This is a genomic window from Agrobacterium sp. NPDC058088, assembly GCF_042885035.1.
Classification (GTDB): Bacteria; Pseudomonadota; Alphaproteobacteria; order Rhizobiales; family Rhizobiaceae; genus Agrobacterium.
Genome location: NZ_JBHVSU010000002.1, coordinates 1 through 112,414, shown reverse-complemented (window position 1 = coordinate 112,414; position 112,414 = coordinate 1). Strand labels below are relative to the sequence as shown.

Here is a 112,414-nt window from a genome sequence, read left to right as displayed (position 1 = left end):
GCTGGCATAAGGCGAATGCAGGAATCGTCGGGCATAACGCTGGGCATAATTGACGCCACGCGCTGCATCGCCGTCCTCCACCGCAATGGCGAGTGATCGGCGCAATGCCGCTTCTTCAACGATCGTGCCCGGCGCTTCCAGCCGGGCGATGTCATAAAAGCCGAGTGCCGCCAGCGGGTCGCGCGGGATTGTCACATTGCCGCCGATCAGGGCGAGATACGCACCAATCCGCTTGCCGCGATATTCCGGCACCATGGCAGCGATGCCCTGCGCCACCAGCGTTCCCTTGCCCGACAAGTATTTGCGCAGGATATCGGCAACTCGGCTGTCGAAATTGCCGTCGACATCGCGTGCCACCAGCAATTCCAGCGTGGCCGGGTTGCCGCCGCTCATCGCATAGATCAACGCCGCATCGACATTGCGCGGGTCCTTGAAGATCGCCGAAGGCGCGCTCCTCAGCCGTTCATCGATGGTCTGAAGCAGGAACCGCTGCATTTCGGATGCCGAATGGTCGCCCATGGCGACCGAATCCTGCACGAATTGCAGGGAGCGCAGCATGGCATAGGGCATCAGATTGTCCTGCGACTGGGAAAACGCCTCGCTCGGCTCGGAACCGAGACCGCAAAGCGTCGCCGCAAGAAGAAGCCAGCGTTTCGAGGTTTTCGCCACACTCACCCCCGATCAGCCTCAAGCAGAATTTCGATGCGGCGGTTTGCGTCCGCCAGCGGGTCTGCCGGCACCTGCAATCGGCGGTCCGCGAAACCCGATACCTGCTTTACCCGCTCCTCTGAAAGCCCACCGCGCACCAGCATGTAATAGGCGCTGTGCGCGCGATCCATCGAAAGGCGCCAGTTGTCGTTGGCCTCGCCCTTGAACTGCCGGCCGTCGGTATGGCCGCGGATCACCACGCTGCCACCACGCTCCTGAAGCAGCTTGCCGATCTTTTCCATGGCCAAAACCATTTCGCGTCGCGGGACGGCCGAGCCAATATTGAACATCGGTGTTTCCGTCTGGTCGGAAATGGTCAGCAGCAGTCCGCCCTCGGCCGGCGTCACCACCAGTCCCTCGGAAAGCTTGCCGGTGATGCCGGCAATCTGCTTTTCGATTTCTTCACGCAGCGTATCGGCCTTTTCCCATTCGGCATCACTGGCTTTGCTTGCCTGATCCGGGTTGGGGCCTGGCTGGTCCGGTTTGGGCCTGGTGAGCGCGGCCTGCTCGGCGGCATCCGGGCGCTGCTGTGGCACCACTGCCGCGATTTCCGTCGGCTTGCCGTCTTCCGCCTTGTCGGAGGGCGTGCCGGCCTGCACAAGGGTAACCGCCTCGGTGCTCTTGTCCGCCTCCTTGGCTGCCACATCCTGCTGTTTGCTATTGGCAGGCTGCGCGGTTTCCACTGGAACCTGCTTCTGGTCGGCGCGGGTGATTTTCACCTGCTGGGTCCAGAAATCCGGATCGAAGGGATCGCGATAGGCTTCGCCGCCGCTTGCGCCGGTCGCGGGGCCGGAATCGGCCGCACCGCCTTCGCCCTTGGCGCTGACATTGGCCTGCTGCCCGACCTGCTGGGCGATTTCCGCCAGCACGGAATAGGGATTTTCGAAAAAGTCGGCCTCGGAGAAATTCGACTGTTCGCCGGTCTGCGACGTCAGATCCTCGCCGGTCGCCGCGGCAGAGCCCTTGGTCACCTTCTCCGCCTGGACGTTGGACTTGTCCTTCTTCTGGACGCCCTCTTCCTTGTCGACAGGCTTTTCCAGCCCCTTGGACGAGGGCTTCTCGTCGGACAGTTTTATGGGGTTGAAATAGCTCGCGACCGAGGCCTTGGTCTCCTCGTTTGCGGCATTGACCAGCCACATGACGAGGAAGAACGCCATCATCGCCGTCATGAAGTCAGCATAGGCGATCTTCCACGCACCGCCATGGGCGCCGTCGTGGTCGCCTTTGTGGCGCTTGACGATGATGATCTCGTTCTTGCCGTGGTGGTGATTTTCGCCTTCACTCATTTCATCACCTTGCGAAGACTGGATGCCCAGGCGGACATGCGCGTCACGAACACGCTTTCACCCAGCTCGATGGAAAGATCGATATCGGTGGTCTCGGTAAATTTCATCGTCTCTTCTTCAAAGCCCGGCTGGGTCTTCAACTGGTCGAACAGGTTCTTCGGACCCTTCACGACAAGCGTGACCGCCTCGCCATCCGGCATGGAGGCGCGCACCACATCCGCTAGCGCCGACACCGCCTTGAGCGACAGCTTTTCCGTCAGAAGCGGCGCGAGAATATTGGCGGTCTGTTCGCTGAGACTGGCGGCGATTGCATCGATACCTTCACGCAGACGGCGCGACAGAAAGCCGGCTGTCTCCTCAAGATAGACAGAACGGAGTTCCTCCAGCTCGGCCGCGTGCGCGGCGAGCAGCTCTTCCCGCTCGGCCTGCATCTTTTCGGTGACCTCTCGGGCCGCATCCTCGTAGCCACGGGCGTAAGCGGCCTGTTTCTCGCCTTCCGCGTCCAAGGGTGTCAGATCGTCGAAACCGGACGTGACGTCGGCAAAACCTGAGGCGAAATCGGTATCGGCATCTGCCAACTGCTCACCGAAGGCCGGTGACGCCGGTTGAGGCTCACCAAAATCCTTGAGAAATCGTGCAATGGACGCGCTCATGCCCGCCCCCGGCAAAACCGACCGAAGGGGCGAGACATGTTTCGTTGCCGGCGATCCGGAGCGTTTTCGCTTTTCCTCGAATCGAAAAAGTCTCGCCGCATTTCCAAACAGAAAATCGGGGTCCACTCTTTCTGGAAATGCTCTAAGCCGTTTGGCGGCACCACCGTCATCCTTGCTACCCTGCCCGTCTCTTCCATGATTCCCGACCGGATCGCGCCATGCGATCCACCCGATCTTGCCCCGACGTTAGGTGTTCAAACTTGTGCGAGGATGAAGGCGAGCCTGATCAAACAGCCTGCGCCATTCATCCGCGCGCGCCGCGCCGGTCGAAACCCGTTACTTGAAGAGCTGGAGGATATTTTGCGCGTTGGCATTGGCGATGGAGAGCGCCTGAATGCCGAGCTGCTGCTGCGTCTGCAGGGCTTTCAGCCTGGTCGATTCTTCATTCATGTCGGCATCGACGAGACGGCCGACACCCTTGTCGATCACATCCATCAAGCTCGAAACGAAGTTCTCCTGCATGCTGATGCGGCTTTGCAGCGAACCGAGGCTGGACGCCGTGCTGGTCATCGCCTCCAGTTGCTTATCCACGAAGGACATCATCGTATCGATGGCGTCAGAGTCGGTGTAGGTCGTGCTGCCGCCGGCAAAACCGCCCATGGCTGCAGCGACGAGATCCAAATTGCCGAGATCAAGGGTGGATACGGAAAAACCGAGAGAACGATTGGCAGAAGCCGTACCGGCGCTGACATCATAAAACCAGTCATTGCTGCCGGTGTCGCGATAGGCCGGAGAAACAGTCGTGCCGCCACTCGACGGGTTCGTCGTCGTGGCCTTGACCCAGACGTTTTCCGCAAGGCGAAGATAATTATCCGTGCCATTGCTGTAGAGATTGGGATCCGTATTCGTATCCGGCGTTGTGGCATTCAGCGCGCCGATCTGTGCGTCGCTCAACTTCTCAACGACGTAACCCACTTGCGACTCTTTACCGGCCGTCGTCGAGGTCTGCTTGACCTCTGTCTCCGTCTTGCTGACGAAAACAGCGTCCTTATCGAGAATCCCAAGCTTTCCGCCACTCAGGTCAAAAAGCACGGTGCTACCGTCGAGCGTATAATCGACGGTGGTGACGCCCACATTGCCGGCGCCCGTGCGGGTGAAGGATGCGACGACCTTTTTTGTGATCGATTCTGCAACCGGCGGCGTGCCGTTGTTGCTGATACTGGCCTGCAGCCAGTTCTCACCCGAGAAGGATGCTGATTCGGAGATGCTCTTCAGCTGCTCCTGAAGCTGCTTGATTTCATCCTGGATCTTGCCGCGGTCGGCACCCACGCCATAGGCGGCGACAAGCTTGGCCTTGATCTGCTTGACGACCTCGATCGTGCTTTCAAGCGCGTCATAGGCGGTGTCCACCTTGGCGGCACCGAGGCCCAATGCATCCTGCACGGCAGAAAGCGCATTGTTGTCGGAGCGCATCGTTGTTGCGATGGACCAGTAGGCCGCATTATCTGCGGCGGTTTCGACACGAAAGCCGGAAGAGACGCGCGCCTGTGTTGTCTCGAGGTTCTTGTCGATCATACGCAGGGTTTGCAGCGCGGCCATTGCCGCCGCATTGGTCAAAATGCTTGTCATGGGGTCCACCCAACTCAAAATTTCAGAGAAAATCCGGCGCGGTGCCGACAACGAGCAGGAGCATCATGCGCATCGGCAATGGCTTGAAGCAGCCACCGCGACCTGCTGTTCGTTAACAAATCGTTAACGCGATAGGTAACAAACAACGCGACTGATTTGCAAGGCGTTCCTGACTTTCACAGCCGGGTTTCGCATAAACCGGCAGGCTTCAGGCAAGCCCGGATCAAAAAGCGCCGGGAAAAAGCCGCAGCGCCCGTGATTTCAACGGGCGCGGCGGGCATGATGGAAATATGTGGCGGCTGATCCGGTTAAGCCGCTTCGCCCTGATGGGTGGCCACGAATCGGGCGGCCGCCAGGCTGCGGCGCAGAAACTCGGTATTTTCATCCGGGTTTTCGGAAGGATTCTGAAACGAGACGTGGTTGATCTCGATCGCCGCATGCCTGTCGGCGAGAATCAATCGCGCATAGACTGTTGCGCCCTTCGGCTTGAGCTCGAGATCGAGGACGATCTCCGGCACGCCTTCCCATTCGAGCTTATATTCCCCGCCGGCGCCGAAATTGATCGTCCCGGGATGATAATAAAGCTCCGCCGCCGATGAAACCAGATCGGCGATACTGCCATAGCACTCGAATCGCAGGAGCGAGATCAGGTCGGCCGGGTCTAACAGGCGTAATTCGGTGGCGATCGGGTTGATCGCCTCTGCGACGATCATTTCCCGCTGTTCGGAATAGGCGGATTTTTTCATTGGTCTTATTGAACCCGTATTTTCGATGACTTCATGGCGTAAACCCGATGAACGAGCTCAGCCACAGCCTTGTAAAAGACTGGTGGAATCACACTATCTACCGAGACTTGCGCAAACATGGAGCGTGCAAGCGGTGGGTCCTCAAAAACGGGGATATTGTTTTCTTCCGCAATCTCGCGGATTTTCAATGCGATAAGGTCCTGGCCCTTGGCAACGACGACAGGGGCGTCTCCCTCTTCGCGCACGTAACGTAGTGCTACCGCAAAGTGTGTCGGGTTGGCGATCACGAGCGTTGCACGCGGCACGTTGTTGATCATGCGGCGGCGGGCGCGATCGCGGGCAATCGACCGCTGGCGGGACTTGACCACCGGGTCGCCCTGCGACTGCTTGTATTCTTCCTTCACCTCATGCTTCGTCATTTTCAGCTGGCTGAACCAGTGATGGCGCGTCCACAAAACATCGACCGCGGCAAGGAGCGCCGTCGAAAGCAGGATCACGACCATCATTTTTTTGACGATCTCGACAACCCGGACAAAAATCACCTGCGGGTCGGAAAACATCAGATCGATGAGGCTGTAGAAGTCACCGCGAAGCGCAAAGAACATGATGGTCGAAACGATCATGATCTTGAACACCGATTTGGCGAATTCCACGAAACCCTGTTTGCTATAGATGCGCGTGAAGCCCTTCGCCGGTGACACGCGTGACCATTGCGGACGCACCCGCTCAAGCACTGGTGACGGCAGGTTCTGGAGAAAAGACGAGGCAAGGCCGAAGACAATGAACATGATCATGGCCGGCATGAGCAGGTAAGCGATGGACGTGCCGAGAAAATAGAGCAGCGACAGGGCATCCGGCCGGGTGCTGAGGTTCCATTGCTCGGGCTGGCCGAACAGATCTTTCAAGGTGACGCCGAGACGGCCCGCACCATCGGGCAAGAAAAAAACCAGGTAGCAGTAAAAGGCAAGCGACGACGCAAAGATCGGCACTTCGCGAGAAAACGGAAGATTGCCCTTTTCCGCCGCATCACGGAGCTTTTTCTCCGTTGGGGCTTCTGTTTTACTGTCCTTGTCCTGATCGTCTGCCAAGGCACGTTCCCGAAATAAGAAAGGCCCGCCGATCCCGGCAGGCCGTCATCCCGAAACTAGCGTTCGTGGCCGGCCATCGCAATGGCCGGTTCCGCCTTGGCGGCGGGTTATCAACCGGCTTCCGCTTAAGCGGCGGCCGGCTGTTCGTCCGCGGCGGCTTCCTTCAGCTGTATCTGGCCGGAATTGGCGAGCCGGATAGCCTCCTGCGCCACCGCGCGGCGAGCGATCGCCACTTCGCGGGTGTTGATCGAGGCCTGCGGCACCGCAAGGTCCGATTCGATCATGCGGCGCTGGCGCGGGCTGATGCTGGAGAGCACACATTCCTTGATTTCCACCGTGGCGCCACGCAGCGCCATGGTCAGAACATCCGCCGAGACGTCGTTGAGCAGCAGGACGCGGCTGCGCTGCGGCATGAACATGAGATCGTCGAAGAGGAAGATCTTCGGCTTGACCTTGTTGGCGGCTTCCTTGCTGAGGGTTTCGAGCGAGCTGAGCAACGTGTCGACCTGCGGCTTGTCCAGTTCGTTCATCAGATCGGCAACCTTCGTGGAACCGCCGGCATTGCGCTCGGCCTCGATTTCGTTGATGAGGTTGACCACACGTTTCTCGATGATCTGGGCAGCCGTCGGGCTGACTTCCTTCATATTGACGGTGCGGTTCATGATATCGGCGCGCTGCTCTTCCGGAATGGTCAGGAGAACCTTAGCGCCGAAGGAGGAAGGCAGCATCGAGAGGATATAGGCGATGGTCTGCGGATGTTCGCGCAGTAGGAACTTGCCGACGAATTCCGGCTCGGCTTCCTGCAGGCGGTCCCAGATCGACGCTTCATAGGCCTGGAAAGCCGCGCGACGGCCGAGAAGGCTGTCCACCTCTTCAGGGGTCAGGCCTTCTTCGAGAATGCTCTCGATTGCCTTGGCATTGTCCATCAGGCCCGTTCCCTCGGTGAACAGGTCTTCGAATTCGGCGACTATCTGGGCAAGTTCGTCAGGAGGAATGACACGCAGGGTCTGGGCCGAGGAAATGATCATCTGCAATTCGTGCTGCGTGAAAAATTTCAGCAGCTTGCCGGCGACGCCCTTGCCCATGGCAAGAAGCACCGCGGCCGCCTTGTCGGCCTGAGACAACGGCTTGCCCGCAAGGGGGTTACCGAAATCCTCGAAGTCCATCATGGTCTTTCCTCTCCGTCCCCACAGGGATCAGGCTTTCTTCGTACTCAGTACTTCAATCAATTTTACGCCGAAGCGCGTATCATCGTCTTCCAGAACCGTTATTTCACCGCGCGCAATACGGCGGCCATTCACCATGATCTCGACCGGCTCGCCGATCTTGCGATCAAGCGCGATCGTTGCGCCCTCTTCGAGGCTCATCAGCCCCGAAACGAGCATTCTGCTGGTGCCAAGCACGATCTGGACATCGATCGGGATGTCCATGATCATTTCCATGTTTTCGGACAATCCGCTGCCAAGCGGCGCCTTCATGCCCGTAACCTGCGGGGCAGCGGCAAAATCGTCCATCGCAAAATCGGCCGCTCCGCCACCAAAGGCGGAAAGGTCAGTGTCCGTCGAAGCCTCGTCCGTGCTGCCGAAATCGCCGAAGTCGCCAAAATCGGAGAGCGAGCCTTCCGCATCCGTCTTGAGGACGCCACGCAGATCGCCGATAGCCTGGTCGAGATCGCCGCCGTCTTCAAACGACGGCAACGCCGCATCATCGGTCACAGGTGTTTTCTTCGTAGCCATGCGCTGATTATTCCCTTTGAAACTTGCGTCAGCCTGCCCAGAACCCGAAAAGGCCAGGCAGGATTTAACCCATCAAATGTCGTAAGATCTCGTCGTCCGTGCTGACATTGTTCTTCACCCGAACCATGTAGCGGTCGCCGGACTTGCCGAATTCGCAATTATAGAGCTTTGAACCGTTGGCGCTGACCTCGACGCCGATATCGTCCTGCTTCAGAGCCTGGAACGGGATGACATCACCGGCCACCAGCTTGGAAATCGTCCTGAGCGTCAGTGTTTCAAGCTTGATGCGCGCCTCGAGCGTGACCTGCGACCGCTTCACCTGCTCCGAGATCATCTCCATCCACTCTTCCTGCTTCTTCAGCGCCTGGGCTGAAGCCTTGGGGGCGACGATGGAGGTCTTGAGCAGCGGCCGCTGCGGCACGATGAGAGAAAACTCCGAGGATACCTTGCCGATATCGATCTTCATGCGGATGGTCACGCCGTAGAGGCCGGCAATCATCTCGTCGAAGGCGCTCTTTCCATTGGAATTGAAGGGCGGCTCAATGGTCGCTTCAAAACCGCCCGGCGCATTGACGCCGGAGCGCAGCACGCCGGCGATGCGGCCGAGAACCATGGCCGCCAGATCGAGCTCGATATGAGAGAGGCTGCGCTCATCGGGTTCGCCGATCGCATCCGGTGCCGCACCGAGCATGCGCTCCATCAGCGCGATGACGAAGCCGTTGCCGACCGTCATCATGAAGTTGGGGCACCAGTTGCGCAGCGAACAATCGGCTACCGAAACATTCTGTCCGGCATTGGCGATGAGGTCGGTCATCAGCCCCGATTCGGAACCGATATATTCAACGGCGATCGCGATTCCGGTCTCGCTGTGAAAGATATCGGGCAGGAATTCGCTGTAGAGATGGCCGATATCGGAGCCGATCTTGGCGATCGTCTTGCGATCGGAAAGGCCGCCTGTGAGTTTTGCCAGCAGTGCCGTGTCGATGGCAGGGGCTCTTTGCGCTGCAGCTTTTGCCATGGTCATGCCGCCTTGTTTTCGCCGCCGGGATTCATCATCTCCTGTTCGACGGCGTCAATCGACGGCCGCTCATAGTTGGAGATGGTCTTGCGGCCATATTCAAGCGCGACCTGCGGCACCGAGCCGTTCATGTAGGCGATCAGCGTCTGCTTGACGATGATGTAGAGGCGATGCTGCTTGGTGCGGACGATCTTGACCTGCGATGCGAGCGGATTGCAGATCGAATAGGACAGGATGATGCCGAGCATGGTGCCGACGAGTGCGGCGCCGATCAGGCCGCCCAGCACCTCAGGCGATTCGTTGATCTTGCCCATGGCCTTGATGACGCCGAGAACCGCCGCGACGATACCGATGGCGGGGAAGGAATCGCCCATGGTGGTGATCGCATGGTAAGGCTTCAGCTTGTCATGGAGGATCGTCTCGATTTCCTCATCCATCAGCGCCTCGATTTCGTGGCTGCGGGCATTGCCGATGATGATCAGGCGGACATAATCACAGATGAACGAGGTCAGTTCCTTGTTCTTCAGGACAGAGGGTGCGCTCTGGAAGATCGAGGATTCCTCGGGATTGTCGATATGGGCTTCGATCTCGTTGCGCGATTTCGTGCGCAGATCACGCATCAGCGAATAAAGCACGCCGAGCACGTCGAGATAGTTGCGCTCCTTCGGAACCGAATGCTTGAAGGCCTCGCCCAGCGCCTTGCCCGAGTCCTTCACGACCTTCATCGGGTTCGCCATGATGAAGCCGCCGAGACCGGCGCCACCGATGATCATCAATTCGAACGGCTGAACCAGCACGTTGAGATGACCGCCCATCGCCATATAGCCGCCGATGATGCAGCCGAAGGTGATTATAAGTCCAATTACAATATTCATTGATCGACCACGCCCGAACAGTGTTCCATGACGCCATCTCTAGAAAATGTGGCTTGCGTGAACCTGTCCGCAATGCCTCCTGCGCCACCCTCGCCTCAGCCAGTTTCGCACAAGCAAGCCGCGACATTATGCCGACAAGGGCGGACGTGCGCCCTGAAATCGGGATCAAACGAGAGCGGCGGTTCAGTGACTTCCACCTACACCAGCTACAGACTGATCAGTCAGGATATCGGCAAGTCGCTCGAGCGGGTGTCGAAGCAGCCTGACGTGACGCGCGAGACCGAATATTACCGCGAAAAGATCGGAAGCGTGAAATCCATCGACGATTTCATGGCCGATACACGCCTTTACAATTACGCGCTGAAAGCCCACGGCCTGGAAGACATGGCCTATGCAAAAGCCTTCATCCGCAAAGTGCTGACGGAAGGGGCGAGCGACAAGAACGCCTTCGCCAACAAGCTCTCCGACAGCCGTTATGCCGACCTTGCAAAGTCGCTGGATTTCGCGAGCCTTGGAGCTGCGGCAACCGCGACCGAGGCGGCCAAGACCGGCGTCATCAGCAAATATGCACGCCAGACGCTGGAGCAGGAAGCGGGCGACGACAATAATGGCGTCCGGCTCGCCCTTTATTTCGAGCGCAAGGCGCCGACAATCAAATCCGGCCTCGATTTTCTGGCCGACGACGCGCTGGCGCAGGTGTTCCGCACAACGTTCAATCTTCCCGACTCATTTTCCGCGGCCGATGTCGACAAACAGGCCGCACTTATCGAAAAGAGCATCAATATCAAGGATCTGCAGGATCCCGAAAAGGTGGGAAAGCTGCTCGAGCGTTTCACCATCATGTGGGAAATGCAAAACCCTTCCACGACCTACGATCCTCTTGCCGTTTTCGGCTCCTCCAGCGGCTACGGCATTTCCCCCGACCTGCTGATTTCCATCAACTCCCTGAAACTCGGAGGCAAATGATATGCAATCCGGACTATACGTCGCCCTGTCCTCGCAGATCGCGCTGGAGCGCCGTCTCACCACCATTTCCGACAATATGGCGAATGTGAACACGGTCGGTTTCCGCGGTTCCGAGGTAAAATTCGACGCGATGGTTGCCAAGAACCACAATGACATGAACGCCAAGGTCGCTTTCGTATCACAGGGCAACGACTATCTCTCCACCCGCCAGGGTGCCTTCGAGCAGACTGGGAACTCCTTCGATTTCGCCATCAAGGGCGATGCCTGGTTCTCGCTGGATACACCTGATGGTCAGATTTTGACGCGCGACGGCCGTTTCACCATGCGCCCGGATGGCGCACTGATCTCGTCCAGCGGTTACCCTGTCCTCGATGCCGGCGGCGGCCCGATCCGGCTCAATCCGAATGGCGGCCCGATCACCGTCGGTCTTGATGGAGCGATCCGACAGAACGAAAACATCGTCGCCTCGCTAGGCATCTTTCAGGCCGATTTTTCGCAAGGGTTCCTGCGCCACCCCAATAGCGGTGTGAAGCCCGTGGCCCAACCGGTTCCAGTCGTCAACAATCACGAGGTCGGCGTCGTTCAGGGTTATCTCGAGCAGTCGAACGTCAACGGCATTTCCCAGATGACGCAGCTCATCCAGGTCAACCGCGCCTTTGAGAGCATTTCCTCGTTGATGCGCGACACCGAATCGACCTTCGGCGAGGGCATCAAGACGCTCGGCGGCGCGCGTTGAGGAACTGACGGATGACAATGCCGGAATCCATGCTTTCGGAATCCAAGCCCTCTGGCTGGGCCATTTCGCCGAAGCTCGCCCAGCTCGCCAGCCTTGCCGGGCACTATGCCGATCCGGAGTTTTCGGTGGCTCATGGCGGCCATGTCCGCACCATCGCCGCAGGGCACTACACAGTATCAGGCCTGTCGCGTCACGTCAGGCTCGGCGAATTCGTTGCCCATCGCAGCGCCACCGGCATTCATCTCGGCGAAGTCGTGCGCGTGGAGCCGGACATCTGCTATGTCTGCCCCATCGAGCCCGGCGAGCCGATCGGCATTCATGACGTCGTGATCCGCAAGGGTGCCTTCCGCGTCTCGCCCGACGATAGCTGGTGCGGGCGCACCATAAATGCGCTTGGAGAACCGATCGACGGCCAGGGACCGCTGGCTCCCGGCCTGGAACGCCGTTCGATTTCCAACAATGCGCCACCCTCAATGACCCGTAAAAGGGTGGAGACACCCTTCAAGACGGGTGTCCGGGCCATCGATATATTCTCCCCGCTTTGTCTCGGGCAGCGTCTCGGTATTTTCGCCGGTTCAGGCGTCGGCAAATCCACGCTGCTATCGATGCTCGCCAAGGCCGACGCCTTCGACAAGGTGGTGATCGCACTTGTCGGCGAACGCGGACGCGAAGTGCGAGAGTTCATCGAAGACACGATGGGCGAGAATATGAGCAAGTCCATTGCCGTTGTCGCGACGAGCGATGAAAGCCCGATGCTGCGCAAGATGGCACCGCTTTCCGCCGTTACCATCGCCGAGCATTTTCGCGATCAGGGCGATAATGTCCTTCTCATCATCGACAGCGTGACGCGATTCGCCCATGCGATCCGCGAGGTGGCGGTGGCTTCCGGCGAACCGCCGGTCGCACGCGGTTACCCCGCCTCGGTCTTTACCGAACTGCCGCGGCTGCTGGAACGGGCGGGTCCGGGCGCCGAAGGAACCGGCACCATCACCGCCATCGTCTCCATCCTTGTGGATGGCGACAATCACAACGATCCGATTGCCGATTCGACCCGCGGTATTCTCGACGGCCATATCGTGCTGGACCGCAGTCTCGCCGAAGAGGGGCGATATCCGCCGATCAATCCGCTTGCCTCGATCTCGCGTCTTGCCAAGAAGGCCTGGACGCCGGATCAGGAGAAGCTGGTGTCGCGCCTCAAGGCGCTGGTGCATCGCTTCGAGGAAACGCGCGATCTTCGCCTCATCGGCGGTTATAGGCCCGGCACCGATCCCGATCTCGACATGGCAGTGAAGCAAGTTCCGATCATCTATGAAACACTAAAACAGCTGCCGGACGAACCGGCGGCACAGGATGCCTATGCTGACCTCGCCACCGCCCTGCGTGGCGGCGCGCAGAACGGTCAGCCGCAGGTAACCCCGAGAATGAGAGGCTGACCCCGTGAAGAAAAAGCGGAACAACGATAGCCACGATGAAGACGTGCTGCCCAGGCGCGTATTCTTTACACCCGACCGTATTCTCGCATGGACGGGCATCGGGCTTGCTGCTGCGGCAGCCTTCTTTCCCTGGTATGTCTTCTTCAATGAGGAAAAATTCGGCATGAAGGTGGCGGGCGGCGATCGCACCCGCGATCTGCCCCATACCGGCCCGCGGGAAGTCTTCAGTGTTTCGCCCATGGCCATGACAAACCGCAACAAGGAAGACACCCCGCCGCCGGCCGAGCTGCCGGACATGCTTACGACGGCAACCGTCAATGCAGGCGGCAAAGAAAAACAGAACAATCTGGCAGCCGGGGTCGAGGACCAGCCTTTCCCCGGCCAGACATCCTTCCGTCTGCTGCACGTCTCCAATGGCCGCGCCCTGATCGAAGACAGTTCGGGCATGTATATGGTGAGGGTCGGCTCGACCCTGCCTGATAATGCGCTGCTGACGAAGATCGAGCAACGCAACGGCGAGTGGCTGATAGAAACATCCTCTGGAAAAACCTATCACCCCGAAAAATAAAAGAATTTTCTCCCGATCAAAAGGCGCGCCGCATCTGCTGACGCGCCTTTTTTCTTTGTGCGGGCAGCGCATCCATACGCCTTTTTCTGTCGCGGTACCCCGTCATCCCTCCCCGCAAGTCTGACGCAAGATTAGCCCCGTAGGTTCGGGCCATACGAGATGGAGAAGTCTATGCAACCGATTCAACTGTTCGATCTGGCATCCCGCCAAGCGGAATGGCTGAGCGTGCGCCAGGAAGTCGTGGCGACCAACATCGCCAACGCCAATACACCCAAGTTCCGCGCAAAGGATGTAAGCCCCTTTGAATCGGTGATGCAGGCCACCAGCCAGCAGGTCGGTATGGCGAGGACCAATCCTGCCCACTTCGGCGAAAGCACGCTCAGCGACAATATCGCGGTGCGCGATAACCCGGTCAATAACGAGATCGGCATGCAGGAATCGGGCAATTCGGTCGCGCTTGCGGAAGAAATGACCAAGACCGGCGAGATCAAGCGGCAGTACGACCTGAACGCCAGTCTCGTCAAATCCTTCCATCGCATGATGCTGATGACGGTTAAGAGGTAAACCATGGATCCCTTGAGTGCGGCGAGCAAGATCGCGGGCAGCGGTTTGGAAGTGCAGTCCACGCGACTGCGCATTGTGTCCGAAAACATCGCCAACGCCCGATCGACCGGCGATACGCCCGGCGCCGATCCCTATCGTCGCAAGACCGTCACCTTCGGTTCCGAGCTCGACCGCGTCAGCGGCGTCGAGCGCGTGAAGGTGAAGAAGCTCGGTGTCGACCGTGGCGATTTCGTCAACGAATACGATCCCGGCAATCCGGCCGCCGATAGCAACGGCATGGTGAAAATGCCGAACGTCAACGTCCTGATCGAAATGGCCGATATGCGCGAAGCAAACCGCAGCTACGACGCCAATCTTCAGGTCATCCGCCAGACACGCGACCTCGTCGCCTCCACAATCGACCTTCTGAAGGCATCGCAATGATCGACGGTATCAAGCAAGTCAGTTCCCTCTCGCTCACGCGCGGCGCAAGCGGCGTCTCCTCGTTGACGGAAGGCCTTTTCGGCAACTCGCAGCAGACGACGCCCGCCCAGCAGACGGGTCAAAGCTTCGCCAGCGTTCTCGGCAACGTATCGATGGACGCAATGAACAATTTGAAGAAGGCCGAAGTTGCCTCCTTCGAAGGCATTCAGGGCAAGGCGAATACGCGTGAAGTGGTCGACGCCGTGCTTTCGGCCGAACAGTCACTGCAAACCGCCATCGCGCTCCGTGACAAGATCGTGTCGGCCTATCTCGACATTACCAAGATGCAGATCTAGCCCAGCAGGAATATTGACATGAGAGCTCTTGCCATCGCTGCCACCGGTATGGACGCCCAGCAGACCAATCTGGAAGTCATCGCCAACAACATCGCCAACATCAACACCACCGGTTACAAGCGGGCGCGTGCGGAGTTTACGGATCTTCTCTACCAGACCGAGCGCATGCAGGGCGTGCCGAACCGCGCCAACCAGGCCATCGTGCCTGAGGGCGCCAATATCGGCCTCGGCGTGCAGACTTCTGCCGTGCGCAACATCCACACCCAGGGCAATCTGATCGAAACCGGCAACAAGCTCGATGTCGCGATCATCGGCCAGGGCTGGTTCCAGATCGAGGCGGCCGACGGTTCGACGCTCTACAGTCGTGCCGGCTCTTTCAACAAGAATGCCGACGGCAATCTGGTGACGGTCGATGGCTATAACGTCATTCCGAATATCAATATCCCGACGGATGCTCAGGACATCACCATCACCCGCACGGGTCAGGTGACGGCGCGCATCGGCAATGCTGCTGACTTCACGCAGCTCGGCCAGCTGACCATCGCCAATTTTGCCAACGAAGCCGGCCTCAAGCCGCTCGGCGACAACCTCTTTGCCCAGACGCCGGCGTCCGGTGCTGCGGTCGTCGGCGTGCCTGACGATCCGAGCTACGGCTACGTCAAGCAGTCCTACCTCGAAGGCTCGAACGTCGATGCCGTCAAGGAAATCACCGACCTCATCACGGCGCAGCGCGCCTATGAGATGAATTCCAAGGTCATCACGACAGCTGACGAAATGGCTACGATTGTCAGCAAGAACCTGAAGTAAGAACGGAAAGGCAGGCGAACATGAGGTTTGGCCGGAACAATAGCAGCTACAAGACGGCTCTCGTCCGTATGTGCCTCGCGTCTGCTTTTTCACTGGGGGCACTTGCCCCTGCCCTTGCGCAGGCTCCGATGGCGCTGGTTCCCACGCGCACGATCTATCCGGGCGAGACGATCTCGCCCGACCAGGTGAAGCCGGTGGAGGTGACCAACCCCAACATTTCCGCTGGTTATGCGAGTGATATCAGCGAAGTGGAAGGCATGATCTCCAAACAGACCCTGCTTCCCGGCCGCACAATCCCCATCGCGGCGCTGCGCGAACCGTCTCTGGTGGTGCGCGGCACGAGCGTCAAACTCGTTTTCCACATCGGCAACATGACGCTGATGGCGTCCGGAACGCCAATGAGCGACGGTTCGCTCGGCGAGGTCGTCAGGGTACGCAACATCGATTCCGGCGTGATGGTCAGCGGCACCGTCATGAAGGACGGAACCATTCAGGTTATGGCGAAATGAAAGTGCTTCGTATCCTCTGTGCGGCTCTGGTCATTTCGGCCCTGCCCTTCCTCTCGACGCCGCCCGCCCAGGCCGACACGTCCCGTATCAAGGATATCGCATCCCTGCAGGCAGGACGCGACAACCAGTTGATCGGCTACGGTCTCGTCGTTGGTCTGCAGGGCACGGGCGACAGCCTGCGCTCCTCGCCTTTCACCGAACAGTCCATGCGCGCGATGCTCCAGAACCTCGGCATCACCACGCAGGGCGGCCAGTCCAATGCCAAGAACATTGCCGCCGTGATGGTCACGGCCAATCTACCGCCGTTCGCAAGTCCCGGCAGCCGCGTCGACGTCACCGTCAGCTCGCTCGGCGATGCCTCCTCCCTTCGTGGCGGCAACCTCATCATGACGTCGCTTTCCGGTGCGGACGGGCAGATTTACGCCGTCGCGCAGGGGGCACTGATCGTCAACGGTTTCTCGGCCCAGGGCGATGCCGCAACGCTGACGCAGGGTGTGACCACCTCTGCCCGCGTGCCGAACGGCGCCATCATCGAGCGGGAATTGCCGTCGAAGTTCAAGGACTCGGTTAATCTGGTCCTTCAGCTGCGCAACCCGGATTTTTCGACGGCGGTGCGCGTCGCCGATGTCGTTAATGCCTTTGCCCGCGCCCGTTATGGCGAACCGATCGCCGAACCGCGCGATTCGCAGGAAATCGCAGTGCAAAAACCCCGCACCGTCGATCTGACGCGGCTGATGGCGGAAATCGAGAACCTGACGGTGCAAACCGACACACCCGCCAAGGTCGTGATCAACGAACGCACCGGCACGATCGTTATCGGCGCGGATGTGCGCATTTCGCGCGTTGCCGTGAGCTATGGAACGCTGACCGTGCAGGTGACCGAATCGCCGCAGGTCATCCAGCCCGCACCGTTCTCGCGCGGCCAGACCGCCGTACAGCCGCAGACGGATATCATGGCATTGCAGGAAGGCAGCAAGGTCGCCATCGTCGAGGGTCCTGATCTTCGCACGCTGGTGGCCGGTCTCAACAGCATCGGGCTCAAGGCTGATGGTATCATCGCCATCCTGCAAGGCATCAAATCCGCCGGCGCCCTTCAGGCGGAGCTCGTGCTGCAATGATGAAAGCTCAGAGGAAAAATGCATTGTCGAACGGCTTCGTCCGCTTTGCGGCCGTCGCATCGCTGCTGTTCCTGCTGCCGGCCGCTGGCGCCGAGAGCCAGCAGAATGTGGTGTCGGAACTCAGCACGCAGGACGAGATTCAGAAATTCTGCACTAATATTGCCGATGCGGCCCGCGATCAGCGTTACCTGATGCAGAAGCAGGAGCTTGAAAAGCTCCAGTCTGATGTCAACGAGCGCATATCCGTGCTGGAAAACCGCAAGGCGGAATACGAGGATTGGCTGGCGCGCCGCGAGCATTTCCTCGATCAGGCCAAAAGCAATCTCGTCAATATCTACAAGACGATGAAGGCGGATGCCGCGGCACCGCAGCTCGAAAAGATGCATGTGGAAATTGCAGCCGCCATCATCATGCAGCTTCCGCCGCGCCAATCGGGCCTCATCCTCAGTGAAATGGATGCCAAGAAAGCCGCAACCATCGCCGGCATCATGTCGCAGGCAATCGATAAGAACACTTCGAAGGATCCAACATGACCCCGCGTCTCCCGGCCCTCCTCCTGCCGCTTGCCCTGCTTGCCGGCTGCCAGAACAACCAGACCCTGAAGGAAATCGGCAACGCGCCTGCGATGAGCCCGATCGGCAGCGGTCTGCAATTCAGCCAGACGCCGCAGATGGGCATGTATCCCAAGCAGCCAAAGCACATGGCCAGCGGCTATTCGCTGTGGAGCGACAGCCAGGGTGCGCTGTTTAAGGACCTGCGCGCGCTGAACATCGGCGACATCCTGACCGTCAACATCCAGATCAACGACAAGGCCGATTTCGACAACGAAACCGAGCGTAACCGCACCAATTCCAGCGGTTTGAACTGGAAGGCCAAAGCGCAGATCCTTGGGTGGACGCCGGACGCGGATTCCAACATCAAATATGGCTCCGACACCGACACCCAGGCCAAGGGCAAGACCAAGCGCTCCGAAAAGCTGACACTTATGGTGGCTGCCGTCGTGACCGGTATTCTCGAAAACGGCAACCTCATCATCAGCGGCTCGCAGGAAGTGCGTGTGAACCATGAAATCCGCATCCTCAACGTCGGCGGTATCGTCCGGCCGCAGGATGTCGATGCTCAGAACATGATCTCCTATGAGCGCATCGCCGAAGCGCGCATCTCCTACGGCGGTCGCGGCCGTCTGACGGAAGTGCAGCAGCCTCCGGTCGGGCAGCAGGTCGTCGACCTGTTCTCGCCGCTCTGACGCCGGCACACGGGAACGGACTGACCCATGGAAAACGAACAGGCAGAGGGCAAGAAGAAATCCTCCCCTCTGGTCATGACCATCGCAGGCGTTGCTATCCTCACCCTGCTGGGTGCTGGCGGCGGCTGGCTCGTGGGTGGCATGATCGCCCCGAAAGTCGTCGCAACGGAGGCCCATGCCACCGCTGCAGCCGGCGGCCATGGTGAGAAGAAGGGCGATGGCATCGAGAAGATCTCGGCCGAAGCCAACGGTATCGTCCAACTCGATCCCATCACCACCAATCTCGCTTACCCTTCTACCAACTGGGTGCGGCTGGAAGTGGCGCTGATGTTCAAGGGGCCGGTGGAGGTGGGGCTGGCGGAGGATATCCACCAGGATATCATGGCCTATGTCCGCACGGTTTCCCTACAGCAGCTGGAAGGGCCGCGCGGCTTTCAATATCTTAAGGATGACATTCAGGAACGAGTTGACCTGCGCTCTCAAGGGCGCGTATCCAAGGTCATGTTCCGGACCTTTGTGATCGAATGATTCGATTTCTTATAACCATTGCCGTTCTCCTTGCCTTGCCGGGTCTTGCCAATGCCCAGCAATTTCCGACTGATCTGTTCAACACGCAGATAGACGGTTCCGTTGCGGCATGGATCATCCGCACTTTCGGTCTTCTGACGGTTCTCTCCGTCGCACCGGGCATCCTGATCATGGTCACGAGCTTTCCGCGCTTCGTGATCGCTTTTTCGATACTGCGGTCCGGCATGGGGCTCGCTTCCACGCCGTCGAACATGATCCTGCTGTCGATGGCGATGTTCATGACCTTCTACGTCATGTCGCCCACCTTCGACAAAGCCTGGACCGATGGCGTGCAGCCGCTTTTGCAAAACCAGATCAACGAACAGCAGGCCATAGGGCGCATTGCGGAACCCTTCCGCACCTTCATGAACGCCAATACGCGTGACAAGGATCTGAAGCTGTTCGTCGATATTGCCCGCGAACGCGGCCAGGAAGTGATGACCGACAACGTCGTCGACTATCGCGTGCTGGTTCCCGCCTTCATGCTGTCTGAAATCCGGCGCGGCTTCGAGATCGGTTTCCTCATCATCCTGCCGTTTCTGGTCATCGATTTGATCGTCGCCACCATCACCATGGCCATGGGCATGATGATGCTGCCGCCCACCTCCATCTCTCTGCCGTTCAAGATCCTGTTCTTTGTGCTGATCGACGGCTGGAACCTGCTTGTCGGCAGTCTCGTCAGATCGTTCAACTGACGGGCACTTGTGCCGGATTGACACCCATTAACCTTGTTTTTTAACCCCGTGCGCCGAAGGCCGCGGGGTTTTTGCTTATTGATGCTTTGTTTACCATTTTTACTAGCCATCGGCTAACTATATTCATAAATATAAAAGTTACCATTTAAGTAAATCAAAAAGTAACCATAAGTATCCTACAATATTTCTTAACGCTCAAATTAATAATTGCGCAATTTTTCCCTGCGAAGTTCTGACTACACGCAGCGGGTTTGGTTTCCGAAACTAAGAATTTCTGGACCGAGTGGCATGAAGCCGAAACGTTGCGACCGGTAATACACAAACCCGGTATGTCCCCACTCCAGTATCTCGTAAAAACAAGGGACACATTTATTATGGCAAGCATTCTGACCAACAACAACGCAATGGCCGCTCTGTCGACGCTGCGTTCGATCGCTTCCGACCTGTCGACCACGCAGGACCGCATTTCTTCCGGCCTGAAGGTTGGCTCGGCTTCGGACAACGCTGCTTACTGGTCGATCGCGACCACCATGCGTTCCGACAACAAGGCTCTCGGCGCCGTTTCCGACGCGCTGGGCATGGGCGCCGCCAAGGTTGACACTGCCTCTGCCGGTATGGACGCCGCCATCAAGGTCGTTACCGACATCAAGGCCAAGGTCGTTGCCGCCAAAGAACAGGGCGTTGACAAGACGAAGATTCAGGAAGAAGTCTCTCAGCTTCTCGACCAGCTGAAGTCGATCGGCACGAGCGCTTCCTTCAACGGCGAAAACTGGCTCGTTTCCACGGCCAACGCGACCAAGACGGTTGTTTCCGGCTTCGTTCGTGACTCTGGCGGCACTGTAAGCGTCAAGACGACGGACTACGCTCTCGACGCCAACTCCATGCTTTACACGGAAGGCACCCCGGGCACGATCGACGCGAACTCCGGTATCCTGAACGCTACCGGTGCGACGACGACTGTCGGCGCCAAGACCTACACGCAGATCTCCGTTCTCGACATGAACGTCGGCACCGACGATCTCGACAACGCTCTCTACTCCGTTGAAACCGCTCTGACGAAGATGACCAGCGCCGGCGCCAAGCTCGGCTCGCTGTCTGCACGTATCGACCTGCAGACCGACTTCGCCAGCAAGCTGTCCGACACCATCGAAAAGGGCGTTGGCCGTCTCGTCGACGCTGACATGAACGAAGAGTCCACCAAGCTCAAGGCTCTCCAGACGCAGCAGCAGCTGGCAATCCAGGCTCTGTCGATCGCCAACAGCGACTCGCAGAACATCCTGTCGCTGTTCCGCTAAGAACTGAACTTCTCATAGCCCTTCGGGGCTGGGGGACACATTTCTTCCCACAGGCAATCGGGGGCTGACCGAGCGCAGACTGGGATAGAAAGCATAAAGGTCCGAAAGGCTGAATCGGACTGAATGCATTAATGAGGCCGCATCCGGAAACGGGTGCGGCCTTATCTTTTTTTTAAACTTTTGGGGTTACGCGCGCGTGCGCGCGAAGGTTGCATCTTTAATTTTGCCGATGCTGAATTTCTTTCTCCGCTTATCAATTCATTAACCAAACCCGCGTTACCTAATGCTCATCGAAACGGCGAGCTAACGTTAAAAATCAGCCAGTTAGCAGGCATGATGCTGTGCGCCGTTCCCCGGTGAAACCGGAATGTCCCTTCTTTAATCAGCCATTCAAGGGGCACACTACCATGACGAGCATTATCACGAATGTCGCAGCAATGTCTGCGCTCCAGACCCTGCGCTCTATCGGCCAGAACATGGAAACCACCCAGGCCCACGTTTCCTCCGGCCTTCGCGTCGGCGACGCTTCTGACAACGCTGCCTACTGGTCGATCGCAACCACCATGCGCTCCGACAACATGGCTCTCTCTTCCGTTTCCGACGCTCTCGGCCTCGGCGCCGCCAAGGTAGACACCGCTTCTGCCGGTATGAACTCGGCAATCGACGTCGTAAAAGAAATCAAGGCCAAGCTGGTAACTGCAACTGAAGAAGGCGTTGACCGCTCCAAGGTTCAGGAAGAAATCGGCCAGCTGCAGAAGCAGCTCGCATCCATCGCACAGGGCGCTTCCTTCTACGGCGAAAACTGGCTTGTTGGCGTGTCGACGCTCGGCGCAGCAACGCCTGGTACGGACCCGGACAAGTCGGTCGTTGCCGGTTTCGTTCGCTCTTCCGGTGGCGCCGTTAACGTCACGACCACGAAATACGCTCTCGACAGCACCGCAACCGGCAACACGCTGTTCGGCGCCGTCGACTCCGCCGGCGTTCCCGACACAGCCGGCATTCTCGGCACGGTTGGCACGTTCACGACCGTTGCTGCCCAGTCTGTCTACACGCTTGATATCACCCAGTACGCAGCCGCTGATCGTGCCACCAACATGGCAGAAGCCCTGACGCTGGTTGAGAACTCGCTGAAGGCAATGACGAGCGCTGCAGCAAAGCTCGGCTCGCTCTCCATGCGTATCGGCCTGCAGGAAGATTTCGCTTCCAAGCTGTCCGACTCCATCACCAAGGGTGTTGGCCGCCTCGTAGACGCCGACATGAACGAAGAGTCCACCCGCCTCAAGGCCCTGCAGACCCAGCAGCAGCTCGGCGTTCAGGCCCTGTCTATCGCCAACAGCGACTCGCAGAGCATCCTGACGCTCTTCCGTTAATCGGTGGCTTCCGTCGAAAAAATCAACCGCGCCGAAAGGCGCGGTTTTTGTTTGTCCAGCGTCCTGCGAAATTAAGAAATTTTTCAATTAAGAGTTCATTAACCAAATCACGGCTAAATCAGCGCATCGAAACGACTCGTTAACCAAGACGAAAAAGAGGTTAACAGGCATCACGCCGCGGTGTCGTTTCCGGCGATCCCGGAATGTCCCTTCCTTTTAGCCAGCTCAAAGGGGCAATTATGACAAGTATTCTCACAAATGTCGCCGCCATGTCGGCGCTTCAGACCTTGCGCGCCATCAGCGGACAGCTTGAAGAAACCCAATCCAGAGTGTCTTCTGGCCTGCGGGTCAAAAGTGCGTCCGACAATGCCGCCTACTGGTCGATCGCGACGACGATGCGCTCCGACAACATGGCTCTCTCCGCGGTTCAGGATGCGCTGGGACTCGGCGCGGCCAAGGTGGATGTCGCTTATTCCGCGATGGAAAGCACCGTCGAAGTCGTCAAGGAGATCAAGTCGAAGATCGTTGCCGCAACCGAAGAGGGTGTCGACAAGACCAAAATCCAGGAAGAAATCGATCAGCTGAAAAAACAGCTTGAATCGATTGCGCAAGGCGCATCTTTCAGCGGCGAAAACTGGCTGCTCGGCACAGGCGCAAAGACCGTCGTTTCCGGTTTCGTGCGTGATGGCAGCGGCACCGTCAGTGTGACGAAAACGGATTACACGCTTGTCGACACTACCGCCGGCACGACAAACGCCAATGTGCTTTTCGGCCTGACGGGTTCACCCGCGACGCTCGACACGACCAAGGGCATCATCGGTCAGCCAGGCACAGCATCCGGGATTTCCGTATGGGATATCGATCTCAAACTGTTCAATTCTGCAACGCCGCCGACCTATACTATCGGTAATCTTCTCACCGATGTCGAAACAGCATTTCAGTCGATCAGCAGCGCGTCGGCCGCTCTCGGTTCGATCAAGATGCGCATTGGCCTCCAGGAAGACTTCGTTTCGAAACTCACCGACTCGATCGACAAGGGCATCGGCCGTCTTGTCGATGCGGACATGAACGAAGAGTCGACCAAGCTCAAGGCTCTTCAGACACAGCAGCAGCTGGGCATCCAGTCGCTCTCCATCGCCAATACCAGTTCCGAAAATATCCTGTCGCTATTCCGCCAGTAAGCGGCGCCCGTTGGCTACGGGCGGTTTCGTCCCGCTCTGGCAGCAACAGAATATTCGGATATGGAGACCGCGCTTCGAAAGAGGCGCGGTTTTCCGTTTGCTGACGATTGCCCGGCACGCACATGCGCAAACCGATGCAGACGATCGGCTCAACAACCACGTAAACTTTTGAATTTCGGAGAGAAATGGTGCTGCTAGAGAGATTTGAACTCTCGGCCTCTCCCTTACCAAGGGAGTGCTCTACCCCTGAGCTATAGCAGCATCCGGTGCCGAAGCGTTTGCTTCAGCATCAAGCGTGGCGGCCTATTGCCATAGGTTTTTGACGAGCGCAAGTCGCAAAACGATATTCTTCATTCAGCGGGGCAAAAAAGCGTTCCCCCTGTTGAAAAATGCATTTTTCAGATATTGCTCATTCTATGAACGAACATCATGACAAACAGGCAAAGGCAGCGGTTTCCGCCGGCGCGTCCACGGAGGCATCCGCTCCGGCAGCCGATGGCAAGCCGCAGGCGGGGCCCGGCGAAAAGGCGCGCCAGCGCGAGGCGGAGCGCAAGGCGCGGGCGGCGAAGAAGCTTCGTGAAAATCTTTTGAAGCGCAAACAGCAGGTTCGTGCGCGCCGTGCAGGCGAAGAAGACGAGACGATTGGCCTGCCTGCCGCAAAAACGGACGAATCATCCTCATAGACAATTCATCAGCATAAAATTGAAACGCCGCGGAAACTGGTCTAAGGACACGCCTTTCCGCAAGGCATGATAAGAAAGGCGGGCACAGGCCCGTAGGGACGCATGGATCGCATCAGAATAACGGGTGGCAACAAGCTCAACGGCATAATTCCCATCTCAGGCGCCAAAAACGCCGCCTTGCCGTTGATGATCGCATCGCTTCTGACCAGCGACACGCTGACGCTTGAAAACGTACCACATCTGGCGGACGTTGAGCAGCTCATCCGCATTCTCGGCAATCACGGCGTCGATATCTCGGTTAACGGTCGCCGCGAAAGCCAGGGCGAAGCCTATTCCCGCACCGTGCATTTCACCTGCCGCACCATTGTCGATACGACAGCTCCCTATGAGCTGGTCTCCAAGATGCGCGCAAGCTTCTGGGTCATCGGTCCGTTGCTGGCGCGCGAAGGCCGCGCCCGCGTTTCCCTGCCCGGTGGCTGCGCCATCGGCACGCGCCCGGTCGACCTGTTCATCGAGGGCCTGCAGGCGCTCGGCGCGACGATGGAGATCGATGGCGGCTACATCAATGCCAGCGCTCCCAAGGGCGGTCTGATCGGCGCTGTCTACACCTTCCCGAAAGTTTCCGTCGGCGCGACGCATGTGATGCTGATGGCCGCAAGCCTTGCCCGCGGCACTACCGTCATCCACAACGCCGCCCGCGAGCCGGAAGTGGTGGATCTCGCGCACTGCCTGATCGCCATGGGCGCGAAGATCGAAGGCGCCGGCACCTCCACCATCACCATCGAAGGCGTCACCTCGCTTTCCGGTGCACGCCACCGGGTTCTGCCTGATCGTATCGAAACCGGCACCTATGCCATGGCAGTCGCTATGGCCGGCGGTGACGTGGTGCTGGAAGGCACGCGCGCATCGCTGCTGGACAATGCGCTCGACACGCTGCGGCTTGCCGGCGCGACAATCAGCGAGACGGAGACAGGCCTGCGCGTCGTGCGCAACGGCAACGGCATCCAGCCGGTCGATATCGTCACGGAACCCTTCCCCGGCTTCCCCACCGACCTGCAGGCGCAGTTCATGGCGCTGATGACCCGTTCGCAGGGCGTCTCGCACATCACCGAAACCATCTTCGAAAACCGCTTCATGCATGTGCAGGAACTGGCCCGTCTCGGCGCCAAGATTTCCCTCTCCGGCCAGATGGCCCGCATCGAAGGCGTTTCCCGCCTGAAGGGTGCGCCGGTCATGGCGACCGATCTGCGCGCTTCCGTGTCGCTGGTCATTGCCGGCCTGGTGGCGGAAGGCGAAACCATGGTTTCCCGCGTCTATCACCTCGATCGCGGTTTCGAGCGCCTCGAAGAGAAGCTCACCCGTTGCGGCGCGCTGGTCGAACGCGTCAGCGATTGATGTTGAGTCCACGGACTGACGGATGAAAATGCCACCTGGTTTTGAAAGCAACCGGGTGGCATTCATGATAATCGACGCGAGGCGGCGAAGGGAGAATTCTTCGTGAAACCATTTGCCGCCCTGCAAAACGAACCCGCGCCGCAAGGCAGGCATGACGTCTCCATCCTGTCGATCACGCAGGCGACGGCCGCGACATTCTCCGATCTCTTTATCAGCCTGACCTTTCTCTGCTTTGTCCACACTGGCTCAAAACGAGTCATTTGCCCCATCAATGGCGAACTCGTTGCCAAGGAGGGGGATTTGCTGGTTTTCCCACCGGGGTCTCTCGTCACCCTCGAGAACCGGCCGCTGCCGGACGCACACTACCGGGCAGATGGTGTGTATTTCAGCCATGACCTGATCAATTCGGTCTTCACCGATCAACGGCATCCGCCGGAAATACAGATTATCCGGGCGCTTCCGAATGCAGCGGATATTCTGGAGCGTCTTCAGGATACGCTCAATGACAGTGGCCTTCCCCCGCCCATACGCAGGCACCGACTGCGAGAGCCCCTGCTCTGGCTGGAACATCAGGGAATCCGCCTTTCCGCGAGGACGGATGAACAGCTTTCAAGCAAATTGCGGAGTTTGATCGAAAGCGACCCGGGCCGTGACTGGCGCGTGTCGGATGTCGCCAGACGGTTTGCGATGAGCGAGGCAACATTTCGCCGCTCTCTAGCGAGATCAGGTCTCGGCTTCTCGAAAGTCATACAGAATACCCGCCTTGAGAAAGGTCTTGCCTTGCTGCAGACCACTGACACTCCCATCTCGCAGATCGCGCTGGAATGTGGCTTCAAAACGCCATCGCATTTTTCTGATTCTTTCAAAAAACGGTTCGGGATCAAGCCGAAGGCGATAAGATCGGCCGGCGATTGATCGTTTTTCGATAGTCGTTGCATCTCTGCCGGAAGCGCGTACCGCTTGTTGGCAATATTCTTCAGGCGTTATCAACCTCCCTGAAGGAAACAGCATGTCCAGATTTCAAAAGTTTCTTACCGGTTTGACCGTTGCGGCGGCAATATCGGCACCCGCCTTTGCGGGCGATTTCCGTTTGTCCAGCTCCTCCGTTTCGGAGGGAGATCAGCTTGCGGTCACTCAGGTCTTCAAAGGCTTTGGTTGTGACGGCGGTAATCTTTCACCGCAACTGGCGTGGTCCGGCGCGCCGAAGGAAGCCAAGAGTTTCGCCATCACCGCCTATGATCCCGATGCACCGACCGGTTCGGGCTGGTGGCACTGGAATGTCGTGAATATTCCGGCCGACGTCTCGCAGCTTGACGCCGGCGCCAGCGGAAACGGCGGCATGCCCAAAGGATCGCTGGAACTGAAGAACGACTATGGCGCCACGGGATTTGGCGGCGCTTGCCCGCCTCCCGGCGAAGTGCATCGATACATCTTTACCGTCCATGCGCTTGGTGTCGAAAAGCTTGATTTGCCCGAAGGTGCAAGCAACGCCCTCACCGGCTTCATGATCCGCGCCAATACGATCAGCCAGGCGCGCCTTACCGCCGTCTATAACAGGTAATATCGGGACGAAATTGTAAGCCCTGAGGGCGAAACTCCCGTTCCCTGCGTCGCCTGCGCGCCTTAACCGCCGCTCATCGATTTTCCACCTGTTGCAGAGCGGGCCGCGACTGCCTATTTCCAGTACACGAAATAGACATTGCGGCCCGTGGCCCACAGAAAAGGAAAAAACGATGAGCGGCCTGAAATTGCTGGCGCTGGATACTGAAGATCTCTCGATCATTTCGACACATATGCAGGACAGCGTCTTCAAGCTGAAGGATGTTGCCTTCGAACCGAAGCACGGGCAGTTCACGCTGTCCGCCAACCGTTTCGTTTGGGAAAGCACCACCAAAAAGAACCTGCCGCCAGAGCGCTGCCGCACAGTTGTTTTCCTGAAGCGCGTGTCCGCCGTGCGCTCTCAATCCATCAACTTGGCCGACAGGGAGCAGGTGCTTTCGCTTCTGGCGATACGCTTCACACCGAACGGCGAAGGCCCTGATGGCCTTGTGGAACTGGCGCTTTCAGGTGGCGGCACCATCGCGCTTGACGTCGAATGCATCGAGGCGCAGCTGACCGATGTGAGCGGCGCTTGGGAAACCACGACCAAACCGCATCATCCCGACAGCGAATAAGCGTTACGAGCCCTCGCAACGGTTGCCTTTCCTTGCCGTTTCGATTTATGCCACTTACCAGAGCCGCATTTTTCGCGGGCAAGTTCGTGCACCTCGCGGGATCACCCGCGGGGACTATGAAAGGGTAATGGCGTGGCAATCTGGCTGGAGCGGGCATCGGCTGATTTCGAACAGAAATTCGCGGCCTTCCTGACAACCAAGAGAGAAGTTTCCGAAGACGTCAATGCGACTGTTCGCGACATCATCAATGATGTCCGAGATCGCGGCGATGCGGCCCTTGCCCATTATTCCCAGAAATTCGACGGCATTGATTTTACCAAGGTTTCCATGCGGGTGACGGCGGATGAAATCGACGCCGCGTTCTCGATGGTCGATACAAACGTCATCGAGGCGCTCGAACTTGCGGCACGACGTATCGAAAAACACCATGCGCGGCAGATGCCGAAGGATGACATCTACGAGGACGATATCGGCGTGGGCCTCGGCTCGCGCTGGACCGCCATCGAGGCCGTGGGGCTTTATGTGCCTGGTGGCACTGCCAGCTATCCAAGCTCGGTCCTGATGAACGCCGTCCCGGCAAAGGTCGCCGGCGTGGAGCGTGTCGTCATGGTCGTTCCGGCCAATGGCGGTGCAGTCAATCCGGCGGTGCTGGCCGCCGCGCGTATTGCCGGTGTCGAGGAAATCTATCATATCGGTGGCGCGCAGGCCGTCGCCGCACTTGCCTATGGCACGGAAACCATCGCGCCGGTCGCCAAGATCGTCGGCCCCGGCAATGCCTATGTGGCGGCCGCCAAGCGGCAGGTTTTCGGTACCGTCGGCATCGACATGATCGCCGGGCCTTCCGAAGTGCTTGTGATTGCCGACAAGGACAATGACCCCGACTGGCTGGCCGCCGATCTTCTGGCGCAGGCGGAGCATGATCGCGGTGCGCAATCCATCCTGATCACCGACAATGCCGAACTCGGCAAGGCGGTGGAAGCAGCCGTCGAGCGGCAGCTGAAGCGCCTGTCTCGTTCCGAGACCGCGGCGGCGAGCTGGGCGGATTTCGGCGCGATCATTCTGGTCGAAAAACTGACGGACGCCATTCCGCTTGCCAACCGCATTGCCGCCGAGCATCTGGAGCTTGCCGTCGACGACCCGGATGCGCTGATGGCCCACATCCGAAATGCCGGGGCGATTTTCGTCGGACGTCATACCCCGGAAGTGATCGGCGATTATATCGGCGGTTCCAACCATGTTCTGCCGACGGCGCGCTCGGCACGCTTTTCCTCCGGTCTTTCGGTGCTGGATTTCGTCAAGCGCACTTCGATACTGCGGCTCGGGCCTGAGCAGTTGCGCCAGCTTGCACCGGCGGCGATCACTCTTGCCCACTCGGAGGGGCTGGACGCGCATGCGCGCTCGGTCGCCATTCGCCTCAACCCGGAAAGTTAAGCGATGGCTTCAGGCGACTTCCGGCTCTGCGACGTGGTACTGGACGACAGCATCGGCCGGTCTACGCCTGATGTAGAGCACGAACGCGCCGTCGCCATTTTCGACCTGATCGAAGAAAACACCTTTGAGCCTGCCGGGCATGACGGCGGGCCATACAGGCTGCATATATCGCTCGTCGATTCCAAACTAGTCTTCTCGATCAAGACCGAAGACGATACCGATGTCTCCACACATATCCTGTCGCTGACGCCGTTCCGCCGCATCATCAAGGATTATTTCCTGATCTGCGAAAGCTATTACGAGGCGATCCGCTCGTCGACGCCAAGCCAGATCGAGGCGATCGACATGGGCCGGCGCGGTATTCACAATGACGGTTCGCAGACGCTGATGGACCGGCTATCCGGAAAGATAAAGGTGGATTTCGACACGGCGCGCCGCCTCTTCACCCTTGTCTGCGTGCTTTATTGGCGGGGTTAGAGATGAGCGATCCTGCCGCAGCACCGAACGAAGGACGAGCGCCGAAATCGGTTCTCTTTATGTGCGGCATGAATTCCATCCGATCCCCGATGGCCGAGGTGATTGCCAAACGACTGGTGGCGCCCGGCATCTACATTCAGTCGGCCGGTGTGCGGGCGGGCGAGCGCGACCCTTTTGTCGATGCGGTGCTGGAGGAGCAGGGATTTTCGCTCGGCAAACATAAACCACGCACTCTGGACGAGATCGAGGATGATTTTTTCGATCTAATCATTACATTAACACCAGAAGCGCATCACGCCGCACTGGAACTGACGCGCTCGAACTCTCTCGATGTGGTCTATTGGCCCACCATGGATCCTACGGTGACGACGGGCACGCGGGAGCAAATTCTCGACGCCTATCGCGAGGTGCGGGATCATCTTGCAAAACTGATCGCCGAGCGCCTGCCAAAGCGGCAGCAGCCGGTGGCGGATACGCTTTCAAAAGACTGAAAACGGCCTCGGCCTGTGAAAATCGATCGCGATTTTCAAGCCGATGCTTTAGAGGTTCACAAATGTGCCGGGATTGTGTAGTTTCCGCGCAATTTTCCCGGACAGGACACGTCCGGCACTATCAACAGGAAGAAAACCCTTACATGACAAAAGAAGAAGTCCTTGAATTCCCGGGCATCGTAACCGAATTGCTGCCGAACGCAACGTTCCGCGTGAAGCTTGAGAACGAGCACGAAATCATCGCCCACACGGCGGGCCGCATGCGCAAGAACCGTATCCGCGTTCTGGCGGGCGACAAGGTGCTGGTCGAAATGACGCCTTACGACCTGACCAAGGGCCGCATCACCTATCGCTTCAAGTAATCCACGTTCCGCAACGGACGCCTGGGCCGCGCAATGACCAATTCAAAACAAAAGCTCGTTCTGGCATCCGGTTCGCCGCGGCGTCTGGAGCTGCTGCATCAGATCGGTATCGAACCGGCACGTCTGATGCCGATGGATATTGACGAGACACCCGCAAAGCTCGAGCATCCGCGCACGCTCTGCCGTCGTCTGTCACTGCAGAAGGCGGAAGCCGCGCAGGCGGCGCTGAAGGGCGAGCTGGCGTGGAAAGACGCCTATGTTCTGGGCTCCGATACCGTGGTCGCCGTTGGCCGCCGCATCGTCGGCAAGGCGGAATATACGGAAGAGGCCTCAGCTGCGCTGCATCTCCTCTCGGGGCGCAGTCATTGGGTCTATACCGGCATCTGCCTCGTGACCCCTGGCGGCAAAATCCGCCAGAAGGTGGCGGAGACCAAGGTGCGTTTCAAGCGCCTCTCCACGCGCGAGATCGATGCTTACATCGCGTCTGGCCAATGGCGTGGCAAGGCGGGAGCCTATGGCATTCAGGGTATTGCCGGCGCATTCGTGCAGAAGCTGACCGGTTCCTACACCAATGTTGTCGGACTGCCGCTCTATGAGACCATGTCGCTTCTTTCAGGTGAAGGGTTCGAGGTGACTTCGGGCTGGCTCGAAGGATAGGCCATGGCAAAATCTCCCGAAGGCGCCGGAAAAGTCACGCCGCTTCGCAAAACCCAGCCATGCCCGGAATGTGGCCGGCCGTCGACGCGCGAGGACTATCCTTTCTGTTCGGATCGCTGCCGCTCGCTCGATCTTGCCCGCTGGCTGAACGGCTCCTACGCCATTCCGGTCGCGGACGATGAAAGCAGCGCCGGCGGACAAGACGGCGGCAAGAGCAACTCCGAATGAGAACCTGCACCGCCGAAAACTTCGGCGGTGAATTGCATAAGATTTTCAGAGCCACCGCTCACACCACATATTCACCGGGTTGCCGACAGCCCGAAAAACCATATCAGAACCGGCTGACGCTTTTTTCCGTCAGCCCTTTAAGGTCTTGCGATGGACGCAGGCTTGCAAAAGAGAGTGAGCCATGGCGCGCTGCTGTTTGCGGTGCTGGCCGTTTGCCTTGCCATAGGCGCGACGGTGCTGCTGGCTAATGACAAGAAGCACCTTAAAAGCCTGCTGGCCTATCTCAATCTGGCGCCCGCCATACAGTCCACCACGCCACCGAAGATGAAGCCCGTCAAGCGGCAGAAACTCGCCGTCCAAAAAGTCTCTCTGCCGCCGCATCTGTTGAAGTTCGAGCAAGTGGGCGACAGAGCATCTTTCGCCCGCGATTTCGTTGTTTCTGGCAACGAGCTTTGCGACCGCTTTACCGCCGCAGGTTTCTCCAACCCGCGGGGCTGGCACGCGAGCCCGGTCAACATCCGCAGTTTCGAATGCATGGCCGATCTTGCGGCAGGAAACGCATCAAACCCGGCCGAACGGGCATCGCTCTTTCTTGAAATCAGGGGCGAAGCCTTTGGAGAAATTCGCTCCATCAGGATGAAGGCCGTTGCGCCCAAAACACCGGACGGGGCGGTCATTCTGACGAAGCTCGATGAAGCACTCACCATGATTATCGGACAGACACGCTGGGCCGATCTAGCGGACATGCTGGAGCCGGCACGTCGGATGCAGCCCTATCAGGCACAACATTTCGGTATTTCGGTTTCCATGAAACCGGAACGGACGGCGCCGCATCGTCTGAACGTGATTTTGTTCGCAAGCGAACAATCGCCGGGGGTGAAGCTGACACGCAGCTTCTTTGACCGGGATGGTTGGCTTAGCCCAGCCGCGCGACTGGATCGGCCGGCGCTCTATCCTTCCGTCAATAAAGACCGTGTCCGGTGAGGCAAAGGCCGCTCAGCCTATCGCTGCGAGCTTGCGCCGCACCGGCGGGATCCTGTCGCTTTGCTGTGCCTGACGCTTGGCCTCCCACTGAAGTGCTGTGCGAACGATTGTCGCCAGATCGTTGAAGCGGGGACGCCAGCCCAGCTCCGACTGGATACGCGACGAATCCGCCACCATGGTCGCAATGTCGCCCGCCCGGCGCGGACAATGGATGATCGGAAAATCGCGTCCCGATTCACGCTGCACGGCCTGCAGGACGTCAAGAACCGAATAACCAACGCCATAACCGCAATTGAGTGTGCGGGTGCCGCCACCGGCGCGCAGATGCGCCATGGCGAGCATATGGGCGTCAATGAGGTCGCTGACGTGAATATAGTCGCGGACGCCGGTGCCATCGGCGGTCGGGTAATCCGTTCCGTAAACTTCCACTTGGTCGCGGCGACCGGTTGCGGCTTCGCAGGCGACTTTGATGAGGTTTGCCACGCCCGTGGGGGAAGGCCCGGCGCGGCCCTGCGGGTCGGCTCCGGCGACATTGAAATAACGCAGCGCCACATAGTTGAAATCATGCGCTTGCACGACATCGCGCAGCATGATCTCGGAAGCGAGTTTCGACAGGCCGTAGGGGTTTTCCGGGCTGAGGATCGCGGTTTCAGGAACCGGGCCATCAAAGGGCTGGTTTCCATAGACGGCGGCTGTCGAGGAGAAGATGAAATTGCGGATGCCATGGGCGACCGCCGCAGCGACGAGGGCGCGGGTCGTGCCCGTATTGTTTTCGTAATATTCGAGCGGCTGGCTGATCGATTCAGGAACGCTGACAGAGCCTGCGAAGTGGAAGATGGTCTTGATCTGGTTTTCTTCGAAAATCTGGTCGAGCAGGGCGCGGTCCGCCGCATCGCCCAGATAAAAACGCGCCGCTGGCGCAACAGCCCAGCGCGACCCCGTCGAAAGCCGGTCGACAACAACGACCTCTTCCCCGGCATCGAGCAAAGCCCACACCATGTGGCTTCCTATATAACCGGCCCCACCCGTGACCAGAACAGCCATGACAATACTTCCCTGTTTGCTTTTCTTGAGCCTATCAAAGCCAATAATTCTTCATCATTGATTACTTGCACAGCGAACATACAACCGAGCGCCCGCCCCATTAAAAAGGTGGCTTACGATTGGTTAGCGCAATGAGTTTCTTTTTAGTGATTAGATGAAAATGTTCTCATAAATGGAACAAGGAGCGAATAGCACAGAAAAAGCCCCACGTCGATGGTTACGCCGTGGGGTTGCAGTTATAGGTCTTCGCTGTGATTTCGTTGCCGATTTCCCTACCACAGCGCGATGCCCTGCCCAGCAGGGGACACCGTTGTCAGGAAGATCGAGGCTTACCTGCCGAGAATGTAAGATGCCAGCCGATCGGCCGCATCTTCTATCTGCCTGGGGTTGCGCAGGAAGCAGGCACGCAGGAACAGTTCGCCGCCTGGGCCGAAAGCCGTACCGGGCGCTAGGCCGACGCCGGTCTTGTCGACGATATCGAGCGCCGTGGCGCGGCTGTCCCTGACACCGTCGATCTTGAGGAAAGCGTAAAGGGCGCCATCCGGCTTCAAGGTTTCCACACGGTTCGTGGCTATCAGCGCGTCGCAAAGAATGTCGCGAGAGGTCAAGGCACGGTCGTAGTTCTCGCGGATGAAACCATCACCATGGTCGAGCGCGGCAACCGCACCGCGCTGCATGAATTGCGCCACGCCTGACGTGGAATATTGAATGAGGTTTTCGATCACCTGACCGATGGCGGGCGGCGCAACAAGCCAGCCGACGCGCCAGCCGGTCATGGACCAGTTCTTCGAGAAGGAATTGGCAAAGACGATCTTGTCGTCCGGCTCCATCACATCGAGGAAGGACGGCGCGCGGCTGCCGGCATAGTGGTAGAGTGCATAAATTTCGTCAGCGACGATCCACAGATCGTGTTTGCGGGCGAGCGCCAGAACGTCACGGAGATTGTCGCGTGTTGCCGTCCATCCCGTGGGGTTGGAGGGCGTGTTGATGAAAAGCGCCTTCGTCTTGCCGTTGATCGCGCTTTCCAGCCTGTCGATATCGAGATCCCAGCGGCCATCGCGGAAATCGATACCGACCGGAACCGCCTTCGCGCCGGCCACGCCAATGGCGGCAACGATATTGGGCCAGGTGGGTGAGAGATAAACCATCTCGTCGCCCGGCGAGGTGAGCGCCTGCACGGCAAGCACAATCGCCTGCATACCGGAACCGGTAGCGTAGAAATGCTCCGGCGGCAGCGACGCCGCGAAATGGCGTTCGTAATAACGGCTCAGCGCCTGTCGCAATTCCGGAATGCCGCGCTGCCAGGTATAGAAGGTTTCGCCATTGTTCAGCCCGTCGATGGCGGCCTGATTGATGAAGTCGGGGCTTGGCAGATCGCCTTCGCCAACCCAGAGCGGCAGCAGATTGTCCCGCCCCCGGGCATAATTGACGACTTCGACAATGCCGCTCTCGGGAGCCGCAAGAGAGCGCGCACTCAGACTATTCAAAATGGACATTAAAGACACTCCGTTTGGTGCCTTCTTATCGCATCGGATCAGCCATGTGCATGATATTCCGTGAGGCGATCATGGATTTTCTTTATGGGTCATCCCCGGCGGAAACCTATCGACCACGCGGGCCGGCAGATAAGGCCGGGGATTGGTCTGGGTCTCAGCGTGTCTTCAGCAGATCGCGGATTTCGGTGAGAAGCCTGACGTCTTCCGGCGGCGGCGCTGCATCCGGTTTTTCATCAATCTTCTTGCGTTCAACGGAATCACGAAGCTTGTTGACACCCTTGACCATCAGGAAAATGATCCAGGCGAGGATGAGGAAGTTGATGAGAACCGTCAGGAAGCTGCCGTAAGCGAAGACGGCGCCCTGTTCACGGGCCGCGGCCAGCGAAGTGGCGGTGACGGTGGAACTCAACGGCAGGAAGTAGTTCGAAAAGTCGAACCCACCGAAGATAGCGCCGACGATCGGCATGATGAGATCGTTGACGACGGAATCGACGATCTTGCTGAAAGCCGCACCGATAATAACACCCACGGCCAGGTCCATGACATTGCCGCGGGCAATGAAGGTTTTAAATTCGTTAAGCATTCAGATTGTCCCTCTCTCCTGCTTCGCGAGCTGAAGCTATGTGACTGTCCCTACGCCTTCAACCATACAGATTCCCCTACGCATTTGGAATTCGTCAGGATTGCATTTATTGGCTTTTTTGCACGCTAGATGTGAGCTTTCAGGAGGTTATCCATTGGCAACTGGTCGAGGGTGCGTGGAGCTTACCCCCTCTGCCCTGCCGGGCATCTCCCCCCCCAAGGGGGGAGATCGAACTGCGGCAAGGTCTCGCCCATCTCAACGTCGGCGAATGAAGCGGTGGTAGCGCCGCTTGCCGATCTCCCCCCTTGAGGGGGGGAGATGCCCGGCAGGGCAGAGGGGGATAAGCTCCACGCACCCTCGGACCAGTTGCCAATGGACAACCTCCTGAAAGCTCCCACCCAGAGCACCTCCGATGAAGCGGAATCGGCGGACATGCTTTGGCACTCGCTTTCTCCGCATTTTCCGAGCGTAGAACCGCTACGTACTTTCGACGGAAATGCTGCCATCTTGAACTTTATGATCAGGCCGCGCTCATTCTCAACGGTGCGGAATTCGCTTATGCTCAGACAAGGGAATTCCTGCATGGGGAGGATGCGTGCTTCCTGGGTGGATCATATTCGGCTCGGCCTTCGCTTATATCCTGCTGTTGTTTGCGGTCGCGAGCTACGGGGACAGGAAAAGCCGTGAAAGAAACGCGCCGAAAAAGGGGCGGCCCTTTGTATATGCGCTCAGCCTGGCGATATATTGCACGTCCTGGACCTATTTTGGCGGTGTGGGACTTGCGGCCGATAAAGGACTTGAATTCCTAGGCATTTATACTGGCCCCATCCTTGCCTTCACCCTTGGCATGCCGATCATCCGCCGCATCGTCGATCTCGCCAAGACGGAAAAGCTGACCTCGGTTGCAGATTTCATCGCCGCCCGTTACGGCAAGAACTCGACCGTGGCGATGATCGTCGCCATCATCGCGCTGGTCGGCGCCATTCCCTATATCGCGCTGCAGCTGAAGGCGGTTTCCAGTTCCGTGGCGACGATGGTCGATCCCGGCGATTACGGTATCGGCAGCGGTAATCTTTATTTCCTCGACCTGCCGCTTGTCGTCACCCTCGTCATGGCCGGCTTCGCCGTCATGTTCGGCACCCGCCACACGGATGCCACCGAACACCAGGACGGGCTCATTCTGGCGATTTCAATGGAATCGCTGGTCAAGCTGGTCGCCATGTGCACGGTCGGCTTTTACGTGCTCTTCGTTCTTTTCGATGGCCCTACACATCTATGGCAGATGGCGACGAGCAATGAGCAGGCCATGCGGGCCATTTCCTATCACACGCCCATCAGCCGCTGGATCGTGATGACGTTGCTGTCAGGCTTCGCCATCATCCTGCTGCCGCGCCAGTTCCACGTCACCGTGGTGGAAAACCGCACGCCGGAAGAGTTGCGCATGGCGGGGTTCCTGCTGCCGCTCTATCTCATCGCCATCAACATTTTTGTGCTGCCGATCGCGCTCGCGGGTATTCTGACGCTGGGCGCCAATGGCGATGCCGATCTCTATGTGCTGCAACTGCCGCTCAATCATCAGATGCCGGTCGTCTCACTGATCACCTTCATCGGCGGTTTTTCGGCAGCGACCGCAATGGTGATCGTCGCTTCGGTGGCGTTGTCGATCATGATTTCCAACGATATCGTCATGCCGATCTTCCTGCGGCAGAAGCTCCTCAACCGCTCGCCGCACCGGGACAACTTCGCCAAGACGCTGCTCAATATCCGCAGGACAGCGATCTTTGCGGTGATGCTGCTCGGTTATGGTTACTACCGTGCTGCCGACAGCGCAACGGGACTAGCCTCCATCGGCCTCCTGGCTTTCGCCGCCATCGCCCAGATGGCGCCTGCCCTGTTTGGCGGGCTGTTCTGGCGCCGTGCCAATGCCCGCGGCGCTATCGCAGGTCTTAGTTCGGGCTTTTTCGTCTGGGCCTACCTGCTGTTCCTGCCAAGCTTCGGCGGCCCTGACAATTCCGAGGTGGCAGCGACCATTCTCGGCTTTCTGTTCTCCGGCAGCACGGTGTTTAACGGTCCCGAGGCCGATCCTTTCGTCAATGCGGTCATTCTCAGCCTGCTCGTCAACAGCCTCGCCTTTGTGCTCGGCTCGCTCTCGCGCAATCCGCGTCCGGTGGAACGCATCCAGTCCGGCATCTTCGTCAAGCGCCATTCGAAATCGCAATTCGCGACGCGCGGCTGGAAAACCCGTGTCAGCGTCGGCGACCTCAAAAGCGCGATCGCCCGTTATCTCGGTGAAGAGCGTATGCTGCGGTCACTCGCCACCTATGAGAAGACGGCGGGCAGGAAACTCAATGACGACCAGCCGGCGGATATGGCGTTGATCCATTTCTCCGAACAATTGCTCGGCAGCGCCATCGGCTCCTCCTCCGCCCGTCTCGTGCTCTCGATCATTCTGCAGAAAGCGGAAGATACCAGCGCGGATACGGCCTGGTTGCTCGATCAGGCAAGCGAGGCGCTGCAATATAATCAGGACATGCTCCAGACGGCGCTGGCGCAGATGGATCAGGGCATTGCCGTTTTTGACAGTTCGCAGCAGCTGACCATCTGGAACCGGCGCTTCCGCACCCTGCTGGACCTGCCCGAACAATTTGGCCAAGTGGGCGTGCCGCTAACCGAAATCGTTACCATGCTGCAGGAGCGCGGCGACATGCCTCCTGGCGATACGGATGAGCTGATCACCAGTTTCCTGACTATGGACCTGCCCTTCTCGCTGGTGTTGGCAGGCGGTGAGCGCATCATTGAGGTGCGCTCCAACACCATGCCGGACAAGGGCATCGTCGCCACCTTCACCGATATCACCCAACGCGTGGCGAGCGATCAGGCACTGAAACAGGCGAATGAAACGCTGGAGCAGCGGGTGGAGGAACGCACCGTCGAGCTGACCCGCGTCAACCGCGCGCTGGCGGAGGCGAGAGCCTCGGCCGATGAAGCCAATATCGGCAAGACGCGCTTCTTCGCCGCCGCCGGTCACGATATTCTGCAGCCTCTGAATGCCGCCCGCCTCTATTCTTCCTCGCTGGTCGAACGGCTTGGCGCGTCCGGCGAAAGCGATCTCGTTCACAATATCGACTCGGCGCTGGAATCGGTGGAAACCATTCTCGGCGCGGTTCTCGATATTTCCCGCCTCGACACCGGCTCGATGAAGGCGCGTATGACATCCGTGCCACTCAACGAGCTCCTGAAACGCATCGAGACCGATTTTGCACCCATGGCGCAGGAGAAGAACCTCGATCTCGTCGTTATGCCCACGTCGCTCACGGTCCGCTCCGATCCCAATCTGCTGCGGCGGCTAATACAGAACCTCGTTTCCAACGCCATCAAATATACGCTCGAGGGTAAGGTAGTCGTCGGCGCGCGCCGTCGGGGCGGCGAAGTCGTCATTCAGGTGACGGATTCCGGCATCGGCATCCCCGCCTCCAAATTCCGCACGGTCTTCAAGGAATTCGCCCGGCTGGACGAAGGGGCAAAAACGGCGTCGGGCCTCGGGCTTGGCCTTTCCATCGTCGACCGCCTGTCGCGTATACTGCATCATCCGGTGCAGCTTATTTCCACCCCCGGCAAGGGCACGACCTTCCGCATCCATCTGCCGCGCGAGGCGGACCGTCCTGCGCCTGTCAAGACGGAGCGAGGGATAAGTCATCCCGCAGCAAGCGACCGTCTTCAGGGCATTCGGGTGCTGTGCATCGATAACGAGCCGAAAATCCTCGAGGGCATGACGCTGCTTTTGACGGGATGGGGTTGCGAGGTTTTACCGGCGGGCTCCGTGGCGACGCTGGAGGAACCCTTCCTCACTCTGGCCGCAGCGCCTGACATCATCATCGCCGACTATCATCTTGATGATGGCGACGGCATCAGCGCTATCCGCCTCATCAGGACATTTTACGGCAAGTCGATCCCTGCCCTGCTCTTGACGGCGGATCGCAGCCCGGAAGTGCGCAGCGATGCCGAAAAATACGGGATTTCGGTGCAGCACAAGCCGGTCAAGCCTGCTGCGCTGCGTGCCTATATAAACCAGATATCCAGCACGGTCCGGGCAGCGGCCGAATAAAAACTCCCGGACCTTGCGATCCGGGAGCCGTATTACCTTCAAAATTGGAGATATCAGGCCGCCTGGTTGTAGCGATCCCGGCCGGTCGCCGACCCCTGCTCCATCTGGAACCGCTGCACGAGTTCGAGAAGTGCCTTGACCTCACCTGACAGGATCATGCTGGCCGCGCTCGACTGTTCTGCAAGCGCTGCGTTCTGCTGCGTCATCTGGTCCATCTGGTTGACGGAGCTGTTGACGTTGTGAAGCGCGGACGACTGGTCCTGCGTCGCCGTCGCGATGGTTTCGACATGCTGGCTGACGGTAACGATCTGCTGGCTGATGGCGGAGAGAACGGTGCCCGCCTCCTGCACCAGCTTCGAACCGGAGCTGACCTCATGGGTCGACTGGTTGATGAGCTGCTTGATTTCGCGGGCCGCGTCGGCGGACCGCTGGGCGAGTTCGCGCACTTCCTGCGCCACGACGGCAAAGCCCTTGCCCGCTTCGCCCGCACGCGCCGCTTCGATGCCGGCATTGAGCGCCAGAAGATTGGTCTGGAAGGCGATGTCGTCAATGACCTCGATGATCTGCTCGATCTTGCGCGAGGCGCCTTCGATGCGGCTCATGGCATCTACGGCATTGCTGACGACAGAACCGGAACTATCGGCGCTCTGCTTGGTGACGCGCACGGCCTCGTTGGCCTCCCGCGCCCGCTCTGCTGACGATCTGACGGTTGCGGTGATTTCCTCGACAGCGGCGGCGGTCTCCTCCAGCGAGGCGGCCTGATTTTCCGTACGCTTCGAAAGATCGACCGAGGACTGTTCGATTTCGAAGCCGCTATGCTGAATGACGAGCGTGCGCTCGCGGATCTGCCCCAGCGCGTCCCGCAGGTTGAGCAGGGATTCGTTGAAATCCGTGCGCAGCCGGTCGAGGCGGCCTGCAAAGGGCGTCTCGATCGTGCGGGTAAGATCGCCACGCGAAAGCCTGCCGAGGCCAGAAGCAATCTCACCGACCGCAAATTCGATCTGACTATCCATTTCCTGTTTTTCGGCGTCGTTGCGGTGACGTTCGGACTCGGCTGCAGAGCGTTCTTCAGCGCTTTTGCCCTCGATCGCCAGCTTCTCAACCGCATTCTCGCGGAAAATCACCAGCGCGCGGGCAATGTTGCCGAATTCATTGGTATTGGTGGCGTAGGGGATCGGCGTATCGAGATTGCCATCCGAAAGGGATTTTACGGCATCGGTCAGCTTGCCAAGCGGCTGAAGCGTACGCTTGATGACGAAATAGGCGAGCAGTCCGACGCCTAGCATCGCAAGCGAACCACACAGAAGCATCATGTCGCGCAGGCTGTAAATCTGGGCATCGTAGACATCCATCGGGACGCCAACGAACAGAATGCCGACGGTTGCGCCGGTTTTGTTCGTAACGGGCATATAACCCGTCATATAGCTGGTGCCGAACAGCGTCGCGGTACCAAAATAGGACTCACCCTTGGAGACTTTTTCGAAGGCCGGATGATCAGTCGCAAGCTTGGTGCCCGCTGCTCTCTCACCCTTCTCGTTCTTCAGATTGGTAACCAGGCGAATGAAATCGCCGCCCTTGGCTTCAAAGACGGTAGAGATGCCGCCATTGCCGGCTGCGGTGCGGTCCACGAGATCATTGTCGCGCATCGTTCCGATGCTGGCACGGCCCACACTCTTGAGGTCACCATCCACCATTTCCAGGGCAACACCGCCGACCTTCAGTTCGTAGAGGATCGCCATGCTACGCATTGCGCTGTGCGTATCACGCAACGCCGTGGTGATGATGTTGTCCTTCAAGCGAACATAGGTCGAAAAACCAACGGCCGCCACGCTGAGCGCGATCAGGCCGATCGTCAATCCGACGACCTTGCCAGCAACGGACTTAAAGAGCCGGTTGTGCATGAAACAGTTCCCCAAAGCCAAACTTATAAAAGTTCTAGTTGGCAACTGTTAAAAAACCGCGAAGCGCCGATGGCGCCTTTTAGGAGCGTGCGGAAGTTCAGTGAGCCTTCTGCGCGCATAAGGGGGACGGGAGAACCCGTCACATCAATGGATGTAACCGAGCCTGATCGCTTTGGCGATCGCCTGGATGCGGTTAACGGAATCGAGCTTGATTGTCGCCGAACCGAGATAGGCATTGACGGTGTGGACGGAAAGGCCGAGCTTGACCGCAATTTCTTCGCTGATACGGCCATCCCCCGCCAGCTGCAGGCAGGCAATTTCTCTCTCGCTCAGGGCTTCCGAGGGGGCGACCTTGCGCTCGTCGAGCGCCAGCATATCCACCATGATTTCGCAGCACTTGATATGCTGCTCGATCACGACCTCATTGTCGAGGATGAGATTGGTGCCGCAGAACACGATATAGCCGTTGCCGATGGTGCCGAGCCGCACCGGCAGAGCCAGCCCCGCATAGGGCAATGTGTCGTTCTCTATACGCCGCAAAAGTGCCGGCACATCGGGAAGATCGGCGAAGCCGCCGGCGTTCTTGTTGCGCCAGATGACCGGCAAAAGCGACGTCTCGATATGGTCGAGAAGAATGTCGCCGACGGCGCGGATGAACTGCGCGCTCTGTTCTGCGGCATTCATGCCCCAGTTTTCCAGCTCGCAGGTCATCTTCTTCTTGTTAGGGAAACCGGAAGCGGCAGCCTTCGTCACCACGAAGTTGCGCGCGCCAACCAGCTTCTGCATGGCGACCAGCTTCGGAAACAAATCCGAGCGGCTCGTCACAACGGGACTGCGGTAAAACATGCCCATATGACCTGTTCCCTCATTGTCTTTCGTCTGTACCATCCGTCCGACCATTATACGAGGTTGTTGCGCACGGCGTAGGCGATTGCCTCCGAGCGGGTTTTTGTCGCGGTTTTACGCATCACGCTTGTGATGTAATTATTGATCGTATTGCGTGAAATGCCAAGGATCATCGCAATTTCATCGCTCGTCTTGCCTTCGGCAATCCAGAACAGGCACTCGAGCTCACGTTCGGTGAGATCAATATCGCGCACCGTCTTCGCTTCGCTGGCGATGCCGAAGCTGACGCAATAACCCGTCAGCAGAGCGATTTCCCGCAGTCTTTCCGGCGAAGGCACTGCTTCTTCCGGAAACAGCAGCAGAAGGGAAAGGCGAATGCGGCCCACGCAGAAGGAAAGTGCCGAATATTGCCTGTCGATGCCATAGGGTACCGAAACGTCGTCGGGAAGGAGAAGCAATCGCGGCTGCAGAAGCGAAAGGCATTTCTCCATTTCGCTCGACCGGTTCTGGCTGTTGGCGAGTTCAATGCCAAGCCTGCGGACCAGATCGAAAGGCCAGTCCGATGTGACGATGAATTTCAGGCCGGTTTCTTCGAGAAGGTCATCCCGCGCCAGCAGATAATGCGAGGCGCCAGCATAGGTTACGAGCAGATCCAGCGCGCCTGCAACGTTACCGGCAGCAGCCGTGGCTGCGACGTTTTTGGCAAGCTGATCGCGCGGCAAGGGCTTACCCATGCCCTCCATAGGCTTGGCAGACAGCCTGCGGATATCAACATCGACTTTCAATCGCCTACGCCCTCTTGCTCCCAGTGGGAGATTATACCTCGGGATGGAATCATTCCATTCGAGAAGCTTACCAAAATGGGACGGCAAGCCCCCGGAGACCGAATCACTTCATTTTATGGAACGGACTGGGATTTGCCATTACCTGACACCAGCCTTTCCACGTATTTCACAGTTCGTCTATTGCTAAAAAAACATACTGAAAAGCTGTTCAATCCATAAACGGCATTCTCAGCCAATTCCCAGCAAACTGTATCGTTGCTGAATTTTTTGTAAACACTGTCCCAAAAGGAGATTGCCACGATGCGCCCGCCAAGCATAGCAAAAACCCCAAAAACGGAAAAAAGGCCGGGCAAAACCGGCCTTTTTATCATTATGCTGCTTTTTCCACAGCCCATTTGCGCAGAATTTTGGCGGCTCTCTCCTCGCTGATTTCCACCATGCGGGAGAGCCTGCGTTCGGGCCCTTCGCGAACCCGGCGGTTGAATGTGCCCTCGCCATCGCCGCCCGCCAGAAGATCGTCGGTGCTGTCGAAGCCGAAATCCGCCCCGAAACCTTCCATGAGACCGCCCGCGCCCGCCTCCATGCCGGGAGAGAAATCCGGCAATTCGAGACCGGCAGACTCCTGGCTCAGCTGAGCCGCAACCGAACCATTGGCCGTGACCGTGCGAACCAGAGGGCGTACACCGAGCCAGATGACAAGGAAGGCGACGGCGACGAAGGCAAGCGAATTGATGATGCCGGCGGAATTGCGGCTCAGCACTTCCATAACGCCCGGGCCGGCGGCAGCTTCATCGAGCAGCTGCGTTTCGAGGAAGTCCATCGCCGTCAGGGTGACCATGTCACCACGGTCGGAGGAAATGCCAGCGGCCGAAGTGACGATCTTCTGCATTTCCGCAAGATAGGCGTCGACCTTGGCCTGATCGGCTGGTTCGCCGACCATCTTGGCAATGCGGCCCTTGTTGACGACCACGGCAACCGAAATCTTCTCGACGGTATAGCCGTTCTTGACCGTGGCGACCGTCTTGGAATTGATCTCGTAGTTAGTCTGCTCTTCCTTCTTGGCCGACTGATCGGAAGACTGCGGGCCGCCCCCGCCGCCCTGCGGCGCCGCCTGCGGCACGTTCTGTTCCACGGTCGCGGCCGTGTCCGGCTGCGTTTCCTGGGACTTCTGGTCTTCCTTCACCGTGCGAACGGAGCGCTCCACACGCGATTCCGGATCATAGACGGTTTCCTGGATCTGGCGGCTGTCGGTATTGATCTGCGCCGTCACGCTGGAGCGGAAATTGTCCATGCCGAGGAAGGGCGCGAGCGCCTTGTCGATATTGGTTTCGATTTCCTGCTGAACATTCTGTGCGAGCGTCAGCGAGCGGTTCATGGCCGCGTTGGTGACATCGTCGCCGGAAGCCAGAAGTTGGCCGGTCGAATCAAGCAATGTCACGTCATCGACTTCGAGGCCGGGAACGGCCGAGGCGACGAGGTGACGAATGGAGGCGGACGCCTTGCGGCCAGCGGATGCGTTCGCACGGATCATGACGGATGCGGTGGGCTTCTGTTCGCCACGGCGGAAATTGCCGACGTCAGGCATAACGATATGAACGCGTGCGGCCGCGATCCCATCGATCTGCTGGATGGAACGGCTGATCTCGCCCTCAAGCGCGCGAACGCGTGTCACTTCCTGCATGAAGGAGGTCAGGCCGAGAGAACCGACATTGTCGAAAAGCTCATAACCGGCATTGGCGCTGTCAGGCAGGCCACGTTCGGCAAGAAGCAGCCGAGCCTTGCTGGTGAGCCCGACAGGAACCTGGAGGCTGGAACCGTCTGTTCCCACCTGGAAGTCCAGTCCCGCCTCGGCAAGCGCAATGCTGATCTTGTTAACGTCGCCTTTTTCAAGCCCTACATAGAGCGTTTCATAGGCAGGACGGTTCACATAAAGAGCTGCAGCGAGGATAATGGCCATGGACAATACGCCCACGCCGCCCAGCATCAGCAGCCGCGTCTGGCCCAGCGCCGCGACATTCTTCAAGACCTGAGGGATTTGATTTAACAGATTCATTCTGTTCCGCACCGTCATTCATAGAGTCCGAGACCTTTTGGCCCCGTAATGACAATAGGATGCGAAGCTTGCGCGAGCGTTGCCTTTCTCCGCATTCAGCGAAGGAAGGAACGGCCGGAATATGCTCTAGAACAGGTCGAAGTCTCCGGAGGCCTTGTCCAGCGGCTGGGAATGGCCGTGACGGAAGGCGGCGCCCAGCGCCTTCTGCATTTCGGCTAGCTTGACGAGGCTTAACGCCGTGGAGACATCCACGAACCAGTCTCCGGGAATGGAGCCGGTGATGGTGTCGATGAATTCTGCAAGACCGCGGGTCTTCTGGACTGCGAGATCAATGCCCTGCAGCAGCTTCACGCCTTCGCTGGACAATTGACCGCTGGTCACCTCCATCAGCTGCGGCTCGATACGCTCGATAAGATAGGCGACGTCGTGCAGTTCCGATACCACCCGCATCAGCACATCCGGCAGGGCTTCTTCGAACGGAGTGGCGGCGGTGTGCTCTGCAAGCTGCATTGGAAACTCCGTGACTAGAAAAATTCGATATCGTTGGCGACGGGTTTGGGTGCCGGCACCGGACGCGTTTCCATGGCAACCGTCTTCTGGGTTTCCGCGCCGCTGAGGGGATGCTGACGTGCGCGACCGGAGACCGGCCAGAATTCGATCTTCCGGCCGTGATCGCCGCCAGTGGAGGAACTGATGACCGGAATGCCTTCATCCTTCAGAAACTGCATGGCGAAGATGGCATTCTGTTCACCAACATTGGAGAAGCTGGCGATCGTTTTCGCACCGCCGAAAACCTTGGCTTCCAGACGATCGCGGCGGGCGCCCTGCTTCAAAAGGCCGTTGATCAGCAATTCCATGAGATGCACGCCATAACGTGTCGCATCTCCTCCGGTCACACTGCCCGTTCCCGGCAGCAGGAAGTGGTTCATTCCTCCGACGCCGGCAACGGGATCTCTCAGACAGGCAGCCACGCACGAGCCGAGTATCGTCGTCATCACCACGTCGGGATCGCTGACGACCTTATACTCGCCCTGAATGATATGTACGCGCTTGGCCGCAGCTTCAATCATTTCAGCGATCCGAAAACCGCCTCGATGGCTGCACGCATCTTGTCGATGGTGAAGGGCTTGGCCAGCACGTTGTTTGCGCCGAGCTGCGCTGCCTTCTGCACCAGCGCACGGTCGCCCTGCGCGGTCAGAATGATGAAAGCGGCCTTCTTGGTGGTCGGGTTGGCCCGCACGGCGTGCAGGAAACCGAGACCATCCATCTTCGGCATGTTGAAGTCGGAGATGACGAGATGATGGGGCTGCTGCTCCATGATCTTCAATCCCTGCTCGCCGTCGCCGGCGGAAGTGATCTGTTTGAAGCCGAGCTGTGTCAGCGCATCGCTGAGGAGCAACCGGCTGGTCACCTGATCGTCAACGATCAGAACTTTGATCTTTTCTGCGAGAGACATTAGTCAGCACCTTCTTTGCGGGCAGTGGTTAGTTTCAGGATTTCTTCGCCGATGGAAGCCAATGGCAATTGCTGCTCTACCGCGCCAAGCTCATAGGCCACGCGGGGCATACCATAGACGACACATGTTTTTTCGTTCTGGCCGACGGTGCGCGCACCGGCGTGGCGCATTTTCAAAAGTCCAGCCGCGCCATCGCGGCCCATGCCGGTGAGAATGACGCCGACGGCATTGCGTCCGGCAAGTTCGGCCACCGAATCAAACAGCACATCGACAGAGGGGCGATGGCCGTTGACGGGATCGCGTTCGATAAGCCGGCAGCAGGGTGCTGCCCGGTTGGCGATCTGCAAATGGCGTTCGCCGCCCGGCGCGAGGTAGATCTTGCCGGTCTGCAGGCGTGCGCCGTCCGTCGCCTCTTCGACCACTGGGGCGCAGATGCGGTTCAGCCTTTCCGCGAAACTCTTGGTAAAGGTCGGCGGCATGTGCTGGGTGATGACTGTCGGCGGGCAGTTGGCCGGGAACTTCTGGAGTACCGCGATCAGCGCTTCGACGCCACCCGTGGAGGAGCCGATGGCCACGACCTTGCGGCCCGCCCGATATTCGCTCATCGGAACCGGCTGCGCCACGGCAGCGGCTTCCGGCCGGGCTGCACGGTAGGCGGCGTGTTGCGAGCGGGCGGCGGCCTTCACCTTGTCGGCCAGATCGCCGAAGGGGCGCGCATCACCTGGAGCAGGCTTGCCAACACAGTCGAAAGCACCAATTTCTAGTGCGGCCAACGAAGCATCCGCGCCGCGATGGGTCAGCGACGAGACCATGATGACCGGCATGGGGCGCAGCCGCATGATCTTTTCGAGAAATTCCAGCCCGTTCATCTCCGGCATCTCGATATCGAGCGTCACGACATCGGGATTGAGCTGCTTGATGGCGGCACGTGCTTCCATGGCGTTACCGGCCTGTCCGACGACCTCGACTTCCGGATCGGCCTTAAGGACGGCGGAGATCAGGCCACGCATGGTGGGAGAGTCGTCAACGACCAGGACCCGTGCGAGTGCGCTCATGCCTTCCTCCCGGACGTGTGACCAATGAAGCGGTAGGTGGTGATGCCCGTATTGTCGAACAGGTTCTTGGCATCACCGGAGACGCGTTCGGAATGGCCGATATAAAGATGACCGCCTTCCGGCAGCAGCCCGGCGAAACGCGACCAGATGCGAGTCTGCGTCGGCTCGTCGAAATAGATGACGACATTGCGGCAGAAGATGACGTCGAAATTGCCCTTGAAGGGCCATTGCGTCATCAGGTTCAGCTCGTTGAAGGTGATGAGGCGCTTGACCTTGTCATCAATGCGGAACTTGCGGCGACCACCGGCATCGACCTCCGTGAACCATTGCTTACGCATGGCGGGCGACACGGTTTCGAGAGCATTGTCGTCGTAAACGCCGGCACGGGCCTGCGCCAGAATCTTTGGATCGATATCAGTTGCCAGAATCTTGAAATCGTAATCGGCCGCATTCGGGAACATGGCGAGCACGGTGAGTGCGATGGAATAGGGTTCCTGCCCGTCGGAACAGGCGGCCGACCAGAGGCGCACACGCCCGCCGCTCTTTGCCCTCGCGATGAGGCCCGGCAGGACTTCATCCCGCAGATGCTCGAAATGATGGTTCTCGCGGAAGAAGCGGGTGAAATTGGTCGTCAGGTGCGACAGCATTTCCCGACGCGGTTGCGCGCCTTCGGGCGAAGACACCAGTGCGCAATATTCGCGGAAACCGGAAAGACCGAGATTGCGGATATGTTTCGAAAGGCGGGAATAGACCAGCGATGCCTTGGTGTCGTTCAGATAGATGCCGGCATCGGCATAGATCATCGCAGCGATTTCCGAGAGGTCGCGTCTCGTCAGCGGGTATTCACCGCTAGCAAGAACCTCGTCGGGAGACTGGCGCTGGTCGCTGAAATTATGTGCTGCCATGGATGATCCGCTTTCAACCCGTCGCCGCGAGCGACATTTCCTGCTTCAGGGGCTGTCCGCGCGAGGCGCTGACGATGGCGTCTACATCCAAAATGAGCGCAACGCGTCCGTCACCCAGAATAGTGGCGGCGGCAATGCCCGGAACATGGGTATAGTTGGCTTCCAACGACTTGATGACGACCTGGCGCTGGCCCTGGATGGCATCAACCATCAGCGCACGCTGGCCGCCGCCTTCCGATTCCACCAGAAGCGCGACACCTTCGACCGGATCGGCCTGGGTGGGGCGGAAGTTTAACACACGGCCGACATCGACGAGCGGGCAGAAGGAGTTGCGGATGGAGATCAGCCGCTGGTTGGCGCCGAATGAGTGAATATTCTTCGCTTCCGGCTGGAGGGTTTCCACGATCGCGGTCAGCGGCACAACCAGTGTCTGTCCGGCAACCGTCACCACCATCCCGTCAAGAACGGCGAGCGTCAGCGGCAGGCTCATGGTGAAGGTCGAGCCAAGGCCAGGGCGCGAGGAGATGCTGATGCGGCCGCCAAGCGCCTGAATGGAACGCTTGACCACATCCATGCCGACACCGCGACCGGAGATGTCGGAAATCTTGTCGGCCGTGGAGAAGCCCGGAGCGAAGATCAGATTGTCGATCTCCTCATCCGTCAGGTTTGCATCGGCGGCGATCAGATCGTTATCGATTGCCTTCTGGCGGACGCGCTCGCGGTTGATGCCGGCGCCATCGTCCTGAAGCTCGATCAGGATGCGGCCCGAGCGATGCTTGGCCGATAGCTTGATGGTGCCTTCCGGGTTCTTGCCCGCCGCTTCGCGTTTTTCCGGCGTTTCGATGCCGTGGTCGACGGCATTGCGGATCATGTGTGTCAGCGGTTCGGCCAGCTTGTCGATGACCGTCTTGTCAACTTCGGTGTTCTCACCTTCGGTGACGAGGCGAATTTGCTTGCCGATCATGTCGGCGACTTCACGGACGATACGCGACATGCGCTGGAAGACAGGCTTCACCGGCTGCGCGCGGATCGCCATGACGCTGTCCTGGATTTCGCGCGTCAGCTGCTGCAGCTCGTCCAGCCCCATATTGACGGCGGACGTGCCGCTGGCATCGTTTTCGATGACGCTCTGCGACAGCATCGCCTGATTGATGACAAGCTCGCCGACGAGGTTGATCAGGCGATCAACACGATCGAGATCGACGCGGATGGTCTGGCCGGCGCTCGCATTGGCGGCAGCGTTGGCATTTGCCTGCGCTGCTGCAGGTGCTGCCGCCGCGTCGCGCTTTTCGATGGCGGCATTGACACTCTGGGCGATCTGCGTCGTCGCGACGGCGGCCTCGACGGTCGCGGCAACGAAGGATTCTTCCACCACGGCTGCTTCGACGGCGGGCTGTTCTCCCGGCCCGTCATCGAGAGCAGACAGATCGAACGGAACCGGGATCATCGGCAGTTCTTCCTCATCCGCGGCCACATCCGAAACGTCAGGGGTGATTTCGAGATCACAGTCCCATTCGGCAAATTCGAAGACGCTGCGGATCCCTTCCTCACCCTTTTCGGTGGCGATGGAAACCGTCCACGAAAGATAGGAGGCTTCAGGATCGAGCTTGTCGAGCGCCGGCAGTTCGGACATGTCGCAGTTAACGCTCATGTCACCGATGCGCGCGAGATCGCGCAGCAGAAGTGCTGCCTCATTGCCCTTGGAATAAAGCGATGCGTGCGGCTTGAACGTGATCTGGAAGGTCGGCACCTCCATAAGCGGCGTCGTCTCGTCGGCAAAATCGGAGAAAGAGAAAGGGATCGGCTCGAAGCCGCTTTCATCCGTCGGTTTGACCTTGACGGGTTCCGGCGCCTTAACAACGACGGGAGCCGGTGAGGATGCCGGAACGGCTTCGCCATTGGCCAGCGCCTCCAGCTCCTTGACGAGGCCACGGGTACGACTTTCATCGACGCTGCCGCCGTCCCTTGCGGCATTGGTGAGGTCCGCCAGCACGTCGGCGGAACGCAGCATGACCTTCAGGACGTCCTGGGTCGGTTCCAGCTTGTTGGAACGGACGCAGTCGAGCGTCGTTTCGAAAACGTGGGCGAAGGCCACGAGATCATCGAGACCGAAGGCCCCTGCCCCGCCCTTGATGGAATGAACGGCTCGGAAAACGGCATTGACGGTTTCCGGGTCACGGTCGCCGTCATTCAATTTAAGAAGCCCGGATTCCAGTTCTGCGAGCTGTTCTTCGCATTCCTGGAAAAAGATTTCCTTGATTTCGTTCATATCCATCGTGAAATGTCCTGTATCAGGCAGTTACGCGCTCAATGGCATCAATGAGTTTTGCGGGATCGAAAGGCTTGACGATCCAACCCGTTGCACCGGCCTGGCGGGCGCGGTTCTTCTTCTCTGCATCGCTTTCGGTCGTCAGAACGAGGATCGGGATCGCCCGGTACTTTTCGTTGCGACGCACGCCCTCGATGAAGCCGAAACCGTCGAGACGCGGCATGTTGATGTCGGTCACGATAACATCCGGGTTGCTCTGTTCCAGCACTTCCAGACCCTCGATGCCGTCCTCGGCCTGAATGGTCTCGAAACCGGCATTGTTAAGGGTGACCAGGAGCATGTTCCTGATCGTTCTGGAATCATCCACGGTGAGAACTTTTTTCTTCACTTTTGCATCTCCTTGGGGAGCAAATGGTCGATATCGACGCCTATCAGTTTCATGGTCTTGTCGAATGCATCGGAAACCCTTGCGAAACCAAAGGGCTTGCCATCCTCTTCCCAGGATTTCGCGCCGGCCATGAGGACCTGGGCGCACAGCGCGCCGATGCGCTCCACCTCAGACGCATCGACGGACAAAGGTGCTCCTCTCAGCGTCATCAGCTTGCCGTGCAGGGCCGATGCTTCGTTGAGATCCAGCACCGGTGACAGTTTCAGCGTCGCCTCAGCTGCTTTTCTGGCTGCCATTACATGACTCCCTGGCGCTTGAATTGTTGGTAATACTGGCCGTTCTCCGTACGGTTATCCGCACGGGCCATAAATGATGAGTGCTGCCGATCCGCACCGGCGGCGGCAGCGAAATGTTCCTGGCGGGCAATACGAAATTCGCGCACGGTGCGGCCGAGTTCCAGAATGACGGTATGAAGAGCATCCGCCTCGGAGGCGCAGGCATTGCTATCGGCCACATTTCGACCGGCATGCCTTTGCTGCTCGACAATATCGGCAGTGACCGATTGCAGTTCGCCGGCATGATCGGCGGTGCGGCGCGAGACCTCCACGATCATGTCGTTGATGCCCGACACCTGCTTAACCACGCCGTCAATCGCCTCCTGCGTGCGATTGACCATACGCACGCCGCCTTCGACCTGGGTCTTCGTAGTGCCGACCAGGCTCTTGATCTCTCTTGCGGCATCGGCGGAACGCTGGGCCAATGCACGGACTTCCTGCGCGACGACGGCGAAACCACGACCGCTTTCTCCCGCGCGGGCCGCCTCGATTCCCGCATTGAGGGCAAGAAGGTTGGTCTGGAATGCGATCTCGTCGATGGTGCCGATGATCCGGCCGATCTGTTCGGCCGACTGTTCGATGTCAGACATGGCGTCGATAGCCTCGCCGATCGCCCTGCCGCTTTCGACCGCCGCGTCGCGGGCGCTGGACACTGCCTTTTCCGTCGCCGAAATGCGCGCACCGTTTTCGGCCACGCTCGCAATCATCGCCTGAAGTGCCCGGGACGTCTCGGCAAGCGCTTCGGCCTGCTGGTGCGAACGCTCAGCGATGGAACGACCGAGATCGGCAAAGCGTGCGCTCAACGCCTCGGCCTCGCCGACACCGTTCTGAGCTGATACTAACGACGCGCCGATCGTCGCGAGCGCCGTATTGAAGGTTGCCGCAACATCCCGATAGGCATCGGGGATGTCACCGTCGATGCGAGCCTGCAAATCGCCCGCCGCAAAAGCCGTCAGCGCCGCGCCGAGCAGGCTTGCCGCTTCAGCGCGGTCATTGTCGCGCTGTTCCTGAAGTTCGCGGCCATGGCGCAGACGCAGTTCATTAAAGCGCAACGATACGGCGATCTCGGTATCGACCATCACCAGACGGACGACGTTCTTTACGGCTTCCGCCAGTTCACGGCTCTTCTTTCGGTTACCCGGCAGGATGGAACGTGGCGCATGTTCGGCCACCAGCCCGCCAAGCAGATGCTCCAGAACGACGGCGTGGCTGGCGATCTGCCAACGCGGATCGAGACCCATGCGGCTGGCATTGTCGGAAAGAACCTTCACCCGTTCGGCATAAAGCGCATCGAAACGTGCATCCGTCAGCACGCTCCAGTGCGAGGATTGCAGATCATGCAGTCGGTCGAGCTGGTTTTCGCTTTCGAAGGACGGGGAGCAGTCCGGCATGGACTGGAAACGGGTCATCACGTCGCGCAGGCCGGCCTTGACGTAAGGCTCCAGCATGCCGCGGTAGCTGCGCAGAAAATCGGATTGCGTTTCATCGAGGCCGGCAAAACGCAACCGTCCCGCCAGGCTTCCGCCTGCCGATCTGCGCGCTTGATCTGATGGCAAGTCCTGCCCCAACCGACGTCCCCAACAACATGACGGCCGGTGAAACCCGACCAGATTGGTCAAGGTTCAGAATGCCAGTACCCTAAGGGGATTTTTGAACGAACATACCCATCGCGGACGATGCGGCATCGACGCCTGCCTGACCTTCTTGAACCAAGAAACGAAAATACCGGATCGAGCCCGGTACGGCAGTGCGGCGTCATGCCTGGAAGGGGAGAAACCCCATTCCGCCGTGGAAATACCATCAATCTTTATGGTTAATTCCTTGCTTGAAAGTTAAGAAACATGCGTACCCGCGTCAAACGGTAAAATTTGTAAAAGCTTTTAGCCATTGCTGCCCTTACTTTGCCGCAAACGGGCAAAAACGAAAAGGAATTGGACGCTCCAGCCGGTTTTTCCGGCCAGTGCGCTGGACAAGCGCGTGCGGCTTCCCCTAAAACAAATCAACAGGATATTCGCTCAGCGGTGATGCTTTAAAGAGACCTTTTCGACGAAGGAGATGCCAACTTGCCACGGATGGAGAAAGGCCGCAGTTCAAGGCGCCATCCGCAAGTGCTCATCGGTCTCGTGGTCGCGAGCCTGCTCGTCATGATCGGCTTTCAGGCGCCTTCCGGCGTCAAGGCGCTCTCGAAGGCCAACCGCCTTGAGCGGTTGCAGACCGTCGATCTCAGCCGTTCGCTTTCCCTTGGCGACAAGGATTGCGATGGCGGCAATGATTACGAGTGCCGAAGCCGCAATGCTGGCCCCGGGTTCCGGCACGGGGAGGTCCCCTCCCCGATCACCAACATCACCGACAATGCCAAGGCCTCGCTCGTTGCTGTTGCCATCGTGCCACAAGCTTTCCGAGACTTTGCCAGCGTGGTTCCGCGCGCGCCTCCGCATATTATGTATTAGTCAGTCCGGCGGTCATCATCATTGGGTTCATGACGAACCTTGAGGGATCGGAGTCGTCGGAAACCCGCCGTAGGCTCCCATTCCAGAGAGAAAACCGCCGCCGCATATGACCCTTGCAACCCTTCTCCCATTTATTGTCGCATTGCCGTTCGTGGGCGCCCTCCTCACGGCCTTCATGCCGCGTGACGGTGCGGCCGCCGGTCCCGCCGCGGTTGCAGGCGCAGTCGCCCTTTTCGGTCTCACCAGCAGTATTCTTCTTTATACGACGATCAGCGGCGGCGGCGTGCTGAAATATGATGTGGAATGGCTGCCCCAGCTGGGCTTGAATTTTACCCTGCGGCTGGACGGGTTTGCCTGGATCTTTGCGATGCTCATCACCGGCATCGGCCTGCTGGTGGTGCTCTACGCCCGCTATTACATGTCGGCGGCAGATCCGATCCCGCGGTTTTTCGCCTTCTTTCTCGCGTTCATGGGCTCGATGCTCGGCGTGGTCATGTCCGGCAACGTCATCCTGCTGTCGATCTTCTGGGAAATGACCAGCATCTTCTCGTTCCTGCTGATCGGCTATTGGCACCAGAATGCCGGCGCGCGCGACGGCGCCCGCATGGCACTGACCGTGACCGGCATCGGCGGCTTCAGCCTTTTGGCCGGACTTCTGATCCTTGGCCACATGGCGGGAAGCTATGATCTCGACAAGATTATCGAGGCTGGTGCCGCTATCCGCGCCCATTCGCTCTATCTGCCGACGCTCATCCTCATTCTCGGCGGCGCGCTGACGAAAAGCGCACAGTTCCCGTTCCATTTCTGGCTGCCCAATGCCATGGCGGCACCCACCCCCGTTTCCGCCTATCTGCATTCCGCAACCATGGTGAAAGCAGGGGTTTTCCTGCTCGCACGGTTCTGGCCGGTGCTGGCGGGCACGCCGGAGTGGTTCTGGCTGGTTGGCGTGGCGGGCATCATCACCCTGCTGCTCGGCGCCTATTTCGCCATGTTCCAGCAGGACCTGAAGGGGCTTCTGGCCTATTCGACGATCAGCCATCTCGGCCTCATCACCACGCTGCTCAGCCTCGGCAGCCCGCTTGCGGCGGTTGCGGCCATCTTCCACATGGTCAACCATGCCACCTTCAAGGCCTCGCTTTTCATGGCGGCCGGCATCATCGACCACGAAACCGGCACGCGCGACATGCGGCGCTTAAGCGGGCTTTACACCTATATGCCCGCAACCGCGACACTCGCCATGGCGGCGAGCGCGGCCATGGCCGGCGTGCCACTGTTCAACGGCTTCCTTTCCAAGGAAATGTTCTTTGCCGAAGCCGTCGAAACCCACGCGGATTCGCTGCTCGACCGGGCCCTGCCCTATGTCGCAACGTTGTCAGGCGCATTCGCCGTCGCCTATTCACTGCGCTTCATCCACACGGTCTTCTTCGGGCCCAAGCCAGTCGATCTGCCGAACCCCAATCCGCACGAGCCGCCGCGCTGGATGCGTTTCCCCATCGAGTTCCTGGTGTTTGCCTGCCTCATCGTCGGCATCGTTCCGAGCCTTTCGATCGGTCCGTTCCTGCATTCGGCCGTGCTTTCCGTTCTTGGCGCACAGACACCGGTTTACAGCCTGTCGATCTGGCACGGTTTCAACCTGCCGCTGATCATGAGTATCGCAGCGCTGATCGGCGGTGTGACGATCTATGCCCTGCTTGGCGGCTACTTCTCACGCTGCGATGACGGTCCGCCGGTCTTCCGGCATTTGCGAGGCCAGCGCATCTTCGAGCGCATTCTCGTCACCGTGTCCTGGAAGTGGGCGCGGTGGCTGGAAAGCACGCTCGGCACGCGGCGTCTGCAGCCGCAGCTGAGGCTTCTCATCCTCGTCGCGCTTCTTGCGGGTTTCTCGCCGCTCTTCCTTTCGGAATTCTCCCTCTCGCTGCCGCGCGTCACGACCTTCGATCCGATCTTCGCCATTCTCTGGCTGATCGGCATGATTGCGGCCATGGGTGCGGCCTGGCAGGCGAAATATCATCGCCTCGCCGCGCTCGTCATGCTCGGCGTTTCCGGGCTTGTTACCTGCCTCACCTTCGTGTGGCTTTCCGCGCCGGATCTCGCCATCACCCAGTTGCTGGTGGAAATCGTCACCACGGTTCTCATCCTGCTTGGTCTCCGGTGGCTGCCGAAACGCTTTGAAAAGGTCGACAGCAGCGATGAGTTGCCGGCGCAGCTTCGCCGCGCGCGGGACTTTCTGCTGGCCGCCGCCAGCGGTATCGGCATGTCGGTTATCGCCTATGCCGTGATGACCTTGCCGGTGCCGAACGCGATCGCCACCTATTTCCTGGAACGCGCCTATACCGAAGGCGGCGGCACCAATGTCGTCAATGTCATTCTGGTCGACTTCCGCGGCTTCGATACTTTTGGCGAAATTGCCGTTCTGGCGATCGTGGCGCTCACCGTCTTTGCGCTGCTTCGCCGTTTCCGTCCTGCCCATGAGAGCATTGGCGTGCCGGAACAGCAGCAGCTGCAGAATGCCTTCGATGCCGAACGTCCCGACCGCAGCAAGGGCGATACGGTGCGTGATTATCTCTACGTGCCGTCCATCGTCATGCAGTGGATGTTCCCGGTCATCATCACCTTCTCCATCTTCCTGTTCATGCGCGGCCACGATATGCCGGGCGGCGGTTTTGCAGCGGGCATCACCATGGCGATTGCCTTCCTGCTGCAATATCTTGCCGGCGGCGCGCGCTGGGCGGAAGATCGCATCCGCATTCTGCCGCTACGCTGGATGGGCTTTGGCCTCTTGATGGCCGCCACCACGGGTATCGGCTCCTGGTATTTCGGCTACCCGTTCCTGACCTCTTATTTCCAATATACGGAAATACCCTATATCGGCAAAATGCCGACTGCATCCGCCCTGCTGTTCGATCTCGGCGTCTTCTCGCTGGTCGTCGGCTCCACCGTTCTTATTCTTATAGCACTGGCACACCAATCGTTGCGTAACTACCGCGTTCGCACGCCTGACGCCGCAAAAGCGGAGGACGTGTAATGGAACTCATTCTCGCCATCGGCATCGGCATCATGACCGGCTCCGGCGTGTGGCTCATCCTGCGCCCGCGTACCTATCAGGTCATTGTCGGGCTTTCGCTGCTGTCTTACGCCGTTAATCTCTTCATCTTCGGCGTCGGCGGCATCAAGACCAATGCGCCGCCGGTGCTGGTGAACGGCGTTGACAGTTCAACGCTGGCAGACCCTGTACCGCAGGCGCTGGTGCTGACCGCCATCGTTATCGGTTTTGCCACGACAGCACTTTTCCTCGTGGTGTTGCTCGCAGCCCGCGGCCTTACCGGCACTGACCATGTGGACGGGAGGGAGTCGAAATGATGTCGTTCCCCTTCCACATCGTCATTGCGCCAATCCTTTTGCCGCTCATCACCGCAGCGCTGCTGCTGTTCTTCGACGAGCGTCAACGTGTGGCCAAAGCCGCCATCAGCCTCACCTCAACCGTGCTGTTGCTAGTGGTCGCCATGCTGCTGTTCCGCGAGGTGAACTCGACCGTCAATACCGAGATCGCAGCCGTGGTTTCGAGCGGCGTCTATCTGCTCGGCAACTGGCCCGCGCCCTTCGGCATCGTGCTCGTCGCCGACCGTCTTTCAGGCCTGATGGTGCTATTGACGGCGCTGCTTGCCATTCCGTCACTGATCTATTCCATGGCGAAGTGGCACAAGTCCGGTGCGCATTTCCATTCGCTGTTCCAGATGATGCTGATGGGTGTCAACGGCGCGTTCCTGACCGGCGACCTGTTCAATCTCTTCGTGTTCTTCGAAGTGATGCTGGCAGCCTCCTATGGCCTGCTCCTGCATGGTTCCGGCCAGCAGCGCGTGAAGGCGGGGCTGCATTACATCGCCATCAACCTCGTTGCCGCCTTGTTCTTCCTGATCGGCGTCAGCCTCATCTATGGCGTGACCGGTACATTGAACATGGGTGACCTCGCCCACCGTATCGAAGGGCTAAACCCCGACCAGCGCATGCTGCTGGAAACCGGCTCGGCCATTCTCGGTATTGCCTTCCTGGTCAAGGCCGGGATGTGGCCGCTGAATTTCTGGCTGCCTTCGGCCTATGGTGCGGCCTCCGCCCCGGTTGGCGGCCTGTTCGCCATCATGAGCAAGGTCGGCATCTATGTCATTGCCCGCCTGTCCTTCCTGCTTTTCGGACAGACAGCCGGGGAATCTGCCGGTTTTGGCCATGATGCGTTGCTGGTCGGCGGCATCGCAACCATCATCTTCGGCGCGATCGGCGTTCTGGCATCGCAGGCGCTGGGAAGGCTTGCCGGTTTTTCGGTTCTCGTCTCATCGGGAACGCTTCTTGCCGCCATGGGCACCGGCAATCCCACGGTTGCGGCCGGTGCGCTCTATTACATGGTTAGTTCCACCCTCACCATCAGCGCTTTCTTCATGCTGATCGAACTGGTGGAACGCGGACAGGATGCGGGCGCAAACGTTCTTGCCGTGACCATGGAGGCCTATGGCGAAGGTGAGGAGGAAGACGAGGAAGAAGAGGTCGGCGTGACGATGCCCGCCACCATGGCGGTGCTCGGGGCCTGTTTTGCAGCCTGTGGCATTCTTCTGGCCGGCCTGCCGCCGCTTTCTGGCTTCATCGCTAAATTCTCGATGCTGACCGCCATTCTCAACCCTTCGGGCCTTGGCGCCAATGACAGCGTCTCGACGCTTTCCTGGTGGTTGGTTTTCCTGATCGTCTTTGCCGGTTTCGCCTCACTGATCTCGATGACCCGCGCCGGCATCCGCACCTTCTGGGCCTCCATCGAAGGCACCGTGCCGCGCGTGCTCGTGATCGAAATCGCGCCGATCATGCTGCTGCTCGGACTGACACTCGCCATGACCGTGCAGGCTGGACCCGTGATGCGATACATGCAGGAAACGGCACGTATTCTCGATCTGCCGGCGAGCTATATTCAGGGCGTCATATCCGCACCGCGAGCGGGCAGCAACCCGGAGGCGGAGCCATGATGAGCCGTCTCCTCCCCTACCCGCTGCTGACGATATCGCTGATCTTCTTCTGGATGACGATCAACAGCTTTTCGCCGGGGCATCTGCTGCTTGGCACCGGTGTCGCGCTCATCGCCTCCTGGGCGATGGCGTCGCTACGGCCCGCCAAGCCGCGCATCCGCAACTGGCACAAGCTCGTGCTGCTGATCCTGATCGTGCTTTACGATATCATCAGGTCCAATATCTCGGTCGTGACGATCATTCTGTTCAAGCGCGAAAGGGACCGCAAATCCGGCTTTCTGGCTGTACCGCTCGATATTCGCGATCCCATGGCGCTGGCCGTTCTCGCGACCATCCTGACCTCGACGCCGGGGAGCGCATGGCTTGAATATAATTCCAGCCAGGGCACGCTTCTGCTTCACGTTCTCGATGATGTGGACGAGGCCGCCTGGATAAGCCTTATCAAGAACCGTTATGAAAAACTGCTGATGGAGATATTCGAATGAGTTCGATTATCCTTTTCTGGTCCTTTTCGCTGGCGCAGTTCATGCTCGCCATCGCCATGGCAATCTCGGTCTATCGCATCGCCATCGGCCCGCGCGCCCAGGACCGGGTGCTGGGCATGGATACGCTTTATGTCAACGCCATGCTGCTTCTCCTCACCTTCGGTCTGCGCACCGGCAACGACATATACTTCGAGGCATCGCTGCTGATAGCCATTCTCGGCTTCGTCTCGACCGTCGCCCTTTCCAAATTCCTGATGCGCGGCGAGGTGATCGAATGAGCGAGGCACACGAATTTCCGCTCTGGGCCGCCATTCTCGTGGCCTTCTTCGTGCTGTTGGGTGCTTCACTGACGCTGATCGGCACCATCGGCTTTGCCAAGCTCAACAGCTTCTATGAACGCCTGCATGCGCCCACACTCGGCACCAGCTGGGGCACCGGCGGCATTGTCATGGCCTCCATCATCTATTTCTCCGTCTCCGGCGACCGCTTCGCTTTCCACGAAATCTTCATCGGCATCTTCATGACGGTGACGACGCCGGTGTCGCTGATGCTGCTCGGGCGCGCCGCGCTTTATCGGGACCGGGCGGAGCAGAATTCGGATAATCGGGAGCATCTTTAATTAAGGTGCTTTCCGCCGCCTAAGCTCTTGGCGTACCCGCCGCCATTTGCCTTGCTCGAAGTTCTGCGAACATCGCCAAGCGCGATCTTCCTCCATGCAGGCTATTTCTGCGGCGCGTTCTCCATGTTGCTGGACCAGTTCGCCGACTATCCGTTTTATTTCCACACGGGGAATGAACATCGGCCGGATAAAGCTTTCCCACTTCACCCACAGGAAGACTATCAGCACGAACGTGCCGAACGCGAGGAGCGGGAAATGGTCCGCATGAATATAGGACATATGCAATCTCACGACAGAAATTCCACATACTGCATCATTATTGCATATTTCTGATTTTCAGCAATAGGAATGCCTTAAGTCGCGCGGTTGCAAAGACGACTGTCCCTTCAGCTCGGAGGGTAGCGATTGGAACTTAGAAAGATTTTCGGCAGCAATATTCGCCATCACCGAAAAGCGTTGGGTCTGACGCAGGAAGCCCTTGCGGAAAAAGCCGATCTTTCGATTGAGATGATGGGACGTCTGGAACGAGGCGACGCTTCGCCGTCGTTTGAAACCATCGAAAGTATCGCAAAAGCCTTGGGCGTTCCCGCCATCGCGTTCTTCGGCTCCGGTACTGTTATTGCACCTGGAGGCGAACGCGGTCGTCTGCTTCACCGCGTGAATGCGGCACTTGCACATATGAATGAGGACGATCTTGTGCGCGTCACCCGCATGCTGGAGGCATTCACTGGCAAGCTATAATCACGGGAGACTATCCTACGCACCTATCTAGGTGCGGTCCGACTGCTTCTTCCAGTGATATTCAGCATCATCTGTCATGCAAAGCTTATGCAGCATATTTACGAATTAAGCGACATTGCTTCACCTGCTATACACAGGTCGATAGTATTAAATTTTTAATCTGACATTGAGGGCGCTACCATTGAGCACCCGCACCATAAAAACTCATTTGATGAGAAATGGTGCCCGGAGGCGGATTTGAACCACCGACACGCGGATTTTCAATCCGCTGCTCTACCAACTGAGCTATCCGGGCACTTCAGGTCCTTGAAGAACCTCCGCTTTTTGGCGGTCGGGGCTGTTTGGCGCCCCGAAAGTGAGCGGGGTTATAACATCTTGTTCGAACATGGCAAGCGCCATCGCGAAGTTTTTTGACAGTTTTTTCACGAGGCCTGTGGATGGCTGCAATGGCCGCCGGGTGAGGGCCAGTTTACGCCCGAAAACTCGCTATAGGGCCTCCGGGCGCCAGAGAGCATTCGCCCACCATCATGTTTGTACAGGATCGATCCCTGTTGGCAGAGGGCGCAGCATGGCAGGCGGGGCTATGCTCCTTCGCTGCGCCGCGCTGCTAAACCAAGCGCGAAAGGCACAACGGCCACTAGCGCCGCCATGACGGGCGAAGACGCGAAGATGCGGCTTGCAAGCGAGGTGACCGCGACGGAGCGCACCACCGTCATCAGGCGGGAGTTCTCGCGCTCGCGCTCGTGGTGGGGCCGTGCGGGCCCGTGGCGGGAATGCTGGGCAGCCTCCAGCCGTTTGACATCGCGGCGGATCTTGTCGACCTGTTCGCGAAGCTCGTCCAGTTCTGCGCGCAGCGCCGGGTCGATGGTATTGGCGGTCGGCGTTCTCCTGGCTACGGGATTTTCCACCTTTGCTTCGGCAGCTATAGCTTCGGCCTCTTCGTCAAGTTCGGCCAATTCGTCGTCCAGGTCAGATGGCTTGTCGAAACCGTGGGATCGCAGTGGTGCTTTCATCGCTGTCTCCTGAGGCATGCTGAATTGCTGCGGCGGGCAGTTTTGCCCGGTCAGCCCCTTCAACGTCTCAGGCTGGCAAAGGATGCACGGAAAGCGGTGAGACAGGCAGAATAAAAAACAGGCCCCGAAGGGCCTGTTCAATCATTCACTGAAAGTCTCAGGCCGCCTTGGCGGCGCCTGCATAAGGATCGAAGCGACCGTAGAAGGTCTCGTCCTTGGCGGCCATCTCCTTCAGCAGCGGTGTCGGCCTGAAGCGCGGGCCATAGGTCTCGCCGAGCTTTTCGGCGAGCGCCACGAAGGTCTTTACGCCCATGCCGTCAATGTAGGACAGCGCACCGCCGGTATAGGGCGCGAAACCGAAACCGAGGATAGAGCCGACATCCGCCTCACGCGGATCGGTGACGATGCCTTCTTCCACCGTGCGGGCGGCTTCCAGCGCCACGGTGACGAGGAAGCGCTGTTTCAGCACCTCCATATCCACGCCTTCAGGCTTCTGCTGCGGATAGAGGTCCTTCAGGCCGGGCCAGAGGGACTTCTTGGCGGGCTTTGGCGGGTAGTCGTAAAAGCCCTTGGCGTTCTTGCGGCCGAAGCGGCCTTCGCCTTCCACCAGCTTCTTCACCAGCTCCATATGGCGCAGATCGACAGCCTTTTCGCCGAGATCGGCAACGGTGGCTTTCAGGATCTTGTAGGAAAGATCGATCGCCACTTCGTCGTTCAACGCCAGCGGGCCGACCGGCATGCCGGCGAATTTCGCGGCATTTTCAATCATGGCGGGCGGCACGCCTTCGATCAGCATATCGTAGCTTTCGGCCATGTAACGCAGCACGCAGCGATTGACGAAGAAGCCGCGGGTGTCGTTGACGACGATCGGGGTCTTCTTGATCTTGGCCACATAATCCAGTGCGACGGCGAGCGCCCTGTCGCCGGTTTCCTTGCCCAAGATGACTTCGGTCAGCATCATCTTCTCGACCGGCGAGAAGAAGTGGATGCCGATGAAATCGGTCGGGCGCTTGGAGTTCTTCGCAAGGCCGGTGATCGGCAAGGTGGATGTGTTGGAGGCAAAGATTGCGCCTTGCGGCAACACGGCTTCCACGGCTTCGATGACGGCCTTCTTCACGTCGCGGTCCTCGAACACGGCTTCGATGACGAGGTCGGCGTCGGAGAGTGCGGCGTAATCGGATGTGGCAGTGACGAGGTCGAGCAGGGCCTTGCCTTCATCCTGCGTCAACTTACCCTTGCCGATGGCGGCCTTGACGCTTTCCTCGCAATGGCCCTTGCCCTTGTCTGCCGCTTCCTGATCGCGATCCACCAGCGTGACGGGGATGCCGGCTGCGGCGGTGACGTAAGCGACGGCCGCCCCCATGAAGCCCGCGCCGACGACGCCGACCTTCTTGAACTCCGTCTTCGGTTGGCCGGCCGGGCGGCGCGCGCCCTTGCCCAGTTCCTGCATGGAAATGAACAACGAGCGGATCATGCCGAAGGCTTCCTTCGAGCGAAGGATTTCGGTGAAATAACGCTGCTCGACCTTCAGCGCCGTATCGAAGGGCAATTGCAGGCCTTCATAGACGCATTTGAGGATGGCGAGTGCCGCCGGATAGTTGCCGGCGCTTTCGCGGCGCAGGATCGCGGGTGCTGCGGGCCACAGCTGGGCAGCGGCGGGCGTCCAGATGCCACCGCCGGGGGCCTTGAAGCCCTTTTCATCCCACGGTGCTACCGGCTTCAGGCCGTCCTTGATCATCTGCTTTGCGGTTGCGACCAGCTGATCCGGCTCGACCACTTGATGCACCAGACCCATGGCCTTGGCGCGTGCGCCGGTCAGCGACTGGCCCGTGGTCATCATCTGCAAGGCGGATTGTGCGTCGGTCAGGCGCGAGACACGCTGAGTGCCGCCAGCGCCCGGGAAGATGCCGACCTTGACTTCCGGCAGGGCAATCTTGAGGCTCTTGGCGCTGGAGGCAACGCGGCCGTGGCAGGCGAGCGACAGCTCGAATGCGCCGCCCATGCAGGTGCCGTTGATGGCGGAGACCCAGGGCTTGCCGTTGGTCTCGATCTTGCGGAACAGGCCATTCATCCTGCCGACGAGATCGAACAGCTTCTGTGCCGCTTCGTCCGGGTTCTTTGCCTTTTCCTCGTGGTAAAAGGAGAACATCGATTTGATCATCGAGAGATCGGCACCACCGGAAAAGGTGCTCTTGCCTGACGTGAAGACAACGCCTTTGACCGCAGCATCGGCAACAGTGGCATCCACGATGGCATTCAGTTCCTCAAGAACGTCTGAAGTGAAGACATTCATGGATTTTTCCGGCATGTCCCAGGTGACGAGGGCAATGCCGTCTGCGTCCGTCTCGATGGTGAAATTGGTATAAGTGCTCATTTGGGATTCCTCTTCCCTGAATCGTAATGGCCGCTTCGCTTTCCTCGTCATCCTCGGGCTTGACCCGAGGGTCCAAGCACCGGCGATAGATCCTCGGGTCAAGCCCGAGGATGACGGAAGCGGGCTTGTAGCCGCTGTCTCAAACCCGCTCGATAACCGTCGCCGTGCCCATGCCAGCGCCGATGCAGAGCGTCACGAGCGCGGTGTTCAGATCGCGCCGTTCCAGCTCATCCAGCACCGTACCGAGGATCATCGCGCCGGTTGCTCCCAGCGGATGGCCCATGGCGATTGCGCCGCCATTAACGTTCATCCGGTCGTGGCTGATGTCGAAAGCCTGCATGTAGCGCAGGACCACGGCGGCGAAGGCCTCGTTGAGTTCGAAGAGATCGATATCGGCAAGCGACATGCCGGTCTTCTTTAGAAGCTTTTCCGTAACATCCACCGGGCCGGTCAGCATCAGCGCCGGGTCGGAGCCGATATTGGCGAACGCCTTGATGCGGGCACGCGGTTTCACGCCCATTGCCTCGCCGCCCGCCTTCGAACCAACCAGCACGGCGGCAGCGCCATCGACGATACCCGACGAATTACCGGCATGGTGGACGTAGTTAATCCGCTCCACTTCCGGATGCGCCATGATGCCGACGGCTTCGAAGCCCCCCATTTCACCAGGCATCTGGAAGGAAGGGTTGAGCGAGGCCAGCGCCTGCATATCGGTGCCGGGGCGCATATGCTCATCGCGGTCAAGGATCGTCAGGCCGTTCTGGTCCTTCACCGGAATGACCGATTTGTTGAAATAGCCGTTTTCCCAGGCATGCGCGGCGCGCTTCTGGCTTTCAACGGCATAGGCGTCGACATCGTCACGGGAAAAACCGTATTTCGTGGCGATCAGATCGGCCGACACGCCCTGCGGCATGAAGAAGGCCGGGAAGTTGACCGAGGGGTCCATGTACCAGGCGCCGCCCGACATGCCCATCCCGACGCGGGACATGCTTTCCACGCCGCCGGCGATGACGATATCGTCGGAACCGGCCTTCACCTTGCCGGCCGCGAAGTTGATGGCGTCCAGACCCGAGGCGCAGAAGCGCGAGATCTGCATGCCCGGCGCCCTGTTGGAATAACCAGCCTCGAAGGCAGCGGCCTTCGGGATGACAGCGCCGGCATCCATGACAGGATCGACGCAGCCCATGATGATGTCATCGACGGTTGAAGTATCGAGTCCGTTGCGGTCGCGTATGGCTTCCAGCGTCTTGGCGGCCAGGCGAACGGAAGGCACCTCATGCAGGCTGCCATCCTTCTTGCCGCGTCCGCGCGGGGTGCGGACATGGTCGTAAATGTAAACGTCGGTCATAAACTCTCTCCCTGCGGCGCGGTCAGCGCCAGATGTCTCAGAATGCTTCTGCGGCCAGTTCCATCATTGTGTCCGCGCCGGTTTCGATGCGGGCCTTGCGCAGCGCCGTCTCCGGCATGATGCGCTCCATGTAAAACTTCGCCGTGACAAGCTTCGTCTTGAGGTAATCCTCATCCGAAGCGCTGCCTGCCGCAAGCGCTTCGCTGGCGGCTTTTGCCATGCGCGCCTGCATGTAGCCCAGCACCACGATGCCAAAGAGATGCATATAGTCGGTCGAGCCGGCACCGGCATTGTCTGGCTTGGCCATGGCGTTCTGCATGAACCACATGGTTGCGGCCTGAAGGTCGTTCAAGCCCTTCTTCAGGCCCTTGGTGTAAAGGCTGAGCCTTTCATCCGCGCGGTTTTCCTCGCAGAAATCGCCGATTTCCTTGAACAGAGCCATCACGGCACGGCCGCCATTCATACCGAGCTTGCGGCCGACCAGATCAAGCGCCTGGATGCCGTTGGCGCCCTCATAGATCATGGTGATACGCGCATCGCGGACATATTGGCTCATGCCATGTTCTTCGATGTAGCCGTGACCACCAAAGACCTGCTGCGCCATCACGGCGTGGTCGAAGCCCTTGTCAGTCAGAACACCCTTGAGGATCGGGGTGACGAGACCGAGCAGGTCGTCTGCGGCCTGTCGTTCCTTCTCATCGGTGGAACGGTGGGCGATATCGGATTGCAGCGCTGTCCACAAAAGGAAAGCGCGGCCTGCCTCGTTATAGGCCTTGATGGTCATCAGCGTGCGGCGGATATCCGGGTGCACGATGATCGGATCGGCCTTTTTGTCCGGGAATTTCGCGCCGGAAAGCGAACGGCCCTGAATGCGCTCACGGGCATATTCCACCGCATTCTGATAGGCGATTTCGCCCACGGAAAGGCCCTGCAGGCCAACACCGAGGCGAGCCTCGTTCATCATCACGAACATGGCCGAAAGGCCCTTGTTTTCCGCACCGAGCAGATAACCCGTCGCATCATCGTAATTCATGACGCAGGTGGCGTTGCCGTGAATACCCATCTTGTGTTCGATGGCACCACATGTGACGCCATTGCGCTCGCCGAGCGTGCCATCTTCCTTCACCAGGAACTTCGGTACGATGAAGAGCGAAATGCCCTTGGTGCCCTCAGGCGCACCTTCGATACGGGCGATCACCAGATGAACGATATTGTCAGTCATGGAATGTTCGCCGGCAGAGATGAAGATCTTCTGACCGGAAATCTTGTAAGTGCCATCGCCCTGCGGCACCGCCTTTGTGCGCAGCAGGCCGAGATCGGTGCCGCAATGGGGTTCGGTAAGGTTCATGGTGCCGGACCAGGTACCTTCGACCATCTTCGGCAGATAGGTCTGTTTCTGCTCCTGCGTACCGTGCACGAGGACTGCGGCAATCGCGCCCTGCGTCAGGCCGGGATACATCATCAGCGACAGGTTGGCCGACGACATATATTCGCCGATCGCCGCATGCAGCGTATAGGGCAGGCCCTGCCCGCCAAATTCCTGGGGAACGGCAAGGCCGATCCATCCGCCTTCGCAATAAGCGTCATACGCGGTCTTGAAACCTTCAGGCACGGAAACCGAACCGTCATCGGCACGCTTGCAGCCCTGCTGATCGCCGGAAAGGTTGAGCGGGAAAAGCCGCTCTTCGGCAAGCTTCGCCGCCTCGCCCGTGATCGCCTCGATCATGTCGGGGGTTGCATCTTCAAAACCTGGCAGGTTGTTATACCGCTCGAGGCCGAGAACGTCGTTCAGGATGAAAAGCGTATCTTTAACTGGGGCCTTGTAAACAGGCATTACCGATGTTCCTCCGCATCGTGGGCGCCGGAGCCAATCCGGCTGATATGTCATGACAATATTTGACGTGCGCGTAAACGTCAAATAAATTTCCGCGGAATATCGTCTCCCTTTCCCGCTGAACGAATGCAGGGTTCGGCATACGCCCGCGCTTGCGCCGCAAAAGTTAAAAAATTCCGACCATAGTTAACCACTTCTTTACCACGTTTCGTGAATTCTCCCGACAGAGGTAACTGCTTCGTAGTCCGACGCATTTTCCTCGACGGGGGCAAATACCGGCTCTGGAATTGCTGCATGTTGCGGCGACGGCGTGTTCAGGCAGGCAACGTCGCGACACATAACCGGGCACAGCGGGCGGAAGCGAAGCGAGCGAAAAGATGAACGGATTGCGATCGAAAAACCAACAGCCAAGCGACAGGTCGTCTCTTGATGCTCTCAATCGCACCATTGAAGGCCTTGAAGCCCGTATCGAGGGGCTGATGAGCCAGAAGTTCCCGCGCGATCCGCGAGCCGCGAGCGCTCAGGCAGAGCCCAAGACCGAGGCCTATGCCGCGCCGCGTGAACCCCGCGCTGCCGTTACGCCACCGCAGCTTGATCCCGTCAACGAAATCCGCCAGCGCCAGCGTCTTCTCGAAGCAAGCTTCCAGCGCCCGCAGGAACCCGCTCTCCGCCCGGAGCGGACGATTACCCGGCCGCTCGCGCCGGAATATGGCTCGAGGGAAACCAAGAAGACGGCCGCTCCCGCGCCGCGCGCCCGCGCCATTCCGCCCTATCAGGAACAGCAGCGCAATGATGCAGCCCTGCAGGAGATCGCCCAGGCGCTCGTCAATCTTCGCCATGAGCTGAAGCACGATATTGCCGAGGGCGTCGCGCGCGAAGCGCAGGGACTGCGTGCCGAAATCCGCAACATCCGCGCGGTGGCGGAAGACCAGCAATTCATCGGCGACCTGCGGGACGACATCGCACGCCTTGCCGGCAGCATCGACCAGCTCGGCAATCTGGCATCTCCTGACGCCTATGGCCTGCGCAACGAATTCGAGGACCTGCGTCTGACCATCGACCAGCTCGCACGCGAAGACAGCGTGCATCGGATCGAAAGCCGCTGGAACAACGTGGAAGACACGCTGCGTGGTTTCGACGCCGGCGCCCTTCAGGATGAAATCGTCTCCCTCGCCTATCGTCTTGATGACATCAAGACGCAGCTCGGCGGTATGAGCAACAATCCCGCCGTGCGCGTGCTTGAAGACAAGCTGATTGCGATTGCCAGCGCCGTGGAGCAGCTCGGCAAGCACATGAAGCCCAACGAGGCTGCCTTTACCGAGCACTTTTCGGGTCTTGACCAGCGGCTCGACGAAATCAGCCGGGCCATTGCGGCAACTGGCACACGCGCCAATGCGCAGGCAGCCGACAATGCGCTCGCCCAGCGGCTGGAAAACCGCCTGAACGGCCTTGCCGAACAGCTCGGTGATATCAACCGCCTGGCCGCCGCAAAACCGGAACCTTCCATCGACCTCACCGCCCGCCTCGAAGCGCTGGCCGGCAAGATCGATGAGCTCAGCACGGCGCGCGACGCCGCCCAGTTGCATGACCGGCTGGACCAGCTGTCGTTGCTGTTGGAACGGTCCCAGCGCCCCACGCAACAGGCGGAACTGACTTCTTTCCTCAACGATATCTCCCGTAAGATCGATGCGCTGGATCACGGCGCGGTCAATGACGGCTTGGCCGAGCGGCTCGACCTGCTCTCCCGTCGGATCGAGGATCTGGATTATCGCTACAGCCAGCCGCAGCCGGCTGCTTCGGGTCTCAGCGACAGCACCTTTTCCCGCCTGGAAGAGCGGCTCGGTACTATTGCGGCGCGTCTCGACGAGACCGCCCATGCCGCTCCTGCCGATAGCCGCGCGCTGGCAAGCCTCGAAAACCAGATCGCCCATCTCTCCACGCTGATCAGCCAGCCGGTCCAGATGCAGGCAGCCGGCATGCCGCCGGAACTTGACGCCCGCATGGCGGCGATCGAAGACTATATGGCGTCGAACGACGAATATATCATCGAGGCAGCGCGGCAGGCAGCCGAGGCCGTTCTCGATGCCTATACCCGCAACAATCTCTCGGCCGGCGCAAATCTCGCCGACATGACGATGCTGACCGACCTTGCGACCGATCTGCGTAGCCTGGAAGCCTTGAGCCGTAACACCGAAGAGCGCACGCATCGCACTTTCGAGGCGCTGCATGAGACGCTGGTGCAGATTGCCGGCCGTCTGGACAATCTCGACAGCGCACCCGCCTACCGCCAGGATGCTGCCCGTAACGTCGCGCAGCACATGGTTGCCGCAAGCCACGAAGACGTGGCCATGCCGGCCGCCATTTTCCCGGAAGAAGGTTATATCGCCGAAGAGCAGGCCATTCTCGAGGATGTCAGCGAAAACGATGCGACCACCATCGTACCGCCGGCTGCCGCCAAGCCCGAAAAAGCACAGAAAACGAGCCTGCTCGCCGGCCTGACGAAGCGTTTCAAGACAAGCGCGGCGAAGCCGGCAAAGACCAAGGAAGAACCCGTATCGGCCTCCTCCGCCCGTACGCAGGTTGAACCTGCCCCATCACTCGATCCGATCGACGTTCTGCCGGCCGGGCAGGAGAATGAACTGCTGGAGCCGGGTTCGGGTGCGCCCGATATCAAGAAAATCCTCGAGCGCGTTCGCGCAAGCCAGGTTGCCGCCACCGGCAAGGCCGCGGATGCGGAAGGCCGGACCGATTTCATCGCCGCCGCCCGCCGCGCCGCCCAGGCCGCCGCTATGGAAACATCGCCGGAGAAGCTGGACACCGGCAAGAAGAGCCGCAAGGCCGACACCTCGGCACTGTCGCGTTATCGTCGGCCGCTGCTGCTCGGCATCGGCGCCATTCTTCTGGCGATGATGGCCATGCCGCTCGTCAAGACGCTGATTGGCGGCGCTGAAGCCCCGGCACCGCTCATAGAGCAGAAGATGGACAACGGCCCGGTTTCCGCGCTTCCCGAGACCGGCGACAAGGCTGTGACCATTCCGTCGGATCTCGCCGTCAATCCCGAGCAGGCGGAATCGGCCGATAGCATCGAAAACGCCGCTCCGGCGCAGAACATCATCGATAACCGCACCATCGGCGGCGCGCCGCTGCCGGATGAGCCGCCGGTTGCAGATGTTCCAGTCGTTGACCCCGCAAAGTCCGACACCGTTGCGCAGAACGAAGGGCCGAAACCGGTTGCGGTCGCCACCACGACTATTCCCGCCCAGGATGCCATTGCGGTTCCGGCCGGCATAGAGCCCGCATCGCTTGCCGAAGCGGCCGCCAAGGGTGACACGCAGGCGCTGTTCGAGATCGCCGTGCGTTACACCGACGGCCGCGGCGTTGCCGCCGACCGTGCGGAAGCCGCAAAGTGGTACAAGATGGCGGCCGATCGTGGCCTTGCCCCCGCGCAATATCGTCTCGCCAATCTTTACGAGAAGGCGAATGGCGTCGACCGCAATCTTCCGGAAGCAAAGCGCTACTACACGCTGGCTGCCGAACAGGGTAATGCCGGCGCCATGCATAATCTTGCGGTCCTGCTCGCCTCCGATGCAGCCGGCCAGCCGGATTTCTCCGCCGCCGCACGATGGTTCATCAAGGCGTCCGAACTCGGCGTCCGCGACAGCCAGTTCAACCTTGCCATTCTCTATGCGCGCGGCAGCGGCGTAAAACAGGATATCGAGGAATCCTACAAGTGGTTCGCCATTGCCGCCAAGGATGGCGATGCCGATGCCGCCCAGAAGCGCGACGAGGTTGCCGGAGCGATGAGCCCGCAGCAGCTTCAGAGCGCCAAGGCCAAGGTGGATGCCTGGAAGGTGAAGCCGCTTTCGGACGACGCCAACAGCGTTAACCCGCCTGAGGAATGGGCGGGCAAGGAGGGCGTAAAGACTGCGTCCGTGGACATGGAAAAGGCCATCCGCAACATTCAGGCGATCCTCAACAAGAATGGTTTCGATGCCGGCCATCCGGATGGCAAGCTTGGCAAGAACACCGTAACGGCCATCAAGGACTTCCAGAAATCCGTGGGCCAGGCGCCAGACGGGCGCATCACCAACGAGTTGGTGACCGCGCTGCTCGCCCGCAACAAATAAGCCTTGGAGAACAGCTGAAGCGGCCTTCCGGCCGCTTTCGTCCAACCGGGCGCAGGAATGTGGCCGGTTGCCGACACACGGCCGCTATCTTTCCAAATTATCAACGTATTTACCGTTGAATGTTGACAGGTCAGGCCCTCGCGGGCATGACGGATCAAGGTCGGGCATGCCCGGTCTTTTCAGACAGAAAGTGTAAATCGCGGCGCGGCCCCCTCACCCGGACAAGCCCTGCCGCCCGGAACCATTTGCCCGAGGTCCGAGCCGTGACTGTCTATCTGCCGATCGCAGAACTGTCGGTGAATATTTTCATCATTCTCGGCATGGGCGCGGCCGTCGGTTTTCTGTCGGGCATGTTCGGTGTGGGCGGTGGCTTTCTGATCACCCCGCTTCTGATCTTCTACAATATTCCGCCCGTGGTCGCCGTGGCGACCGGTGCAAACCAGGTGGTCGCCTCCTCCGTTTCAGGCTCGATCACGCATTTCCGGCGTGGGACGCTGGACGTCAAGCTGGGCAGCGTGTTGCTCGTGGGTGGTCTCATGGGCGCCACGGTCGGCGTGTGGATATTCTCGTTCCTTCGCAGCATCGGTCAGCTCGACCTCATCGTTTCGCTGCTCTACGTCATCCTGCTTGGCACCGTTGGCGGACTGATGCTGAAGGAAAGCATTTCGGCACTTCGCCGCGCCGCCCGCAACGAAACCGTGACGCTGCGCCGGCCGGGACACCACAACTGGGTTCATCGCCTGCCGCTGAAAATGCGGTTCAAGAAATCGAAGATCTATCTCAGCATCATTCCCATCGTCGCACTTGGTTTTGGCATCGGCATCCTCACCTCGATCATGGGTGTCGGCGGCGGCTTCATCATGGTGCCGGCGATGATCTATCTGCTGCGCATTCCCACCAGCGTCGTTGTTGGCACATCGCTGTTCCAGATCATCTTCGTAACTGCCTATACGACCATCGTACAAGCCGCGACCAACTATTCCGTTGACGTGGTGCTGGCCTTCATCCTGATGGTGGCTGGCGTCATCGGCGCGCAATATGGCGTGCGCGTCGGGCAGAAACTGCGCGGCGAACAGTTGCGCGCCTTGCTGGCGCTGCTCGTCCTTGCCGTCGCGATGCGTCTTGCCGTTTCGCTCGTGGTGCGGCCAGACGATCTGTTTTCGGTGGCGGTTGGAGGGCTGGGGTATTGACCGCTCGCTCGCTGCTTGCCGTCCTGTCGTTTCTCTTCCTGCTTGTCGTCGGGCAGACTGCCTCGGCGCAGACGCCGCCGCTTGCCCTGCCGCCCGGCCCGCAACAGCGACCGTTGCAGGAAAATATCGAAATCGGCGCATCGACAACCGAAATTCCCATCGCATCCGATTTTCGCGGGGCGGACTTCACCCTCTTCGGCGCGCTCAACAATACGGACCAGCTGCTGCTGGCCATCGGGCAATATGATATCGTCGTGACGCTGGAAGGGCCGAGCGATTATATGACCGTGCGCAAGAAGGAGCGTGTGGCGGGCATCTGGATCAATACCAGCGCCATCACCTTCACACCGCTGCCGGAATCCTATTCCATGGCCAGCACGCGCAATATTAGCGATGTCGCCTCGCCCGGAACGCTGCGCGCCATGGGGCTGGGCGTCGACCATCTGTCGCTCAAAAGCGCTGTCTTTTCCGGTGTGCCCGACAATGTCTTCGATTTTCAGGAGGCCTATCGCCGGCTCAAGCTTTCTAGCGGCATCTACCGCAACGACACGACCGGAGTGCGGCTGGAACGCACCGGTCTCTTCTGGGCGACACTTCGCCTGCCCGCCAATGTGCCGAATGGCGTGCACACGGCGCGCGCCTATCTCTTCAAGAGCGGCAAATTCATCGCCCAGCGCGAATTGAAGCTGCGAGTCGTCAAGACCGGCATGGAGCAGGCGATCACCGATGCGGCACATCAGACGCCGCTTGCCTATGGCGCCCTCTGCGTTCTGCTGGCCGTGGTGACGGGCTGGGGCGCCAGCATCATCTTCCGCAAGGACTGAGCGTTTTCAATCGCGCAAAAGAGACCGTCTGCCGCCCGCACGGACAAAGATAGCATTCGCTTCCTTCCGGGGTTTGCTGTAAAATTCAAGGCGTTACAAACGCACGCAGCTGAGGGCGGCAAGTGCGGTTGTAACGGGGAGGAAAAGGAGAAATGTCATGTTCAAGCACATTCTCATTCCCACCGATGGCTCGCAGCTGGCGCAGATCGCAATCGACCAAGGGTTCGCTCTCGCCAAGGAGGCAGGCGCAAAGGTGACCGTGGTGACGGTATCGGAACCCTTTCATGTGATTGCCAGCGATGTCGAGGACATTGCCGCCATTGCCGAAGAAGAATTCCACCGCTGCGAAGAGGCGGAGCATCTGCTACGCGACACGCAGGCGCATGCCGCCGCCATGGGGCTCGATTGCGAAGCCCTGCTGGCGCGAGCGGGACGGCCGGACGAGGCGATCATTGAAATCGCTGACAGGACCGGCTGCGATCTCATCGCCATGGCTTCGCATCGGCGCAGGAGCTTCGTCGAGATGCTGCTCGGCAGCGTCACGGCCAAGGTGCTGAAGAATTCGAAAATACCGGTGCTGGTTTACCGGCAGTAGAGCATTTCCGTCAAAAGTGCGTTGGGGTTTTACGTCCGGACGATGCGTAAAAACAAAGAGATACCGGCAAAGATTCTCTCAGCCGAGCAGATTTGAAAACCGCACCGAATAGATGCGGTCCCTCCCCATCAGATGCGCGACGAGAGCGGCATGGTCGAACAGGCCGCGCATCGCCTTGTGCCGCAAATCCAGCCCACCGCTCATCACCCCGAATGCCGGCATCAAAAGCCGTGAACCATCGGTGGCGAAACAAGGGCGTCGCACTGTTTTCTCGCGGCGGCGGACCGTGGCGGATGGATGCAGGTGCCCGGCGATTTCACCGGCGGCTTCGCCCAGCTTCGGCTCATGGCGGAAGACGAGGTTGCCGTAAAACATCTCATCCACAGACGAGCCCGGCAGATCGACAGTCCCATCCGGATCGTGGTTGCCGTTGATCCATATCCACTCACGGCCGCGGGCCATCTCGCGGATGAGTTCGCGCAGCGGCAGCGGCAGATGCTGCGAGCCGACGCGATCATGGAAATTGTCCCCGAGGCTGACGACGATCTTCGGATCGTAGCGGCTGACGAGGGAGGACAGGATTTTAAGCGTGGCAATCGTGTCGTAAGGCGGCAGCATGCGGCCACGCCTTGCGAAAGCCGCACCCTTTTCGAGATGCAGATCGGAGACGACGAGCAGCGACAGGTCCGGCAGGTAGAGCCCGCCCAACGGGTCGCACCATGCGGCAACGCCATTGATGACGGTCTCGCTGCCAAGGCATTCGAAGCCATTGGAAAATCTGTCGCTCAAAGTCAGCCGGCTCAGCAATTTCGTCGTCGTTCCTTCATTGCGTATTTCAGGACATGGCCTCGGCGATCAACTCGTCGGCGGCCTCGGCCAGCACATCGTCCATCGCCTGACCCGCCACCGTCTCGCGGCCGATTTCCAGCATCACCGGAACGGCAAGAGGCGAGACATGCTCCAGAGCGCGATGCGTGGTGTGTCCCTTGATTCGCTTCAGCATATCGCCAAGACGGCCAATGTCCAAAAGTCCCGCTGCGGCATCGCGCCGCGTCGCCTCCAGCAGAATATGGTCCGGCTCATGGCTGCGAAGAACGTCATAAATAAGATCGGCAGACACCGTGACCTGCCGTCCGGTCTTTTCCTTGCCCGGATGGCGGCGCTCGATGAGGCCGGAAATGATGGCGCAGTTGCGGAAGGTACGCTTCAGCATGAAGGATTCGTCCAGCCACGCCTCCAGATCGTCGCCCAGCATATCCTCATCAAGAAGGTCGGCCAGCGACAGGCGGCGGGATTTCAGCCGCATGCCGATATCCTCCATGGCCCAGATGGCAAGCGAATAATCGGTGGCAACGAAACCCATGGGTTTTGCACCCGCCCGCTCCAGCCGGCGGGTCAACAACATGCCGAGCGTCTGGTGCGCCAGCCGTCCCTCGAACGGATACATGACCATGAAGAAGCGCTTGCGGAAGGGAAAGGTCTCGACCAGCAGCTCATCCCGTTTGGGAATGATCGATTTTTCTTTCTGGATCGCCAGCCAGTCACGGACCTGATCCGGCAAAGCATGCCAGCGCGTCGGGTCCGAGAGCATGGAGCGCACCTGATCGGCGAGATAGGTGGAAAGCGGAAACTTGCCGCCGGCATAAGAGGGAATTTTCGGGTCCATGGAGAAGGCCTGCGACACCAGGCATTCATTCTCCCTGATGCCCTCGAACCGCAGCACCTTGCCGGCAAAGAGGAACGTATCGCCCTGCACCAGTTGCTCGAGGAAATATTCCTCGACCTTGCCCAGCGACATGCCGCCACGCCCGACCGTGCCTTTCGCATTTCGCTTGACCATGCGGACATTCAGTTCCGCCGCCTCGACGATGGTGCCGAGGTTCAGGCGATATTGCTGCGCGACCGCCGGATTGGACACGCGCCAGCGGCCATCCTTCATCTGACGGATGCGGGCGTAACGCTCATAGGTGCGCAGCGCATAACCGCCGGTGGCGGTAAAATCCACCACCCGGTCGAAGGTGGCGCGCGGCAGGTCGGCATAGGGCGAAGCGCTCCTGACTTCACGATAGAGTTCATCGGCATCGAAAGGTTCGGCGCAGGCCATGCCGAGCACGTGCTGGGCAAGAACATCAAGCGCGCCTTCGGCAATGGGCGGCGTATCCTGCGCACCGATGTAATTGGCATCCAGCGCTGCCCTGCATTCCATCACCTCGAAACGGTTGGCGGGGACGAGGATCGCCTTTGACGGCTCGTCCATGCGATGGTTGGCGCGGCCGATACGCTGGGCAAGGCGACTTGCGCCCTTCGGGGCACCGACGTGCACGACGAGGTCGACATCGCCCCAGTCTATGCCGAGATCAAGCGTGGAGGTGGCGACGACGGCACGCAACTTGTTTTCCGCCATGGCCGCTTCTACCCGACGGCGCTGGCCGGCATCCAGCGAGCCGTGATGCAATGCAATTGGCAGATTGTCGTCATTAATGGTCCAGAGTTCCTGAAAAATTCTCTCCGCCTGCGAGCGGGTGTTGACGAAGATCAGGGTTGTCTGGTGCTCCTTCAGCGCCGGATAGAGATCCTTCATGGCGTAGCTTGCCGAATGACCTGACCAGGGAATACGCTCTTCGGTGTGCAGAATGGCGATATCGGGTTTCGCCCCGCCTTCGACCGTAATGAGGCCGGCAGGCGGTTCGCCTTGTCCCTGCGGTGCGAGATAACGGCGCAGATCCATTGGCTCCGCTACCGTGGCAGACAGGCCGATAAAGCGCACGTCGGGCGCATGCCGGCGCACCCGGGCGAGCGCCAGCGACAGCAAGTGGCCGCGCTTGGAAGTGACGAGCGAATGCAACTCGTCCAGCACCACATATTTGAGGTCACGGAAAAAGCGCTCAGCTTCCCTGTTGGCGAGCAGCAGTGAGACCTGTTCCGGGGTCGTCAAGAGAATATCGGGCGGTTTGACCTTCTGGCGCTGGCGTTTGGCCTGCGGCGTATCACCCGTACGGGTTTCGATGGAAATCGGCAGGCCCATTTCCGTAACAGGCTTGGTAAGGTTGCGCTCGATATCGACCGCAAGCGCCTTCAGCGGCGAGATATACAGCGTGTGCACGCCGACGAAACCGGAGCCCGCCGGCACCTTGCCGCGCTCCGCCAGATCGGTGAGCGAAGCCATGAAGCCACCCAAGGTCTTACCGGCGCCGGTTGGCGCGATCAGCAGCATGTTCTCGCCGCCGCGCGCCCGCGCCATCAACTCCAACTGATGGGCGCGCGGAGACCACCCTTTTTCAGCAAACCATTTCTGGAATTGAAGGGGCAAGGTGCCGACATGCGTGCCGGAAGTGGGAGACTCGGTGTGTTTCACGCCTTCAAGGTAGTGAAAAACCTGCAAAAAAGAAGGGCGGAACATGGCTGCTTGACAGGAAAACTGAATCGTGGATAAATAATATCCATGATACTGAGGCAACGGGATATGAGGAAGACCGATGAAACTCGGCGATGGCGTTGAACAGGCCATTCACAGCGTGGGCATGCTGGCGGGACTTTCCGAAGGCGGCGTGCTGTCGGCAGCGGCGCTGGCGGAATTCCACGGCGTTTCCACGAGTTACCTCCTGAAGCACCTGCAGTCACTGTCCAGCGCGGGAATTGTCGCCACGGTTCCGGGTCCGAAAGGCGGTTATCGTCTTGCCCGGGCAACCGACAGGATCACCCTGCTTGATATCGTGCTGGCTGTCGAAGGACCACAGCCCGCCTTCCGCTGTGCGGAAATCCGCCAGCGCGGGCCGAACCCCCTGCCGGGGCGCTATTTCACCAAGCCCTGCGGTATCAATGCCGCTATGTTGAAGGCGGAAAAGGCCTATCGCGCCGAACTTGCCAAAACCAGCATCGCCGACATTCTGGGTGATCTTACCGCCAATGACGATGGCGGAATTGCCGCGCGGGGCTGCGCCTTTCTTGAGTTGAACGAGCGCAAGACGATGACGCGCTAAAGGCCGCAGAGCGGACCACCACAGAACAACCAATCGAAATACCGGAAAGCAGAACAGCTTCCCGGAGCGACTAACCGTGCCTTCAAACAGGCCTGACCAAAGGAGAGACCCATGAAAACCCGTATCAACTATGCCAAGGCATCCCCCGAAGCCTTCAAGGCTGTGGTAGCGCTGGAAAATTACGTCCAGAGCAGCGGCCTCGAGCGCCGCTTCATCCACCTCATCAAGCTGCGTGCTTCCATCATCAATGGCTGCGCCTTCTGTGTCGACATGCATGTGAAGGAAAGCCGCCATGACGGGCTTTCAGAACAATGGATCAACCTGATGAGCGTGTGGCGGGAATCCCCTGTTTACACCGAGCAGGAACGGGCGCTGCTTGGCTGGGTGGATGCGGTGACGAAGATTGCCGAAACCGGCGCGCCGGATGATGCTTTCGATACCTTGAAGGCACATTTTTCCGACGAGGAGATTGTGAAGATCACGGTTGCGATCGGTGCGATCAACACCTGGAACCGGATCGCGGTCGGTTTCCGATCGCAACATCCGGTCGAAGCCGCCGCGCGGGCAGCCTGAACCACCTTGACCGCATCGAACGACCGCTACATGGCGATGTAGCGGTCGTTCCTGTGATTGACGGCAAGCGTGAGGTTCATGACCAGCGCGCCAAGAATGGAGCAGAGGATGACGAAAGGCGTCGCGACGAAGAAGGAGCAGGCCAGCACCATGCCATCAAAGGCAAGCTGGACGAGGCCGGCGCGCCAGCCGAAACGATCCTGAAGATAAAGCGCCAGTATGCCGAAACCGCCGAGGCTGGTGCGGTGGCGAAACAGCGCTAGCATGCCAGCGGCGACGGTGAGCCCACCAAAGAGGGCAGCGGCAATCGGATTGATGCTTTCGAAAGCAAACAAGCCGGGCATATATTCGGAAAGCAGCGCCGTCATGCCGATGGCGCAGAAGGTCTTCACCGTAAACGCAAGGCCGAGACGGCGGAACGCCAGGTAATAAAACGGGAGATTGACAAGGAAGAAGACCGTACCGAAGCTCAGATCGGTGCCATAATGCACCAGAAATGCCAGTCCGACCGTGCCGCCGGTCAACAGACCGGCCGCCGAAAACAGAGTGACGCCAAGCGAGACCAGCATGCTGCCCGCCAGAACGCCCTGCACATCTTCCAGCAATGAGTGGCGATCCGGTGCAGAGGCCCAAAGATTCAAGCGCTTGCGTGCAGTCATATCGCTCATCGCATTTTCCCCTTTTGCCGGAAGCCCGGACGAGCTTTGCGCTTGGGCGCAGTTTTTTTCAAGCGTCTCGCCTCAGCGCACGACGATGTATCTGTCCGAGCGGTGGTTGATGGCGAGGAATATGTTGAGAACGAAAGCGCCGACGATCGAATAAATGACGGTGGCCGAGTCAATGACAAGGAAAGCACAGAGCATGACAAAGGCATCGAAAGCCAGCTGAATAAGGCCGGCGCGGATGCCGAAGCGGTCCTGAATATAGATAGCCAGAATGCCGATGCCGCCGAGGCTGGCGCGATGGCGATAAAGCGCCAGCAGGCCATAGCCCAGAAGCAGACCGCCAAGCAGCGCCGCCCAGAGCGGATTGATGCTGTCGATCACCATCCAGCGCGCCTCCAGTTCCGTCAACACCGAAACGAGGCCGATTGCGATGAAGGTCTTGAACGAAAAAGCGAGGCCCAGACGGCGGAAGGAGAGGTAATAGAACGGCAGGTTGACGAGGAAGAACAGCAGGCCAAAACTAACGCCGAAGGCATAATGAATGAGAAAGGCTACGCCGGCGGTGCCGCCGGTCAAAAGGCCGACCTTGTTCAAGAGATAAAAGCCGAGCGCCGACACGATGGCACCGGTAACGATGCCCTGTACGTCCTCCACCGGAGCATGCCTGGCCGGATCGGAACTCCACATGCCGTAAACGCTTCTCGTTGTGCTCACGCTTTTTCCCTCAGGTTTCCGGCATATTTTGCACTGCAAAAAACATCTGATCAAGATGGATACGTAAGCAAGCCTGACCTATCGTGAAAAAGGCAAGAAACGAAATGTTCAGGCTTTGGCGCGGGCAAGAAAGAGAATGCCGGAAAGGGGTTTTCCGGCATCCTTGCGAATGGTGGTTTTGCGGATTTCGATGGGGGAAAAGCCCGTCCGCTCAAGAAGATCGGTCACGTAGCGTTTGGAGTGCGCGTAACGGAGGGATTCCCGCAACACGAAACCTTCCTCGTCCCCCGCATCCTCCACCGAGAAGGCAAAGAAGCCTGATGGCGCAAGCAGGGCGGAAACGAGCGGCATGACGGTTTCGAGGCTACCGAGATACATCATCACATCGGCGGCGGCGACGAGAGCGGCGCGGTGATGTGCGAGTTCCGGGGTAAACAGCCCTGATGCCCCAGCTTCCAACGAAAGATCGGCCTGGCCGAGATGATCGTAAAGACCTTTTTCCTCCGCCTTGGCCAGCATGTTCTGGGAGATATCAAAACCCTCAAGCCGTTTTGCGAGGGAACGGATTTCGATGCCCAGGAGACCGGTGCCGCAACCAATATCGACGATGGTGTCGAAGGTGCCGCGTGTGGCCGCCTTGCCGATCAGCTCCGCCAGTTTTTGCGGCACGCTGTAATCAAGCTTCTCGACAAGCGAGGTTTCGAAACGGTCGGCATAATCGTCGAACAGCCCTTCCACATAGCGGCTCGGCGGCTGTTCAGGTGTTTCCGCGGCACCGAGAACCGCGAGCTTCAGTTCGGCTGCAAACAGCCCTTCCCCATCCAGCTCGGCGACTTTCTCGTAAGCCGCCACTGCCTTTGCGGTCTCTCCCGCCTTTTCGTGATATTCCCCGAAGCGAAACCAGCCCGCCGTCCACCGTGGCGCAAGTTCAAGCGCCTGTTCCATGAGTTCGGCGGCGGCGGGATAATCACCGCCTTCCGCCAACATGCGGGCATAGTCGGCCCGGCGGTCGGCAATGACATCACCGGAAGAAAACTGGTTTGGGGCCATCAATGATTTCCTGAGAAGATGCCGGCTGTCATTTATCAAGCCATAAAAAAACTCAAGTCCTATTTCATGGCACCCGCGTGGAATTGGCTGATATGGCGCGATATAGTGCGTGAAAACTTGCATCGAAGCGGTGCGCCCCATATGTCAGGACAAAACAGGAGACTTGCTGATGGCCGGTGAGGTCAACAAAATGCTGGGTGATACGGTGGCTCGCACCGTGGTGAAGCTGCTCGTCGTTTCATTGCTCGTCGGTTTTCTGATGGCGATCTTCGGATTGACGCCCTGGAACATCATCTATGGCGCACGCGACTTCGTCGTTGACCTCTGGCGCAGCGGCTTTCATGCGCTTGGTGCGATCGGTGACTATCTGATCCTCGGCGCAACGATCGTCATTCCCGTTTTCATCATCCTGCGTCTCCTGAGCTATCGCCGCTGACATGACCGATTCCACGTTTCAAACGCTTTCACGGCGCGGCTTCGTGCTGCTTTCCGCTGGTTCCGTTCTTTCCGCCTGCGTTTCCGTGCCCACCAACAAGGGTCTGCCATCCGGCACCCGCGATGAGACGGCAGCGGCGCTTCCGATGGTCAATGACCTGCGTCGCTCGAAAGGCCTGTCGCCTCTCGCTATCAATAGCGCGGCAAGCAGCGCCGCCGCCTATCAGGCTGGCCGTATGGTCAAGGCGCAGAAGATGGCGCACCTGATCGGCCTGACCGACAGTTTCCTCATACGCATGAAGGAAGGCAATGTGCCGCTTCCAGCCGCGGAAAACGTGGCTGCCGGGCAGGACAGCGTGGAACGGGTGGTCAAAGCCTGGATCGGCTCCAAACACCATCTCGAAAACATGCTCGGGCCGTATAACGGTCTCGGCGTCGCGGTCGCCTATGATGCCGCCAGCCGCAACCGCCCCTATTGGGCGATGGTGCTCTGCGCCTGAATTCACGGGCGGGGGATCACCCCGCTCCCTCCCTCTTCAGCCGAGCTTACGGTCAGCCCAGCGGTCCACCCCGCTGTCGCGCAGGTCGCGGATCGATTCCACGCCCTCACGGGCAACAAGCTTCGACAGGCCCTTGACGATGGCCGAGGGCAGGCCCGGACCTTCATAGACCATGCAGGAATAGAGCTGCACAAGATCGGCCCCTGCCCTTACCTTCTCCAGAGCCGTTTCTGAAGATGAAACGCCGCCAACGCCGATGATCGGCAGATTGGCGCCGACGCGACGGCGCATCTTGGCAAGAACCGTAGTGGAAAGCTCGAAGAGCGGCTTGCCCGACAGCCCGCCAGCCTCGCCCTTGTTTGGGCCTGGCCGCAGGCCTTCGCGAGCCAGCGTGGTGTTGGAAACGATCAGACCATCGAGATCATGGGCGAGCGCCTCTTCGGCAACATCGTCCAGCCCTTCTTCCGTCAGATCGGGCGCGATCTTGAGGAAGATCGGAATGCGTTTGCCAAAGCGCTCCGTTTCCGTCTTGCGGCGTTCCAGAACTGCACGCAAAAGAGCTGCGAGACTTTCACGCGCCTGCAGGTCGCGCAGGCCGGGCGTGTTGGGCGAGGAAATATTGACGGTAAAATAGGACGCGACGGAATAAAACGCCTCGATGCCTTGAACATAATCGGCAATGCGGTCTTCGCTATCCTTGTTGGCGCCGATATTGACGCCAACGATGCCGCGCAGACGCGCCTGTTTCAGGCGTTCCAGCGCCGCAGCATGGCCTTCATTGTTGAAGCCTAGGCGGTTGATGACGCCTTCATCCTCGACCAGGCGGAAAATGCGCGGCTTGGGATTGCCGGATTGCGCCCGCGGGGTGACGGTGCCGATTTCGGTGAAGCCGAAACCAAGCCGCAGCAGCGGTTCCGGTACTTCCGCATTCTTGTCGTAGCCCGCCGCCATGCCGAGCGGATTGGGGAAAACGAGGCCTGCCACCGTCTGCTGCAGGCGCGGATCATGCGGCACCATGCAGGTGGGCAGGAAGCCGCTTTTCAGCGCCGCGACGGAAAGACCATGCGCCTTTTCCGGATCTATGAGAAAAAGACCCTTGCGGCCGAAAGAGGAAAATAATCCGCTCATCACAAAATCTCCGGAAACTGGTGCTGGCCATCATGATCGAGGGAGAGTGGCGTTTCCCAAAGCACAGCACTGAGGGGAAGCGCGGCGTAAAGATGCGGGAAAAGATCGCCTCCTCTCGACGGTTCATAAACCAGCTTGTCGCCAAGTGCTGCCCCGTCGACCGCGATCAGAAGCAGGTCGGCCTGGCCGGAAAAATGCCGCGCGGCAGTCTCCGCCACCTGCTTTGCCGTCGAAAAATGGATGAAGCCATCGGTGAGGTCGATGGCCGCGCCTTCGAACTCGCCTTTTGCCCTGGCCGCATTCCACAACGTCTCCGGCACGATTTTATAGATGATCGCGGGCGTTTCCTGCATAGGGCTCTCCAAGGCTTTCCACTCAGCGGGATTTGCCGCAAAGCTCGAAGATTGTCCACAGTTTCCACGGTATTTTTATTGCGGAAGCCCTGAAAGACCGCGTGTCCACAAGCTTTTCCTTGTAATGCCGAAGTGATTGGCGCAACCTTTGGCGTAGGAGCCGGGTGTGTTTCGACCATCGGCAAAGGGAGTAAGCCACTAGCTGCGAAAGAACCGCATAACGCCCTTGGGAGGGGGCCAGAATGTCGGAACTTGTCATTATCATTGCAGACGACCACCCGCTTTTTCGCGGAGCCCTGAAACAAGCCGTAACCGGTCTTGACGGGCAACAAACCATCATTGAGGCCGGCGATTTTGAGGCTGCGCGACGTGCAGCCGCAGCGCGCAACGACGCCGATCTCATGCTTCTTGATCTTGCCATGCCAGGGGTCAGCGGATTTTCGGGCCTGATGGCGTTGCGAGCGGAATTTTCCAGCCTGCCGATCGTCATCGTTTCGGCAACGGATGATGCGACCACCGTTCGCCGGTCGATCGAACTCGGCGCCTCCGGTTTCATTTCAAAATCCTCGGGCATTGACGATATCAGAGACGGCATCCGCGCGGTTCTGGAAGGCGATGTCTGGATACCGACCGGTCATCACGGTGAGAAGGAGCAGGACCCTGATGTGGCCGATCTCATCGGCCGGCTCAGAACATTAACGCCGCAGCAAAGCCGGGTTCTGGGCATGCTGGCCGAAGGGCTGCTGAACAAGCAGATCGCCTATGAGCTCAATGTTTCCGAAGCCACCATCAAGGCACATGTCTCGGCGATCCTGCTGAAGCTCAAGGTCGACAGCCGCACGCAGGCGGTCATCCAGCTCGCCAAGATAAACACCTCGGCAATGGTGGCGTAGGGTAAGGATTTTATTCCTTTTCTTCCTTTACTCCTGACCGGATTTGGTCTAGATTCCGGTCAGTAAACGACAGGAGCTTTCCGCTATCGGCTCCACTTGCGGGCTTTCTATCATGCTGTCACACGAGACGATCTGGAGCGCCATCGATACGCTTGCCGAACGCCATCAGCTGACGCCTTCGGCATTGGCGAAGCGTGCCGGTCTCGATCCCACCTCGTTCAATAAGTCGAAACGCTTCGGGCCGGATGGCCGCAAACGCTGGCCCTCGACGGAATCCGTCTCCAAGGTGCTGGAGGCGACGGGAGCCAGTGTCGACCAGTTTTTCGGTTATGCTTTCGGCAGGGCGCAGACGATGCAGCCTTCCGGTGCCGACAATGCCATTCCCCTGCTCGGTTTCGCGCAGGCCGGTTCCGGCGGCTTTTTCGATGATGGCGGTTTTCCGGCGGGTCAGGGTTGGGATGTGGTGGAATTTCCCTCTTCTCCCGAGCGTAAGCAGGGCGTCTACGCACTGGAAGTGCAAGGCGAGAGCATGATGCCGCTTTACCGCGATGGCGACATTCTCATCGTGGAACCGGGCGCGCAGGTGCGGCGTGGTGACCGCGTGGTGCTGAAAAGCCGCGATGGCGAAGTGATGGCCAAGGTGCTGGCGCGGCAAAGCCCCAAAAACATCGAGCTTCTTTCGCTCAACCCCGAACATCCCAATCGCAGCTTCGATATGGCCGATGTGGAGTGGATTGCCCGTATCATCTGGGCCAGCCAATAGTTCCGCAATTGCGGACAGAAGTTTTCGCGCTGCCGCTCGGACATACACGCGGGGAATATTCCTTTAGAGGCCGAGTGTCCTTGCCGCGGCATCGACCGTCATGATCTTTGCACCGCCGGACGCCGCCCTGCGGACGAGACCCTGAAATCTGTCCTCCGGGCAGCCGTAAAAGCTTGGTGTCTGTGAAACATCATGGGTGAAGATGATGAGCCAGCCGCCTTTTTGCAAAACATCCTCAAGCCAGTGGTCGGCAGCATCGAGGTAGTTTTCATCCGCACGCAACTCGACTGCGGCAAGATTATGCGGGTCGACACTGCCCCGGTTGATGCCAGGCATGATGCCGCGTGCAGTCCTGAACCGGCGCCGCAGCAGGGGCTGCATGACCGGCGAGGCCATGCCGAAGGGAACGGAGAAATTTCGGCTGTGCCGGTTTTCATCGAACGCGCCCAGCACGCTATCATTGCGTTCCAGATCTTCTTCGAGCCCCCGTCGTGAAAATCTCGAGAGTTTGCGATGGGAAAAGGTGTGGCAGGCAAGTTCATGGCCGGCCGCTACCAGTTCCGAACAGCCTTGTGTGGAAATCATCTCCTGCTGTTCATCGTGTCTGTCGATGAAGACGCCGGCGATGTAAAACGTTCCGCAAACGCCCTCGTTTTCCAGGGCCCGTGCCCCCTTCGTCCAGGCGGTGGCCGGCACATCGTCGAAAGTGAAGGACACGATCGGCTCGGATGTTTCGATCCGCACCGCTGGTCCCGGAAAATACCGCACCAGCCGATTATTGATCCGGTCTGCAAAAGTCCCGATTTTTTGCGTCATACGAAGCCCCCCGGCCTATCCGCAAATTACTGCCCCTGTTCGAGTATGTCGTGAGCCTGATGCCTCAAACAATAGACTGCGATCAGCAGAGAAGACCAAATAGGCCCGGTTCCGGTAAAGAAATTACTCTCAAGACACGAAGAAAGTAGAGCATACACCCAAATTCGTGCAAAAAGACGGGTCAGTCCCGCGTCCGTACCCTTGTCCACCGCCGTGTGGAAATCATTTGCGGGTATGATGACCAGCCATATGACCGTGAGAATGAAGGCCGGCAGGCCGCCATTCAGCAGGCTTTCGACATAACCATTATGGGCATGGAAAGCCGTGACCGCCCAGGTGCCGGCAATATCGGCCTGCGACAGCAGCCGGTCACTCGTCCAGAATGCCTGGAACCCCTGCCCGAAGATCGGCGATTGCGCGAAGGTGTCAAAGGACAGGCGCCATATGTCCGTCCGGCCGGTGAAAGTGGAATCGATGCCCAAGCTTTCGACAAAATTCTGTATGCTCGGGAAATAGGTAGAGCCGACCGCGACGATGTTGAGAAAGGCCAGAAGACCACCGATCATCAGCAGGGTACGATGGGCGTGCCTTTCCATGATCCAGACCAGCGCCAGGGTGACAGGCAAAAGCATGGCCGCGGTTTTTCCATTGGTCTTCCAGAGAAAGAACCCGGCCAGCAGCGTAATCGCGATGCCGCCCAGCGTCGACCAGGCGTTGCGCAGGTAAAGTCCGATCATGAAAAGAATGATCATGGCCGGGGCGGCGGCGTTCTTGTGATTGAAGATGCCGCGCCAATCACCCGCAAGCGCCTTTTCATCAAGGTCAAAGGGCTGATGAACCGAGCGAGAACGCAGGAAGATAACGCCCAGATAACAGAGCGCCAGCAGAATAATGGCGAAGATGGCCATCATTCGATCGAACTGCCGCCGATCCCGGGGCATGACGACGAGAACGCTGGTGATGAAACACAAAAGCGCTGTGAAGACCAGCCGCTGCAACGAGGTGCCGGGTTGGGTGCCAAGCACCGAGCAGAGAGCCAGCCAGAAAAACAGCAGCAGGATGGGCAGGCGTGGCCTCAGCAAAAGCCCCGTCAATCGGTGGCGCAGCGCAAAAACGGCCAGGATCAGCGCTATCACGAGGCCGGTCAGCTGGTTTGCCGCCGCGCGCGGTATAGGAGGCGCCGCGAGATCTTCAAAAGGCGCTACGGAAATCCAGATATAGAGCATAGTGGCGACGAAAAAAAACGCGTCGCGCCGGCCGCCGGCAAGGGATATGGCGCTGCCTTGCGCAGGGATGGGCTGTGTATCAGCCGAACGCGGCATGGTCGCGTGCACTGGAACTGGACGATCGGATCATGGGCCTGCCTTGTGACGAACAACGAAACCCTTCTGAAACAGGGCCATGTCCAAATAACCATAAACAGTCATTATAGTCATTATTATGCAATTGCTTTAACCCTCTCTTACCTCAAGACGGATAAGACAGGATAAACTGCAATCCATTGGGTTGCGGGCTTTTGTATTATTGGCCGGTTGCGGCTTTTTCAGTTCGCGGATTTTCAGAAAAGAAGCGCAGTCATTGTCGGATTTGCCGGCAATGCCGGAAAACATGGAGAATGAGGTGTCGTTTAATACGCCGCGGTTCGGCCATCTAGTCAGACTGGGATTGACCTATATGGCATCCGGCGGGGCGCTTCTGATGTCCAGTGCCGCCCAACTCCTGACCTTCGCGCTGCTTGCCCGCCATCTCGGCGTCGAACAATTCGCGCTCTATGCGTCGATCACGGCTGTCACCAATCTTGGCGTACAGATCTGCGGCATCGGCTCGCAGGAATCGCTGATACGCCGGGTCGCGCAGGATCGCAGCATGTTTCCCGTGATGCTCGGCCACAGCTATCTGCTGAGTGCCGCAACCGGCGTGGTGCTGACAATCATCGGCATGGTGACGATCCCGGTGTTTTTCCCGACCTCGGAAACCCTGCTTCACACACTGATCACCACCTTCCTGATCCTGTTCACCAACCTCGTTCTCTTGAAGGTGATCTCGCTTTCCACGCAGAGTTTCATCGCCCATTCCAACTTTGCCTCGGCAAACAAGCTGGAAGTGATGTTCGCCGTCGCCCGCACCATTGCCGCGGTGCTGGCCTGCCTCATCTTCAAGGTGGAAACGGTTGAGGCCTGGGCGCTCTGGAACCTTGCCGCGCACACCGTTGCAGCCATGATTTCCGTCAAGGCGATCAACAGGCTCGGCCGCCCGGTGTTTCGGATCGTGCGCGAGGAAATCCGCATCGGTATCCTGTTCTCCACCCAGTTCCTGTTCAAGGCCGTGCGCGGCAATGCGGATATTCTCGTTCTCGGCGCCATTGCGAGTGCCGAGGTGCTGGGCAGCTATTCCATCGCCCGGCGCATTCTCGATAGTTCCTATCTCTCCGTCGAGGCCCTCAACCGGCTGATCTATCCGGGCTCGGCCTCCGCCGCCCTGCAGGGTATCACCAAGACCATAGGACGCGCCTATAATGTGCTGAAGGCCGCGCTCGTCATCGCAACCGGCAGTGCGCTTGCCATTTTCATCATCGCCCCCTTCCTACCGCTGCTGTTCGGCGACGAATATGTCTCTCTGCCCATCATAACCCGCGTGCTCTGCTGGGTAGTTCTGCCCATGGCCGTTGCGGCCACCGCACTCGAGGCGCTTGGTGCTTCCGGGCGCCAGGATATTCGCGCGAAGATTTGGAACAGCGGCAATCTCATCGGCTCCGTCGTCGTTGCCTTCTTCACCTGGTCCTTCAGCATTTCGGGAACGATCGGCAGCTATTTCCTGGTGGAGACCGCCATCGCCGCCGCCGTGTGGATCGCGCTTCTGCGCCTGCGACGCAACGAACAGGTTTTCGCGCCGGCCAAATAAAGTCCGTCGCGACGGTCGACGGAATTCTCTAGTAGAGCCCGTAGGGGAAATAGCGCCGATATATTTCTTCCAGCCGGCCGTTTCGTGAAAGGGCAGCCAGCGCCTGATCGAAGGCCGGCACCAGAACATTGTCCGGATCGACCGCCATGATGGACAGGCCTTCGCCGAGAAACCGGTCTGACATATAAGGGCCGCCGAAGAGCGCGCAGCAGCCTTCGGAAGCGCTTCCCGAAACCCAGAAAGGCAAACGAAGACCATCGGCGAAGATGGCGTCCACCTTGCCTGTCTTCAACGCCTCGTACATGGGTTCATAGCCATCAAAAGCTTCGACCTTGGCTTTTGGAAAAAACGCTTTGAGCATTTGTTCGTGCCGCGAATTGCCGATCGCGCCGACCTTCTTTCCAGAAAGCGCTTCCGCGCCGGAACCGTTGAATTTTGCCGCCTTGTTCACCGCGAGCCGGGCGGGCAACAACAGATAGGGCCGCGAGAAGGTAAAGCTCTTGCGCAGATCAGCCGTGGTGGCGAGACCTGAAATCACCGCTTCGCCCTCACCCATTTCGAGTGCCGCTTCCAGCTCGTCAAAAGGCAACGCCTGCACCTGGCATTTGCTTTCCACCTTCAGCTGGGCACAGATTTCCCGCACCAGATCGACATGGAAGCCCGCAAGCCGGCTCTCCTGATCGGTGAAATTGAAGGGTGGGAAATCCACAGACATCAAAAACCTGATGCGGGGAACAGACGAAAGATCGCCACCCGGAAACCGCTCCTGCGCATCGAACAAAACCGGCATGCGGTTTCCATCCGACAGACCTTCGGCACGAGCTTCACTAAAGTAACCAACAAATTGTAAAGCGAAAGCTAAAGTAAAATATAGACTTATATTTCGCATTACATTCGCTATTCTCATCTATAGTATCCGTAGCAGGAAATGGGCGTTACCATGACGGCGGCAGCGATGCATGGATTGTTTCAGGCAATATACACGAGATTCGTTTCTAACGACGCCGGCAGAAGGAAAAATTACATTTTCCCATACGGATGGGAATCCGCCTTCGGTTTCTCCCGAACAGGACCAAACCGGGCAAACCTGTTTTCTCCATTCGCTGGGATTGGACAAGTCGCATATCGCGGCACTTGAGCAGCAGGCGCTCGAAAACGGCTCGACTGTGGACGAGGAATTGCTGGTAAGCGGCCTCGTCACTGCAGAAGAGTATTTCAGCGCCTTCGCCAAATATCTGCGGTTGCCGTTTATCCCGGAAATCGCGTCGGAACGGATAGCGAATTTAGATAATTTCGATCTTCAGCTCGCCGAACCGAGGTTTCTGCGGCTGATGCCGCAGGACGGCAAAACGCCGCTGCTGATCGTGCCTGAACTTGCGCGGATAGCATTATTGAAAAACATATTGGATGAGCGTCCGCATCTTCTCGACGAACTTGCCGTGACCACGCCGCAAGCCATGCGCGGCGCGATCTGGAAAGCGGGTGAAGCCCGCCGCCTGCTGGAAACCCGGCAGCAGCTTTTCAACGCTGCGCCCCAGCATTCCGCCAAGATCACTTTGCATGGCCAGCAAGGCTTTTATGGTGGTATTCTCGCCACCCTGCTCGTCCTTTCGCTGCTGACTTATAGTGAAATGGCCATGGCCTGGCTTCACGCTACCCTGTCGACGCTCTACCTAAACACCCTGCTGTTTCGGCTCTTTGCCCTCGCCCATACCCCTCGGGAAACCCACACAGAAACAGCCTTGTCTCTTCAGCACGAAAACAAACTGCCGGTTTACACAATTCTGGTGGCGCTTTACCGCGAAGAGGCCGTCATCGAACAGCTCGTCAATGCACTGGAGCGTCTGGATTGGCCTCGATCCCGGCTCGATATCAAGCTTATCTGCGAGGCCGACGACGGTGCAACCATCGAGGCGATCCGGCGGATGAATCCCGGCTCGCATATGGAGATCATCAACGTGCCGCCTTCCCAGCCGCGCACCAAACCCAAGGCCCTCACTTACGCCCTTTCCGGTGCGCGGGGCTCATTCGTGGTCGTTTATGATGCCGAGGACCGGCCCCATCCGCAGCAATTGCGCGAAGCCTATGCCGCCTTCCGTAACCAACCGGATATGGCCTGCCTGCAGGCACCCCTTATCATCAGCAACGCCCCTTCTTCCTGGCTGAGCGCCTGTTTCGCACTGGAATATTCAGGCTTGTTCCGCTGCATGCTGCCGGCCCTCGCCGCCCATGGCCTCCCGATGCCGCTTGGCGGCACCTCCAACCATTTCCGGACTGCCGCATTGCGGCGGGCCGGCGCGTGGGATCCCTACAATGTCACGGAAGATGCCGATCTTGGCCTCAGGCTGCATCGGCTCGGCTATCGCTGCGGCGTCATCCGCCGCCAGACGCTGGAGGATGCGCCGACATCGCTGCCTGTGTGGCTGAACCAGCGAACACGCTGGTTCAAGGGTTGGCTGCAAAGCTGGCTGGTCATGACCCGTACACCCTTTGCAACCGCGCATGCCATGGGATGGTTTGCCTACATCGCCTTTCAGCTGCTGATCGGCGGCATGATTCTGTCGTCGCTGACGCATCCCCTGCTCTTCATTTTCCTGGCATTCATGGCCATGGCCATCCAGGAAAATGGCGTCCAACTGCTCTTCACATGGCAGGGCGTGCTGTTTCTTATCGATGCGTTGAATATCGTTGGAAGTTACACGATCTCCGTGCTGATGGGCCGAAGCAGAATGATTGCCTATGAAAGGCGGAAGGTCGGAAAGCGATGGTTGGCAATGCCTCTCTATTGGCTAATGTTATCAGTGGCAGCCTGGCGGGCCATGGTGGAGCTTAAAACGCGCCCTTTCGTCTGGAACAAGACGCCGCATGTGCCGGTGGCCAAGGAAACGACCTGACCCGCATTCGCGGGAGCCAACAGTCGCGCGCTTCTTCCAGTCATGGGAAAACTCACCCGGCTGCTTCAGCCAATTACCGCCGATCAAGAGGCGTACTATTTGCAACGTTTCCGGGTGGGAAGTGGAGCGGGTGAAGGGAATCGAACCCTCGTATTCAGCTTGGGAAGCTGCTGCTCTACCATTGAGCTACACCCGCGCAGGCTAAGACATCGGACAGTTCGCGGCGGGTGTCAAGCGCCCCGCCGGGGGATCATTACTCGGCGCGGAAATGCTTGGAGAGCTTCAGCCCCTGTGCCTGATAGTTGGAACCAAGCCCGGTGCCGTAGAGGCCCTCCGGTTTTTCCAGCATATGCTCGTAAACAAGTCGCCCGACGATCTGGCCGTGTTCCAGGATGAAGGGCACTTCGTGGCTGCGGACCTCGAGAACGGCGCGGCTGCCGGTGCCGCCAGCCTGCGCATGGCCGAAGCCGGGATCGAAGAAGCCGGCGTAGTGTACGCGGAACTCGCCCACCAGCGGGTCGAAGGGGGTCATTTCGGCCGCATAAAGCGGCGGTACGTGCACGGCTTCGCGTGAAACAAGGATATAGAACTCGTCCGGGTCCAGGATCAGTTCCGCACGGCCGCGGGCGAAGAGCGGCTCCCAGAAATCGAGTATATCGTGCTGGGCCTTCTTGTCGACATCCACCACCGCCGTGTGGTGTTTGCCGCGATAGCCGATCAGCCCGTTCTCACCGAAACCTTTGAGATCGATCGAAAGTGCAATCCCGCCACCCGTCACGTTCGGGTTTTCGCTTGCCACCAGCGTTTCAGTTTCGTGCAGCTTCAGCAGTTCGCTTTCATTGAGAAGCGCATGGCCGATGCGGAAACGGATCTGCGACAAGCGCGAGCCGCGGCGCACGACGATGGGGAAGGTGCGCGGGCTGATTTCGAGATAAAGCGGACCGGCATAGCCAGCCGGAATCTTGTCAAACTCCTGCGCATTGTCGGTCATTACACGGGTGAAGATATCGAGACGGCCGGTCGAGCTTTTCGGGTTGGCCGAGGCCGACATGTCTGCCGGCAGATCAAGGCTTTCCATCAACGGAACGATATAGACACAACCGGTTTCCAGCACCGCACCCTGGCTGAGATCGATCTCATGCAGGCTGAGGCGATTGAGCTTGTCGATGACACGGGTTCCGGGGCCGGGCATGAAGCTGGCGCGGACGCGGTAAGCCTTGGAGCCGAGCCGCAGATCGAGGCTGGCGGGCTGCACCTGGTCGATATCGAGATCGGCCTCGCTTTTCAGCTTGCCGCCCGTAAACAGCGCCCGGATTGCGCCGTCCGCCAAAATGCCCGTGGTTCTCGTCATGGTCATCATTCCTTTTTACGGCGACAAAACCAAAAGGAAAGCATTGACGCAAGCCGGTAACGGCAGTATGGCAAGCTTATCCCGTGGTGATTTGGCCGGTCGGCTTGCAGCCACGTTAAACAAGTGGCTAAAAAGACCGGGTGCTAGGAACCGGTCTGCTTTTGCGGCCGGTTTTTTTGTTTTGAAGGTGATCACATGAGCAATAAATGGCGCCCGGCAACCCAGCTCGTTCACGGCGGTACGCTACGCTCACCCTATGGTGAAACGTCGGAAGCAATCTATCTGACCCAGGGTTTCGTCTATGAGAACTCTGAAGCCGCCGAAGCGCGCTTCAAGGGTGAGACGGACGGCTTTATCTATGCCCGTTATGCGAGCCCCACCAATGACATGTTCGAGAAGCGTATGTGCCTGCTGGAAGGCGCTGAAGACGCCCGCGCACTTGCCTCCGGCATGGCTGCCGTCACCGCCGCCATCATGTGCCAGCTGCGCGCCGGCGACCACATCGTTGCCGCACGCGCCCTCTTCGGCTCGTGCCGCTGGGTGGTTGAAACGTTGGCGCCGAAATATGGCATCGAATGCACGCTGATCGACGGACGTGATCTCGGCAACTGGGAAAAGGCGATCCAGCCGAACACCAAGCTATTCTTCCTCGAAAGCCCGACCAATCCGACGCTTGAGGTGGTTGATATCGCCGGTGTGGCGAAGCTCGCCAACCAGATCGGCGCGAAGGTGGTGGTCGACAACGTCTTTGCGACGCCGCTTTTCCAGAAGCCGCTCGAACTTGGCGCGCATATCGTGGTTTATTCGGCCACCAAACATATTGACGGCCAGGGCCGCTGCCTCGGCGGCGTGATCCTTTCCGACAAGAAGTGGATCGAAGAAGAGTTGCAGGATTATTTCCGCCATACCGGCCCGGCCATGTCGCCGTTTAATGCCTGGACGCTTCTGAAGGGTATCGAAACGCTACCACTGCGCGTAAAGCAGCAGACGGCCAATGCCTCCAAGATCGCGGACTTCCTTGCCGAAAGTGGCAAGGTCGCCAAGGTCATTTATCCCGGCCGTGCCGATCACCCGCAGGCGGATATCATTGCGCGCCAGATGTCCGGCGGCTCGACGCTGGTCGCTTTCGAGCTGAAGGGTGGCAAGGAAGCAGCCTTCAAGCTGCAGAACGCGTTGGGAATCGTGAAGATTTCCAACAATCTGGGCGACGCCAAGAGCCTTATCACTCATCCGGGTACGACGACGCACAAGAACCTCACCGACGAGGCGCGCGCCGAACTCGGCATTTCCGGCGGCACACTGCGCCTTTCCTGCGGTATCGAGGATACGGACGATCTGCTTGAGGATCTGGCGAAGGGTCTCGAGGCCGTTTCCGCCTGAAAATTCAAACGCCAAATTGCCATGGCCCGGCCGCGTGTCGGGCCATGGTTTGCCCGCGTGGCCGGAAAAGGCGGTATCAGGCAACCAATATTTACCTTTACCGTTATCCCTAATGGCAAAAAACAGCGCAACGGGAGACGCCCCCTGCCCGTCAAGTCATTCATTTCCTTGACGATAGCCAGAGCCTATAGTGTAGGATATGGCGGCAGGCATAATTTCGAGGTGTGGCGCGTATGTATCGTGCTCTGACAAGGGATATCGAGGTAACGGTCGATCCGTATTATCTCGAGGAACAATCCGACCCGGATGACGATCGTTACGTCTGGGGCTACAAGGTCGTGATCGCGAACAATTCCGATGTGCCCGTGAAACTCGTCAACCGTTATTGGAATATTACCGATCAGAACGGACAGGTGGACGAGGTCTACGGGCCGGGCGTCGTGGGCGAGCAGCCGCAGCTCAAACCCGGTGACAGCTATGAATATTCCTCCGGCTGTCCGCTGGATACGCCGTCAGGCCTTATGTTCGGCCATTATGAAATGGAAACCGAAAATGGCGAGGTGTTCAATGTCACGATTCCCGCCTTTTCGCTGGATTCCCCCGGCCTGATGCGGGTTCTGAACTGACGACTGCCACCCGGCCAAAAATAAGCCGCGCCCCTTTGGAGCGCGGCCTTCTGTTCAGGCATTCTCAAATTCGCTGACATCGTAGCGATAGGTGGTGGAGCAAAACTCGCAGGTGACCGAAATGGCGCCATCCTCCTCGCTTGCCTTGATTTCCTCGGCGGTGAAGCCTGACAGCACACCCTTGATCTTGTCCCGCGAGCAGCTGCAGCGGTCGAAAATGGCCTGCGGGTCATAAATCCGCACGCCGCTTTCGTGGAAAAGCCTGTAGAGCAGGCGTTCCGCCGGCACCTGCGGATCGGTCAGCTCATCGGTATCGATCGTGTTCAGCAGCGTTACGGCTTCGGTCCAGGCATCGTCTTCCTGCACCTCATGACCGCCCTCGTCACCATCGCCACCATGCAGGTCACGCATGCGCAACCGCTCGGGGGCCTGTGGCAGGAACTGCGCGATCAAGCCGCCTGCACGCCAGGCGTGGCGCGGCTTGCCCTCGCCGTCGCGGTCGAAGAACTCGGCAACGCCCAGGCGCACGCGGGTCGGAAGCTGTTCCGACTGGCGGAAATAGACCCCGGCAATGTCTTCCAGCGACGAGCCATCGAGCGGCACGATGCCCTGATAGGGCTGCATGCCCGCGCCCTGATCGATGGTGAAGGCGAGAATGCCGTTGCCCAGCAATTGCTCCGGCGATGTCGCCCCGGCTGCAACCGCTTCGGCCAGCCGTTCCTCATCAAAACGGGCATAAGCGCGCATACTGTCCGGCGCGGAGAAATCCGCGACCAGCAGATCAACCGGGCCATCGCCCTTGGTCTGGAGAGTGAGCTTGCCGGAAAACTTGAGTGAGGTGCCGATCAGCGCCGTCAGAACGGTCGCTTCCGCCAGCAGCCTGGCGACGGCAGCGGGATAATCATGCCTTTCAAGAATGGCGTTCAGCAGCGGCCCAACCTGGACCGCGCGGCCGCGCACATCCAGACCTTCGACCTGAAAGGGCACAACCTTGTCGTCGCCAGCAAAATCGAGATCGTCCAGTTCAACCGTTACATCTGCCATGTCATACTCCTTGGCGCAGCCGTGGCGCCGCTACCGTCCAAAAGTCCGGCTTTCAAAATGTGCTTTTTTGCTTGTCGCACAGAGACCCGGCAAGAGAAACCGCTTCCGGGGAAAAACGTGCAAATCGTGATGATGGCCCGCCAGCAAAACCGACGAGCCTCCTCGAAGTGCCACAGATGGTAATCGATGCAGGGAAGTTCAAGAACCCGGCCCGACGACGATCGGAGCGGGTGAATTCCTCAGATCACGCCCATGCACCAGGCAATGATGGACTTCTGCGCGTGGAGACGGTTTTCCGCCTCATCGAAGACTACCGATTGGGGGCCGTCGATCACCGCATCCGTCACTTCTTCTCCACGATGGGCCGGCAGGCAATGCATGAACAGCGCGTCCTTTTCCGCCTTGGCCATCAGGGCTTCATTGACCTGATAGGGCTGGAAGATGTTGTGGCCGCGCGCCTTGTGCTCCTGGTTCATGGAGACCCAGGTATCGGTGACGACGCAATCGGCACCCGCAACCGCCTTGTCGGCGTCATGATACAGTGCGATCTCGCCGCCGTTGTTGCGGGCCCAGTTCAGGAACTTATCATGCGGTTCGGAACCCATCGGCACCGCCATCGTCATGCGATAACCAAAGCGCGCGGAGCCCTCAACGAAAGAGTGAAGGACATTATTGCCGTCACCGGTCCAGGCAATGGTCTTGCCTTTTACCGGGCCGCGATGCTCCTCGAAGGTCATGATGTCGGCCATGATCTGGCAGGGATGCGTGTCGTCGGTCAGGGCGTTGATAACAGGCACGGTCGCGTGTTCGGCAAGCTCCAGCAAGCGCGAATGATCTGTCGTGCGGATCATGATGGCGTCGACATAACGCGACAGCACCTTCGCCGTGTCACCGATCGTTTCGGCGCGACCGAGCTGCATTTCAGTACCAGAGAGGAAAAGCGTTTCGCCACCAAGCTGGCGCATGCCGACGTCGAAGGAGACGCGGGTGCGGGTGGAAGGCTTTTCGAAGATCATCGCCAGCATCTTGCCAGCAAGCGGCTTTTCCGCCGTGCCGGCCTTAGTGGCGGCCTTGCGCGCGCGGGCATCATCAAGAATCGCCCGCAGATCCTGCGAGCCAACGGCCGACAGGTCGAGAAAATGTTTAGGTGAAGCCATTTCAAACTGTCCCATGCTCGCGAGCCTCCAGGAAGAGGCCCGCATTTTATTGTTTCGTCAGGCGATTTTCGCCTGCTTGGCGGTCAGGGATGCGGCGGCCGCTTCCACGCGCGCCAAGCCTTCGCGAGCCTCTTCCGCCGTGGTGACGAGCGGCGGCAGAAGGCGGATGACGTTGTCGCCCGCCGGTACACCGAGCAGATGTTCCGCGCGCATGGCCTGCAGCAATTCACCCGAGGGAACCCTGGCCTTGATGCCGAGCAGCAGGCCTTCGCCGCGAATTTCCTCAATCACATCTGGATAGCGATCCTTCAGCGAGGCAAGGCCCTGGCGGAAGACGAGCGCGACATCACGAACCTTTTCCAGAAAGCCTTCGGAAAGGACGACATCGAGCACGGCATTGCCAACAGCCATGGCCAGCGGGTTGCCGCCATAGGTGGTGCCATGCACGCCGGCCGTCATGCCGGAAGCGGCATCGGCCGTTGCAAGGCACGCGCCGAGCGGGAAACCGCCGCCGATACCCTTGGCCACCGCCATGATGTCAGGCGCGACACCCGTCTGCTCATAGGCAAAGAATTTGCCCGTGCGGCCAACACCGGTCTGGACTTCATCGAAAATCAGGAGCAGGCCGTGTTCATCGCAGAGCGACCGCAGCAGCTGCAGGAATTCCTTGGCTGGCGCGCGAATGCCGCCCTCACCCTGAATGGGCTCGATCAGAAGCGCAGCCGTCTCCGACGTGATGGCGGCTTTCAGCGCATCGACATCACCGAACGGCACCTGGTCAAAACCTTCGACCTTGGGACCGAAACCTTCGAGATATTTCTGCTGGCCACCGGCAGCGATCGTCGCCAGCGTGCGGCCGTGGAAGGCGCCTTCGAAGGTGACGATGCGGAACTTTTCCGGATGCCCCTTGGAATAGTGGTAACGGCGCGCGGTCTTGATCGCGCATTCCAGCGCTTCCGCGCCGGAATTGGTAAAGAAGACCTTGTCCGCGAATGTCGCTTCCGTCAGGCGCTTGGCGAGTTTTTCCTGTCCGGGCACTTCATAAAGGTTCGAGACGTGCCAGACCTTCTCGGCCTGCGTCTTGATCGCGTCGACAAGATGCGGGTGGGCGTGGCCCAGCGAATTGACGGCAACGCCGGCCGCAAAATCCAGATATCGCTCGCCGCTTTCCGTGAACAGCCAGACGCCCTCGCCTCGCTCAAAGCGCAGGGGGGCTCTTGAAAACGTATCGAACAATGGCGCGGCGGCTTCGGCCATGGCTGTATCACTCCTTGCGCAAATGCGCTGTCAGACGGTTGTCAATAGGCTAGTGAGGTTATCCCTCGCCTGAAAATCAAAAATGCCGCCTCGCGGCGGCACGGGCACTATTGTCACTTCGCCTGCCGATGTCAACAAAAGTCCGTATTTCCTAGGCTTATCAAGCCCTAGTAGGTGGCGGCTCGGCAGACCCCAGGTGTTGCCTTTCTGACTCTACTCGCCAGCAAGTTGGGGAAAACCGGAAAATCGATTCGAGATGATTCCCGTGACTCTTGCCACGGAGTCTGCGTGGCACTAGGTTAATCGCTAATTACTAGACTGCATTGCGGCGGAACTAGTCACCAAAAATCAGGCAGAAACCACACTCGCGGCACATCCCGCGAGACGGAGAGGGATTCTGCCGAAAATACACGCGAAAAGCGGAGAAGCGGCATGAACTGGACAGACGAACGGGTCGAGAAACTCAAGAAATTGTGGTCCGAAGGGCTTAGCGCCAGCCAGATAGCAGCACAGCTGGGCGGTGTCAGCCGCAATGCCGTCATCGGCAAGGTCCACCGTCTTAACCTGCCGGGACGCGTCAAGGCTGGCGGTCCGGTCACTTCGGCGCGTTCCGCTCCCAAGCGTGCCGCGGCCCCCGCTCCACGCGCGACGAATTTCGTGGGCCGCGTCGGCACCGCGCCTGCTCGGGTTCTGACGCGTTCTAACGCAGCAACGGCTCTTCAGGAAGATATCGGCATCGAGACTGCGGAAGTCCTCGATTACGTTCCGTCCAGAAACGTTGTCACCCCGATTTCCCGTCGCCTGACGCTGACGGAACTCACCGAGCGCACCTGCAAGTGGCCGGTTGGCGATCCCTTGAAAGACGATTTCCATTTCTGCGGTTGTGAAGCGCTGGAATCTTCGCCCTATTGCAAGTTCCATGCGAAGCTCGCCTACCAGCCGGTCAGCGAGCGCCGTAAGGCTTGAGTGTTGCGGCACGCATTTGACACTCAAAAACTACGGGCCTTCGGGCCCGTTTTTTTGTGACACGTACGACGCTTCCCGGACGGCTATAGCAGAACACCAAGGCCTATTCATCGTCGTCGGGTTTCGCCCTTCAATCCGGATTTCGGTGGGCTCTCAACCGCTCGTCAAGCAGATGAAAGTATCGTGCTTGCGGAAGGTTCAAAATGAAAAAGCCCGACACCATCCCGGTTTCGGGCCTTTTCATTTTGGCGGAACGTCATGCTGAGGGGAACCGTCAGTTCGGTTCCGATCAGGCTTCCATCGAATATCCGGCACCGCGCACGGTGCGGATGACGTCCTGCATATGGGAAAAATTGAGCGCCTTACGCAGGCGTCCGACATGCACGTCGACGGTACGCTCATCGACGTAGATATCATGGCCCCAGACGCCATCCAGCAACTGCGAGCGGGAGAACACCCGGCCCGGAGAAGTCATCAGGAACTCCAGCAGGCGGAATTCCGTCGGGCCGAGACGCACTTCGCGGCTTTTGCGGTGAACGCGATGGGTCTCGCGATCCAGTTCTATATCGCCACATTTCAGCACCGAAGACAGAACCTCGGGGCGCGCCCGGCGCAGCATGGCCTTGACGCGGGCCATGAGTTCCGGCGTCGAGAACGGCTTGACGACATAATCGTCGGCGCCGGTGGCAAGGCCACGAACGCGCTCGCTCTCTTCGCCACGCGCCGTCAGCATGATGATGGGCAGACGTTCGGTTTCCGGCCGCATTCGGAGCCGCCGGCACAACTCGATGCCGGAAACGCCAGGCAGCATCCAGTCCAGGATGAGAAGATCCGGAATACGCTCCTGCAGCCTGATTTCCGCCTCATCGCCACGGGGTATCGTGTCGACGTCGTATCCCTCAGCCTCGAGATTGTAACGAAGCAGGACGCTCAGAGCTTCCTCATCTTCCACAACTGCAATCTTGGGCACCATATACTAACTCCGCAAGCCGCTGCTTGTCTGTTACTCGGTAACCGAACCGAGCGTGTTGGAACTGTCGTCCTTCGGACGTTCGCCTTCCGGCTGGCTGCCGGTGGTCATGTAATAGATCGTCTCGGCGATATTGGTGGCGTGGTCGCCGATACGCTCGATGTTCTTGGCGCAGAACAGAAGATGCGTGCAGGTGGTGATGTTGCGCGGATCTTCCATCATGTAGGTCAGAAGCTCACGGAAGAGCGACGTATACATGGCGTCGATTTCCTCGTCGCGCTCGCGGATGGCATTGGCCTTCTCCGCCGAACGTGTCGAATAGACGTCGAGGACTTCCTTGAGCTGTACCAGCGCCAACTCCGACAGGTGCTCTATGCCGCGGGCGAGCTTGCGCGGCACGCCCGTTCCGGCAACCGCGATGACACGCTTGGCAGTGTTCTTACCGAGGTCGCCAACACGTTCGAGGTCCGCTGCAATACGCAGCGTGCCGATGATCTCGCGAAGGTCTGCCGCCATCGGCTGGCGCCTGGCGATGGTGACGATGGCCTTGTCGCCGATCTCGCGCTCGGAATGGTCGAGGATCGCGTCGTCGGAAATGACCTTCTGGGCGAGTGCGGCGTCGGAGTTGACGAGCGCACGCACGGCGTCGGCACACATCTGTTCCGCGAGACCGCCCATTTCGGCGATACGACGCGTGAGGAATTTCAGTTCGTCGTCATAGGCCGACAGAATATGCGAATGGGTCGTTGTCTGTGTCATGGTCTAGTCCTCCGGCTTGGCCTGCATGCACGTACCCCGAAGCGGGCACGGCAGAGGCACCAGTCTTGTTCGGTTTCGATAAAACGCCGGCCGGGATCAGCCGAAGCGGCCCATGATGTAGTCCTGCGTGCGCTGGTCGTCCGGATTGGTGAACATCTTGTCGGTTTCGTTTTCTTCGACAAGGTGACCAAGGTGGAACATAGCCGTGCGCTGGGAAACACGCGCCGCCTGCTGCATGGAGTGCGTGACGATAACGATCGTGTAGTTGGTACGCAGCTCGTGGATCAGTTCCTCGACCTTTGCAGTCGCGATCGGGTCGAGCGCCGAGCAGGGCTCGTCCATCAGAATAACTTCCGGGCTGACGGCAACGGCGCGGGCAATGCACAAGCGCTGCTGCTGGCCACCGGAAAGACCCGTGCCGGATTCCTGCAGGCGGTCCTTCACCTCGTTCCAGAGACCGGCCTTCTGCAGGCTGTGCTCGACGATCTGATCCATATCCGCCTTGTTGCGGGCGAGACCGTGGATGCGCGGACCGTAGGAAATGTTTTCATAGATCGACTTCGGGAAGGGGTTCGGCTTCTGGAACACCATGCCGACACGGGCGCGCAGTTCAACGACATCGATCGCCTGATCGTAGATATCGTCGGTGTCGAGCGTGATCTTGCCGGTGACCCGGCAGCCGTCGATCGTGTCGTTCATACGGTTCAGGGTACGCAGGAATGTGGACTTGCCGCAGCCCGAGGGGCCGATCAGCGCGGTCACCGTATTTTCCCGAACATTGAGGTTCACGTCGTAAAGCGCGCGCTTTTCGCCGTAATAAACCGAAACGTCCTTGCCGATCATCTTGTATGAGACTTCATTCATTTTCTTGTCCAGCGCCTTTTCAACTGCTGCTTCCGACAACATGTTCATTTGCTCAATCTCCCTCTACCAGCGCCGTTCGAAGCGGCGACGCAACAGGATTGCGCCAACATTCATGACGATGAGGAACAGAAGCAGGATGATGATAGCGCCAGATGTCCTTTCGACAAAGGCGCGCTCGGCTTCGTTCGCCCACATGTAAATCTGCACCGGCAGGGCCGTGGACGGATCCATCGGCGTTGTCGGGTAATTCGCAACGAATGCTACCATGCCGATGAGGAGCAGCGGCGCCGTTTCGCCCAGCGCGTGGGCGAGGCCGATGATGGTGCCGGTCAGAATGCCGGGCATGGCGAGCGGCAGCACATGATGGAAGATCGTCTGCATCTTGGAAGCGCCGAGGCCGAGGGCGGCGGCGCGGATTGACGGTGGCACGGCTTTCAGGGCAGCGCGGGTCGCGATGATGATCGTCGGCAAGGTCATCAACGTCAGGACGAGGCCGCCAACCAGCGAGGCCGAGCGTGGAAAGCCCATGAAGTTGATGAAAACCGAGAGGCCAAGCAGACCGTAAACAATCGAAGGAACGGCCGCGAGATTGTTGATATTCACCTCGATAAGATCCGTCAGACGGTTCTTCGGGGCGAATTCCTCAAGGTAGATCGAGGCCGCGACGCCAATCGGCAATGACAGCACCAAGACGATCAGCATCATGTAGAAGGAACCGATCAGCGCCACGCCGACACCCGCCGCTTCCGGACGGCTTGAGGCGCCGTTGATGAAGATGCCCGTATTGAAATGTTTGCCGAGCTGGCCGCTTTCGGCGAGCTGGTTCATCCAGCCGAGCTGCTGGTTCGAGATGCGGCGATTGGCTTCATCCGCCGTCAGGTCGACCTGACCCTTGAAGGCGCTGTCGACATCCCCCGAAGCGAGAAGCGTGACGGTGCGCGTGGTGCCGATAACGGCGGGATCGGCGACGACGATGTCACGCAACTGCGTGCGCACGCTGTCGGAGATCAGGAGGTTGACGGCGCGAAGGCCGGCGCGGTCAGTCGGTGCAACACCAAGGACCTTGGCGACAGCATCGCGGGCGATGACGGGATAATTGGCCGTCATCAGTTTAGTGGGATTTGTGGCGCGCTCATTTTTCGGATCGATGATCTGTTCCGAAAACTCAACCGGAACGGTGATCATCGTCTGCTGGAAAGCGGTGTAACCCTTGGAAACCACCGAGAAAAGCAGCAGGAAGAGGAAGATGAGGCCGAAGGAAATCGCTGCCATGCCGTAGGCACGGAAGCGGCGTTCGGCGGCATAGCGGCGCTTGATGCCGATATCACGGCGCGTGGCCCTGTTGACGGCGCTCGCACCGGCTGCGGGAGAAACGATGTCGGTCATTCATATTGCTCCCGGTATTTGCGCACGATGTAAAGCGCGTAGATATTCAGGCAAAGCGTGATGGCGAAAAGCGTGATGCCGAGCGCGAAGGCGACCAGCGTCTGGGGCGAGGTGAATTCAAGGTCACCGGTAAGCTGGCTGACGATCTTGACCGTCACCGTGGTCATGGGCTCGAACGGGTTGAGCTGCAGCCGGGCGGCGACGCCAGCCGCCAGAACCACAATCATGGTCTCGCCGATAGCGCGCGAGGCCGTCATCAGCACGGCGCCGACGATGCCGGGAAGAGCGGCGGGAACGATGACCCTCTTGATGGTTTCGGACCGCGTGGCGCCGAGCCCGAGGGAACCGTCACGCAGCGAACGCGGCACCGCGGTGATGATGTCATCCGACAGGGACGAGACATAGGGGATCAACATGATGCCCATGACGAAACCGGCGGTGATGACGCTCTGCGCCTGGATGAAGTTGGCGTAGTTCCCCGTTGCAAGACCGTTGATCTGCGTGGAAATGTCTCTGAGGAAAGGACCGACCGTCGTCAGCGCGAAAAAGCCGTAAACGATGGTGGGGATGCCTGCGAGGACTTCAAGCAGCGGTTTTGCCACCGAGCGGAAGCGCGGCGAGGCATATTCCGCCATATAGATTGCCGAGAAAAGGCCAACCGGAACCGCAACCAGCATCGCAACGAGACCGATATAAAGCGTGCCGGCGAGGAGCGGGATCAGGCCGAACTGGCCGGAGGAGTCGGTAGCACCAGCCGCCGCGAAACGCGGATCCCAGACCGTTCCGAAGAAGAACTGATGTGCCGGCACCATGGTAAAGAACTGGATCGCCTCCGTCAGCATCGACAGCACGATACCGATGGTCGTGAGGATGGCGATGGACGAGGCGACGAGGAGGGCCGCGAGAATGACGTTCTCGACCTGGTTGCGTGCCCGGAAGCGCGGCGCGATCGAACGCAACGCATAGGCGCCGCCGCCAAGCGCGGCCAGCAGCACAACGGCAATCATCGCGATGCGGCTGGTGGAGGTCATGCTGTTGAGCGTGTGAGCGGCATCGACCATGAACCGCGCGGGATCACCGGCGATCGCGACACCCTTCGATGCCAGAAGCGGCCGCACCGCAGCCGTATCCGCCTCAACCTGCGCGGTTTCCTCCGGCGTCAGCCGCTGAAGGCCGCGGGCAATGGAGGTCACCATGCCGTAGGTGAGGCTCTGCTGCGCCTCGGATTGCGCCCGGACATCCTCGGGGAAATTACCGCGCACCGCAGAGGTAACAAGCAACGGGCTGACGACCAGCCAGGCGCAGAGAATGAACGCCGCGGGCAAAACCGCCCAGACAACCGCGTAAGAGCCGTGATAACCGGCACGGGAATGCATGCTGGAGGGGCGACCACCAGACAAAACAACAGCGCGGCGGCTGCCGAGCAAGTAGCTGCCGATGCCGATGAGCGCCAGTATCAGCAAAAGGATCGATGTGTTCATTAGAGTTCCCTCGGCGTGCCTCAAGAGCACGGTGCGATATCGGGCAAATCAAAAAGTCATCAAAACGAGACCGCTGGACCATCCAGTGATGCTTGCCGCCTGACTGGAATAAAGTCTGGCAAGCGTCAAGGTTGATACATCCTATCCATCTGTAATCCATCAATAATCATGTGGATGGCGATGGATGGGAACTGTCAACCGGAGACAATCACCGAGACGAATGGCGCCGAGACGGAATGTCACCGAAGCGGAACGAGGGGTGCGGCAGGCCACACCCCTCTTTCTTCATTACATCGAAGCGCCGGCAGCGAACTTGGCGCGGATTTCTTCGCGCTCCTTGTCCGGAGCGGCGACGAGGCCGTAGTTTGCGAGCGGCGAGTCAGGGCCGATCATTTCGTCGGACGTGAAGAACTCAACATATTCCTTGAGGCCCGGGATAACACCCAAGTGAGCCTTCTTCACGTAGAAGAACAGCGGGCGGGAAACCGGGTACTTGCCGCTGGCAACGGTTTCGGTGGACGGAACGACGCCAGAGACAGTCGCGACCTTCAGGCGGTCAGCGTTGTTTTCGTAGAAAGCGAGGCCGAAAACGCCGAGGCCGGACTTGTTGGCATCGATACGAGCAAGCGTCTCGGTGTAGTCGCCGTCGATGTCGACTGCAGCGCCGTCCTTGCGAACTGCAACGCACTTGGCAGCAGCCTGCTTGGCGTCGGTGATCAGCGTCTTGATGACGTCGGTCGCCTTGGCTTCCTTGCAACCGTCAGCCATGATCTTCTCTTCGAAGACTTCGCGTGTGCCGTGCTTGGAACCCGGGATGTAAGCAGCGATTGCCACATCCGGCAGTTCCTTGTTGATTTCCGACCACTTCTTGTAGGGGTTGGCAACGAGCTTGCCGTCCTTGACGATTTCAGCGGCAAGCGCGAGGTACAGATCCTTCGGCTCGAGCTTGATGTCCTTGTTGGACGAGTCCATTGCGAAGACGATACCGTCGTAACCGATCTTCACTTCCTGAACGTCGGCAACGCCAGCAGCCTTACAGGCGGCCAGTTCGTCGCTCTTGATCGGACGCGAAGCATTGGCGATGTCGATGGTGCCTTCGCCGACGCCGGAGCAGAATGCCTTCAGACCGCCGCCCGTACCGCCGGACTCAACAACGGGAGCCTTGAAGTTGGGGAAGGTTTCAGCAAACGTCTCAGCGACGATCTTGGCGTAAGGCAGAACGGTGGAGGAACCAGCAACCTGGATCTGGTCGCGAGCAGCGGCGGCGCCAGCGAAGGCGACAGAAGCCACCAGAGCTGCTGCGGAAAATTTAAGGAAGTTCATTTGTCTCTCCCGTCGTGGGCTTGTTTGTGGACGCAGCCGATAGCGGTACTCGCTCGTAGCATGCGCTCGGCGACCTTTTCTTAACCACCGTAGCCACATCCTTTTATGTCACTTTGACGAAAGATTTGTGACAGCCTAAATTATTGATTTTGATTATAAAAATTCATGCCCTTAATAGCGGAGGCATATTTTATGTCAGAATCTCACGGTGAAGTCGGTACCGCTGCCCAATTCCGATTTAATGATGAGACGGGCGCGGTGGCGGGTGAGGATGTGCTTGACGATGGCGAGCCCGAGGCCCGTGCCCTTTTTCGAGCGGCTGTCGGCAACGCTGACACGATAAAATCGCTCGGTCAGGCGCGGCACGTGCTCGGCGGGAATGCCCGGCCCCTTGTCGATGATGCTGACCTCCACCGGCTTGCCGGGTTCGGCACGCAGCCAGACATCCACGACCTTGCCTTCCTGACCATATTTGCAGGCGTTTTCAACGAGATTCTGGAACACCTGCACCAGCTCGTCGCGGTCTCCCTGCACCTCTGCCGGCCGGTCGGGCAGGTGCAGCGTGATGGTCACATCCAGTTCATTCGCAAGCGGTAGCAGCGCATCACGCACATGGCCGATGACGGGAACGAGATCGACCCTCTGGTCCGGCGCGATATTTGCCCGCAGCTCCAGCCTTGAAAGGGACATGAGATCGTCCACCAGCCGGCTCATGCGGGTTGCCTGATCGAGCATGATGGCAAGGAAGCGCTCCTGCGCCTTCGGGTCGTTGCGTGCCGGCCCCTGCATGGTTTCGATAAAACCCCGCAGCGAGGCAAGCGGCGTGCGCAATTCATGGCTCGCATTGGCGACGAAATCGCTACGCATCCGGTCGATACGGCGAAGCTCCGAAACGTCGCGGAAGGACAGGATATAGAAAGGCGGGCCAGCCCCCTCGCCCACATCCGCGCGGGCGATGCGGACGATGAAGACCCGTTCGGATGGGAAACGCTCGGAATGCTCGACCTGGTTGGGCTGCCCGGTGGTGATGGTTTCGCGAATGACGTCCAGCAGGCCGGGTGAACGCAGCCTTGCAGAAATATGCGCACCGGCTGGAAGCTGGCCGAAGGCGCGCTCGGCCGCGCCATTCTGAAACAGCACGCTGGCATTCTTGTCGAGAATGAAAACCGGCGTATCCAGCGCCGCAAGGCCCGCCCTAACACCGGAAATGACGTTTTCACCCGGCACATCTGGCTCATCCATATTCGCGACTGCGTCTTCATCCTTCTCAGGTGCCGCCGGTTTTTCCCGAGCAGCTAGAATGGCTATGATAGCGCAGAGCCAAAGGGCGGCTGGCATATAGGGCGTGTTCAGCTCGGCAACGGCCACCACGGCAAGCATGCTGACAATGAGAACGGGCAACCAGTTCCGGCCAAGCTTCTTTCCCAGAAGCCTTAATCCACCATTGCCTTCCCTGACTGCCATTTCAGCCTGCTCTCCACTCTCACCCTACAGCGCATCGAAATCTCATAGGCCAGCTTCATGACAGAGATTCATCATCATGCGTTTTCCACAACGTATATGCGCGAAATCTGCGCCGCAATCGCCAGCGCCCTCGTAGTCTAGTCTACCTACCCTGTTTCACTTGAATTCCGGCAATGGATGTGAACTCATTGGCGGCGAGTTGCCTTTACACAACAAGATCAGGAGGAAACCATGGGCAAAGAAACGAAGAAGCGGACGGTCGAGATCACCGTAGGCGGCAAGCTGCGCAGCTTCGACATTGACGACCCGATTCTTCCCGACTGGGTATCGGAAAAGAAGCTCTCCGCCGGCGATTTCCCCTATGACAAGAAGATGAAGCGCGAGGATTACGACGCCACTCTGGAAGCGCTGCAGGTTGAGCTGGTCAAGGTGCAATTCTGGCTGCAGGCCACCGGCAAAAGGGTCATGGCAGTTTTTGAAGGCCGCGACGCGGCCGGCAAGGGCGGCGCGATCTTTGCAGCCCGGGCCTATCTCAACCCCCGCTATGCCCGCGTGGTGGCGTTGACCAAACCGACGGAAACCGAGCGCGGCCAATGGTATTTCCAGCGCTACATCTCACATTTTCCGACTGCCGGCGAATTCGTTCTCTTCGACCGTTCCTGGTATAACCGCGCGGGCGTGGAACCGGTCATGGGTTTCTGCACCCCGGACGAACACAAGCGTTTTCTCAAGGAAACACCACGTCTGGAAAAGATGCTTGTTCACGAGGACATTCACCTTTTCAAGTTCTGGCTCGACATCGGCCGCGAAACGCAGATCGAGCGCTTCCATGACCGCCGCCACAGCCCGCTGAAATGCTGGAAGCTCTCGGATATGGACATAGCCGCACTGACGAAATGGGACGATTACACCCAGAAGCGCGACGAGATGCTGGAAAAAACCCACACCGATGCCGCCCCCTGGACGGTGGTGCGCGCCAATGACAAGCGCCGCGCACGGGTGAACCTTATTCGCCATATCCTCCTTGCGCTGGACTATGAGGGCAAGGACAGACAAGCCATCGGCGAGATCGACGACAAGATATTGGGATCAGGACCGGATTTCCTCAAATAAGACCGCGAAACCACGACAAGCGCCCCATCAGAGGCGCTTGTGCCTTTCCTTATTGGCCCGGCAGAATGCGCACGGAATAGAGATTAACAGGGCGTCCGCTGCCATCGATATCGCTATTGATGAAGATTTTCCCCGGCGCATTGGGAGCGAGGGACCGCTCGAATGTCGTGTTAAGCAGCATATCCGCACGCTCGGCCGTCGCGGTGAAGCGGTGGCGGGAGCAATCACCCAGCGTGGCGAAATCGCAGGAGACGGAAACCTGTGTCTGGCGATCGCTGGAGGATTGCAGCGTGATCGATATGGTCGAGGACTTGCCCGCCATGTCCCGCATGACTTCCACGGGAACTTCGACGCGGACGGCACCATCCTGCGCCACACTTTTCGACGTTACACGCAAGGCTTTGCCGGCTGGCGTAGCGATGTTTTCGACAGTGGCGCGCGGGCCGGCCGAAACGCCTGAGCTGCCGCGCTCGGCATTAAAGACCTCAACCCAGTCGTCAGAAAAGCCACGACCGGCCGAAAGGCTCGGCGCGGGCTCCGTGCCGTTAAAATCCTCCGCCTGCACCTGCGCGGGCGGATTGGGCACGCTGGTATCGCGCTGTTCCGGCGAGAGCAGCAGGCCGGAAGAATAGACCCACCAGGCGCCGAAACCGATAAAGGCGAGAAGCGTCACATAGATGAAAAGTCGGGCAAACAGCCCACGGCGCTTGCGGCGGCCAACTGCGCCCTCCGGCCGGAAAGCAAGTGATGCATCGGTAGCACTGGAGCCGCGCTTCGCCGGCTTTCCATTACGCCGTCCCGCAGTCGGCGGCTCCGGCGCAACGGCAGCAGCACCCGGTCGCACATCGCGCGTTTCCCCGCGCAGCTCCGGCTCGACAGCCATAGTGTCGTGATGGGCTGGCTGCGAAACGGGATCAACCCCGTGATCATACTGCTGCGGGCTTTCCGTTGCGGGCGGACGCAATTGCTGCTCCACCCTATCCAGAAGACGGTTGCGCTCTTCATTTTCAATGAGATGGATCAGGCTCTCGAGCCGCTGGCGCTGCTGGGCAACGACCTGCGGATCGTCTATGCCCTGCTTGCGCAGGCCCGCTTCCAAGGCCTGACGGGAGGATTGGTAAATCCGTGCACGAACTTCGGCGTTCGATCTGTCCGATTTTTCCAGAGCATTTCTGATTGCCGTTTCCAGTCCGCTCACGACCGATCCTTGTTCTATTGCGCTGTGCAAAAATATGCCGCGCTGCGCCATGTCTTCACGATTCGGTAAAGGCTATGCCGCCCCTCCGCAAGCGTCGTTTGTGATAAAGACCGGATTGTCTTGAGGAAAATCGATCCATTGTGGCGCTACGAACGCAGATTCGGCAGGTCTTTGCCGCGCTGTTTTCGCTTTCAATCCGTCGCCGAACGCGATATTGACTTACGTGCGCGTAAACGTAATTCGTGGGAGGAGACATGCTGCCGTCCGTGCTGAAAGACAATCTGCGTCTTCCGGTCATAGCATCGCCGCTATTCATTATTTCGCATCCGCAACTGACGCTGGCGCAATGCAAGGCCGGCGTCATCGGCGCTTTCCCGGCGCTCAATGCGCGGCCCGAAAGCCAGCTCGATGAATGGCTGGCGATGATCACCGAAGAGCTTGCCGCGCATAACCGGGCCAATCCCGAGCGTCCGGCGGCGCCTTTCGCAGTCAACCAGATCGTTCACATGTCCAATCGCCGGCTGGAGCATGATCTTGGCCTATGCGTCAAATACAAGGTGCCGGTGGTGATCTCCTCCCTGGGCGCCGTGCCGGAGGTCAATGCAGCCGTGCATTCCTATGGCGGCATCGTACTGCACGATGTCATCAACGATCGCCACGCCCGTTCCGCCATCCGCAAGGGCGCCGACGGGCTGATTGCGGTGGCGGCCGGTGCGGGCGGACATGCGGGCACGCTTTCGCCCTTCGCCCTCGTTCAGGAAATCCGCGAATGGTTTGACGGCCCGCTGCTGCTGGCGGGCGCCATCGCCAATGGCGGTTCCATCCTCGCGGCGCAGGCCATGGGCGCTGACATGGCCTATATCGGCTCCCCCTTCATCGCCACCGAGGAGGCGCGCGCTTCCGAAGGTTATAAACAGGCGATCGTCGATGCGCAGGCGAAGGACATCGTCTATTCGAACTATTTCACCGGCGTACACGGCAATTATCTGAAAAGCTCGATCGTCGCCTCCGGAATGGACCCCGACAACCTGCCCGAAGCCGACCCTTCCAAAATGGATTTCGAGACCGCCACCGGCGGTGCCAAGGCCTGGAAGGACATATGGGGCGCGGGCCAGGGCATTGGCGCCATCAAGGCGGTGGAACCGGTGGCCGCACTCGTGGATCGGCTGGCAGACGAATATGAAGCAGCGAGAGGTCGGATCTGCGGAAGGGCCTGACGCGCCTCTAAACAATGGACAGGCAAAGCTTTTTGCGGAAATTTCAAAACCAGCACATTCAAGGCTTGAAATCCGTCAGCATTGCCTGTATCAGCCCGCCATGAAGCTGATCCGCAACAAGCGGGTCACAATCGGGCCGCTTTAGCTCAGTTGGTAGAGCACGTCATTCGTAATGACGGGGTCACGTGTTCGAGTCACGTAAGCGGCACCATTTCCTTTAAAATCAAAGACTTGAATACCGAGTTCCGCAGGTGGGACATTTCGGTGAGCCATTTCTTTGTTTATCCCCTCATACATTCTCAAGTCCCGGCACGGTGTATTCTACTTCCGTTGGCCGTTGCCCAAGCAGCTACACCCGAACCGTAAAGCCGAAACGATCAAGCTTTCGCTACAGACACGCGATCCACGAAAAGCATTGCGCTTGTCCCGGTCTATGATCCAGATAGGGGAACGACTTACAGATCATGGAATTGCATACGGGATGGAATACAGGGAACTGCGCGGCCTGCTGACACAGCATTTTCGCGATCTTCTGACCAAGGTTACGAACGAGATCGATAGCAAGGGACGTCTGTCCGAACAGACGCGTCAGGATTACCAGCAACGACTTGCAGCGACGCAGCAGGAAATTGAAACAGATACCCCTCTCTCCTTTGCCACTGGCTATGAAAGCCTGCTTTCAGGCTTCATGACTCAATACAACGTACCGTTTTCCAAAACGGATGGTCAGTACGTTTGGCTAGAACAAGATTTTAAAAAAGCTGTGCGCAGTTTTCTTAAAACGGTTCTGGAGCACGACGCGTCATACGACGACTTTGACCTGCGCGCGCCAACCCAGACTGAATAGCCCCTAGATTTGTAGACGCCTTCTTTCCTAATTTTGAGGCAGGAAGAGTATCATGAGCAAATCGAATTTCAGCGAAGATTTTAAGCGC

Annotated in this window: 109 protein-coding genes, 4 tRNA genes, 1 pseudogene and 1 riboswitch (1 of these 115 cut by a window edge); of the genes and pseudogenes, 58 read left to right on the top strand and 56 right to left on the bottom strand. The window is 59.1% G+C overall.

Annotation, left to right across the window (positions count from 1 at the left end; genetic code table 11):
- The 10 genes from motC to motA all read right to left on the bottom strand — a co-directional run.
- Positions 1–675 carry the 5' portion of a chemotaxis protein MotC gene (gene motC, locus ACFVTJ_RS05845; protein ID WP_386905469.1) on the bottom strand. 606 nt of this gene lie to the left of the window's left edge, so 675 of the gene's 1,281 nt are visible here — the first part of the coding sequence; it begins with the start codon at positions 673–675; its stop codon lies off the left edge, out of view.
- The gene (locus ACFVTJ_RS05840) at positions 672–1,994 is read right to left on the bottom strand and encodes a MotB family protein (protein ID WP_386905467.1); all 1,323 of its coding nucleotides are present in this window, start codon (positions 1,992–1,994) and stop codon (positions 672–674) included. The genes motC and ACFVTJ_RS05840 overlap by 4 nt, the downstream gene beginning before the upstream one ends.
- Entirely contained in the window at positions 1,991–2,647 is a 657-nt protein-coding gene (locus tag ACFVTJ_RS05835; RefSeq protein WP_386905465.1) for a hypothetical protein, read from the bottom strand. The genes ACFVTJ_RS05840 and ACFVTJ_RS05835 overlap by 4 nt, the downstream gene beginning before the upstream one ends.
- Positions 2,648–2,983: 336 nt before the next feature.
- The gene (locus ACFVTJ_RS05830; RefSeq protein WP_386905463.1) at positions 2,984–4,276 is read right to left on the bottom strand and encodes a flagellin; all 1,293 of its coding nucleotides are present in this window, start codon (positions 4,274–4,276) and stop codon (positions 2,984–2,986) included.
- Between the two features lie 308 nt (positions 4,277–4,584).
- Complete coding sequence (locus ACFVTJ_RS05825; protein WP_386905461.1) at positions 4,585–5,022, bottom strand: hypothetical protein; 438 nt, start codon at positions 5,020–5,022, stop codon at positions 4,585–4,587.
- Positions 5,023–5,027: 5 nt separating this feature from the next.
- Complete coding sequence (gene flhB, locus ACFVTJ_RS05820) at positions 5,028–6,110, bottom strand: flagellar biosynthesis protein FlhB (protein WP_386905459.1); 1,083 nt, start codon at positions 6,108–6,110, stop codon at positions 5,028–5,030.
- A gap of 125 nt (positions 6,111–6,235) precedes the next feature.
- Positions 6,236–7,279, bottom strand: a complete 1,044-nt coding sequence (gene fliG, locus ACFVTJ_RS05815) for a flagellar motor switch protein FliG (RefSeq protein WP_386905457.1) — start codon at positions 7,277–7,279, stop codon at positions 6,236–6,238.
- A 27-nt stretch (positions 7,280–7,306) separates the two neighbouring features.
- Positions 7,307–7,846, bottom strand: coding sequence for a flagellar motor switch protein FliN (fliN, locus tag ACFVTJ_RS05810; RefSeq protein WP_386905455.1), 540 nt, complete (start codon positions 7,844–7,846; stop codon positions 7,307–7,309).
- A 64-nt stretch (positions 7,847–7,910) separates the two neighbouring features.
- Complete coding sequence (locus ACFVTJ_RS05805; protein WP_386905453.1) at positions 7,911–8,870, bottom strand: FliM/FliN family flagellar motor switch protein; 960 nt, start codon at positions 8,868–8,870, stop codon at positions 7,911–7,913.
- Positions 8,867–9,739, bottom strand: coding sequence for a flagellar motor stator protein MotA (gene motA / locus ACFVTJ_RS05800; RefSeq protein ID WP_006313025.1), 873 nt, complete (start codon positions 9,737–9,739; stop codon positions 8,867–8,869). The genes ACFVTJ_RS05805 and motA overlap by 4 nt, the downstream gene beginning before the upstream one ends.
- Positions 9,740–9,925: 186 nt before the next feature.
- On the opposite strand from motA, the gene ACFVTJ_RS05795 reads away from it, so the two are divergent.
- From ACFVTJ_RS05795 to ACFVTJ_RS05715, 17 genes are all read left to right on the top strand, one after another.
- Positions 9,926–10,705, top strand: coding sequence for a DUF1217 domain-containing protein (locus ACFVTJ_RS05795; protein WP_386905451.1), 780 nt, complete (start codon positions 9,926–9,928; stop codon positions 10,703–10,705).
- 1 nt (position 10,706) lies between these two features.
- On the top strand, positions 10,707–11,441 hold the full coding sequence (gene flgF / locus ACFVTJ_RS05790) for a flagellar basal-body rod protein FlgF (RefSeq protein WP_386905449.1): 735 nt from the start codon (positions 10,707–10,709) through the stop codon (positions 11,439–11,441).
- Between the two features lie 11 nt (positions 11,442–11,452).
- Positions 11,453–12,874, top strand: a complete 1,422-nt coding sequence (fliI, locus tag ACFVTJ_RS05785) for a flagellar protein export ATPase FliI (RefSeq protein ID WP_386905447.1) — start codon at positions 11,453–11,455, stop codon at positions 12,872–12,874.
- 43 nt (positions 12,875–12,917) lie between these two features.
- Positions 12,918–13,442: a hypothetical protein gene (locus ACFVTJ_RS05780; RefSeq protein WP_386906863.1), complete on the top strand. Its 525-nt coding sequence runs from the start codon at positions 12,918–12,920 to the stop codon at positions 13,440–13,442.
- A gap of 171 nt (positions 13,443–13,613) precedes the next feature.
- A complete protein-coding gene (gene flgB, locus ACFVTJ_RS05775; RefSeq protein WP_174007312.1) occupies positions 13,614–14,006 on the top strand; it encodes a flagellar basal body rod protein FlgB in 393 nt (130 codons plus the stop codon).
- Positions 14,007–14,009: 3 nt separating this feature from the next.
- Positions 14,010–14,429, top strand: a complete 420-nt coding sequence (gene flgC, locus ACFVTJ_RS05770) for a flagellar basal body rod protein FlgC (RefSeq protein WP_386905444.1) — start codon at positions 14,010–14,012, stop codon at positions 14,427–14,429.
- Positions 14,426–14,764: a flagellar hook-basal body complex protein FliE gene (locus tag ACFVTJ_RS05765; RefSeq protein ID WP_174007309.1), complete on the top strand. Its 339-nt coding sequence runs from the start codon at positions 14,426–14,428 to the stop codon at positions 14,762–14,764. Before flgC ends, ACFVTJ_RS05765 begins: the two co-directional genes overlap by 4 nt.
- An 18-nt stretch (positions 14,765–14,782) precedes the next feature.
- Positions 14,783–15,571 carry a flagellar basal-body rod protein FlgG gene (gene flgG / locus ACFVTJ_RS05760; protein ID WP_386905442.1) on the top strand — a complete coding sequence of 263 codons (789 nt, stop codon included), beginning with the start codon at positions 14,783–14,785 and terminating at the stop codon, positions 15,569–15,571.
- 20 nt (positions 15,572–15,591) lie between these two features.
- Positions 15,592–16,080, top strand: coding sequence for a flagellar basal body P-ring formation chaperone FlgA (gene flgA / locus ACFVTJ_RS05755; protein ID WP_386905440.1), 489 nt, complete (start codon positions 15,592–15,594; stop codon positions 16,078–16,080).
- A complete protein-coding gene (locus ACFVTJ_RS05750) occupies positions 16,077–17,198 on the top strand; it encodes a flagellar basal body P-ring protein FlgI (RefSeq protein WP_386905438.1) in 1,122 nt (373 codons plus the stop codon). Before flgA ends, ACFVTJ_RS05750 begins: the two co-directional genes overlap by 4 nt.
- Positions 17,195–17,731, top strand: a complete 537-nt coding sequence (locus ACFVTJ_RS05745) for a MotE family protein (protein ID WP_386905436.1) — start codon at positions 17,195–17,197, stop codon at positions 17,729–17,731. The genes ACFVTJ_RS05750 and ACFVTJ_RS05745 overlap by 4 nt, the downstream gene beginning before the upstream one ends.
- The gene (gene flgH, locus ACFVTJ_RS05740) at positions 17,728–18,444 is read left to right on the top strand and encodes a flagellar basal body L-ring protein FlgH (RefSeq protein WP_386905434.1); all 717 of its coding nucleotides are present in this window, start codon (positions 17,728–17,730) and stop codon (positions 18,442–18,444) included. Before ACFVTJ_RS05745 ends, flgH begins: the two co-directional genes overlap by 4 nt.
- A gap of 27 nt (positions 18,445–18,471) precedes the next feature.
- Positions 18,472–18,972, top strand: coding sequence for a flagellar basal body-associated FliL family protein (locus ACFVTJ_RS05735; RefSeq protein ID WP_386905432.1), 501 nt, complete (start codon positions 18,472–18,474; stop codon positions 18,970–18,972).
- The gene (gene fliP / locus ACFVTJ_RS05730; protein ID WP_386905430.1) at positions 18,969–19,706 is read left to right on the top strand and encodes a flagellar type III secretion system pore protein FliP; all 738 of its coding nucleotides are present in this window, start codon (positions 18,969–18,971) and stop codon (positions 19,704–19,706) included. The genes ACFVTJ_RS05735 and fliP overlap by 4 nt, the downstream gene beginning before the upstream one ends.
- Positions 19,707–20,080: 374 nt before the next feature.
- Positions 20,081–21,001 (top strand): flagellin, encoded by a 921-nt coding sequence (locus ACFVTJ_RS05725; RefSeq protein ID WP_386905428.1) that lies wholly within the window; start codon positions 20,081–20,083, stop codon positions 20,999–21,001.
- 407 nt (positions 21,002–21,408) lie between these two features.
- On the top strand, positions 21,409–22,371 hold the full coding sequence (locus tag ACFVTJ_RS05720; protein ID WP_386905426.1) for a flagellin: 963 nt from the start codon (positions 21,409–21,411) through the stop codon (positions 22,369–22,371).
- 239 nt (positions 22,372–22,610) lie between these two features.
- Entirely contained in the window at positions 22,611–23,552 is a 942-nt protein-coding gene (locus ACFVTJ_RS05715) for a flagellin (protein ID WP_386905424.1), read from the top strand.
- Positions 23,553–23,738: 186 nt separating this feature from the next.
- Here the strand turns inward: ACFVTJ_RS05715 and ACFVTJ_RS05710 are convergent.
- A tRNA-Thr gene (locus tag ACFVTJ_RS05710) sits at positions 23,739–23,813 on the bottom strand.
- Between the two features lie 155 nt (positions 23,814–23,968).
- Here ACFVTJ_RS05710 and ACFVTJ_RS05705 point away from each other — a divergent pair.
- From ACFVTJ_RS05705 to ACFVTJ_RS05650, 12 genes are all read left to right on the top strand, one after another.
- The gene (locus ACFVTJ_RS05705) at positions 23,969–24,235 is read left to right on the top strand and encodes a hypothetical protein (protein WP_386905423.1); all 267 of its coding nucleotides are present in this window, start codon (positions 23,969–23,971) and stop codon (positions 24,233–24,235) included.
- A gap of 102 nt (positions 24,236–24,337) precedes the next feature.
- Positions 24,338–25,630 (top strand): UDP-N-acetylglucosamine 1-carboxyvinyltransferase, encoded by a 1,293-nt coding sequence (gene murA, locus ACFVTJ_RS05700; protein ID WP_386905421.1) that lies wholly within the window; start codon positions 24,338–24,340, stop codon positions 25,628–25,630.
- A 102-nt stretch (positions 25,631–25,732) separates the two neighbouring features.
- On the top strand, positions 25,733–26,545 hold the full coding sequence (locus tag ACFVTJ_RS05695) for a helix-turn-helix transcriptional regulator (RefSeq protein ID WP_386905419.1): 813 nt from the start codon (positions 25,733–25,735) through the stop codon (positions 26,543–26,545).
- A gap of 94 nt (positions 26,546–26,639) precedes the next feature.
- Positions 26,640–27,191, top strand: coding sequence for a YbhB/YbcL family Raf kinase inhibitor-like protein (locus ACFVTJ_RS05690; protein ID WP_386905417.1), 552 nt, complete (start codon positions 26,640–26,642; stop codon positions 27,189–27,191).
- Between the two features lie 172 nt (positions 27,192–27,363).
- Positions 27,364–27,804 (top strand): DUF2948 family protein, encoded by a 441-nt coding sequence (locus ACFVTJ_RS05685; RefSeq protein WP_386905415.1) that lies wholly within the window; start codon positions 27,364–27,366, stop codon positions 27,802–27,804.
- A gap of 132 nt (positions 27,805–27,936) precedes the next feature.
- The gene (hisD, locus tag ACFVTJ_RS05680) at positions 27,937–29,235 is read left to right on the top strand and encodes a histidinol dehydrogenase (protein WP_386905413.1); all 1,299 of its coding nucleotides are present in this window, start codon (positions 27,937–27,939) and stop codon (positions 29,233–29,235) included.
- A gap of 3 nt (positions 29,236–29,238) precedes the next feature.
- Positions 29,239–29,712 (top strand): UPF0262 family protein, encoded by a 474-nt coding sequence (locus ACFVTJ_RS05675; RefSeq protein WP_386905411.1) that lies wholly within the window; start codon positions 29,239–29,241, stop codon positions 29,710–29,712.
- Between the two features lie 2 nt (positions 29,713–29,714).
- Entirely contained in the window at positions 29,715–30,203 is a 489-nt protein-coding gene (locus ACFVTJ_RS05670) for a low molecular weight phosphatase family protein (RefSeq protein WP_063949684.1), read from the top strand.
- Positions 30,204–30,346: 143 nt separating this feature from the next.
- On the top strand, positions 30,347–30,565 hold the full coding sequence (infA, locus tag ACFVTJ_RS05665; RefSeq protein ID WP_004432473.1) for a translation initiation factor IF-1: 219 nt from the start codon (positions 30,347–30,349) through the stop codon (positions 30,563–30,565).
- Between the two features lie 33 nt (positions 30,566–30,598).
- Positions 30,599–31,222, top strand: a complete 624-nt coding sequence (locus ACFVTJ_RS05660) for a Maf-like protein (RefSeq protein WP_004432469.1) — start codon at positions 30,599–30,601, stop codon at positions 31,220–31,222.
- Between the two features lie 3 nt (positions 31,223–31,225).
- Entirely contained in the window at positions 31,226–31,450 is a 225-nt protein-coding gene (gene yacG, locus ACFVTJ_RS05655; RefSeq protein WP_386905408.1) for a DNA gyrase inhibitor YacG, read from the top strand.
- A 150-nt stretch (positions 31,451–31,600) separates the two neighbouring features.
- The gene (locus ACFVTJ_RS05650) at positions 31,601–32,434 is read left to right on the top strand and encodes a DUF6030 family protein (RefSeq protein WP_386905406.1); all 834 of its coding nucleotides are present in this window, start codon (positions 31,601–31,603) and stop codon (positions 32,432–32,434) included.
- Between the two features lie 12 nt (positions 32,435–32,446).
- Here ACFVTJ_RS05650 and galE read toward each other — a convergent pair whose 3' ends face one another.
- The 3 genes from galE to mscL all read right to left on the bottom strand — a co-directional run bounded on the left by galE (position 32,447) and on the right by mscL (position 35,557).
- Positions 32,447–33,478, bottom strand: coding sequence for a UDP-glucose 4-epimerase GalE (galE, locus tag ACFVTJ_RS05645; protein WP_386905404.1), 1,032 nt, complete (start codon positions 33,476–33,478; stop codon positions 32,447–32,449).
- Positions 33,479–33,807: 329 nt separating this feature from the next.
- The gene (locus ACFVTJ_RS05640; protein WP_386905403.1) at positions 33,808–34,974 is read right to left on the bottom strand and encodes a pyridoxal phosphate-dependent aminotransferase; all 1,167 of its coding nucleotides are present in this window, start codon (positions 34,972–34,974) and stop codon (positions 33,808–33,810) included.
- Between the two features lie 154 nt (positions 34,975–35,128).
- Positions 35,129–35,557 (bottom strand): large conductance mechanosensitive channel protein MscL, encoded by a 429-nt coding sequence (gene mscL / locus ACFVTJ_RS05635; RefSeq protein ID WP_386905401.1) that lies wholly within the window; start codon positions 35,555–35,557, stop codon positions 35,129–35,131.
- Between the two features lie 595 nt (positions 35,558–36,152).
- Here mscL and ACFVTJ_RS05630 point away from each other — a divergent pair.
- Complete coding sequence (locus ACFVTJ_RS05630; RefSeq protein ID WP_386905399.1) at positions 36,153–39,662, top strand: PAS-domain containing protein; 3,510 nt, start codon at positions 36,153–36,155, stop codon at positions 39,660–39,662.
- A 53-nt stretch (positions 39,663–39,715) separates the two neighbouring features.
- On the opposite strand, the gene ACFVTJ_RS05625 is transcribed toward ACFVTJ_RS05630, so the two are convergent.
- From ACFVTJ_RS05625 to ACFVTJ_RS05565, 13 genes are all read right to left on the bottom strand, one after another.
- The gene (locus ACFVTJ_RS05625; RefSeq protein WP_386905397.1) at positions 39,716–41,563 is read right to left on the bottom strand and encodes a methyl-accepting chemotaxis protein; all 1,848 of its coding nucleotides are present in this window, start codon (positions 41,561–41,563) and stop codon (positions 39,716–39,718) included.
- Positions 41,564–41,707: 144 nt separating this feature from the next.
- Positions 41,708–42,409, bottom strand: a complete 702-nt coding sequence (gene visR / locus ACFVTJ_RS05620; RefSeq protein ID WP_046033492.1) for a transcriptional regulator VisR — start codon at positions 42,407–42,409, stop codon at positions 41,708–41,710.
- Between the two features lie 53 nt (positions 42,410–42,462).
- Positions 42,463–43,194, bottom strand: a complete 732-nt coding sequence (gene visN / locus ACFVTJ_RS05615) for a transcriptional regulator VisN (protein WP_386905395.1) — start codon at positions 43,192–43,194, stop codon at positions 42,463–42,465.
- Between the two features lie 370 nt (positions 43,195–43,564).
- The gene (gene fliF / locus ACFVTJ_RS05610; RefSeq protein WP_386905393.1) at positions 43,565–45,247 is read right to left on the bottom strand and encodes a flagellar basal-body MS-ring/collar protein FliF; all 1,683 of its coding nucleotides are present in this window, start codon (positions 45,245–45,247) and stop codon (positions 43,565–43,567) included.
- A gap of 126 nt (positions 45,248–45,373) precedes the next feature.
- Complete coding sequence (locus ACFVTJ_RS05605) at positions 45,374–45,757, bottom strand: hypothetical protein (RefSeq protein ID WP_386905392.1); 384 nt, start codon at positions 45,755–45,757, stop codon at positions 45,374–45,376.
- A gap of 14 nt (positions 45,758–45,771) precedes the next feature.
- Entirely contained in the window at positions 45,772–46,317 is a 546-nt protein-coding gene (cheD, locus tag ACFVTJ_RS05600; protein ID WP_386905390.1) for a chemoreceptor glutamine deamidase CheD, read from the bottom strand.
- The gene (cheY2, locus tag ACFVTJ_RS05595; RefSeq protein WP_006312924.1) at positions 46,314–46,703 is read right to left on the bottom strand and encodes a chemotaxis response regulator CheY2; all 390 of its coding nucleotides are present in this window, start codon (positions 46,701–46,703) and stop codon (positions 46,314–46,316) included. The genes cheD and cheY2 overlap by 4 nt, the downstream gene beginning before the upstream one ends.
- Complete coding sequence (gene cheB / locus ACFVTJ_RS05590; protein WP_386905388.1) at positions 46,703–47,758, bottom strand: protein-glutamate O-methylesterase CheB; 1,056 nt, start codon at positions 47,756–47,758, stop codon at positions 46,703–46,705. The genes cheY2 and cheB overlap by 1 nt, the downstream gene beginning before the upstream one ends.
- Positions 47,755–48,663: a protein-glutamate O-methyltransferase CheR gene (cheR, locus tag ACFVTJ_RS05585; protein ID WP_386905386.1), complete on the bottom strand. Its 909-nt coding sequence runs from the start codon at positions 48,661–48,663 to the stop codon at positions 47,755–47,757. The genes cheB and cheR overlap by 4 nt, the downstream gene beginning before the upstream one ends.
- A 13-nt stretch (positions 48,664–48,676) precedes the next feature.
- Positions 48,677–50,938 (bottom strand): chemotaxis protein CheA, encoded by a 2,262-nt coding sequence (locus tag ACFVTJ_RS05580; protein WP_386905384.1) that lies wholly within the window; start codon positions 50,936–50,938, stop codon positions 48,677–48,679.
- Between the two features lie 16 nt (positions 50,939–50,954).
- The gene (gene cheY1, locus ACFVTJ_RS05575) at positions 50,955–51,320 is read right to left on the bottom strand and encodes a chemotaxis response regulator CheY1 (protein ID WP_003493773.1); all 366 of its coding nucleotides are present in this window, start codon (positions 51,318–51,320) and stop codon (positions 50,955–50,957) included.
- Positions 51,317–51,616: an STAS domain-containing protein gene (locus tag ACFVTJ_RS05570; RefSeq protein WP_003503483.1), complete on the bottom strand. Its 300-nt coding sequence runs from the start codon at positions 51,614–51,616 to the stop codon at positions 51,317–51,319. Before ACFVTJ_RS05570 ends, cheY1 begins: the two co-directional genes overlap by 4 nt.
- Complete coding sequence (locus ACFVTJ_RS05565) at positions 51,616–53,211, bottom strand: globin-coupled sensor protein (protein ID WP_386905381.1); 1,596 nt, start codon at positions 53,209–53,211, stop codon at positions 51,616–51,618. The genes ACFVTJ_RS05570 and ACFVTJ_RS05565 overlap by 1 nt, the downstream gene beginning before the upstream one ends.
- A gap of 516 nt (positions 53,212–53,727) precedes the next feature.
- On the opposite strand from ACFVTJ_RS05565, the gene ACFVTJ_RS05560 reads away from it, so the two are divergent.
- The 7 genes from ACFVTJ_RS05560 to mnhG all read left to right on the top strand — a co-directional run bounded on the left by ACFVTJ_RS05560 (position 53,728) and on the right by mnhG (position 60,212).
- Positions 53,728–54,105: a hypothetical protein gene (locus ACFVTJ_RS05560; protein ID WP_386906861.1), complete on the top strand. Its 378-nt coding sequence runs from the start codon at positions 53,728–53,730 to the stop codon at positions 54,103–54,105.
- A 106-nt stretch (positions 54,106–54,211) separates the two neighbouring features.
- Entirely contained in the window at positions 54,212–57,130 is a 2,919-nt protein-coding gene (locus tag ACFVTJ_RS05555) for a monovalent cation/H+ antiporter subunit A (RefSeq protein ID WP_386905379.1), read from the top strand.
- Positions 57,130–57,465 (top strand): Na+/H+ antiporter subunit C, encoded by a 336-nt coding sequence (locus ACFVTJ_RS05550; RefSeq protein WP_003493763.1) that lies wholly within the window; start codon positions 57,130–57,132, stop codon positions 57,463–57,465. Before ACFVTJ_RS05555 ends, ACFVTJ_RS05550 begins: the two co-directional genes overlap by 1 nt.
- Entirely contained in the window at positions 57,462–59,108 is a 1,647-nt protein-coding gene (locus tag ACFVTJ_RS05545; RefSeq protein ID WP_386905376.1) for a monovalent cation/H+ antiporter subunit D, read from the top strand. Before ACFVTJ_RS05550 ends, ACFVTJ_RS05545 begins: the two co-directional genes overlap by 4 nt.
- Positions 59,105–59,593 (top strand): Na+/H+ antiporter subunit E, encoded by a 489-nt coding sequence (locus ACFVTJ_RS05540; RefSeq protein WP_386905374.1) that lies wholly within the window; start codon positions 59,105–59,107, stop codon positions 59,591–59,593. The genes ACFVTJ_RS05545 and ACFVTJ_RS05540 overlap by 4 nt, the downstream gene beginning before the upstream one ends.
- Positions 59,590–59,871 carry a K+/H+ antiporter subunit F gene (locus ACFVTJ_RS05535; protein ID WP_078051276.1) on the top strand — a complete coding sequence of 94 codons (282 nt, stop codon included), beginning with the start codon at positions 59,590–59,592 and terminating at the stop codon, positions 59,869–59,871. The genes ACFVTJ_RS05540 and ACFVTJ_RS05535 overlap by 4 nt, the downstream gene beginning before the upstream one ends.
- On the top strand, positions 59,868–60,212 hold the full coding sequence (gene mnhG, locus ACFVTJ_RS05530) for a monovalent cation/H(+) antiporter subunit G (RefSeq protein WP_386905372.1): 345 nt from the start codon (positions 59,868–59,870) through the stop codon (positions 60,210–60,212). Before ACFVTJ_RS05535 ends, mnhG begins: the two co-directional genes overlap by 4 nt.
- Here the strand turns inward: mnhG and ACFVTJ_RS05525 are convergent, their stop codons facing one another.
- Positions 60,213–60,491, bottom strand: a complete 279-nt coding sequence (locus ACFVTJ_RS05525) for a hypothetical protein (RefSeq protein WP_386905371.1) — start codon at positions 60,489–60,491, stop codon at positions 60,213–60,215. It lies immediately after the preceding gene.
- Positions 60,492–60,617: 126 nt separating this feature from the next.
- Between ACFVTJ_RS05525 and ACFVTJ_RS05520 the strand changes: the two genes are divergently transcribed.
- Positions 60,618–60,953, top strand: coding sequence for a helix-turn-helix domain-containing protein (locus tag ACFVTJ_RS05520; protein WP_386905369.1), 336 nt, complete (start codon positions 60,618–60,620; stop codon positions 60,951–60,953).
- A gap of 219 nt (positions 60,954–61,172) precedes the next feature.
- On the opposite strand, the gene ACFVTJ_RS05515 is transcribed toward ACFVTJ_RS05520, so the two are convergent.
- From ACFVTJ_RS05515 to ACFVTJ_RS05495, 5 genes are all read right to left on the bottom strand, one after another.
- A tRNA-Phe gene (locus ACFVTJ_RS05515) sits at positions 61,173–61,248 on the bottom strand.
- Positions 61,249–61,534: 286 nt separating this feature from the next.
- A complete protein-coding gene (locus tag ACFVTJ_RS05510) occupies positions 61,535–61,966 on the bottom strand; it encodes a hypothetical protein (protein WP_386905367.1) in 432 nt (143 codons plus the stop codon).
- 157 nt (positions 61,967–62,123) lie between these two features.
- Positions 62,124–64,340: a 3-hydroxyacyl-CoA dehydrogenase NAD-binding domain-containing protein gene (locus ACFVTJ_RS05505; RefSeq protein WP_386905365.1), complete on the bottom strand. Its 2,217-nt coding sequence runs from the start codon at positions 64,338–64,340 to the stop codon at positions 62,124–62,126.
- 139 nt (positions 64,341–64,479) lie between these two features.
- A complete protein-coding gene (locus ACFVTJ_RS05500) occupies positions 64,480–65,688 on the bottom strand; it encodes an acetyl-CoA C-acetyltransferase (protein ID WP_386905363.1) in 1,209 nt (402 codons plus the stop codon).
- 37 nt (positions 65,689–65,725) lie between these two features.
- A complete protein-coding gene (locus ACFVTJ_RS05495) occupies positions 65,726–67,522 on the bottom strand; it encodes an acyl-CoA dehydrogenase C-terminal domain-containing protein (RefSeq protein ID WP_386905361.1) in 1,797 nt (598 codons plus the stop codon).
- Between the two features lie 377 nt (positions 67,523–67,899).
- On the opposite strand from ACFVTJ_RS05495, the gene podJ reads away from it, so the two are divergent.
- The 4 genes from podJ to ACFVTJ_RS05475 all read left to right on the top strand — a co-directional run bounded on the left by podJ (position 67,900) and on the right by ACFVTJ_RS05475 (position 74,258).
- Positions 67,900–71,649 carry a cell division protein PodJ gene (gene podJ / locus ACFVTJ_RS05490; RefSeq protein ID WP_386905359.1) on the top strand — a complete coding sequence of 1,250 codons (3,750 nt, stop codon included), beginning with the start codon at positions 67,900–67,902 and terminating at the stop codon, positions 71,647–71,649.
- Between the two features lie 263 nt (positions 71,650–71,912).
- The gene (locus ACFVTJ_RS05485) at positions 71,913–72,839 is read left to right on the top strand and encodes a sulfite exporter TauE/SafE family protein (protein ID WP_386905358.1); all 927 of its coding nucleotides are present in this window, start codon (positions 71,913–71,915) and stop codon (positions 72,837–72,839) included.
- Positions 72,836–73,663 carry a TIGR02186 family protein gene (locus ACFVTJ_RS05480; RefSeq protein WP_386905356.1) on the top strand — a complete coding sequence of 276 codons (828 nt, stop codon included), beginning with the start codon at positions 72,836–72,838 and terminating at the stop codon, positions 73,661–73,663. The genes ACFVTJ_RS05485 and ACFVTJ_RS05480 overlap by 4 nt, the downstream gene beginning before the upstream one ends.
- Positions 73,664–73,820: 157 nt before the next feature.
- Positions 73,821–74,258 (top strand): universal stress protein, encoded by a 438-nt coding sequence (locus ACFVTJ_RS05475; protein ID WP_386905354.1) that lies wholly within the window; start codon positions 73,821–73,823, stop codon positions 74,256–74,258.
- Between the two features lie 78 nt (positions 74,259–74,336).
- Here ACFVTJ_RS05475 and pdeM read toward each other — a convergent pair whose 3' ends face one another.
- Both pdeM and ACFVTJ_RS05465 read right to left on the bottom strand, forming a co-directional pair.
- Positions 74,337–75,065, bottom strand: coding sequence for a ligase-associated DNA damage response endonuclease PdeM (pdeM, locus tag ACFVTJ_RS05470; RefSeq protein ID WP_386905352.1), 729 nt, complete (start codon positions 75,063–75,065; stop codon positions 74,337–74,339).
- A gap of 28 nt (positions 75,066–75,093) precedes the next feature.
- Positions 75,094–77,658 (bottom strand): ligase-associated DNA damage response DEXH box helicase, encoded by a 2,565-nt coding sequence (locus ACFVTJ_RS05465; protein ID WP_386905350.1) that lies wholly within the window; start codon positions 77,656–77,658, stop codon positions 75,094–75,096.
- Positions 77,659–77,734: 76 nt separating this feature from the next.
- Between ACFVTJ_RS05465 and ACFVTJ_RS05460 the strand changes: the two genes are divergently transcribed.
- Positions 77,735–78,238 carry an RrF2 family transcriptional regulator gene (locus ACFVTJ_RS05460; RefSeq protein WP_386905348.1) on the top strand — a complete coding sequence of 168 codons (504 nt, stop codon included), beginning with the start codon at positions 77,735–77,737 and terminating at the stop codon, positions 78,236–78,238.
- Positions 78,239–78,349: 111 nt separating this feature from the next.
- The gene (locus ACFVTJ_RS05455; protein ID WP_386905346.1) at positions 78,350–78,811 is read left to right on the top strand and encodes a carboxymuconolactone decarboxylase family protein; all 462 of its coding nucleotides are present in this window, start codon (positions 78,350–78,352) and stop codon (positions 78,809–78,811) included.
- 26 nt (positions 78,812–78,837) lie between these two features.
- Here ACFVTJ_RS05455 and ACFVTJ_RS05450 read toward each other — a convergent pair whose 3' ends face one another.
- The 3 genes from ACFVTJ_RS05450 to ACFVTJ_RS05440 form a co-directional block, all read right to left on the bottom strand.
- On the bottom strand, positions 78,838–79,479 hold the full coding sequence (locus tag ACFVTJ_RS05450; protein ID WP_386905344.1) for a YitT family protein: 642 nt from the start codon (positions 79,477–79,479) through the stop codon (positions 78,838–78,840).
- A 72-nt stretch (positions 79,480–79,551) separates the two neighbouring features.
- Positions 79,552–80,163 carry a YitT family protein gene (locus tag ACFVTJ_RS05445; protein ID WP_386906859.1) on the bottom strand — a complete coding sequence of 204 codons (612 nt, stop codon included), beginning with the start codon at positions 80,161–80,163 and terminating at the stop codon, positions 79,552–79,554.
- A gap of 135 nt (positions 80,164–80,298) precedes the next feature.
- Positions 80,299–81,240: a methyltransferase domain-containing protein gene (locus ACFVTJ_RS05440; protein WP_386905342.1), complete on the bottom strand. Its 942-nt coding sequence runs from the start codon at positions 81,238–81,240 to the stop codon at positions 80,299–80,301.
- A 169-nt stretch (positions 81,241–81,409) separates the two neighbouring features.
- On the opposite strand from ACFVTJ_RS05440, the gene ACFVTJ_RS05435 reads away from it, so the two are divergent.
- Positions 81,410–81,676: a DUF6460 domain-containing protein gene (locus ACFVTJ_RS05435; RefSeq protein ID WP_003493739.1), complete on the top strand. Its 267-nt coding sequence runs from the start codon at positions 81,410–81,412 to the stop codon at positions 81,674–81,676.
- 1 nt (position 81,677) lies between these two features.
- Positions 81,678–82,175 (top strand): CAP domain-containing protein, encoded by a 498-nt coding sequence (locus tag ACFVTJ_RS05430; RefSeq protein WP_386905339.1) that lies wholly within the window; start codon positions 81,678–81,680, stop codon positions 82,173–82,175.
- A 36-nt stretch (positions 82,176–82,211) separates the two neighbouring features.
- Here ACFVTJ_RS05430 and ACFVTJ_RS05425 read toward each other — a convergent pair whose 3' ends face one another.
- Positions 82,212–83,303, bottom strand: a complete 1,092-nt coding sequence (locus ACFVTJ_RS05425; protein ID WP_386905338.1) for a quinone-dependent dihydroorotate dehydrogenase — start codon at positions 83,301–83,303, stop codon at positions 82,212–82,214.
- Positions 83,303–83,656: a DUF952 domain-containing protein gene (locus ACFVTJ_RS05420; RefSeq protein ID WP_386905336.1), complete on the bottom strand. Its 354-nt coding sequence runs from the start codon at positions 83,654–83,656 to the stop codon at positions 83,303–83,305. The genes ACFVTJ_RS05425 and ACFVTJ_RS05420 overlap by 1 nt, the downstream gene beginning before the upstream one ends.
- 242 nt (positions 83,657–83,898) lie before the next feature.
- On the opposite strand from ACFVTJ_RS05420, the gene ACFVTJ_RS05415 reads away from it, so the two are divergent.
- Both ACFVTJ_RS05415 and ACFVTJ_RS05410 read left to right on the top strand, forming a co-directional pair.
- A complete protein-coding gene (locus ACFVTJ_RS05415; RefSeq protein ID WP_386905334.1) occupies positions 83,899–84,549 on the top strand; it encodes a response regulator in 651 nt (216 codons plus the stop codon).
- Positions 84,550–84,661: 112 nt separating this feature from the next.
- On the top strand, positions 84,662–85,312 hold the full coding sequence (locus ACFVTJ_RS05410) for a helix-turn-helix transcriptional regulator (RefSeq protein WP_006313323.1): 651 nt from the start codon (positions 84,662–84,664) through the stop codon (positions 85,310–85,312).
- A gap of 63 nt (positions 85,313–85,375) precedes the next feature.
- Here the strand turns inward: ACFVTJ_RS05410 and ACFVTJ_RS05405 are convergent, their stop codons facing one another.
- Together ACFVTJ_RS05405 and uppY are read right to left on the bottom strand one after the other, a co-directional pair.
- Positions 85,376–86,128: a polysaccharide deacetylase family protein gene (locus ACFVTJ_RS05405; protein ID WP_386905332.1), complete on the bottom strand. Its 753-nt coding sequence runs from the start codon at positions 86,126–86,128 to the stop codon at positions 85,376–85,378.
- A gap of 26 nt (positions 86,129–86,154) precedes the next feature.
- Positions 86,155–87,450: a Wzy-type polysaccharide biosynthesis protein UppY gene (uppY, locus tag ACFVTJ_RS05400; RefSeq protein WP_386905330.1), complete on the bottom strand. Its 1,296-nt coding sequence runs from the start codon at positions 87,448–87,450 to the stop codon at positions 86,155–86,157.
- A gap of 286 nt (positions 87,451–87,736) precedes the next feature.
- On the opposite strand from uppY, the gene uppX reads away from it, so the two are divergent.
- On the top strand, positions 87,737–89,029 hold the full coding sequence (gene uppX / locus ACFVTJ_RS05395) for a Wzx-type polysaccharide biosynthesis protein UppX (RefSeq protein ID WP_386906857.1): 1,293 nt from the start codon (positions 87,737–87,739) through the stop codon (positions 89,027–89,029).
- Between the two features lie 28 nt (positions 89,030–89,057).
- Here uppX and ACFVTJ_RS05390 read toward each other — a convergent pair whose 3' ends face one another.
- Positions 89,058–89,819 carry a transporter substrate-binding domain-containing protein gene (locus ACFVTJ_RS05390; RefSeq protein ID WP_386905328.1) on the bottom strand — a complete coding sequence of 254 codons (762 nt, stop codon included), beginning with the start codon at positions 89,817–89,819 and terminating at the stop codon, positions 89,058–89,060.
- 169 nt (positions 89,820–89,988) lie between these two features.
- Between ACFVTJ_RS05390 and ACFVTJ_RS05385 the strand changes: the two genes are divergently transcribed.
- A complete protein-coding gene (locus tag ACFVTJ_RS05385) occupies positions 89,989–91,923 on the top strand; it encodes a glycosyltransferase family 2 protein (RefSeq protein ID WP_386905326.1) in 1,935 nt (644 codons plus the stop codon).
- 122 nt (positions 91,924–92,045) lie between these two features.
- Here ACFVTJ_RS05385 and ACFVTJ_RS05380 read toward each other — a convergent pair.
- Positions 92,046–92,119: transfer RNA gene (locus ACFVTJ_RS05380), tRNA-Gly, on the bottom strand.
- Between the two features lie 57 nt (positions 92,120–92,176).
- On the bottom strand, positions 92,177–93,274 hold the full coding sequence (locus ACFVTJ_RS05375; protein ID WP_386905324.1) for a 2'-deoxycytidine 5'-triphosphate deaminase: 1,098 nt from the start codon (positions 93,272–93,274) through the stop codon (positions 92,177–92,179).
- A 73-nt stretch (positions 93,275–93,347) separates the two neighbouring features.
- Positions 93,348–93,426, top strand: a riboswitch (SAM riboswitch).
- Positions 93,427–93,469: 43 nt separating this feature from the next.
- Between ACFVTJ_RS05375 and ACFVTJ_RS05370 the strand changes: the two genes are divergently transcribed.
- Together ACFVTJ_RS05370 and apaG are read left to right on the top strand one after the other, a co-directional pair.
- Positions 93,470–94,654: an O-succinylhomoserine sulfhydrylase gene (locus ACFVTJ_RS05370; RefSeq protein ID WP_386905322.1), complete on the top strand. Its 1,185-nt coding sequence runs from the start codon at positions 93,470–93,472 to the stop codon at positions 94,652–94,654.
- 233 nt (positions 94,655–94,887) lie between these two features.
- Positions 94,888–95,280: a Co2+/Mg2+ efflux protein ApaG gene (apaG, locus tag ACFVTJ_RS05365; protein ID WP_386905320.1), complete on the top strand. Its 393-nt coding sequence runs from the start codon at positions 94,888–94,890 to the stop codon at positions 95,278–95,280.
- 54 nt (positions 95,281–95,334) lie between these two features.
- Here the strand turns inward: apaG and ACFVTJ_RS05360 are convergent, their stop codons facing one another.
- From ACFVTJ_RS05360 to ACFVTJ_RS05350, 3 genes are all read right to left on the bottom strand, one after another.
- Complete coding sequence (locus tag ACFVTJ_RS05360) at positions 95,335–96,324, bottom strand: Hsp33 family molecular chaperone (protein ID WP_386905318.1); 990 nt, start codon at positions 96,322–96,324, stop codon at positions 95,335–95,337.
- 239 nt (positions 96,325–96,563) lie between these two features.
- Positions 96,564–97,481: an ornithine carbamoyltransferase gene (gene argF / locus ACFVTJ_RS05355; RefSeq protein WP_174035551.1), complete on the bottom strand. Its 918-nt coding sequence runs from the start codon at positions 97,479–97,481 to the stop codon at positions 96,564–96,566.
- 57 nt (positions 97,482–97,538) lie between these two features.
- Complete coding sequence (locus ACFVTJ_RS05350) at positions 97,539–98,738, bottom strand: aspartate aminotransferase family protein (protein WP_386905316.1); 1,200 nt, start codon at positions 98,736–98,738, stop codon at positions 97,539–97,541.
- A gap of 432 nt (positions 98,739–99,170) precedes the next feature.
- Between ACFVTJ_RS05350 and ACFVTJ_RS05345 the strand changes: the two genes are divergently transcribed.
- Positions 99,171–99,704, top strand: coding sequence for a GcrA family cell cycle regulator (locus ACFVTJ_RS05345; RefSeq protein WP_386905314.1), 534 nt, complete (start codon positions 99,171–99,173; stop codon positions 99,702–99,704).
- A 289-nt stretch (positions 99,705–99,993) separates the two neighbouring features.
- On the opposite strand, the gene phoB is transcribed toward ACFVTJ_RS05345, so the two are convergent.
- The 7 genes from phoB to phoR form a co-directional block, all read right to left on the bottom strand.
- On the bottom strand, positions 99,994–100,677 hold the full coding sequence (gene phoB / locus ACFVTJ_RS05340) for a phosphate regulon transcriptional regulator PhoB (RefSeq protein ID WP_003493692.1): 684 nt from the start codon (positions 100,675–100,677) through the stop codon (positions 99,994–99,996).
- 30 nt (positions 100,678–100,707) lie between these two features.
- Positions 100,708–101,433, bottom strand: a complete 726-nt coding sequence (phoU, locus tag ACFVTJ_RS05335) for a phosphate signaling complex protein PhoU (protein ID WP_077985368.1) — start codon at positions 101,431–101,433, stop codon at positions 100,708–100,710.
- 96 nt (positions 101,434–101,529) lie between these two features.
- Positions 101,530–102,345 carry a phosphate ABC transporter ATP-binding protein PstB gene (gene pstB / locus ACFVTJ_RS05330; protein WP_080791433.1) on the bottom strand — a complete coding sequence of 272 codons (816 nt, stop codon included), beginning with the start codon at positions 102,343–102,345 and terminating at the stop codon, positions 101,530–101,532.
- Between the two features lie 15 nt (positions 102,346–102,360).
- Positions 102,361–103,683, bottom strand: coding sequence for a phosphate ABC transporter permease PstA (gene pstA, locus ACFVTJ_RS05325; RefSeq protein WP_386905310.1), 1,323 nt, complete (start codon positions 103,681–103,683; stop codon positions 102,361–102,363).
- Complete coding sequence (gene pstC / locus ACFVTJ_RS05320) at positions 103,680–105,164, bottom strand: phosphate ABC transporter permease subunit PstC (protein WP_386905308.1); 1,485 nt, start codon at positions 105,162–105,164, stop codon at positions 103,680–103,682. Before pstC ends, pstA begins: the two co-directional genes overlap by 4 nt.
- A gap of 288 nt (positions 105,165–105,452) precedes the next feature.
- Positions 105,453–106,487 carry a substrate-binding domain-containing protein gene (locus ACFVTJ_RS05315; protein ID WP_386905306.1) on the bottom strand — a complete coding sequence of 345 codons (1,035 nt, stop codon included), beginning with the start codon at positions 106,485–106,487 and terminating at the stop codon, positions 105,453–105,455.
- A 195-nt stretch (positions 106,488–106,682) separates the two neighbouring features.
- Positions 106,683–107,951, bottom strand: coding sequence for a phosphate regulon sensor histidine kinase PhoR (gene phoR / locus ACFVTJ_RS05310; RefSeq protein ID WP_386905304.1), 1,269 nt, complete (start codon positions 107,949–107,951; stop codon positions 106,683–106,685).
- A 231-nt stretch (positions 107,952–108,182) separates the two neighbouring features.
- Here phoR and ppk2 point away from each other — a divergent pair, with 231 nt between their 5' ends.
- Positions 108,183–109,064, top strand: coding sequence for a polyphosphate kinase 2 (ppk2, locus tag ACFVTJ_RS05305; RefSeq protein ID WP_386905302.1), 882 nt, complete (start codon positions 108,183–108,185; stop codon positions 109,062–109,064).
- Between the two features lie 49 nt (positions 109,065–109,113).
- Here the strand turns inward: ppk2 and ACFVTJ_RS05300 are convergent, their stop codons facing one another.
- Positions 109,114–110,262 (bottom strand): hypothetical protein, encoded by a 1,149-nt coding sequence (locus tag ACFVTJ_RS05300; protein ID WP_386905300.1) that lies wholly within the window; start codon positions 110,260–110,262, stop codon positions 109,114–109,116.
- A 254-nt stretch (positions 110,263–110,516) separates the two neighbouring features.
- On the opposite strand from ACFVTJ_RS05300, the gene ACFVTJ_RS05295 reads away from it, so the two are divergent.
- The 4 genes and pseudogenes from ACFVTJ_RS05295 to ACFVTJ_RS05280 all read left to right on the top strand — a co-directional run bounded on the left by ACFVTJ_RS05295 (position 110,517) and on the right by ACFVTJ_RS05280 (position 112,326).
- Positions 110,517–111,479: an NAD(P)H-dependent flavin oxidoreductase gene (locus ACFVTJ_RS05295; RefSeq protein ID WP_386905298.1), complete on the top strand. Its 963-nt coding sequence runs from the start codon at positions 110,517–110,519 to the stop codon at positions 111,477–111,479.
- 135 nt (positions 111,480–111,614) lie between these two features.
- A tRNA-Thr gene (locus tag ACFVTJ_RS05290) sits at positions 111,615–111,690 on the top strand.
- 66 nt (positions 111,691–111,756) lie between these two features.
- Positions 111,757–111,906 (top strand): annotated as a pseudogene (locus ACFVTJ_RS05285) (DUF6538 domain-containing protein); the annotation flags it as partial.
- A 54-nt stretch (positions 111,907–111,960) separates the two neighbouring features.
- On the top strand, positions 111,961–112,326 hold the full coding sequence (locus tag ACFVTJ_RS05280; RefSeq protein WP_386906950.1) for a hypothetical protein: 366 nt from the start codon (positions 111,961–111,963) through the stop codon (positions 112,324–112,326).
- Positions 112,327–112,414 lie beyond the last annotated feature (88 nt).

Bases quoted from the DNA above. Each gene is read 5' to 3' on its own strand.
- ACFVTJ_RS05510 (WP_386905367.1), bottom strand. From the start codon at position 61,966: ATGAAAGCACCACTGCGATCCCACGGTTTCGACAAGCCATCTGACCTG.
- fliI (WP_386905447.1), top strand. From the start codon at position 11,453: ATGACAATGCCGGAATCCATGCTTTCGGAATCCAAGCCCTCTGGCTGG.
- ACFVTJ_RS05315 (WP_386905306.1), bottom strand. From the start codon at position 106,487: ATGAACTTCCTTAAATTTTCCGCAGCAGCTCTGGTGGCTTCTGTCGCC.
- ACFVTJ_RS05360 (WP_386905318.1), bottom strand. From the start codon at position 96,324: ATGGCAGATGTAACGGTTGAACTGGACGATCTCGATTTTGCTGGCGAC.
- ACFVTJ_RS05835 (WP_386905465.1), bottom strand. From the start codon at position 2,647: ATGAGCGCGTCCATTGCACGATTTCTCAAGGATTTTGGTGAGCCTCAA.
- ACFVTJ_RS05385 (WP_386905326.1), top strand. From the start codon at position 89,989: ATGGATTGTTTCAGGCAATATACACGAGATTCGTTTCTAACGACGCCG.
- ACFVTJ_RS05535 (WP_078051276.1), top strand. From the start codon at position 59,590: ATGAGTTCGATTATCCTTTTCTGGTCCTTTTCGCTGGCGCAGTTCATG.
- ACFVTJ_RS05465 (WP_386905350.1), bottom strand. From the start codon at position 77,658: ATGTTCCGCCCTTCTTTTTTGCAGGTTTTTCACTACCTTGAAGGCGTG.
- phoB (WP_003493692.1), bottom strand. From the start codon at position 100,677: ATGGTGCCCAAGATTGCAGTTGTGGAAGATGAGGAAGCTCTGAGCGTC.
- ACFVTJ_RS05670 (WP_063949684.1), top strand. From the start codon at position 29,715: ATGAGCGATCCTGCCGCAGCACCGAACGAAGGACGAGCGCCGAAATCG.
- ACFVTJ_RS05505 (WP_386905365.1), bottom strand. From the start codon at position 64,340: ATGAGCACTTATACCAATTTCACCATCGAGACGGACGCAGACGGCATT.
- ACFVTJ_RS05500 (WP_386905363.1), bottom strand. From the start codon at position 65,688: ATGACCGACGTTTACATTTACGACCATGTCCGCACCCCGCGCGGACGC.
- apaG (WP_386905320.1), top strand. From the start codon at position 94,888: ATGTATCGTGCTCTGACAAGGGATATCGAGGTAACGGTCGATCCGTAT.
- fliN (WP_386905455.1), bottom strand. From the start codon at position 7,846: ATGGCTACGAAGAAAACACCTGTGACCGATGATGCGGCGTTGCCGTCG.
- cheY2 (WP_006312924.1), bottom strand. From the start codon at position 46,703: ATGTCTCTCGCAGAAAAGATCAAAGTTCTGATCGTTGACGATCAGGTG.
- ACFVTJ_RS05415 (WP_386905334.1), top strand. From the start codon at position 83,899: ATGTCGGAACTTGTCATTATCATTGCAGACGACCACCCGCTTTTTCGC.
- ACFVTJ_RS05570 (WP_003503483.1), bottom strand. From the start codon at position 51,616: ATGGCAGCCAGAAAAGCAGCTGAGGCGACGCTGAAACTGTCACCGGTG.
- phoU (WP_077985368.1), bottom strand. From the start codon at position 101,433: ATGACACAGACAACGACCCATTCGCATATTCTGTCGGCCTATGACGAC.
- uppY (WP_386905330.1), bottom strand. From the start codon at position 87,450: ATGCCGCGTTCGGCTGATACACAGCCCATCCCTGCGCAAGGCAGCGCC.
- ACFVTJ_RS05580 (WP_386905384.1), bottom strand. From the start codon at position 50,938: ATGGATATGAACGAAATCAAGGAAATCTTTTTCCAGGAATGCGAAGAA.
- ACFVTJ_RS05840 (WP_386905467.1), bottom strand. From the start codon at position 1,994: ATGAGTGAAGGCGAAAATCACCACCACGGCAAGAACGAGATCATCATC.
- ACFVTJ_RS05715 (WP_386905424.1), top strand. From the start codon at position 22,611: ATGACAAGTATTCTCACAAATGTCGCCGCCATGTCGGCGCTTCAGACC.
- ACFVTJ_RS05735 (WP_386905432.1), top strand. From the start codon at position 18,472: ATGGAAAACGAACAGGCAGAGGGCAAGAAGAAATCCTCCCCTCTGGTC.
- ACFVTJ_RS05475 (WP_386905354.1), top strand. From the start codon at position 73,821: ATGTTCAAGCACATTCTCATTCCCACCGATGGCTCGCAGCTGGCGCAG.
- ACFVTJ_RS05525 (WP_386905371.1), bottom strand. From the start codon at position 60,491: ATGTCCTATATTCATGCGGACCATTTCCCGCTCCTCGCGTTCGGCACG.
- cheR (WP_386905386.1), bottom strand. From the start codon at position 48,663: ATGGCAGCACATAATTTCAGCGACCAGCGCCAGTCTCCCGACGAGGTT.
- infA (WP_004432473.1), top strand. From the start codon at position 30,347: ATGACAAAAGAAGAAGTCCTTGAATTCCCGGGCATCGTAACCGAATTG.
- ACFVTJ_RS05720 (WP_386905426.1), top strand. From the start codon at position 21,409: ATGACGAGCATTATCACGAATGTCGCAGCAATGTCTGCGCTCCAGACC.
- flgG (WP_386905442.1), top strand. From the start codon at position 14,783: ATGAGAGCTCTTGCCATCGCTGCCACCGGTATGGACGCCCAGCAGACC.
- ACFVTJ_RS05495 (WP_386905361.1), bottom strand. From the start codon at position 67,522: ATGCCTGTTTACAAGGCCCCAGTTAAAGATACGCTTTTCATCCTGAAC.
- ACFVTJ_RS05440 (WP_386905342.1), bottom strand. From the start codon at position 81,240: ATGGCCCCAAACCAGTTTTCTTCCGGTGATGTCATTGCCGACCGCCGG.
- ACFVTJ_RS05745 (WP_386905436.1), top strand. From the start codon at position 17,195: ATGATGAAAGCTCAGAGGAAAAATGCATTGTCGAACGGCTTCGTCCGC.
- ACFVTJ_RS05550 (WP_003493763.1), top strand. From the start codon at position 57,130: ATGGAACTCATTCTCGCCATCGGCATCGGCATCATGACCGGCTCCGGC.
- ACFVTJ_RS05675 (WP_386905411.1), top strand. From the start codon at position 29,239: ATGGCTTCAGGCGACTTCCGGCTCTGCGACGTGGTACTGGACGACAGC.
- fliF (WP_386905393.1), bottom strand. From the start codon at position 45,247: ATGAATCTGTTAAATCAAATCCCTCAGGTCTTGAAGAATGTCGCGGCG.
- ACFVTJ_RS05560 (WP_386906861.1), top strand. From the start codon at position 53,728: ATGGAGAAAGGCCGCAGTTCAAGGCGCCATCCGCAAGTGCTCATCGGT.
- ACFVTJ_RS05805 (WP_386905453.1), bottom strand. From the start codon at position 8,870: ATGACCATGGCAAAAGCTGCAGCGCAAAGAGCCCCTGCCATCGACACG.
- uppX (WP_386906857.1), top strand. From the start codon at position 87,737: ATGGAGAATGAGGTGTCGTTTAATACGCCGCGGTTCGGCCATCTAGTC.
- argF (WP_174035551.1), bottom strand. From the start codon at position 97,481: ATGGCTTCACCTAAACATTTTCTCGACCTGTCGGCCGTTGGCTCGCAG.
- ACFVTJ_RS05455 (WP_386905346.1), top strand. From the start codon at position 78,350: ATGAAAACCCGTATCAACTATGCCAAGGCATCCCCCGAAGCCTTCAAG.
- ACFVTJ_RS05825 (WP_386905461.1), bottom strand. From the start codon at position 5,022: ATGAAAAAATCCGCCTATTCCGAACAGCGGGAAATGATCGTCGCAGAG.
- ACFVTJ_RS05425 (WP_386905338.1), bottom strand. From the start codon at position 83,303: ATGAGCGGATTATTTTCCTCTTTCGGCCGCAAGGGTCTTTTTCTCATA.
- cheB (WP_386905388.1), bottom strand. From the start codon at position 47,758: ATGAGCGCACTCGCACGGGTCCTGGTCGTTGACGACTCTCCCACCATG.
- yacG (WP_386905408.1), top strand. From the start codon at position 31,226: ATGGCAAAATCTCCCGAAGGCGCCGGAAAAGTCACGCCGCTTCGCAAA.
- cheD (WP_386905390.1), bottom strand. From the start codon at position 46,317: ATGATTGAAGCTGCGGCCAAGCGCGTACATATCATTCAGGGCGAGTAT.
- ACFVTJ_RS05690 (WP_386905417.1), top strand. From the start codon at position 26,640: ATGTCCAGATTTCAAAAGTTTCTTACCGGTTTGACCGTTGCGGCGGCA.
- ACFVTJ_RS05640 (WP_386905403.1), bottom strand. From the start codon at position 34,974: ATGTCCATTTTGAATAGTCTGAGTGCGCGCTCTCTTGCGGCTCCCGAG.
- ACFVTJ_RS05410 (WP_006313323.1), top strand. From the start codon at position 84,662: ATGCTGTCACACGAGACGATCTGGAGCGCCATCGATACGCTTGCCGAA.
- flgC (WP_386905444.1), top strand. From the start codon at position 14,010: ATGGATCCCTTGAGTGCGGCGAGCAAGATCGCGGGCAGCGGTTTGGAA.
- ACFVTJ_RS05420 (WP_386905336.1), bottom strand. From the start codon at position 83,656: ATGCAGGAAACGCCCGCGATCATCTATAAAATCGTGCCGGAGACGTTG.
- ACFVTJ_RS05540 (WP_386905374.1), top strand. From the start codon at position 59,105: ATGATGAGCCGTCTCCTCCCCTACCCGCTGCTGACGATATCGCTGATC.
- pstB (WP_080791433.1), bottom strand. From the start codon at position 102,345: ATGAACATGTTGTCGGAAGCAGCAGTTGAAAAGGCGCTGGACAAGAAA.
- ACFVTJ_RS05545 (WP_386905376.1), top strand. From the start codon at position 57,462: ATGATGTCGTTCCCCTTCCACATCGTCATTGCGCCAATCCTTTTGCCG.
- ACFVTJ_RS05685 (WP_386905415.1), top strand. From the start codon at position 27,364: ATGAGCGGCCTGAAATTGCTGGCGCTGGATACTGAAGATCTCTCGATC.
- ACFVTJ_RS05375 (WP_386905324.1), bottom strand. From the start codon at position 93,274: ATGACGAGAACCACGGGCATTTTGGCGGACGGCGCAATCCGGGCGCTG.
- ACFVTJ_RS05350 (WP_386905316.1), bottom strand. From the start codon at position 98,738: ATGGCCGAAGCCGCCGCGCCATTGTTCGATACGTTTTCAAGAGCCCCC.
- flgA (WP_386905440.1), top strand. From the start codon at position 15,592: ATGAGGTTTGGCCGGAACAATAGCAGCTACAAGACGGCTCTCGTCCGT.
- ppk2 (WP_386905302.1), top strand. From the start codon at position 108,183: ATGGGCAAAGAAACGAAGAAGCGGACGGTCGAGATCACCGTAGGCGGC.
- ACFVTJ_RS05625 (WP_386905397.1), bottom strand. From the start codon at position 41,563: ATGCACAACCGGCTCTTTAAGTCCGTTGCTGGCAAGGTCGTCGGATTG.
- ACFVTJ_RS05295 (WP_386905298.1), top strand. From the start codon at position 110,517: ATGCTGCCGTCCGTGCTGAAAGACAATCTGCGTCTTCCGGTCATAGCA.
- ACFVTJ_RS05765 (WP_174007309.1), top strand. From the start codon at position 14,426: ATGATCGACGGTATCAAGCAAGTCAGTTCCCTCTCGCTCACGCGCGGC.
- flgH (WP_386905434.1), top strand. From the start codon at position 17,728: ATGACCCCGCGTCTCCCGGCCCTCCTCCTGCCGCTTGCCCTGCTTGCC.
- fliG (WP_386905457.1), bottom strand. From the start codon at position 7,279: ATGATGGACTTCGAGGATTTCGGTAACCCCCTTGCGGGCAAGCCGTTG.
- fliP (WP_386905430.1), top strand. From the start codon at position 18,969: ATGATTCGATTTCTTATAACCATTGCCGTTCTCCTTGCCTTGCCGGGT.
- ACFVTJ_RS05750 (WP_386905438.1), top strand. From the start codon at position 16,077: ATGAAAGTGCTTCGTATCCTCTGTGCGGCTCTGGTCATTTCGGCCCTG.
- motA (WP_006313025.1), bottom strand. From the start codon at position 9,739: ATGAATATTGTAATTGGACTTATAATCACCTTCGGCTGCATCATCGGC.
- ACFVTJ_RS05345 (WP_386905314.1), top strand. From the start codon at position 99,171: ATGAACTGGACAGACGAACGGGTCGAGAAACTCAAGAAATTGTGGTCC.
- pstC (WP_386905308.1), bottom strand. From the start codon at position 105,164: ATGAACACATCGATCCTTTTGCTGATACTGGCGCTCATCGGCATCGGC.
- ACFVTJ_RS05660 (WP_004432469.1), top strand. From the start codon at position 30,599: ATGACCAATTCAAAACAAAAGCTCGTTCTGGCATCCGGTTCGCCGCGG.
- pstA (WP_386905310.1), bottom strand. From the start codon at position 103,683: ATGACCGACATCGTTTCTCCCGCAGCCGGTGCGAGCGCCGTCAACAGG.
- ACFVTJ_RS05435 (WP_003493739.1), top strand. From the start codon at position 81,410: ATGGCCGGTGAGGTCAACAAAATGCTGGGTGATACGGTGGCTCGCACC.
- mscL (WP_386905401.1), bottom strand. From the start codon at position 35,557: ATGCTTAACGAATTTAAAACCTTCATTGCCCGCGGCAATGTCATGGAC.
- ACFVTJ_RS05405 (WP_386905332.1), bottom strand. From the start codon at position 86,128: ATGACGCAAAAAATCGGGACTTTTGCAGACCGGATCAATAATCGGCTG.
- mnhG (WP_386905372.1), top strand. From the start codon at position 59,868: ATGAGCGAGGCACACGAATTTCCGCTCTGGGCCGCCATTCTCGTGGCC.
- ACFVTJ_RS05555 (WP_386905379.1), top strand. From the start codon at position 54,212: ATGACCCTTGCAACCCTTCTCCCATTTATTGTCGCATTGCCGTTCGTG.
- visR (WP_046033492.1), bottom strand. From the start codon at position 42,409: ATGTTTTACCGCAGTCCCGTTGTGACGAGCCGCTCGGATTTGTTTCCG.
- ACFVTJ_RS05460 (WP_386905348.1), top strand. From the start codon at position 77,735: ATGAAACTCGGCGATGGCGTTGAACAGGCCATTCACAGCGTGGGCATG.
- ACFVTJ_RS05650 (WP_386905406.1), top strand. From the start codon at position 31,601: ATGGACGCAGGCTTGCAAAAGAGAGTGAGCCATGGCGCGCTGCTGTTT.
- phoR (WP_386905304.1), bottom strand. From the start codon at position 107,951: ATGGCAGTCAGGGAAGGCAATGGTGGATTAAGGCTTCTGGGAAAGAAG.
- ACFVTJ_RS05605 (WP_386905392.1), bottom strand. From the start codon at position 45,757: ATGCAGCTTGCAGAGCACACCGCCGCCACTCCGTTCGAAGAAGCCCTG.
- ACFVTJ_RS05280 (WP_386906950.1), top strand. From the start codon at position 111,961: ATGGAATACAGGGAACTGCGCGGCCTGCTGACACAGCATTTTCGCGAT.
- ACFVTJ_RS05830 (WP_386905463.1), bottom strand. From the start codon at position 4,276: ATGACAAGCATTTTGACCAATGCGGCGGCAATGGCCGCGCTGCAAACC.
- ACFVTJ_RS05430 (WP_386905339.1), top strand. From the start codon at position 81,678: ATGACCGATTCCACGTTTCAAACGCTTTCACGGCGCGGCTTCGTGCTG.
- ACFVTJ_RS05450 (WP_386905344.1), bottom strand. From the start codon at position 79,479: ATGAGCGATATGACTGCACGCAAGCGCTTGAATCTTTGGGCCTCTGCA.
- ACFVTJ_RS05725 (WP_386905428.1), top strand. From the start codon at position 20,081: ATGGCAAGCATTCTGACCAACAACAACGCAATGGCCGCTCTGTCGACG.
- ACFVTJ_RS05370 (WP_386905322.1), top strand. From the start codon at position 93,470: ATGAGCAATAAATGGCGCCCGGCAACCCAGCTCGTTCACGGCGGTACG.
- murA (WP_386905421.1), top strand. From the start codon at position 24,338: ATGGATCGCATCAGAATAACGGGTGGCAACAAGCTCAACGGCATAATT.
- ACFVTJ_RS05390 (WP_386905328.1), bottom strand. From the start codon at position 89,819: ATGCCGGTTTTGTTCGATGCGCAGGAGCGGTTTCCGGGTGGCGATCTT.
- podJ (WP_386905359.1), top strand. From the start codon at position 67,900: ATGAACGGATTGCGATCGAAAAACCAACAGCCAAGCGACAGGTCGTCT.
- flgF (WP_386905449.1), top strand. From the start codon at position 10,707: ATGCAATCCGGACTATACGTCGCCCTGTCCTCGCAGATCGCGCTGGAG.
- galE (WP_386905404.1), bottom strand. From the start codon at position 33,478: ATGGCTGTTCTGGTCACGGGTGGGGCCGGTTATATAGGAAGCCACATG.
- flgB (WP_174007312.1), top strand. From the start codon at position 13,614: ATGCAACCGATTCAACTGTTCGATCTGGCATCCCGCCAAGCGGAATGG.
- ACFVTJ_RS05445 (WP_386906859.1), bottom strand. From the start codon at position 80,163: ATGTGGAGTTCCGATCCGGCCAGGCATGCTCCGGTGGAGGACGTACAG.
- ACFVTJ_RS05705 (WP_386905423.1), top strand. From the start codon at position 23,969: ATGAACGAACATCATGACAAACAGGCAAAGGCAGCGGTTTCCGCCGGC.